At 61.6% G+C, this 115,343-nt stretch carries 103 protein-coding genes, 1 pseudogene and 1 riboswitch (1 of these 105 cut by a window edge); of the genes and pseudogenes, 49 read left to right on the top strand and 55 right to left on the bottom strand.

The annotated features are described in order from the left end of the window. From rpe to ASD03_RS16725, 5 genes are all read left to right on the top strand, one after another. Positions 1–289: the end of a ribulose-phosphate 3-epimerase gene (gene rpe, locus ASD03_RS16745; protein ID WP_025427142.1), read on the top strand. 386 nt of this gene lie to the left of the window's left edge; the window shows 289 of its 675 coding nt (coding positions 387–675); its start codon lies off the left edge, out of view; it ends in the stop codon at positions 287–289. Continuing rightward, positions 289–1,032, top strand: a complete 744-nt coding sequence (locus tag ASD03_RS16740; RefSeq protein WP_025427143.1) for a DUF2259 domain-containing protein — start codon at positions 289–291, stop codon at positions 1,030–1,032. The genes rpe and ASD03_RS16740 overlap by 1 nt, the downstream gene beginning before the upstream one ends. Then, positions 1,029–1,583, top strand: a complete 555-nt coding sequence (locus ASD03_RS16735; RefSeq protein ID WP_051509166.1) for a hypothetical protein — start codon at positions 1,029–1,031, stop codon at positions 1,581–1,583. Before ASD03_RS16740 ends, ASD03_RS16735 begins: the two co-directional genes overlap by 4 nt. 69 nt (positions 1,584–1,652) lie before the next feature. Continuing rightward, positions 1,653–2,954: an adenylosuccinate lyase gene (gene purB / locus ASD03_RS16730; protein WP_025427145.1), complete on the top strand. Its 1,302-nt coding sequence runs from the start codon at positions 1,653–1,655 to the stop codon at positions 2,952–2,954. A gap of 229 nt (positions 2,955–3,183) precedes the next feature. Continuing rightward, entirely contained in the window at positions 3,184–3,489 is a 306-nt protein-coding gene (locus ASD03_RS16725; RefSeq protein WP_025427146.1) for a PilZ domain-containing protein, read from the top strand. Positions 3,490–3,547: 58 nt separating this feature from the next. Here ASD03_RS16725 and ASD03_RS16720 read toward each other — a convergent pair whose 3' ends face one another. After that, positions 3,548–4,366 (bottom strand): DUF2189 domain-containing protein, encoded by an 819-nt coding sequence (locus ASD03_RS16720; RefSeq protein ID WP_057208670.1) that lies wholly within the window; start codon positions 4,364–4,366, stop codon positions 3,548–3,550. Positions 4,367–4,527: 161 nt separating this feature from the next. Between ASD03_RS16720 and ASD03_RS16715 the strand changes: the two genes are divergently transcribed. Both ASD03_RS16715 and ASD03_RS16710 read left to right on the top strand, forming a co-directional pair. Further along, positions 4,528–5,082, top strand: coding sequence for an alpha/beta hydrolase (locus ASD03_RS16715; protein WP_025427148.1), 555 nt, complete (start codon positions 4,528–4,530; stop codon positions 5,080–5,082). Between the two features lie 91 nt (positions 5,083–5,173). After that, a complete protein-coding gene (locus ASD03_RS16710; RefSeq protein WP_051509167.1) occupies positions 5,174–7,726 on the top strand; it encodes an EAL domain-containing protein in 2,553 nt (850 codons plus the stop codon). 57 nt (positions 7,727–7,783) lie between these two features. Here ASD03_RS16710 and ASD03_RS16705 read toward each other — a convergent pair whose 3' ends face one another. Continuing rightward, positions 7,784–8,098: an ATPase inhibitor subunit zeta gene (locus tag ASD03_RS16705; protein WP_025427150.1), complete on the bottom strand. Its 315-nt coding sequence runs from the start codon at positions 8,096–8,098 to the stop codon at positions 7,784–7,786. A 335-nt stretch (positions 8,099–8,433) separates the two neighbouring features. Here ASD03_RS16705 and purC point away from each other — a divergent pair, with 335 nt between their 5' ends. From purC to ASD03_RS16685, 4 genes are all read left to right on the top strand, one after another. After that, entirely contained in the window at positions 8,434–9,198 is a 765-nt protein-coding gene (purC, locus tag ASD03_RS16700) for a phosphoribosylaminoimidazolesuccinocarboxamide synthase (protein ID WP_025427151.1), read from the top strand. A gap of 32 nt (positions 9,199–9,230) precedes the next feature. Next, a complete protein-coding gene (gene purS, locus ASD03_RS16695) occupies positions 9,231–9,473 on the top strand; it encodes a phosphoribosylformylglycinamidine synthase subunit PurS (RefSeq protein ID WP_025427152.1) in 243 nt (80 codons plus the stop codon). 269 nt (positions 9,474–9,742) lie between these two features. Continuing rightward, positions 9,743–10,414 (top strand): phosphoribosylformylglycinamidine synthase subunit PurQ, encoded by a 672-nt coding sequence (gene purQ / locus ASD03_RS16690; protein ID WP_025427153.1) that lies wholly within the window; start codon positions 9,743–9,745, stop codon positions 10,412–10,414. A gap of 55 nt (positions 10,415–10,469) precedes the next feature. Then, positions 10,470–10,877, top strand: a complete 408-nt coding sequence (locus ASD03_RS16685) for a hypothetical protein (protein WP_025427154.1) — start codon at positions 10,470–10,472, stop codon at positions 10,875–10,877. 140 nt (positions 10,878–11,017) lie between these two features. Here the strand turns inward: ASD03_RS16685 and ASD03_RS41115 are convergent, their stop codons facing one another. Then, positions 11,018–11,272, bottom strand: a complete 255-nt coding sequence (locus ASD03_RS41115; protein ID WP_025427155.1) for a DUF1127 domain-containing protein — start codon at positions 11,270–11,272, stop codon at positions 11,018–11,020. Between the two features lie 82 nt (positions 11,273–11,354). Between ASD03_RS41115 and ASD03_RS16675 the strand changes: the two genes are divergently transcribed. From ASD03_RS16675 to ASD03_RS16645, 8 genes and pseudogenes are all read left to right on the top strand, one after another. Further along, positions 11,355–12,773: a PLP-dependent aminotransferase family protein gene (locus ASD03_RS16675; RefSeq protein WP_025427156.1), complete on the top strand. Its 1,419-nt coding sequence runs from the start codon at positions 11,355–11,357 to the stop codon at positions 12,771–12,773. Positions 12,774–12,921: 148 nt separating this feature from the next. Beyond that, positions 12,922–13,062 (top strand): annotated as a pseudogene (locus ASD03_RS40530) (acyloxyacyl hydrolase); the annotation flags it as partial. A gap of 196 nt (positions 13,063–13,258) precedes the next feature. Continuing rightward, entirely contained in the window at positions 13,259–15,499 is a 2,241-nt protein-coding gene (gene purL, locus ASD03_RS16670; RefSeq protein WP_025427157.1) for a phosphoribosylformylglycinamidine synthase subunit PurL, read from the top strand. 19 nt (positions 15,500–15,518) lie between these two features. Continuing rightward, the gene (locus ASD03_RS16665; protein ID WP_025427158.1) at positions 15,519–15,752 is read left to right on the top strand and encodes a BolA family transcriptional regulator; all 234 of its coding nucleotides are present in this window, start codon (positions 15,519–15,521) and stop codon (positions 15,750–15,752) included. A gap of 7 nt (positions 15,753–15,759) precedes the next feature. Beyond that, positions 15,760–16,002, top strand: coding sequence for a hypothetical protein (locus ASD03_RS16660; RefSeq protein ID WP_025427159.1), 243 nt, complete (start codon positions 15,760–15,762; stop codon positions 16,000–16,002). A 135-nt stretch (positions 16,003–16,137) separates the two neighbouring features. Beyond that, the gene (grxD, locus tag ASD03_RS16655) at positions 16,138–16,476 is read left to right on the top strand and encodes a Grx4 family monothiol glutaredoxin (protein ID WP_025427160.1); all 339 of its coding nucleotides are present in this window, start codon (positions 16,138–16,140) and stop codon (positions 16,474–16,476) included. Between the two features lie 392 nt (positions 16,477–16,868). After that, positions 16,869–18,104 carry a multidrug effflux MFS transporter gene (locus ASD03_RS16650; RefSeq protein WP_025427161.1) on the top strand — a complete coding sequence of 412 codons (1,236 nt, stop codon included), beginning with the start codon at positions 16,869–16,871 and terminating at the stop codon, positions 18,102–18,104. Between the two features lie 55 nt (positions 18,105–18,159). Beyond that, positions 18,160–19,452 (top strand): multidrug effflux MFS transporter, encoded by a 1,293-nt coding sequence (locus tag ASD03_RS16645; RefSeq protein ID WP_025427162.1) that lies wholly within the window; start codon positions 18,160–18,162, stop codon positions 19,450–19,452. 72 nt (positions 19,453–19,524) lie between these two features. Here the strand turns inward: ASD03_RS16645 and ASD03_RS16640 are convergent, their stop codons facing one another. The 5 genes from ASD03_RS16640 to ASD03_RS16620 all read right to left on the bottom strand — a co-directional run bounded on the left by ASD03_RS16640 (position 19,525) and on the right by ASD03_RS16620 (position 23,823). Next, positions 19,525–20,349, bottom strand: a complete 825-nt coding sequence (locus ASD03_RS16640; RefSeq protein ID WP_025427163.1) for an inositol monophosphatase family protein — start codon at positions 20,347–20,349, stop codon at positions 19,525–19,527. Beyond that, positions 20,346–21,230 (bottom strand): tRNA 2-thiocytidine(32) synthetase TtcA, encoded by an 885-nt coding sequence (ttcA, locus tag ASD03_RS16635; RefSeq protein WP_025427164.1) that lies wholly within the window; start codon positions 21,228–21,230, stop codon positions 20,346–20,348. Before ttcA ends, ASD03_RS16640 begins: the two co-directional genes overlap by 4 nt. A 111-nt stretch (positions 21,231–21,341) precedes the next feature. Then, positions 21,342–22,289: a glutaminase gene (locus ASD03_RS16630; RefSeq protein ID WP_025427165.1), complete on the bottom strand. Its 948-nt coding sequence runs from the start codon at positions 22,287–22,289 to the stop codon at positions 21,342–21,344. A 161-nt stretch (positions 22,290–22,450) separates the two neighbouring features. After that, positions 22,451–23,068 (bottom strand): 30S ribosomal protein S4, encoded by a 618-nt coding sequence (gene rpsD, locus ASD03_RS16625; RefSeq protein ID WP_025427166.1) that lies wholly within the window; start codon positions 23,066–23,068, stop codon positions 22,451–22,453. A gap of 227 nt (positions 23,069–23,295) precedes the next feature. Then, a complete protein-coding gene (locus ASD03_RS16620) occupies positions 23,296–23,823 on the bottom strand; it encodes a MarR family transcriptional regulator (protein WP_057214325.1) in 528 nt (175 codons plus the stop codon). A 113-nt stretch (positions 23,824–23,936) separates the two neighbouring features. Here ASD03_RS16620 and ASD03_RS16615 point away from each other — a divergent pair, with 113 nt between their 5' ends. Beyond that, a complete protein-coding gene (locus ASD03_RS16615; protein ID WP_025427168.1) occupies positions 23,937–24,272 on the top strand; it encodes a cupin domain-containing protein in 336 nt (111 codons plus the stop codon). Between the two features lie 86 nt (positions 24,273–24,358). Here the strand turns inward: ASD03_RS16615 and ASD03_RS16610 are convergent, their stop codons facing one another. Continuing rightward, positions 24,359–25,873, bottom strand: a complete 1,515-nt coding sequence (locus ASD03_RS16610; protein WP_025427169.1) for an ATP-binding protein — start codon at positions 25,871–25,873, stop codon at positions 24,359–24,361. 255 nt (positions 25,874–26,128) lie between these two features. Here ASD03_RS16610 and ASD03_RS39015 point away from each other — a divergent pair, with 255 nt between their 5' ends. Next, positions 26,129–26,287: a hypothetical protein gene (locus ASD03_RS39015; RefSeq protein WP_156407977.1), complete on the top strand. Its 159-nt coding sequence runs from the start codon at positions 26,129–26,131 to the stop codon at positions 26,285–26,287. On the opposite strand, the gene murI is transcribed toward ASD03_RS39015, so the two are convergent. The 3 genes from murI to ASD03_RS16595 form a co-directional block, all read right to left on the bottom strand. Beyond that, positions 26,284–27,129, bottom strand: coding sequence for a glutamate racemase (murI, locus tag ASD03_RS16605; protein ID WP_025427170.1), 846 nt, complete (start codon positions 27,127–27,129; stop codon positions 26,284–26,286). The genes ASD03_RS39015 and murI overlap by 4 nt on opposite strands. Next, positions 27,116–27,961 (bottom strand): RNA methyltransferase, encoded by an 846-nt coding sequence (locus ASD03_RS16600; protein WP_025427171.1) that lies wholly within the window; start codon positions 27,959–27,961, stop codon positions 27,116–27,118. The genes murI and ASD03_RS16600 overlap by 14 nt, the downstream gene beginning before the upstream one ends. A gap of 89 nt (positions 27,962–28,050) precedes the next feature. Beyond that, the gene (locus ASD03_RS16595; RefSeq protein WP_057208679.1) at positions 28,051–30,039 is read right to left on the bottom strand and encodes an FUSC family protein; all 1,989 of its coding nucleotides are present in this window, start codon (positions 30,037–30,039) and stop codon (positions 28,051–28,053) included. Between the two features lie 267 nt (positions 30,040–30,306). Between ASD03_RS16595 and ASD03_RS16590 the strand changes: the two genes are divergently transcribed. Beyond that, the gene (locus ASD03_RS16590) at positions 30,307–31,521 is read left to right on the top strand and encodes an NADP-dependent isocitrate dehydrogenase (RefSeq protein WP_025427173.1); all 1,215 of its coding nucleotides are present in this window, start codon (positions 30,307–30,309) and stop codon (positions 31,519–31,521) included. Between the two features lie 228 nt (positions 31,522–31,749). On the opposite strand, the gene ASD03_RS16585 is transcribed toward ASD03_RS16590, so the two are convergent. From ASD03_RS16585 to recA, 3 genes are all read right to left on the bottom strand, one after another. Beyond that, positions 31,750–32,601, bottom strand: coding sequence for an AraC family transcriptional regulator (locus ASD03_RS16585; protein ID WP_025427174.1), 852 nt, complete (start codon positions 32,599–32,601; stop codon positions 31,750–31,752). A gap of 264 nt (positions 32,602–32,865) precedes the next feature. Next, positions 32,866–35,529: an alanine--tRNA ligase gene (gene alaS, locus ASD03_RS16580; RefSeq protein ID WP_025427175.1), complete on the bottom strand. Its 2,664-nt coding sequence runs from the start codon at positions 35,527–35,529 to the stop codon at positions 32,866–32,868. A gap of 229 nt (positions 35,530–35,758) precedes the next feature. Next, a complete protein-coding gene (gene recA, locus ASD03_RS16575) occupies positions 35,759–36,847 on the bottom strand; it encodes a recombinase RecA (protein WP_025427176.1) in 1,089 nt (362 codons plus the stop codon). A 239-nt stretch (positions 36,848–37,086) separates the two neighbouring features. On the opposite strand from recA, the gene ASD03_RS16570 reads away from it, so the two are divergent. Both ASD03_RS16570 and ASD03_RS16565 read left to right on the top strand, forming a co-directional pair. Continuing rightward, positions 37,087–38,034, top strand: coding sequence for a carbohydrate kinase family protein (locus ASD03_RS16570; protein ID WP_057208681.1), 948 nt, complete (start codon positions 37,087–37,089; stop codon positions 38,032–38,034). A gap of 31 nt (positions 38,035–38,065) precedes the next feature. Then, positions 38,066–38,995, top strand: a complete 930-nt coding sequence (locus ASD03_RS16565; RefSeq protein ID WP_025427178.1) for a pseudouridine-5'-phosphate glycosidase — start codon at positions 38,066–38,068, stop codon at positions 38,993–38,995. A gap of 142 nt (positions 38,996–39,137) precedes the next feature. Here the strand turns inward: ASD03_RS16565 and ASD03_RS16560 are convergent, their stop codons facing one another. Next, on the bottom strand, positions 39,138–41,762 hold the full coding sequence (locus tag ASD03_RS16560; RefSeq protein ID WP_025427179.1) for a PAS domain-containing sensor histidine kinase: 2,625 nt from the start codon (positions 41,760–41,762) through the stop codon (positions 39,138–39,140). Between the two features lie 276 nt (positions 41,763–42,038). Here ASD03_RS16560 and ASD03_RS16555 point away from each other — a divergent pair, with 276 nt between their 5' ends. Further along, positions 42,039–43,004, top strand: a complete 966-nt coding sequence (locus ASD03_RS16555) for a flagellar biosynthetic protein FliO (RefSeq protein WP_057208683.1) — start codon at positions 42,039–42,041, stop codon at positions 43,002–43,004. Positions 43,005–43,105: 101 nt separating this feature from the next. Here the strand turns inward: ASD03_RS16555 and dksA are convergent, their stop codons facing one another. Beyond that, a complete protein-coding gene (gene dksA, locus ASD03_RS16550; RefSeq protein WP_025427181.1) occupies positions 43,106–43,525 on the bottom strand; it encodes an RNA polymerase-binding protein DksA in 420 nt (139 codons plus the stop codon). A 415-nt stretch (positions 43,526–43,940) separates the two neighbouring features. Between dksA and ASD03_RS16545 the strand changes: the two genes are divergently transcribed. From ASD03_RS16545 to ASD03_RS16535, 3 genes are all read left to right on the top strand, one after another. Further along, complete coding sequence (locus ASD03_RS16545) at positions 43,941–44,462, top strand: histidine phosphatase family protein (RefSeq protein WP_057208685.1); 522 nt, start codon at positions 43,941–43,943, stop codon at positions 44,460–44,462. Between the two features lie 120 nt (positions 44,463–44,582). Continuing rightward, positions 44,583–46,076, top strand: a complete 1,494-nt coding sequence (locus ASD03_RS16540) for a YcjX family protein (protein WP_025427183.1) — start codon at positions 44,583–44,585, stop codon at positions 46,074–46,076. Beyond that, a complete protein-coding gene (locus ASD03_RS16535; RefSeq protein WP_057214322.1) occupies positions 46,073–47,158 on the top strand; it encodes a TIGR01620 family protein in 1,086 nt (361 codons plus the stop codon). Before ASD03_RS16540 ends, ASD03_RS16535 begins: the two co-directional genes overlap by 4 nt. Before the next feature lie 110 nt (positions 47,159–47,268). Here the strand turns inward: ASD03_RS16535 and ASD03_RS16530 are convergent, their stop codons facing one another. Both ASD03_RS16530 and ASD03_RS16525 read right to left on the bottom strand, forming a co-directional pair. Beyond that, positions 47,269–48,057 carry a molybdopterin-binding protein gene (locus tag ASD03_RS16530; RefSeq protein WP_025427185.1) on the bottom strand — a complete coding sequence of 263 codons (789 nt, stop codon included), beginning with the start codon at positions 48,055–48,057 and terminating at the stop codon, positions 47,269–47,271. Further along, complete coding sequence (locus ASD03_RS16525) at positions 48,054–48,917, bottom strand: cytochrome b/b6 domain-containing protein (RefSeq protein ID WP_162250506.1); 864 nt, start codon at positions 48,915–48,917, stop codon at positions 48,054–48,056. Before ASD03_RS16525 ends, ASD03_RS16530 begins: the two co-directional genes overlap by 4 nt. 248 nt (positions 48,918–49,165) lie before the next feature. Between ASD03_RS16525 and ASD03_RS16520 the strand changes: the two genes are divergently transcribed. Next, positions 49,166–49,717 carry a hypothetical protein gene (locus tag ASD03_RS16520; protein WP_025427187.1) on the top strand — a complete coding sequence of 184 codons (552 nt, stop codon included), beginning with the start codon at positions 49,166–49,168 and terminating at the stop codon, positions 49,715–49,717. Between the two features lie 69 nt (positions 49,718–49,786). On the opposite strand, the gene folK is transcribed toward ASD03_RS16520, so the two are convergent. The 3 genes from folK to folP are packed head-to-tail and all read right to left on the bottom strand — an operon-like array spanning position 49,787 to position 51,535. Continuing rightward, positions 49,787–50,299 (bottom strand): 2-amino-4-hydroxy-6-hydroxymethyldihydropteridine diphosphokinase, encoded by a 513-nt coding sequence (gene folK / locus ASD03_RS16515; RefSeq protein WP_057214319.1) that lies wholly within the window; start codon positions 50,297–50,299, stop codon positions 49,787–49,789. A 1-nt stretch (position 50,300) separates the two neighbouring features. Then, positions 50,301–50,669 (bottom strand): dihydroneopterin aldolase, encoded by a 369-nt coding sequence (folB, locus tag ASD03_RS16510; protein WP_025427189.1) that lies wholly within the window; start codon positions 50,667–50,669, stop codon positions 50,301–50,303. 14 nt (positions 50,670–50,683) lie between these two features. Beyond that, entirely contained in the window at positions 50,684–51,535 is an 852-nt protein-coding gene (folP, locus tag ASD03_RS16505; protein WP_025427190.1) for a dihydropteroate synthase, read from the bottom strand. Positions 51,536–51,640: 105 nt separating this feature from the next. Between folP and ASD03_RS16500 the strand changes: the two genes are divergently transcribed. Continuing rightward, the gene (locus tag ASD03_RS16500) at positions 51,641–52,270 is read left to right on the top strand and encodes a DUF922 domain-containing protein (RefSeq protein ID WP_025427191.1); all 630 of its coding nucleotides are present in this window, start codon (positions 51,641–51,643) and stop codon (positions 52,268–52,270) included. A 463-nt stretch (positions 52,271–52,733) separates the two neighbouring features. Here ASD03_RS16500 and ASD03_RS16495 read toward each other — a convergent pair whose 3' ends face one another. Together ASD03_RS16495 and ASD03_RS16490 are read right to left on the bottom strand one after the other, a co-directional pair. Then, complete coding sequence (locus tag ASD03_RS16495; protein WP_025427192.1) at positions 52,734–53,054, bottom strand: 2Fe-2S iron-sulfur cluster-binding protein; 321 nt, start codon at positions 53,052–53,054, stop codon at positions 52,734–52,736. A gap of 181 nt (positions 53,055–53,235) precedes the next feature. Continuing rightward, the gene (locus ASD03_RS16490) at positions 53,236–53,604 is read right to left on the bottom strand and encodes an Hpt domain-containing protein (RefSeq protein ID WP_025427193.1); all 369 of its coding nucleotides are present in this window, start codon (positions 53,602–53,604) and stop codon (positions 53,236–53,238) included. A gap of 607 nt (positions 53,605–54,211) precedes the next feature. Here ASD03_RS16490 and ASD03_RS16485 point away from each other — a divergent pair. Further along, complete coding sequence (locus ASD03_RS16485) at positions 54,212–60,940, top strand: kinesin (RefSeq protein WP_057214317.1); 6,729 nt, start codon at positions 54,212–54,214, stop codon at positions 60,938–60,940. Between the two features lie 1,273 nt (positions 60,941–62,213). Here the strand turns inward: ASD03_RS16485 and ASD03_RS16475 are convergent. The 6 genes from ASD03_RS16475 to ASD03_RS39010 form a co-directional block, all read right to left on the bottom strand. Further along, positions 62,214–63,083: a cytochrome c1 gene (locus ASD03_RS16475; protein WP_025427195.1), complete on the bottom strand. Its 870-nt coding sequence runs from the start codon at positions 63,081–63,083 to the stop codon at positions 62,214–62,216. Between the two features lie 32 nt (positions 63,084–63,115). Then, a complete protein-coding gene (locus ASD03_RS16470; RefSeq protein WP_025427196.1) occupies positions 63,116–64,396 on the bottom strand; it encodes a cytochrome b/b6 in 1,281 nt (426 codons plus the stop codon). 14 nt (positions 64,397–64,410) lie between these two features. Continuing rightward, on the bottom strand, positions 64,411–64,989 hold the full coding sequence (gene petA, locus ASD03_RS16465; protein WP_025427197.1) for a ubiquinol-cytochrome c reductase iron-sulfur subunit: 579 nt from the start codon (positions 64,987–64,989) through the stop codon (positions 64,411–64,413). Between the two features lie 365 nt (positions 64,990–65,354). Beyond that, positions 65,355–67,220: an ABC transporter ATP-binding protein gene (locus tag ASD03_RS16460; protein WP_038576142.1), complete on the bottom strand. Its 1,866-nt coding sequence runs from the start codon at positions 67,218–67,220 to the stop codon at positions 65,355–65,357. A gap of 121 nt (positions 67,221–67,341) precedes the next feature. Continuing rightward, a complete protein-coding gene (locus ASD03_RS16455; protein ID WP_025427199.1) occupies positions 67,342–69,195 on the bottom strand; it encodes an ABC transporter ATP-binding protein in 1,854 nt (617 codons plus the stop codon). After that, a complete protein-coding gene (locus ASD03_RS39010) occupies positions 69,179–69,622 on the bottom strand; it encodes a hypothetical protein (protein WP_144239149.1) in 444 nt (147 codons plus the stop codon). Before ASD03_RS39010 ends, ASD03_RS16455 begins: the two co-directional genes overlap by 17 nt. Between ASD03_RS39010 and ASD03_RS16450 the strand changes: the two genes are divergently transcribed. Together ASD03_RS16450 and ASD03_RS16445 are read left to right on the top strand one after the other, a co-directional pair. Beyond that, complete coding sequence (locus ASD03_RS16450; RefSeq protein WP_025427200.1) at positions 69,610–70,182, top strand: GNAT family protein; 573 nt, start codon at positions 69,610–69,612, stop codon at positions 70,180–70,182. The two genes, ASD03_RS39010 and ASD03_RS16450, sit on opposite strands and share 13 nt — an antisense overlap. 6 nt (positions 70,183–70,188) lie before the next feature. After that, positions 70,189–70,650, top strand: coding sequence for a tRNA (cytidine(34)-2'-O)-methyltransferase (locus ASD03_RS16445; RefSeq protein ID WP_057208691.1), 462 nt, complete (start codon positions 70,189–70,191; stop codon positions 70,648–70,650). 77 nt (positions 70,651–70,727) lie between these two features. Here the strand turns inward: ASD03_RS16445 and ASD03_RS16440 are convergent, their stop codons facing one another. Further along, the gene (locus tag ASD03_RS16440; RefSeq protein WP_025427202.1) at positions 70,728–71,303 is read right to left on the bottom strand and encodes an NADPH-dependent FMN reductase; all 576 of its coding nucleotides are present in this window, start codon (positions 71,301–71,303) and stop codon (positions 70,728–70,730) included. 78 nt (positions 71,304–71,381) lie between these two features. On the opposite strand from ASD03_RS16440, the gene soxR reads away from it, so the two are divergent. After that, the gene (soxR, locus tag ASD03_RS16435; protein WP_025427203.1) at positions 71,382–71,861 is read left to right on the top strand and encodes a redox-sensitive transcriptional activator SoxR; all 480 of its coding nucleotides are present in this window, start codon (positions 71,382–71,384) and stop codon (positions 71,859–71,861) included. Between the two features lie 6 nt (positions 71,862–71,867). Here the strand turns inward: soxR and ASD03_RS16430 are convergent, their stop codons facing one another. Continuing rightward, positions 71,868–72,128: a hypothetical protein gene (locus tag ASD03_RS16430; RefSeq protein ID WP_025427204.1), complete on the bottom strand. Its 261-nt coding sequence runs from the start codon at positions 72,126–72,128 to the stop codon at positions 71,868–71,870. Positions 72,129–72,426: 298 nt separating this feature from the next. Between ASD03_RS16430 and hemF the strand changes: the two genes are divergently transcribed. Beyond that, entirely contained in the window at positions 72,427–73,338 is a 912-nt protein-coding gene (gene hemF, locus ASD03_RS16425; RefSeq protein ID WP_025427205.1) for an oxygen-dependent coproporphyrinogen oxidase, read from the top strand. Between the two features lie 211 nt (positions 73,339–73,549). Here the strand turns inward: hemF and ASD03_RS16420 are convergent, their stop codons facing one another. Then, positions 73,550–73,726 (bottom strand): hypothetical protein, encoded by a 177-nt coding sequence (locus ASD03_RS16420; RefSeq protein ID WP_156407975.1) that lies wholly within the window; start codon positions 73,724–73,726, stop codon positions 73,550–73,552. A gap of 156 nt (positions 73,727–73,882) precedes the next feature. Between ASD03_RS16420 and ASD03_RS16415 the strand changes: the two genes are divergently transcribed. Next, positions 73,883–74,155 (top strand): BON domain-containing protein, encoded by a 273-nt coding sequence (locus ASD03_RS16415; RefSeq protein ID WP_025427207.1) that lies wholly within the window; start codon positions 73,883–73,885, stop codon positions 74,153–74,155. Positions 74,156–74,162: 7 nt separating this feature from the next. On the opposite strand, the gene ASD03_RS16410 is transcribed toward ASD03_RS16415, so the two are convergent. The 4 genes from ASD03_RS16410 to ASD03_RS16395 form a co-directional block, all read right to left on the bottom strand. Next, positions 74,163–74,780: an ABC-type transport auxiliary lipoprotein family protein gene (locus ASD03_RS16410; RefSeq protein ID WP_025427208.1), complete on the bottom strand. Its 618-nt coding sequence runs from the start codon at positions 74,778–74,780 to the stop codon at positions 74,163–74,165. A gap of 91 nt (positions 74,781–74,871) precedes the next feature. Continuing rightward, positions 74,872–76,242: an MlaD family protein gene (locus ASD03_RS16405; protein WP_025427209.1), complete on the bottom strand. Its 1,371-nt coding sequence runs from the start codon at positions 76,240–76,242 to the stop codon at positions 74,872–74,874. A 102-nt stretch (positions 76,243–76,344) separates the two neighbouring features. After that, positions 76,345–77,154 carry an ABC transporter ATP-binding protein gene (locus ASD03_RS16400; RefSeq protein ID WP_057208693.1) on the bottom strand — a complete coding sequence of 270 codons (810 nt, stop codon included), beginning with the start codon at positions 77,152–77,154 and terminating at the stop codon, positions 76,345–76,347. Positions 77,155–77,167: 13 nt separating this feature from the next. Beyond that, a complete protein-coding gene (locus ASD03_RS16395) occupies positions 77,168–78,322 on the bottom strand; it encodes an MlaE family lipid ABC transporter permease subunit (RefSeq protein WP_025427211.1) in 1,155 nt (384 codons plus the stop codon). Between the two features lie 138 nt (positions 78,323–78,460). Here ASD03_RS16395 and dgcA point away from each other — a divergent pair, with 138 nt between their 5' ends. Beyond that, positions 78,461–79,444 carry an N-acetyl-D-Glu racemase DgcA gene (gene dgcA / locus ASD03_RS16390; protein ID WP_025427212.1) on the top strand — a complete coding sequence of 328 codons (984 nt, stop codon included), beginning with the start codon at positions 78,461–78,463 and terminating at the stop codon, positions 79,442–79,444. Here the strand turns inward: dgcA and ASD03_RS16385 are convergent. Beyond that, positions 79,396–80,616, bottom strand: a complete 1,221-nt coding sequence (locus ASD03_RS16385; protein WP_025427213.1) for an MFS transporter — start codon at positions 80,614–80,616, stop codon at positions 79,396–79,398. The two genes, dgcA and ASD03_RS16385, sit on opposite strands and share 49 nt — an antisense overlap. A gap of 105 nt (positions 80,617–80,721) precedes the next feature. Further along, on the bottom strand, positions 80,722–81,561 hold the full coding sequence (locus ASD03_RS16380; RefSeq protein WP_025427214.1) for a UDP-2,3-diacylglucosamine diphosphatase: 840 nt from the start codon (positions 81,559–81,561) through the stop codon (positions 80,722–80,724). A 175-nt stretch (positions 81,562–81,736) separates the two neighbouring features. Between ASD03_RS16380 and ASD03_RS16375 the strand changes: the two genes are divergently transcribed. The 4 genes from ASD03_RS16375 (at position 81,737) to ASD03_RS16360 (ending at position 87,020) form a co-directional block, all read left to right on the top strand. After that, complete coding sequence (locus ASD03_RS16375; RefSeq protein WP_025427215.1) at positions 81,737–84,049, top strand: NADP-dependent malic enzyme; 2,313 nt, start codon at positions 81,737–81,739, stop codon at positions 84,047–84,049. 176 nt (positions 84,050–84,225) lie between these two features. After that, positions 84,226–84,963: a LuxR family transcriptional regulator gene (locus tag ASD03_RS16370; protein WP_025427216.1), complete on the top strand. Its 738-nt coding sequence runs from the start codon at positions 84,226–84,228 to the stop codon at positions 84,961–84,963. Between the two features lie 154 nt (positions 84,964–85,117). Then, positions 85,118–85,762 (top strand): acyl-homoserine-lactone synthase, encoded by a 645-nt coding sequence (locus ASD03_RS16365; protein WP_025427217.1) that lies wholly within the window; start codon positions 85,118–85,120, stop codon positions 85,760–85,762. Between the two features lie 187 nt (positions 85,763–85,949). Further along, complete coding sequence (locus ASD03_RS16360) at positions 85,950–87,020, top strand: DUF2865 domain-containing protein (protein ID WP_025427218.1); 1,071 nt, start codon at positions 85,950–85,952, stop codon at positions 87,018–87,020. Here ASD03_RS16360 and bluB read toward each other — a convergent pair. From bluB to ASD03_RS16345, 3 genes are all read right to left on the bottom strand, one after another. Beyond that, positions 86,929–87,720, bottom strand: coding sequence for a 5,6-dimethylbenzimidazole synthase (gene bluB / locus ASD03_RS16355; protein ID WP_057214315.1), 792 nt, complete (start codon positions 87,718–87,720; stop codon positions 86,929–86,931). The two genes, ASD03_RS16360 and bluB, sit on opposite strands and share 92 nt — an antisense overlap. 44 nt (positions 87,721–87,764) lie before the next feature. Next, a riboswitch (cobalamin riboswitch) is annotated at positions 87,765–87,974 on the bottom strand. A 77-nt stretch (positions 87,975–88,051) separates the two neighbouring features. Then, a complete protein-coding gene (locus tag ASD03_RS16350; RefSeq protein WP_025427220.1) occupies positions 88,052–88,873 on the bottom strand; it encodes an SDR family oxidoreductase in 822 nt (273 codons plus the stop codon). 91 nt (positions 88,874–88,964) lie between these two features. After that, positions 88,965–90,158: a phytanoyl-CoA dioxygenase family protein gene (locus tag ASD03_RS16345; RefSeq protein WP_057208695.1), complete on the bottom strand. Its 1,194-nt coding sequence runs from the start codon at positions 90,156–90,158 to the stop codon at positions 88,965–88,967. A gap of 100 nt (positions 90,159–90,258) precedes the next feature. Here ASD03_RS16345 and ASD03_RS16340 point away from each other — a divergent pair, with 100 nt between their 5' ends. Further along, positions 90,259–91,284 carry a LacI family DNA-binding transcriptional regulator gene (locus ASD03_RS16340; protein ID WP_025427222.1) on the top strand — a complete coding sequence of 342 codons (1,026 nt, stop codon included), beginning with the start codon at positions 90,259–90,261 and terminating at the stop codon, positions 91,282–91,284. Positions 91,285–91,318: 34 nt separating this feature from the next. On the opposite strand, the gene ASD03_RS16335 is transcribed toward ASD03_RS16340, so the two are convergent. Together ASD03_RS16335 and ASD03_RS16330 are read right to left on the bottom strand one after the other, a co-directional pair. Continuing rightward, positions 91,319–92,284, bottom strand: coding sequence for a quinone oxidoreductase (locus ASD03_RS16335; RefSeq protein WP_025427223.1), 966 nt, complete (start codon positions 92,282–92,284; stop codon positions 91,319–91,321). Positions 92,285–92,296: 12 nt separating this feature from the next. Beyond that, positions 92,297–92,785 (bottom strand): 2,4'-dihydroxyacetophenone dioxygenase family protein, encoded by a 489-nt coding sequence (locus ASD03_RS16330; RefSeq protein WP_025427224.1) that lies wholly within the window; start codon positions 92,783–92,785, stop codon positions 92,297–92,299. 111 nt (positions 92,786–92,896) lie between these two features. Between ASD03_RS16330 and ASD03_RS16325 the strand changes: the two genes are divergently transcribed. Continuing rightward, positions 92,897–93,568, top strand: coding sequence for an XRE family transcriptional regulator (locus ASD03_RS16325; RefSeq protein WP_057214313.1), 672 nt, complete (start codon positions 92,897–92,899; stop codon positions 93,566–93,568). 4 nt (positions 93,569–93,572) lie between these two features. Here the strand turns inward: ASD03_RS16325 and ASD03_RS16320 are convergent, their stop codons facing one another. From ASD03_RS16320 to ASD03_RS16300, 5 genes are all read right to left on the bottom strand, one after another. Next, positions 93,573–95,087 (bottom strand): diguanylate cyclase, encoded by a 1,515-nt coding sequence (locus ASD03_RS16320; protein ID WP_057214310.1) that lies wholly within the window; start codon positions 95,085–95,087, stop codon positions 93,573–93,575. Between the two features lie 163 nt (positions 95,088–95,250). After that, positions 95,251–96,984, bottom strand: a complete 1,734-nt coding sequence (locus tag ASD03_RS16315; protein WP_025427227.1) for an ankyrin repeat domain-containing protein — start codon at positions 96,982–96,984, stop codon at positions 95,251–95,253. A 267-nt stretch (positions 96,985–97,251) separates the two neighbouring features. After that, on the bottom strand, positions 97,252–98,079 hold the full coding sequence (locus ASD03_RS16310; protein WP_025427228.1) for a TolB family protein: 828 nt from the start codon (positions 98,077–98,079) through the stop codon (positions 97,252–97,254). 24 nt (positions 98,080–98,103) lie between these two features. Next, positions 98,104–98,289, bottom strand: a complete 186-nt coding sequence (locus ASD03_RS16305) for a hypothetical protein (protein ID WP_025427229.1) — start codon at positions 98,287–98,289, stop codon at positions 98,104–98,106. 152 nt (positions 98,290–98,441) lie between these two features. Then, positions 98,442–100,124, bottom strand: a complete 1,683-nt coding sequence (locus ASD03_RS16300) for an NAD+ synthase (protein ID WP_025427230.1) — start codon at positions 100,122–100,124, stop codon at positions 98,442–98,444. A gap of 269 nt (positions 100,125–100,393) precedes the next feature. Between ASD03_RS16300 and ASD03_RS16295 the strand changes: the two genes are divergently transcribed. From ASD03_RS16295 to ASD03_RS16275, 5 genes are all read left to right on the top strand, one after another. Further along, the gene (locus ASD03_RS16295; protein WP_057214307.1) at positions 100,394–102,316 is read left to right on the top strand and encodes an LTA synthase family protein; all 1,923 of its coding nucleotides are present in this window, start codon (positions 100,394–100,396) and stop codon (positions 102,314–102,316) included. Positions 102,317–102,573: 257 nt separating this feature from the next. Next, positions 102,574–103,122 (top strand): DUF1003 domain-containing protein, encoded by a 549-nt coding sequence (locus tag ASD03_RS16290; protein ID WP_025427232.1) that lies wholly within the window; start codon positions 102,574–102,576, stop codon positions 103,120–103,122. 195 nt (positions 103,123–103,317) lie between these two features. Beyond that, positions 103,318–103,740 (top strand): TadE/TadG family type IV pilus assembly protein, encoded by a 423-nt coding sequence (locus ASD03_RS16285; protein WP_025427233.1) that lies wholly within the window; start codon positions 103,318–103,320, stop codon positions 103,738–103,740. Position 103,741: 1 nt separating this feature from the next. Next, on the top strand, positions 103,742–105,481 hold the full coding sequence (locus ASD03_RS16280; protein ID WP_057214304.1) for a pilus assembly protein TadG-related protein: 1,740 nt from the start codon (positions 103,742–103,744) through the stop codon (positions 105,479–105,481). 162 nt (positions 105,482–105,643) lie between these two features. Next, a complete protein-coding gene (locus ASD03_RS16275) occupies positions 105,644–106,594 on the top strand; it encodes a hypothetical protein (RefSeq protein WP_038576148.1) in 951 nt (316 codons plus the stop codon). 94 nt (positions 106,595–106,688) lie between these two features. On the opposite strand, the gene ASD03_RS16270 is transcribed toward ASD03_RS16275, so the two are convergent. The 5 genes from ASD03_RS16270 to rpiA form a co-directional block, all read right to left on the bottom strand. Then, a complete protein-coding gene (locus ASD03_RS16270; RefSeq protein WP_025427236.1) occupies positions 106,689–107,087 on the bottom strand; it encodes a GFA family protein in 399 nt (132 codons plus the stop codon). A gap of 121 nt (positions 107,088–107,208) precedes the next feature. Continuing rightward, a complete protein-coding gene (locus ASD03_RS16265; protein WP_025427237.1) occupies positions 107,209–108,582 on the bottom strand; it encodes a 3-deoxy-7-phosphoheptulonate synthase class II in 1,374 nt (457 codons plus the stop codon). Positions 108,583–108,827: 245 nt separating this feature from the next. Beyond that, positions 108,828–110,219, bottom strand: coding sequence for a glutathione-disulfide reductase (gene gor / locus ASD03_RS16260; RefSeq protein ID WP_025427238.1), 1,392 nt, complete (start codon positions 110,217–110,219; stop codon positions 108,828–108,830). 218 nt (positions 110,220–110,437) lie between these two features. Continuing rightward, positions 110,438–110,986, bottom strand: a complete 549-nt coding sequence (locus ASD03_RS16255; RefSeq protein WP_025427239.1) for a DUF2059 domain-containing protein — start codon at positions 110,984–110,986, stop codon at positions 110,438–110,440. Between the two features lie 121 nt (positions 110,987–111,107). Next, the gene (gene rpiA, locus ASD03_RS16250) at positions 111,108–111,803 is read right to left on the bottom strand and encodes a ribose-5-phosphate isomerase RpiA (protein ID WP_025427240.1); all 696 of its coding nucleotides are present in this window, start codon (positions 111,801–111,803) and stop codon (positions 111,108–111,110) included. A gap of 223 nt (positions 111,804–112,026) precedes the next feature. On the opposite strand from rpiA, the gene ASD03_RS16245 reads away from it, so the two are divergent. Continuing rightward, complete coding sequence (locus ASD03_RS16245; protein ID WP_025427241.1) at positions 112,027–112,704, top strand: HAD family hydrolase; 678 nt, start codon at positions 112,027–112,029, stop codon at positions 112,702–112,704. A 253-nt stretch (positions 112,705–112,957) separates the two neighbouring features. Here ASD03_RS16245 and ASD03_RS16240 read toward each other — a convergent pair whose 3' ends face one another. Next, complete coding sequence (locus ASD03_RS16240) at positions 112,958–114,853, bottom strand: murein L,D-transpeptidase (RefSeq protein ID WP_025427242.1); 1,896 nt, start codon at positions 114,851–114,853, stop codon at positions 112,958–112,960. Between the last annotated feature and the right edge of the window lie 490 nt (positions 114,854–115,343).

The following is a 115,343-nucleotide window of genomic DNA, read 5'->3' as shown; positions in this document are numbered from 1 at the left end:
GCTCGACACCGTCGATCTGGTGCTGGTGATGACGGTCAACCCGGGCTTCGGCGGCCAGAAGTTCATCGACGCGACCGCGGAAAAGATCCGCCGGATCAAGGCGATGATCGGCGACCGGCCGATCGAGATCGAAGTCGACGGCGGCATTGCGCCTGAAACGGCGGCGATTGCAGCCGGCGCCGGCGCAAACGTGCTGGTCGCCGGTTCGGCGATCTTCAAGGGTGGTTGGGTCGATGCCTATCGCTCCGCCATCCAGGCGATCCGAGCGCCTGCCGAACAGGCCCGCTGATGATCTCGCGCCCGGCAGCGCCAGGGCTCCTCCTCCTGGCGGTGACATTTGTCGCCTCGCAGGCATCGGCGGGTGACTATGCCGCATTCCAGCCGATCGGCTTTTCCTCCGATGGATATGTCTTTGCGTTCGAGGAATACGGTGTCCAGGACGGCTCGGGTTTTCCCTATTCCACGATCTACGTCATCGATACCCGCAACGACACTTTTCTGCCGGGTGCGCCGGTGCGCGCAGTCGGTCGCGAAGATGGCGCCCCCCTGCACCGGATGAGACATGAGGCGCATCGGCGCGCCGCTCCGCTGATCGACGCCTACAGGCTTGCCGAGGCGCCGGGATTGCTGGCGGCCTACAATCCGATTACCGAAGCCAATGCAACGCCATTGGCCCTCACTTACGATGCCTTTGCCGCCGACGATGCCTTCCGCCAGACCTACGGCCTGACGCTCGAAGAAAAGAGCTTCGAACCAGGTGGGCTCTGCAAGGACTTCCTGAAGGAGGTCAAAGGCTTCCGCCTGTCGATGACGATGAAGGCGGGCAAGCCTGCAAGCGACGTGCTGCAGGACGATACCCGTGTGCCGGAAAGCCGCCGTTGCCCGACGGGCTATCGCATCGGCGGTGCGGTAACGCACATGAATGACGACGGCACGCAAACCCACGTTGTGATGGTGCTCGTCAAATCGCTCGGGTTCGAGGGCACGACTGACGGACGATGGATTGCGGTTCCGACGCGGATCGCAAAATGAACGAAACGGGCGCCGGGGCGGAAGTGAAATCAGCATATGCTTCCGCGCCCTCCCTCAAGCGCTCGCGATTCCTGCGGGCGTTTCCGTCCGCGGCGGAACTTGTCTTCGGCACGCCAGCCTGGGGGCTGGTGATGGTCGCTTCCGCCTGGGTCGCGCTCTGGCTGCGCGAGGGCGCCCTGACCTTCCACCTGGTGGAACTGCTGGTGATGTATGGTCTGGGCGGCATGCTGGCCTGGCCAGCTGCCCTGTTCCTCGCACGGTTTTCTACGCTTGGCCGCCCTGCCGAGACGCGGTTTGCGGCCTATCTGCTCTGCCTTTCGCTCGGCACGATCGCCGTGACGGCAATGCTCTTCGCACTCGACTATCGCGTCTTTTACGCCCGCTGGCATGCCAATACCGGTACCCGGACCTGGTTCTACCAGTTCGCCTTTACCTCGCTTGTCGCCTTCTACCAGTTCCTTGTGCTGGGCGTTCGGCTCTATCTTCCGGTTGGCGGCGCCGCACTTCTGGCCGCCAGCCTGTGGCTTGCAGGTTCGCGAGGCCGTCAATAACGTTGAGCTTGTCGGGCATCTTTGCTAGAGGCACAGCCATCCTCCACTGATGACGAAAGCTGAGAGCCCATGATCCCCCGTTATTCCCGACCGGAAATGGTGGCCATCTGGTCGCCGGAAACCAAGTTCCGCATCTGGTTCGAGATCGAGGCCCATGCCTGCGATGCGCTGGCCGAAATCGGCGTGATCCCGAAGGATGCCGCAAAGACGATCTGGGAAAAAGGCGGCGCCGCCAAATTCGACGTCGACCGGATCGACGAAATCGAGGCCGTCACCAAGCATGACGTCATCGCGTTCCTGACGCATCTGGCAGAGTTCGTCGGCCCCGACAGCCGCTTCATCCACCAGGGCATGACATCCTCCGACGTGCTCGACACCTGCTTCAACGTACAGCTCGTGCGCGCAACCGACCTTTTGCTTGCTGATATCGACAAGCTGCTCGAAGCACTGAAGCGCCGCGCCTTTGAGCACAAGGATACGGTGACGATCGGCCGCTCGCACGGCATTCATGCCGAACCGACGACCTTCGGCGTCAAGCTGGCGCTTGCCTATGCCGAGTTCGATCGCTGCAAGCAGCGCCTTATCGCGGCCCGTGAAGAAGTCGCGACCTGCGCCATCTCCGGCGCCGTCGGCACCTTCGCCAATATCGACCCGCGCGTCGAGGAACACGTCGCCAAGGCGCTTGGCCTGAAGCCGGAGCCGGTTTCCACCCAGGTCATTCCGCGCGACCGCCATGCGATGTATTTCGCCACTCTTGGCGTCGTCGCCTCGTCGATCGAGCGGCTGGCAACCGAAATCCGCCACCTACAGCGCACCGAAGTCCTGGAAGCGGAAGAATACTTCTCGCCGGGACAGAAGGGCTCGTCGGCCATGCCGCACAAGCGCAACCCGGTGCTGACGGAGAACCTCACGGGTCTTGCCCGCATGGTTCGCGCCTTCGCCATTCCGGCGATGGAGAACGTAGCCCTCTGGCACGAGCGCGATATCTCGCATTCCTCGGTCGAGCGCATGATCGGCCCTGATGCGACGGTGACGCTCGACTTCGCGCTTGCCCGCCTGACCAACGTGATCGACAAGTTGCTCGTCTATCCCGACAACATGACCAAGAACATGAACAAGTTCCGCGGTCTCGTTCACTCGCAGCGTGTCCTGCTCGCTCTGACGCAGGCCGGTGTTTCGCGTGAGGACGCCTATCGCCTCGTTCAGCGCAATGCGATGAAGGTCTGGGAAGAGGGCAAGGACTTCCTTGAGGAGTTGCTTGCCGACACGGAGGTTCGCGCGGCCCTGTCGGAAGCCGACATCCGCGAAAAGTTCGATCTCGGCTACCACACCAAGCACGTCGACACGATTTTCGGCCGGGTCTTTGGCTGACGCCGCCGCGCAAAAGTGCGTAGCGCTTTTGCGATAACGACATGCGCAAGCAATAAGGGCCGGGCGCGATAGCCGCCCGGTTCGTGTCAGAGCGAAGCACGTTTCTGTGGTATTGCGCTATTATGCCCGCATTTGATGCAGTTTGCTCGAATGCGGGCATTTTTGTTAGCGAGGAATTCAATCTTTGCGTGAGATGATCGAGGCTGATCAATTCAGATCGAGGGTTCACATGGCCTACAAGGACAGTGTTCAGCGCACGGCAGCGCGCACGCAGACGAAGATTACCGGAACGGTGACCTGCAAGACGGGTGCGAGCAACGGCATCGTTACGGATCTTTCCGCAGAAGGCATCTGCTTTCAGCTCTATTTCGACATCAATGCACGCACCGGACAGGAAGTGACGATCCGCAGCGAAGAACTCGGATTTCTGACCGGCATGGTCCGCTGGTATCGCGGTGACAAGATCGGCATCAAGCTCAATCTTTCGTCCAACACCGCCGCCCAGATTTCGTCCTACTACAAATTTTTCAAGTAGGTCGGACGATCCTCACAGGAGGAAGCGGCCAGCCTCCGGGAGGCTGGCCGTTTTGTCGTTATCGCATACGGCTGCTGCGAGCACCGGGCTCAACCATCTTGCGATACATGTGCCATGTCGCGTGACCGAGGATCGGCATGATGACGGCAAGGCCGACGAAGACCGGGATCGACCCGATCAGCAGGCCGGCCGCAACGATCAGCCCCCAGAAGGCAACCGGGATGGGATTGACGAGAGTTGCGCGTATCGAGGTTTCGACGGCAGCCACAGCACCGACGTCACGATCGATCAGCAACGGGAACGACACTACGCTGATCGACAGCACGATCGCGGCGAAGACGAACCCGACGGCGTTGCCGACCAGGATCAGGTTCCAGCCCTGCTCCGTGTTGACGATGCCGTTCCAGAAGGCGGCGATCGATGCCGGCGGTTCGGCGCCGAAGATCCTGATATAGAGCGCCTGTGCCACCAGGAGCCAGGCAATGAAGATGACGAATAGCATCGCTGCGACAGCCACGATCGAGGGCAGTGCCGGAGATCGATGCAGGCGGAAGGCGTGAGGCCAGGACGTGTCCATGCCAAGTTCGCGGCGCCTGCTGATTTCATAGAGTCCGATGGCGGCGACCGGCCCGATAAGGGCAAAGCCGGACGCGAGCGGATAGAGCAGCGGCAGCATGTTGGCGCCCGCGCTCCACGTCATGAGCACGGCACCGGCGATGGGGTAGATCAAGCAGAGAAAAACATAGTGAGACGGCTTTTCGCGAAAGTCGTTGAACCCGAGGCGCAACGCGTCCATCACGTCAGCCAGGCCGATCTTTTTTATTCCGGGATGGGCGACGCTGGCGTCCGGTCCCGACAGAACATGGAATGTTGTCATGGCTCACACTCCTCAACCACTACAGAGCGGTCCCGGACCAGCGACAACGGCAAAACTCGAGCCGCATCGACCGCGACCTGCAGTGTCGATTATACATAAAATGATGCCTCTGTCGCCTACGCCTTGACTTCGACGATTTTCGACGCCACATCGCGGCCATTATGAAACTTTCCGACGCCCATATCCTCATCGTTCCCGGCTACACCAACTCCGGCCCTGACCATTGGCAGTCACGCTGGGAGAGAAAAATGTCCACCGCCCGCCGCGTGGAGCAGGCCGAATGGGCCAAGCCCGTGCGCGAGGATTGGGTGGCGCGCATGGTCGAGGAGGTCAATGCCGCTGAAAAGCCGGTGGTCATCGTCGCCCACTCCCTCGGCGTCGCGACCGCGGTCCATGCCCTGCCCCACATCGAAAAGAAGATCGCCGGCGCCTTCCTGGTGGCTCCGCCTGACGTGGCCAATGCCGCGATCCGTCCGAAGCATCTCATGACATTCGGCCCCTATCCCCGCGATCCGCTGCCGTTCCCGTCGCTGTTGATCGCAAGCCGCAACGATCCGTTCGGCTCCTATGAGCATGCCGACGAAATCGCCAAGTCCTGGGGCTCGCTGTTGGTGGATGCGGGGGAATCCGGCCACCTCAACACCGAGTCCGGGCATGGCCCCTGGCCGGAAGGCACGATGGTCTTTGCGCAGTTCCTCAGCCGCCTCCAACCCTGATCGCACTGCGAATAAGACGACTCGGCATTAATCCGAAGTTCATGGTCCGCGATCATCATCTGCCGGCAACAAATGCTGGATCGTGGGATACGTGACCGGACCGAAAGATCCCATCAGGAGCGAACGCCGCGCGCCGGCGAAGCTGAATATCGTGACGCAAGCGGCGCTGGACCAGCTGCCGGTGGCGGCGCTCGTTTTCAATGAACAAGCGTCAATCGTTTCGGTAAACCCCTATGCCAGCGAGCTTCTGCGTCTTCCGCCGGCAGAGTTGCTCAACCGTTCTCTTCGTGACCTTGTTCACCCCGACGACCATCACCTGCTGAGGCCGACCGGGACGGTGCGATCTTCCGCGTCCGCCCAGACGATCCGCTTGCATGGAGCAGCCGATATCGTTTCGGTGGTCTGCACCTCCTATGCAATGGCGGACGGTCGCATGCTGCTGATGCTGCCGGTCGACCACTTGATCGCCGAGATCGCGGGGCTTCGCAACGACGAGACGCGGTGGAAGTATGCGCTGGAAAGCGCACTTGAAGGCGTCTGGGATCACGATTTTTCGACCGGAAACCTCTTCTATTCCGCCACCTGGAAGCGCCTGCGTGGTCTGGCTGATGACGCCGAGGTCGATGGCGCGCTCGATCGCTGGATCGAGAATGTGCATCCGGACGACCGCGCGCATGTCATGGCCTCGATCGGACGCCAGGATTCTGGAGAGGTCACGTACAACACCTTCCAGTACCGCGAACGCCATGCGGACGGACACTGGGTCTGGATCGAAAGCCGCGGCGCATCCGTCGCCTATGGGCCGGACGGCAAGCCCACTCGCATCATCGGCACCGACACCGACATTACGCCGCGCAAGGAGGCCGAGGCGCGGCTGGAGGAAATCTCGCGGCGCCTGAGACTTGCCCTCGACGTATCGAAGATCGGGGTCTTCGACCATAACCTTGAAACCCAGGAGACGCTTTGGGACGAACGTATCCTCGGTATTTATGGGCTTGACCCCAAAGCCGGCGCGCCCAGCGGCCGCAGTTGGGAAGATATGCTCCACCCCGACGACCGCGAAAAGGCGATCGCCCGCGTCAATGACGGCGTCGCCGCGGGTGCACCCTTCACCAATGCGTTCCGCATCGTCCTGGCGAATGGAGAAATCCGGCACATTCGCGCCAACACGGCGTTCTATGTCGACCGCGATGGCACCCGCAAACTGATCGGCGCGAACTGGGACGTAACCGAAGACATCGCGCTGCAGGAGGAACTGCGCAAGGCCAAGGCCGCAACCGAGGCCCGCAACCGCGAGCTTGAGGAAGCGCGCATCCGTATCGAATACAACGCGTTGCACGACTACCTGACGGACCTGCCGAACAGGCGCTATCTCGACCAGATACTGGCGGACGATCCGACGCTCAACGCTATCCTCCACCTCGATCTTGATCGCTTCAAGCAGATCAACGACACGCTCGGGCATCAGGCCGGCGATGCGATGCTGACCCATGCAGCCGCAATCCTGCGGTCTCATGCCGACCAGGACGATTTCATCGCCCGCATCGGCGGCGACGAATTCGTGATCCTCTGTCGGCGCGGCCGCGGGATGGACGAGCTTGGAGATCTGGCCGCCCGCATCGTCCATGCCTTCCGCCGGCCCATTCCCTATGACGGCCAGCTTTGCCGGCTCGGGGCCAGCATCGGCATTGCCTGGAGGGGCGAGGTCGAGACGGATCCCAAGCAACTGCTGATGAATGCAGATATCGCGCTCTACCGGGCCAAGAGCCTCGGCCGCGATCGCTTCGAGGTGTTTTCCGAGCAGATCCAGAACCAGATCCTCAGCGCCAAACGCACCGGCGACGATATCCGTCAGGCGATCGAAGAAGGCCAGTTCGTGCCCTACTATCAGCCGCAGTTCGACGCCCACTCGCTGGAGCTCACCGGCGTCGAAACTCTGGTGCGATGGGACCACCCGGAACGCGGAATTCTTCCTCCGAGCCACTTTCTGAAGGTAGCTGAAGAGATCAACGCCCTGCCCGCGATCGACAGGAACATCGTCGAGATGGCCTATGCCGATTTTGCGGCCTGGGGGCGTGCCGGTCTGACCGTCCCCAAGATCTCGGTCAATGTCTCCTCGCGCAGACTGCGGGACCCGAGCCTGATTTCAGACCTTCGCGCCATGAACATCCCGCCTGGTGTCATGTCTTTCGAGCTCTTGGAATCCATCTTTCTTGACGATCTCGAAGACGAGATTGCCGCGACGATCGCCGCGCTCAACACGCTCGGTATCGAGATCGAAATTGACGACTTCGGCACCGGCCATGCCTCGATTATCGGCCTGCTCAACCTGAACCCGGCCCGCCTGAAGATCGACCGGGCGCTGGTGGGGCCGATCAACGAAAGCGCCAAGCAGGCAAAGCTCGTTCGTGCCATCATCGACATCGGGCATTCGCTCAATATCAAGGTGGTGGCCGAAGGTGTGGAAACGTGGGAGCACGCGGCGATACTGAGGGAGCTTGGCTGTGATATTCTGCAGGGCTACGCCCTGGCAAAGCCGATGAGCCGCCTCGATTTCGAACAGCGCATCAAGAGCGGCTGGAAACTGTCACCGAACGCGGATGCGCCGCCGGAAAAAGGGCGTCGCTACAAGGCGGTCAAATAAAAACCGCCCGAACTGAGGCCGAGCGGCGATATCATGGGCGTATGATAGCCTCGAAGATCAGCTGCTCTGGACTTGCTCGATGGCGACGCCGAGAAGCTCGAGCATGCGCACACGGATCTGCTCTTCGCTCTGGGCAACGCCGGCAGCGTCGAAATCGGCCTTGATCTTGCGCACAACGTCCTCGTGGCCGGCCTCTTCGAAATCGGCCACAACGACTTCCTTCGCATAGGCCTCTGGGTCGCTCTTGCCGAGCAAGCCGGCAGCCCAGAGACCAAGAAGCTTGTTGCGGCGCGCCTCAGACTTGAACCTCAGTTCCTCGTCCAGCGCAAACTTTGCTTCGAAGGCCTTTTCGCGATCCTGCATCGTCGTCATCAATTGATCTCCCGTGAGAATTCCATGCCGGAAATAGTTATGGCCATAAACCAAAACAGTGGTCAAAGTGCAATGCGAAGTTTTCTCGTTTCGTGACTTTCGTGGTACCGTAAGCATGTCGCGCAAAAGTGCGCAGCGGTTTTGCGACAACGGCATGCGAAAAACCAAAGAACGGATGCGCAAGGAGCGAATCTGAAAGGTTGCGACACGCTTTAGGTAAATCAGGGGAAGGGAAGATACGCCGATTGTGAAACGCGTTCTTTTCAGCTATGGACGCCGTGAGAAGACTCCACTAGCGCGACCCAAGTGCGCCAACAACCACAGAGACAATATCCATGAATCGTCGCCGCCGTATCTACGAGGGCAAGGCAAAGATCCTCTATGAGGGTCCCGAGCCGGGCACGCTGATCCAGTTTTTCAAGGACGACGCGACCGCCTTCAACAAGAAAAAGCATGACGTCATCGACGGCAAGGGTGTGCTGAACAACCGGATTTCCGAGTATATCTTCACGCATCTGAACCGTATCGGCATTCCGACGCACTTCATTCGCCGCCTGAACATGCGCGAGCAGTTGATCAAGGAAGTCGAGATCATCCCCCTTGAGATCGTCGTGCGCAACGTTGCTGCCGGCTCGCTGGCAAAGCGCCTCGGCATCGAGGAAGGCACCGTCCTCCCCCGCTCGATCATCGAATTCTACTACAAGGCCGATGCTCTTGATGACCCGATGGTCTCCGAAGAGCACATCACCGCATTCGGTTGGGCAAGCCCGCAGGAACTCGATGACGTCATGGCGCTTGCCATCCGCATCAACGACTTCCTGACCGGCCTGTTCCTCGGCGTCGGCATCCAGCTCGTCGATTTCAAGATCGAGTGTGGCCGCCTGTTCGAAGGCGACATGATGCGCATCATCCTGGCGGACGAGATTTCGCCGGATAGCTGCCGTCTGTGGGACATCGAGACCAAGGAAAAGCTCGACAAGGACCGCTTCCGCCGTGATTTGGGCGGGCTGGTCGAGGCCTATCAGGAAGTGGCTCGCCGTCTCGGCATCATGAACGAGAACGAGCCTGTGCGCGGCACCGGCCCCGTTCTGGTCAAGTAATTTCTGGTCAAGTTAGTTCGGGGAAAGTGAAAGTGATCAAGGCACGTGTAACCGTGACGCTGAAGAATGGCGTTCTCGATCCGCAGGGCAAGGCAATTGAAGGTGCGCTCGGCGCACTCGGCTTCGACGGCATCGGCCAGGTCCGCCAGGGCAAGGTCTTCGATCTACAGATCGAAACCGGCGACAAAGCCAAGGCCGAGGCCGACCTCAAGGCGATGTGCGAAAAGCTGCTCGCCAACACAGTGATTGAAAACTACACCATCTCCCTCGCCTGATGGCGGCGGAGTGCCGCGGATGGCCTGACGTGAAGGCCGGCGTGATCTGGAAATAATGAGGAGGCCCATCTGACATGGGCCATCCTCACGCAGATCAGCCGAAACGACATCGAAGGGGCATACTGTCCGCGGCTCGATGGTTTCGAAATAGCAGGATGCGCAGTGCATCCAATATCGGCCCGAGCGCGTCAAATTGCGCTTCGGCCGCATCGGAAACCGCCTCGAATTGCATGAGCTTCAAGAGGCGCAGGCAGGGTTTGAACCGCACCATGAAGTCAGCCGTCGTCCAGCTTCCAGGCCTCAACCGCGATCGCGACATGATCGCTGCCCTCACCAAGATCTCCGGCAAGGCGCCCGTAACCGTCTGGCAGACCGAAACGGAGATCCCTGATGTCGACCTGATCGTCATCCCCGGCGGTTTCTCCTACGGTGACTATCTGCGCTGCGGCGCGATTGCCGCGCGCATGCCGGTCATGCAGGCGATCAAGGCGAAGGCCGAAAAGGGCGTGAAGGTCCTCGGCGTCTGCAACGGTTTCCAGATCCTGGTCGAGGCCGGTCTGCTCCCGGGCGCGCTGATGCGCAACGCATCGCTCAAGTTCGTCTGCCGCGAGGTCAAGCTCGAAGTCGTCAACGCCGACACCGACTTTACCCGCGCCTATTCCAAGGGACAGATCATCCGCAGCCCGGTTGCGCACCACGACGGCAACTACTTCGCCGACGCGGAGACCCTGAAGACGATCGAAGGCAACGGCCAGGTCGTGTTCCGCTACGCCGAAGGCACCAATCCGAATGGCTCGATGGGCGATATTGCCGGCGTGATGAACACGGCCGGCAACGTGCTCGGCATGATGCCGCATCCGGAAAACCTGATCGAGGCGGCTCATGGCGGCGCCGATGGTCGCGGCATCTTCGCTTCGGCTCTCGAAGTAATCGCCGCTTAACCGTCGCGCTGATAGAAGGCATCCGACCATCCCCGTAACGCAAGCGAGACCGTCGATGCCTTCCATGTTTTCTAGACGCCTGACCGGCCCTGCTTGCGCGGCGTTCGCCCTGACGCTTCTGGCGTCCTGCCAAACATCGCGCCCGCCGGCGCCGACGGCAAGCTCGGCAGCCCTGCCGACAATGGAACGCGTGGCGCTCGGCGCCAACAGCTGCTGGTTCAAATCGGGCGATGCTGCCTTCAAGAACTACCGGCTTGCCCCTGAACTCAATTCCTTCTCCGGACGTCCCCGCATCCTGATCGTGCCGCGCAAGTCGCCGGAAGCACGGCCGCTTGCCGTCATCCAGGCGGAAGGCCAGCCGGCGCGGTTGCAGGCGTTCGGACCGCTCATGAGCGAACCGGTCGCCACCCGCATGAGTGCAGATATCCGGCGTTGGGCCGCTGGCGGCCAGGGCTGCAATTAATCCAGGCACCGGTTGAGAGTTCGGACGCTGTTGGCTGGTGCCCTCAGCGTTCGCTGATGCGCGTCGCAATCTCTAGGGCATACGGCGCTTTGTTCGCATGCCGCTATCGCAAAACCACCGCACGCTTTGTGTGATGCCCGTTAACGCCAGAACGCAACGGACGATTCCCGCCGGGCATCCTTCTCGCAGACCCCGATATCGATCAGTTGCCAATCGCTCATCTCTTCGAGAGCTAACCGGCTGCGTCTCTTGGCGGCCAGGAAACAATAGAGCCGCCAGAGACGTTGAAGCGCGTTCTTAGCACTCCCCGAGATTTCGACATCAAACCCGATCTTGCGACGCGCGCGAGGGGCCTTTTTCACGACTGCCGAGCAAATTGTATCAATTGTACTCATTGTAGGCTCCAATGCATCGATTGCTATCATTGCATTGGTGATAATTGACATATTTCGCTGTGTAATCTAGGTAATTGTCACTATGACAAATTGGCTCCCGGACATTCAGCAGGGTCATGGTCCGCTTTATGCGCGGATCGCCGACCAGATCGAACAGGCAATTGGCGAAGGCGCCCTGCCCGTCGGCGCAAAATTGCCGCCGCAGCGCAATCTCGCCTATGACATTGGTGTCACCATTGGTACCATTGGACGCGCCTACAATATCGTGCGCGAACGCGGCCTCGTCAGCGGCGAGGTCGGGCGCGGAACCTATGTTCTCGATCACCAGGAAAGCCGCCCGCCCGAGCAGGCCGATCCGCTGACCACATCCTTGGCCGGCACCCGGCCGCTGATTGCACCCGCCGGCAAATTGCGCTTCGACAGCACCGCGGCGCCGGACATCGGCCAGGGCTTTGTCCTGAGTGAGCTCTTGAGCGAGATCAGCCGCGATCACCACGCCGACATTGCCAGCTACGCGCGCAATTTCCCGGATCACTGGTTTGAGGCCGGATGCCAATGGCTGGCGCGCGGCGGCTTTCGTCCCTCGCCTGAAACGATCGTGCCGACGCTCGGAGCGCACGCGGCTGTCATTGCCGTGATCGCGGCAGTCACCTCGCCCGGCGATCGTATCGCCTTCGAGACCTTGACCTATTCCCAGGTCAGCCGCAGCGCCGGCTTGATCGGGCGCCGCACGACCCTGATGGAATCGGATGAATTCGGCCTGATTCCCGAGGATTTCGAGCGGGTCTGCGCGCAGCAGCATCCCAAGCTCGCCTTCCTTATGCCAAGCGCGCAGAATCCGACCGTTGCCGTCATGCCGCTCGCCCGGCGTCAGGCGATTGCCGATATCGCCCGCAAGTACGGTGTCTGGCTGGTGGAGGACGATCTCTACGGCGCCATGACCGGCGATCCGACGCCGCCTTTAGCGGAGCTTGCACCTGAGCGGACCTTCCTGGTTGGTGGTCTTTCAAAGTCTGTTGCTGCCGGTGTGCGCGGCGGCTGGGTTGCCTGCCCTCCCCATTTCAGCCAGCGCATTCGCATTGCCCACAAGATGGTCAGTGGCGGCCTGCCGTTCATCCTGGCGGAGCTGTGTTCGCGGCTGGTGCTTTCCGGAGCGGCCACTATTCTGCGCGGCAAGGGTATCGAAGAGATCCGGGCGCGCGAGGCGATTGCCCGCGAAGTGTTCGATGGCATCGAGTTCAGCTCGCATCCGTGCGTTCCCTTCCTCTGGATGAAGCTGCCGGAACCGTGGCTTTCCGGCACATTCAAGCAGGCTGCACTGCAGGAAGGCGTGCTCGTCGACGACGAGGACGAATTCAAGGCCGGCCGGGCGGACCGCGTCTTTCACCGTATCCGTATCGGCTTTTCCTCACCGGCCGACCGTGCCGAAGTGCGCAACGGCTTCCAGACTTTGCGGCGGTTGCTCGACAGCGGACGAGTGGGTTACGACAGTTTCGACTGATAACCCGGTGTCCCGTATGTTTTAGCAGTCTTGTGTAGATCGATTCGCCTCAACAATTCGGCATGCCAGCATTGCTTTTTCTTCGTTCATCCCACCGCCTCGCGACATCGTCGCTTGTTCTCGTCAGTTTGCTTTCGACAGCGCCTGCGAATATGCCGCAGCCGGATTCAGATTAAACGAGCATTGGAACCTGTCGGCAACGGTGGCGCATGCCTCGCATGCCGAACTTTGCGGCGGCCCCAACGATGGCTCGACCCGTGCCGATCTCGCACTCGGCTACAAGTTCTGACAGGTCGGCACCACCTGAGGCGCGTGAGGGCATCAAAAAGGGCGGCAACCGTTGTTGATCGCCCGTATTTTTCTGTCGCGCCGCGCCGCAGCATACGCTAAAGAAGCGGCAAAGCGCCCCCTGTGTCTGTTGCGGTTCGCACGCGCCATATCCCGTGGAAGGATTGCGCGCCGCCCGAAGGATTTGACGGTCGACGATGACGATTTCCAACACCCGCCCCATCACCCCGGAACTCATCGCCTCGCACGGGCTCAAGCCCGACGAATACGAGCGCATTCTCGGCCTGATCGGACGCGAGCCGACCTTTACCGAGCTCGGCATTTTTTCGGCGATGTGGAACGAGCACTGCTCCTACAAGTCTTCCAAGAAGTGGCTTCGCACGCTGCCGACCAAGGGCCCGCGCGTCATCCAGGGTCCGGGTGAAAACGCCGGCGTCGTCGACATCGATGATGGCGACTGCGTCGTCTTCAAGATGGAGAGCCACAACCATCCGTCCTATATCGAGCCCTACCAGGGTGCTGCGACCGGCGTCGGCGGCATCCTGCGCGACGTCTTCACCATGGGCGCCCGTCCGGTTGCGGCGATGAACGCCCTGCGCTTCGGCTCGCCGGATCACCCGAAGACCCGCCACCTCGTTTCCGGCGTCGTTGCCGGCGTCGGCGGCTACGGCAATTCCTTCGGTGTTCCGACCGTCGGCGGCGAAGTCGAGTTCGATGCCCGCTATAACGGCAACATCCTCGTCAACGCCTTTGCCGCCGGTCTCGCCAAAAGCGATGCGATCTTCTACTCCAAGGCCGAAGGCGTCGGCCTCCCGGTCGTCTATCTCGGCGCCAAGACCGGCCGTGACGGCGTCGGCGGCGCGACCATGGCCTCGGCCGAGTTCGACGAATCGATCGAGGAAAAGCGCCCGACCGTGCAGGTCGGCGACCCCTTCACCGAAAAGTGCCTGCTCGAAGCCTGCCTCGAGCTGATGCAGACGGGTGCCGTCATCGCCATCCAGGACATGGGTGCAGCCGGCCTCACCTGCTCGGCCGTCGAAATGGGCGCCAAGGGCGACCTCGGCATCGAGCTTAACCTCGACACCGTGCCGGTGCGCGAAGAGCGCATGACCGCTTACGAAATGATGCTTTCGGAAAGCCAGGAGCGCATGCTCATGGTGCTTGAGCCGGCCAAGGAAGAAGTCGCCAAGGCGATCTTCGTCAAGTGGGGCCTCGATTTCGCGATCGTCGGCAAGACCACGGACGACCTGCGTTTCCGCATTCTGCATCAGGGCGAAGAAGTGGCGAACCTGCCGATCAAGGAACTGGGCGACGAAGCGCCGGAATACGACCGTCCCTGGACCCCGGCCAAGGTCCCGACCGCGCTTGCGACCAACGACATCCCGCAGACGGACGTTGCTGATGCGCTCGTGCAATTGGTCGGTTCGGCCAACAATTCCTCGCGCCGCTGGGTCTACGAACAATACGACACGCTGATCCAGGGCAACTCGCTGCAGCTGCCGGGCGGCGACGCCGGCGTTGTGCGCGTCGAGGGTCACCAGAGCAAGGCGCTGGCCTTCTCCTCCGACGTGACGCCGCGTTATGTCGAGGCGGATCCGTTCGAAGGCGGCAAACAGGCGGTTGCCGAATGCTGGCGCAACCTGACGGCAACCGGCGCGCTGCCGCTGGCAGCAACCGACAATCTCAATTTCGGCAACCCGGAACGTCCTGAGATCATGAGCCAGCTGGTCCATGCCATCAAGGGCATCGGTGAGGCCTGCACCGCGCTTGATTTCCCGATCGTTTCCGGCAACGTCTCGCTCTACAACGAGACCAACGGCCAGGGAATCCTGCCGACCCCCACCATCGGCGGCGTCGGCCTGATCAAGGACTGGTCGAAGATGGCGCGCATCCGGTTTGCCGCTGCCGGCGAAACGATCCTGCTTGCCGGCGCGCCGGAAGGCCTCGGTTCGCACATCGCCCAGTCGGTCTACATGCGCGACGTCCATGGCCGCACTGACGGTCCGGCGCCGCATGTCGACCTCGCACATGAGCGCAAGGTCGGTGACTTCGTCCGTGGGCTGATCGTCGACGGTCTGGCGACATCAGTTCATGACTGCTCGTCCGGCGGCCTGGCTCTCGCCGTTGCCGAAATGGCGATGGCTTCGGATATCGGCGCGACCGTGGATGTGGTCGAAGGTCATGATCCGATTGCTGTTTTCTATGGCGAAGACCAGGGACGCTACGTGCTGACGGTTGCGGCCGGTAACGTCGCTGCCGTTCGCGCCCGTGCGGAAAAGGCAGGCGTTGCCCTGCCGGAAATCGGCAAGACCGGCGGCGATGCCGTCAAGCTCGGTGCAGCGCGCGCCGTCGCAATTCAGCAATTGCGCTCGGCCCATGAATCGTGGTTCCCTGACTTTATGGACGGCTCCAGCAACGCTGCTGCTGCCGCAGAATAATAAAGGGAGTTGGCATATCATGCCCATGGCACCAGGCGACATCGAAGACATGATCAAGGCAGGAATTCCCGGCGCCAAGGTCACGATCCGCGATTTGGCCGGTGACGGCGACCACTATGCCGCCGAAGTCGTGGCCGAAGTCTTTCGCGGAAAGACCCGCGTGCAGCAGCACCAGATGGTCTACAACGCATTGAAGGGCAACATGGGCGGCGTTCTGCACGCCCTTGCCCTTCAGACCAGCGCGCCGGAGTAAGGCTGGAATGGCCGACCTGATCAAGGAACTGGTCAGTGGCGTTGTCGACAGCGCGCTGAAGGAAATCCTGAAGAAGACCGGCGTCAAGCGGACCGCGACGAAGCGGACCAAGCGCCGGACGCGCAAGGCGGCGACGGGTGGCATTCTAGGGGATATCCTGGAAGCCGCCATCGGAAAGCCGGCCAAGAAACAGGTGAGCCGGCGGCGAACCGCCAGCGCACGCAGCAAGACCCGTCGCCGTTCGGCCTGAGCAGTTGTATTAAAACCACATCTTGAGGCCCATCAATATTTGTTGCACTTGGGTGATGAAAATCACCGATATGCATGCTATCTAAGGCCCAATCGATATCCGGTCCTTGAAACCGGGCGCAGGAAGGATGAAAAGATGAGCGGAATTCACGAATTCATCGCGAACGAAGTCAAGACCAACGACGTGGTGCTCTTCATGAAGGGTACGCCGCAGTTCCCACAGTGTGGGTTCTCCGGCCAGGTGGTCCAGATTCTCGATTACATCGGCGTCGACTACAAGGGCATCAATGTCCTTGCCGACGCGGACCTGCGTCAGGGCATCAAGGACTATTCGAGCTGGCCGACCATCCCACAGCTTTACGTGAAGGGTGAATTCGTCGGCGGTTGCGACATCGTCCGCGAAATGTTCCAGGCTGGCGAGCTCCAGTCGCACCTGCAGGAACAGGGAATCTCGGTCAAGGGCGCCGCTGCCTAAGTCAGGCCGCCAACTCCGATCTGGTCGGAAAAGGCGGGTGACCGCCTTTTTTGATTCCGGAATTAAATCCGGATCGTCTAATTTTCGTTGTTCTTTACTAGGCGGAGCACACTCACGCTCTGTCATGAAGTGGTCGCGATAAAGCGGCATAAGCAGCCTGAAAGGGCGTTCGCCCGTTCCCATGCTCCGGCTTGGCCCGGCTGCCCATCGCCGATAGTCCCTTTCGCTTCACATCGGATGCCGCCTGCACCGCTGCGCCGGACCAGGCCCGTCCCCTCAACTGTTCTCGACATGCCGACCGGCATTTTGCCAGCCGACGTCGCCTCTTTCCGGAACAAACTCCGGTCTTGACCTATTTCGGTTGCGTCCGGCGCGCCGCAAGGATTTTGCCTATGACGAGCATGACAGACGAAGCGGCCGCTCCCGGCCTCAGCAAATTTCAGTTCATCGCCTTGATGGCGATGCTGATGGCGGTCAATGCCGTGTCGATCGATATCATGTTGCCCGGCCTGCAGGAGATCGGCGCCAGCCTTGGTGTAACCGACGAAAACCATCGGCAATATGTCATCACCGCCTATCTTATCGGTATGGGCGTGGCGCAGCTTTTCTTCGGCCCGTTGTCTGATCGATTCGGCCGCAAGGCGCCGCTGCTCGTCGGCCTCGGCATTTATGGTGTCTGCGCGATCGCAATCGTCATCGTGCCGACCTTCGGCGCGCTGCTGGCGTTGCGCTTCGTCCAGGGCATCGGTGCAGCCGCGACCCGTGTTATTACCGTGTCGATCGTTCGCGACGTCTATGGCGGCCGTCGCATGGCTGAAGTGATGTCGCTGATCATGATGGTGTTCATGATCGTGCCGGTCATAGCGCCGAGCGTCGGCCAGTTGATCATGATCTTTGCCGAATGGCACATGATCTTCGTCGTCATCGCGCTCTTTGCCTTCACGATCGCAACGCTTGTGGTGTTCCGGCTTCAGGAAACGCTGAACCCGGATCATCGCCGCGCCTTTACCCCTTCGGTCATCCTCAGCGGCTTCAAGATCGTCCTGACGAACCGGCTGTCGCTGTTCTATACGCTGGCGACATCCGTTATCCTCGGGGCGCTCTTCGGCTTCATCAACTCTGCCCAGCAGATCCTGGTCGGGGTCTATGGGCTGGGCCTGTGGTTTCCGGTCGTGTTTGCGGCATTTGCCGGGATGATGGCGGTCGCGTCCTTCACTAATTCGCAGCTCGTTCGGCGCTTCGGCATGCGGGCGCTGTCGCATGCTGCCCTACTCGGCTTCACGCTGGCGAGCTTCCTCTGGATGGCGGCGTCGCTTTATGGTCCGGTGCCCTTCCCGCTGTTCGTGGTGCTCTATGGCGCCGCCATGTTCCAGTTCGGGCTGATCGCGTCGAACTTCAATGCGATGGCGATGGAGCCGCTCGGCCACGTCGCCGGCACGGCCTCCTCGGTGCTCGGCTTCACCCAGACCATCGGCGGCGGCGTCATCGGCGCCTTCATCGGCCAGGCTTTCGATGGGACGGCGACACCGCTCGCGATCGGCTACTTCACCGTCGCGGCGATCGGCGTCGTCTTCGTCCTCATCGCCGAACGCGGAAAGCTGTTCAAGGCACACAATCCGGCAGGCTGACGATAGCCTGCCGGCCGATTATTCCTCCCAGATCTGCTCTTCACGGGTTCGCACAATGACCACGATCACCACACAATCCGAACATGTCGACGGGGTTTCGGGCGCGGCCCGCCTCAATATGGGCCTCGTCGAATTCATCATCACCATTGCCGTCATGACGGCGAGCGTGGCAATCGCCATCGACAGCATGCTGCCGGCATTACCGAGCATCGGCCAGTCGCTGAGCGTCGCCAACTCCAACGACACCCAGCTCGTCATCGGCGTGTTCTTCCTTGGCTTCGGGCTTTCGCAGATCTTCTTCGGCAGCCTTTCCGATACGTTCGGACGTCGCGCCGTGCTGCTCGGCGGCCTTGCCTTCTTCACCGTGTCGATGTTTGCCGCCGCCCTGACCCAGAGTTTCGAAATGCTGCTGGTCCTGCGCTTCGTCCAGGGCATCGGCGCTGCCGCCGTGCGCATCACCACCATGGCGATCGTGCGTGACTGCTTCGGTGGTCGCGAGATGGCGCGGGTGATGTCCTACGTCATGATCGTTTTCATGATCGTTCCGATCGTCGCACCGTCGATCGGTCAGCTCGTCATCCTCTACGCCAACTGGCACTGGATCTTCATCCTGATCGGCATCGTCGGCGCTGTCCTCTTCGTCTGGGCACTGGCCCGCATGAAGGAATCGCTGCCGAAGGAAGAGCGCCTGCCGCTTTCCGTCTCATCGGTCGCATCCGGCTTCAAGACGGTGCTGACCAACCGCATCACCTGCGGCTACATGATCGGCATGACGATGTTCACCGCGGTCATCTGCGCCTACATCGTCACCGTCCAGCAGATCTTCGGCGAGGTCTATGGCCTCGGCGAGTGGCTGCCGATCGCCTTTGCCGGCACTGCCGGCGGCATCGCCGTTGCCAATTTCGCCAACGGCTTCTTCGTGCGCAGCTTCGGCATGCGCCGCATCTCGCACGTGTCGATGATCCTGTTCACGCTGATTTCCGTGATCGGCTTTGCCATGTCGCTCTGGGGCACGCCGGCATTCGTCATCAGCTACCTGATGTTCTCGGTTCTTCTGATGTTCTTCGCTGTCATCGCCACCAACTTCACCGCGATCAGCCTGGAGCCGATGGGTCACCTTGCCGGAACGGCGACCGCGATCACCGGTTTCGTCTCGACGACCGGCGGCGCACTGCTCGGTGGCGCCGTCGGCCAGTTGTTCAATGGCACGCTGCAGCCGTTGCTCGGGGGCTTTGCCCTCTTCGGGCTCGTGACGATCCTGGCCACCCTTTGGGCCGAAAAGGGCAAGCTCTTCACCCATCCCGGCGACAAGGATGTCTCGCTCGACCACGGCGGCGGCCATATGTGATATCGACCTCACCAACAAAAAGCCCGCCTGGATCGCTCCAGGCGGGCTTTTCTGTTTCGACGATGTCGGTGTTTAGATGGTGAAGACTTCGCGACGCAGCGTTTCCCAGCTGTCCTTGTCGGTCGTCAGCAGCAGGCCGCCATTGAGGTGGGCAGGCAGATAGGGCGCGCCGTCGAAGCGTGCGGCATAGGCACCCGCCTCCTGCGCGATCAGTGTGCCGGCCAGATGATCCCAGGGCATCAGCTTCTGGTACATCAAGAAGTGGATGTAGCCGCCGGCAAGGATGCGATACTCGTGCGCGGCGCACCGGTAGCTGGTCGCAATACGGACCTTGGCCAAGTTGGCCATGACTTCGCGCCGCGCCTCTTGGCTGTAGAAGCCCGTCGAGGCGCCGCCGACCATGCTTTCAAGCGGAACGCCTGCAGTCACCGACATGCGCTCCTGCGAGCCGTCAGGACGGCACATCCAGGCGCCGGAGCCCTTCTCGGCGATTACCCAGTCGTTGCCAAGCGGGTCGTAGATGATGCCGGCAACGGTCTCGCCCTTGGACACGACGCTCGCCATGACGCCGAACAGCGGCAGGCCGGCTGCGAAGTTAAAGGTGCCGTCGATCGGATCGACGACGACGGCGAGATCGGCGTCTGCCAGCTTGTCGAGCAGCGCCGGATCGGCAGCAACGGATTCTTCGCCGATGAACACGGCGCCTGGCGCAATCTCATCCATGCGTGCCTTGATCAGGCGCTCGGCTGCCTCGTCGCCCTCGGTGACGAGATCGATCGCTTCCGACTTCATCCGGACATCGCCCGCGCCGAGATTACGAAACCGCGGCAGGATTTCTTTGACCGCAGCCTCCTGCAGCAGATTGGCAAGGGCGGCGATGTCGACGGAATGGCTCATTCTTTGGGCTCCGGTGAGAGGGACTGGAAGTCGAAAAGCTTGGGGTCGAGCAGATGCGAGGGGTTCACATGGCCGAGCGCCCGCAGCATCGTGTCCTTGCGGCCCGGCATGCGTCGTTCGAGGTCGGCAAGCATTGCCTTCATGGCATTGCGCTCAAGGCCGTCCTGCGAGCCGCAGAGGTCGCAGGGAATGATCGGAAATTCCATGGCAGTGGCAAATTTCGCCAAGTCGTCCTCTGCCGCATAGGCCAGCGGCCGCAGCAGCATCAGGTCGCCTTCGTCGTTCAGAAGCTTCGCCGGCATCGAGGCGAGCCTGCCGCCGTGGAAGAAATTCATGAAGAACGTCTCCAGAATATCCTCGCGGTGATGGCCGAGCACCAGCGCATCGCAGCCCTCTTCGCGCGCGATCCGGTAAAGATTGCCGCGGCGCAGCCGCGAACAGAGCGAGCAATAGGTGGCGCCTGTCGGCACCTTTTCCTTCACGATCGAATAGGTGTCGCGATACTCGATACGGTGCTTAACGCCGATCGAGGCCAGGTATTCCGGCAGGATATGCTTCGGAAAATTCGGCTGCCCCTGATCGAGGTTGCAGGCGACAAGCTCGACGGGCAGCAGCCCGCGCCATTGCAGGTCCATCAGCAGTGCCAGCAGGCTATAGCTGTCCTTGCCGCCTGAAATCCCGACCAGCCAGCGCTTGGCGCCCTTCAGCATGCCGAAATCGTCGAGCGCCTGGCGCGTCTGCCGCAAGAGCCGCTTGCGCAGCTTGTTGAAGGAGACCGACGACGGCATGCGTTCGAAGATCGGATGAAGACCCGTCTCGATATCGCCGTCTTCAACGGCATTGTCGATTGCGTCAGGCGAAAGGGCTGGCGAATGATCCATGGCAACGATCCTGGAATGGCCGGCTCGGGAAGGAGAGCGCACGGCACGTCACGGCCAGCACTTGCCCCGTTCCATCCGCAAGATCAAGGGAAAACGGCCCTTCGTCCGAAATCAGGAGCCAAACACCGACCAACCGGTGCGGGCGGCCAACATCTCCAGCGCCAGCGATCCCAACAGCGAATTGCCGTTCTCGTTCAGGCCCGGCGACCAGACGGCGACGGAGGCCTTGCCGGGTGCGACCGCGAGAATGCCGCCGCCAACACCGCTCTTGCCGGGCAGACCGACGCGATAAGCGAAATCGCCCGAGCCGTCATAGTGGCCGCAGGTCAGCATCAGCGCGTTGATACGTCGGGCCCGCTGGCGCGATACGACGGAATGGCCGGTCAGCGGGTTGGTGCCGCCGGCTGCCAGAAACAGGCCCGCCTTGGCGAGCTGGCTGCAGGTCATTGCCAGAGCGCAATGGTGGAAATAGACGCCGAGCACATGCTCGACCGGGTGATCGAGCCGGCCGAAGGAGCGCATGAAGTTGGCAAGCGCGAAATTACGGAAGCCGGTCGCCGTCTCGGAGCGCGCGACCTCGTGGTCTATGACGATGGCATCGTCATCTGCGAGATAACGAACGAACTGGACGATCTCGCCGATCAGTTCGCGCGGCGTGTGGCCGGCAAGGATCAGGTCGCTGATGGTGATCGCGCCGGCATTGATGAACGGGTTGCGCGGCTTGCCGCCTTCCTGCTCGAGCTGGACGATCGAGTTGAAGGCCGAGCCTGAAGGTTCGCGGCCGACGCGGTGCCAGATGGTCTCACCGTGCTTGCCGAGCGCCAGCGTCAGGGTGAATACCTTGGAGACGCTCTGGATGGAGAACGGCACCTCGGCGTCGCCGACCCGGTGCACCTGCCCGTCGGTGGTGACGATTGCCATTCCGAAGTGTTTCGGAGAAACGCGCGCAAGCTGTGGGATGTAGTCGGCGACCTTGCCCTCGCCGAGCCGTGGCGTCAGCTCGCGGTAAATGTCCTCGATGATCGCCTGCAGGTCCTGCGGCGTCTTCTGCTCCGGCATGCGATTTCCCCTTCGTCGCGCGAGCCATTGTCCCGCCGAGGCGACCAAGTCCCCGTCGCGGAACAAGACGCGCGGCAGATCAAACAGCCACGTATCTGAAGAGACAAAAAAACCGCCCGTTTCCGGGCGGTTTCGATCGTTCACAAGGCCAGAGCCTCGGATTAACGCGAATAGAATTCGACGACGAGGTGCGGTTCCATGACGACGGCGTAAGGCACGTCGGAGAGAACCGGAACGCGGACGAAGGTTGCAACCATCTTGTTGTGGTCGACTTCGATGTAATCCGGAACGTCGCGCTCAGCGAGCTGAACGGCTTCGAGAACCGTAACGAGCTGCTTGGACTTTTCCTTGACTTCGATGACGTCGCCCGGCTTGCAACGGTAGGAACCGATGTTGACGCGAACGCCGTTAACCTTGACGTGGCCATGGTTGACGAACTGACGTGCGGCGAAAACGGTCGGAACGAACTTTGCGCGGTAGACGATCGCGTCGAGACGCGATTCGAGCAGGCCGATCAGGTTCTCCGGGGTGTCGCCCTTGCGGCGGTCAGCTTCGGCGAAGATCGCACGGAACTGCTTTTCGCGGATGTCGCCGTAGTAGCCCTTGAGCTTCTGCTTGGCGCGCAGCTGCACACCGAAGTCCGAAAGCTTGGACTTGCGACGCTGGCCGTGCTGGCCCGGGCCGTATTCGCGGCGGTTAACCGGCGACTTCGGACGGCCCCAGATGTTTTCGCCCATACGGCGGTCAATTTTGTACTTGGACGATTCGCGCTTGCTCATCGCATTTCCTTTCAGTCGGTTACACCGGTCTGTTGCCAAACCGGATCAAGGAAACACGCCCTCCTCTGAACCCATTTTGAGAGTTCTGACAGGATTCTCACGATCACGCTGCCGGAGAAACCACGGGACATGTCAAATGAAACACCGGACATTTCTGCCCGGCGTTGGGGCGGCTTTAGGGCTTCCAGCCGCCATTGTCAAACGAAATCACCGTATTCGGCACCATTTCAGGCAGGGTCGCCAGCCTGTTGGTTTTCCAAGGAAACAAGCAGCGTTTTCAATAGCGCTGCCAGTGCTGCGCGTTCCTCCGGCTTCAGACCTGCGATATAGCGCGCCTCGCTCGCCATGTCAGCCCGAAACGCGGCTTCGGCAAGCGCTATGCCCTTCTTCGTCAACCCAACCACGCTGCTGCGTCCATCCGATACCGAGCGCTCGCGCAGGATCAGCCCCGCCTTTTGTAATCGATCGAGTCGATGTGTCAGTCCGCCTGACGAAATCATCAGCAATGTATAAAGGTCGGTCGGCGTGAGGCGATACGGTGGGCCGGAGCGCCGGAGTGTTGAGATCACGTCGAATTCGCCGCGGTCGAGACCGAAGGAGGCAAAGGTTTCCTCGATCGACGGACGCACGAGATTAGAAAGCCGATAGGCCCGCCCGAGGATGGTCATTGGCTCCGTATCGAGATCCGGCAATTCGCGATCCCATTGCGCGCGCAACCGGTCGACGTGGTCCCTCTCCTCTTGCTCATGCTGCATTATCAACTCCGCGGTGTTTGGCAATATATCTTGACGAGAAGATATTTTTACATAATATCTTCTCGTCAAGATAATTCATTCGAACCGGTAAACCAACCCCGATGGAGGCCAGCATGTTTCATGTCATTCCCCGTGCAGAGCAGAAACAGAGCCCCAACCGGACGATCCTCTTTGAAGGGGGGCAGTACGGCACGCCGGTTTCGCTTTTCCTGATGGATGCGGAGCCTGGCCAAGGGCCGGCGCTTCACGTTCACCCCTATCCGGAGACCTGGCTCATTCATTCGGGCGAGGCGGAGTTCACGGTCGGTGAGCAGACGCTCATCGGCAAGGCCGGCGACATCATCATCGTCGATCCCAGCACGCCGCACCGTTTCGTCAACAGCGGCAACACCCGGCTTGAGATGACCTGCATCCACGCGTCCGACCGCGTGATTCAGGAGTGGGTTTGACGCCCCGCAAGCGACGGGTGGCGTTGTGCATCGGTACCGTCTCGTCTTCAAATACTTGGAATTGAAGCCTCGGGCGGAGGACGTGCCTATTCAGCTGCAGCGGCGGACGGATCCATTGCATCCGGCCCGTTGGCGTCGCCCGGCGCCGTTTCGTGGCCGAGGTCCGGAAAGGCGACTATACGCTTGCCGGTGAAATCGGCATGGACGACAACGAGCCCATTCTCCTCGAAATAGCCGAGCAGGCGTCTGGCGCGTCGTGCGGAATGGGTGCCGTAGGCGCGCGCGATCATCGCGTCCGACGGACAGGCAAGGCCGCGCACGGCCGCCTGCGCCATCATCAGGAACACGCCCTGCAGGTCCTCGGTGACGCGATCGGCAAGCCGGAGCGCCGACGCCCAGGCCTCTGTCGCCGCAGTCTCAGTGTCGACGCCGGAGCGGGCAATTGCCATCTTGCGCCGAAATGCGCTCAAGGACAGGGCTGCTCCCGGCACGCGGCGAATCCGGCAGCGCACGAGGAAATCCTGGAACAGTTCGGCATCCGGCCGGAACGCGGCATCGGGATTGGCGAGAATCTCGGTAAACAGACCGTCCAGCAGCGCACCGCGCTCCTCCGCCGACATTTCCGGCTGGGCTGGCCTGGTTTCCACCGGGGCGACCGGTTCGGGGCGCGGCCGGGAAAGCTCCGCGAGAATATCGGTTGCCGGGCGCGGCGGCGGTACGGCACGGCGCATGATCGGCCGCGTCAGTTCGTCGGCGTCAGGCGTGAAGATCAGGTCTTCCACGTCCTGCGGCGCTTCCGGCAGCGGCATCAGCTTCGGGCTCGTCGAGCGTGCTGAAGTCTCGACGGCACCGATCGTCACCTTCAGCGGCCGGCGCGACAGCGCCGGGCCAAGGGCGACGAAGGAGCCGCGCTTCAGATCGCGGAACATTTCGGCCGTGCGGCGATCCATGCCGAGCAGGTCGGCAGCGCGCAGCATGTCGATATCAAGGAATGTGCGGCCCATCAGGAAGTTGGACGCCTCCGCCGCCACGTTCTTGGCAAGTTTTGCCAGGCGCTGCGTGGCGATGACGCCGGCAAGTCCACGCTTTCGGCCACGGCACATGAGGTTGGTCATCGCGCCGAGCGAGATCTTGCGGACTTCTTCGGTGACGTCACCAGCGACCGACGGCGCAAACATCTGCGCTTCGTCGACCACCACGAGTACGGGATACCAGTATTCCCGATCCGCATCGAACATGGCGTTCAAGAAGACGCCGGCGCTGCGCATCTGCTGTTCGATGTCGAGACCTTCGAGCGAAAGCACGCAGGAAACTCGGTGCTGACGAATGCGCGTGGCAATGCCGATCAGCTCAGCGTCCGTGCGCTCACCCTCGACGACCACATGGCCGAACTTGTCGGCAAGTGTGACGAAATCGCCCTCGGGGTCGATGATGCATTGCTGCACCCATGGCGCAGACTGCTCCAGCAACCTTCTTAGAAGGTGCGATTTTCCCGAACCGGAATTGCCCTGCACCAGAAGACGGGTGGCCAGAAGCTCTTCGATATCGAGCGAGGCCGAGGTCCCTTCGGACGTCGCTCCCATGTCGATGCCGACCTTCATTTCCACCTCTTCATTTTGGATTGATTCGCGACCATGCTGAGTTCGCCAAACGAGCGACACCTAGCACGGTTTTGCCGGCGGTCATGCAACCGCTGCAGAAAACCCACAGGGAATACCGCGTTGTGGACCATGGAAAGATCGGCCAGTTCACCCGGTTGTTTGCGCGGAAACGTTGAATAAACCTATTGATACATCTTTAACAAGCGCCTGCCCCGGCCCATACGTCTTTGAGCGACCGGGATTTCCGGGCCACGAATGGATCAGAACGAGACCGAAAACCACTTCCAGATGAACTACGAGGATGGTCAACGCATCGTCTCGAAAAAGGAATCCGCGCAATCAGGCCGCGCGAACTTCCTGATTGCGATTGCGCTCGCCGCGTCGATTGGCGTCCTGCTGGCGATCTTCTTCTAGCCGATCGTTTCGCTGGCGGCCGTCTGTTCGGGGGTAGTGACGTTCGACATGACGGTCAGGCCGAAGCCCTGCATCAGCCGGCGTGTGGAAAAATCGGGATTTCCCGAAGTGAAGATCGCCGGGTCCTCGCCGTTCAACGGCTCAAAGCCGTCGGGCAGCGGCACGAGCGAGCGGGCCCGCCGGGCGATGGCCTCGGCTGGATCCAACCAGTCGACCGGCCAGGGCGCCAGCTTGCGGAACAGATTGGCCAGAAAGGGATAATGCGTGCAGGCGAGAACGACGATATCGGTCTTGCGGCCATCCATCTCGATGAAGCACGGGGTGATCTCGGCCAATACCTCCGCATCATCGAGCTTTTCGCCGCGAATATAGGCCTCGGCCATCTTGGCGAGGTTCTCCGATCCGACCAGGCGGACATGGCATTGGCTGGCGAAGGACTGGATGAGGTCGCGCGTATAGGCGCGCTTGACCGTGCCTGGTGTCGCAAGCACGGAAACCAGCCCCGAGCGCGTGCGCTCGGCCGCGGGCTTGATCGCCGGCACGGTGCCAACGAAGGTCATCTGCGGAAAGGCGGCGCGCAGATCGGCACCGACGAGGGTGAATGCGGTGTTGCAGGCAATCACGCAGATTTCGGGATCGTGCTCGGCCAGCAGCCGGCCAAAGAGCGCGATGACATGGGCGCGCAAGGCCTCTTCCTCCCAGCCGCCATAGGGGAAGCCGGCATCGTCGGCGATATAGATGAAATGCCGCTCCGGCATCAGCACCCTCGCCTCGCGCAGCACCGTGAGCCCGCCGATGCCGCTGTCGAAGACGAGAATGGGTTTCAGTTCAGTCGCTGTCACCGCTGTCTGATACTTTCTTGTTGTGCTCGGCCCTGCTGTGATCAACGGGAGCGCCGGAACCTCGGGGATGTTCACGCGAAAACCGATCGAGCGACGAAATCACGCCGCGCAGCACCCGGATTTCCGTTTCGGTAAAGGCTGGTCTGGTCAGAACTGTGCGCAGATTTTCGACCAATTTCGGCTTTTTGTCGGCGGAGCGGAAATAGTTGCGCGCTTCCAGCGCATCCTCGAGGTGATCGAACAGGCCCTGCAGATCGTCTTTCTTCGCCGGACGCTGCTCCAGTGCCTGGAACGACGTCTGGTCTTCGCTTTCCATGCCCGTCTTCAGCCACTCGTAGGACATTAGCAGCACCGCCTGGGCGAGATTGAGCGAAGCGAAAGCCGGATTGACGGGGAACGTCACAATCTCGTCGGCAAGCGCCACTTCCTCGTTCGTCAATCCGGTGCGCTCGCGGCCGAAGATGATGCCGGTCGCCTCGCCGGCTACGAAGCGCTGTCTCAGCGTGCGCGCCGCCACTATCGGCGAGCGAACCGGCTTGTAGCCGTAACGGTCGCGCGCCGTTGTCGCATAGACGAAGTTGAGGTCGGCGATCGCCTCTTCCAGCGTGTCGTAGAGCTTGGCGCCTTCGATGACGTGGTCGGCGCGGCTGGCGGCAGACTGCGCCTTTTCGTTCGGCCAGCCATCGCGCGGGTTGACGAGGCGCAGTTCAGACAGGCCGAAATTGGCCATGGCGCGGGCAACCATGCCGATATTCTCGCCGAGCTGCGGATAGGCGAGAATGATCGCCGGTCCTTCGGTCAGGAGTTCTCGTTCGCTGTTGGTGCCTGCCATGTCTTTCGCCTTCGCCTTCTGTTCGGCGCTTCCCTCGCACAAAAGACCGGAAAATTAAAGTCCGGCCGACATGCTGAGGACTGCGGGCATCACGGTGTTGCCGGATGCAGACGGCTGAGGGAGATGCCGATCATCTCCAGCCCCAGTTCCGCATCGTCCTTCGATATCGGCAGATGTCGGCTGACTGGCCCGGCGACGCGGCCGCCGTCGTAGAAATAGCCGGCCCCTTTCTCCGCGATCGAGCGAACCAATGTCAGATTTTCGTCGATGTCGGTGTGGAACGTGGAGCCGACGGCGTCGGCCTCGTCGGCAACGCGACGGGCAAACACGCGCGCCCAATAGGTGCACCCCATGAAGATCGCCAGCGTCTGCCTGACGTGGCCGGGGCGCGTGACAAGCTGCCAGGAAACGCCAAGGGGCTTGGCCGCCGCGGCAAGCTCGCGGTAGGCGCGGTCGACGGACTGCGACCGCGCAATCAGCGCCATGCCGGAGGCGCCCTCCTTCGCCGCTTGCAGCAGTCCTGTCAGTTCGCCACACCAGGCCTTGATCGCGAGATCAAGCGATGTTCGCGTACGGGTCGGGAAAACCACGAAGGCAACCACAGTACCGGCGATGGAGCCGATCAGGGTTTCCTCCAGCCGCAGCTGCAGCAGCTGTGGGGTCAGCACGCCCATCAGGCTGTAGAGCAGCGACAGCACGATAGAGACGAAGAAGGTCATCGACGCATAGGAAACTGCGAGGAAATAGAACGCGAGAAAGATGCAGAGCGCACTCAGCGGCAGCACCAAATAGATGTTTCCGGCAACCAGCGTGCCGGCGACGATGCCGACCACGATGCCAAATAGCGTACCGGCCGAGCGCTGTAGCGCCTTGACCGCCGTATCGCCGCGCGAGCGGGTGTTGGTAAAAACGAGAAAGGCAGCCAGCACCGCCCAGAACCATCGGTCGCGCGACAGCATCAGCCCGAACACCATGGCGATGCCGGCGGCGAGCGTGATCTGGATGGCCGTTTTGAGCGCCGGATTAGACACTGTCAGCTTTGGACGCGTGGACGCCGGGGCAACGGCTCGCTCCACCGGATCCTCGAGATCATGCGCGTCGAGTTTTTCCAGGCTATGGGCGAGGCGCTGGCGAACATTGCGCAGCCACGAGAGCGCCTTGACGGTCTCGACAAGCCGCTCGTTCGTGCGGTCGATGCGCGCCGTCTCCGCTTCGATCTCGGCGGAGTTGCGCGTAAGCATCGCTTCGACCAATGCGACCGGAGGCATGGCCTGAAGGCTCAGCACGATGACGCTTTCTGCCGCCAGATGCAGGTCGAAAAGGTTGATCACCACATCCGACGAGGCAAGGCCGGGCTCGGGTTCCGGGCGTCGGTTCTCGGTCGGAATGAAACTTTCCGCCATCAGCACCGCCTCCTTGAGGCGCTCTTCCCTCCGGTGCAGCCGGGTGCGATCCGTCTCGATCAGGGTCGGTTTGCGTGCGACATCGACCAGCTCCTCCAGCATCTGGTCGACGCGCTGCTGGACGCTGGCCGCAGCGCGCATGAGGTCGCGATAGCGGTGGTCGGGCAGAAGCACGGTGCGGACCAGGTGGGCGACCATGGCCGAAACCGCTGCACCGAAGACCAGTGCGGGCAACTGGTCAATCGTCGGACGCAGATAAGCTCCGATGAAATAGGACATGAAGGCGAACATGCCGACGGCAAACCATCTCGGCCCGAAGGAGCGACAATAGACCGCCAGGAAGATGATCGACAGGAAAACGACATCGGAGACGTAGCGGTGGCTCTCCAGCACCGAGGCCAGCGCGACCATCGAGACGCCAACGATGACGGCGATTATACGGGTCACGAGCTGTTCGCCGTGCGTGCGGTCGCGGACGGCAAGGCCGCCTTCGATCGAGAGCGAAACGGCAAGGCCGTAGGCTGCCGGCGGCAATGGCGCCACGAGATAGTGGAAGGCCATCAGCAGGCAAACCGACGAAACGATCGTCGCGGTGATGCGCGTCGCCTGGCGCAGCCGGGAAAAGGCAGGATCATTGGCGAGAAGCCAGTCGCGCACGCGGGAGCGAATTTCCATCGGATGCCTTTTGCCTGCTACGGTGACCATCGACGCGTCACCGCTTCTTCTTGATTAACGCTGCCTCCGATCTTTTCAAGGCGCAGGCCGGCTTAAACCAGTCCAAAACCCATCCTCGGCCCCTGCCCGCCGGTCGATCGAGTCTCCACCCAAAGTTTCAGCCAAGCATGCTTTGCCTTGCCGTTTCACAATGCTATAGGGCTCTGGATTTTTCTAAAGAGGAAGGGACATCGCTCCCGTTGTCCCGCTAAGCTACGAGGCATATTCATGGCAAAGATCAAGGTCGCCAATCCGGTCGTCGAACTCGACGGCGATGAGATGACCCGCATCATCTGGCAGTTCATCAAGGACAAGCTGATCCATCCCTACCTCGACGTCGATCTTGAGTATTATGACCTCGGCATGGAAAACCGCGACGCCACCGACGACCAGGTGACGATCGATGCAGCCAACGCCATCAAGAAGCACGGCGTCGGCGTCAAGTGCGCCACGATCACCCCGGACGAAGCCCGCGTCGAAGAATTCAAGCTCAAGAAGATGTGGAAGTCGCCGAACGGCACCATCCGCAACATCCTCGGCGGAGTCATCTTCCGCGAGCCGATCATCTGCAAGAACGTGCCTCGTCTGGTTCCGGGCTGGACCAAGCCGATCATCGTCGGCCGTCACGCCTTCGGCGACCAGTACCGCGCCACCGACTTCAAGTTCCCCGGCAAGGGCAAGCTGACGATGAAGTTCGTCGGCGAAGACGGCAAGGAAATCGAATACGACGTCTTCGACGCACCGTCGGCCGGTGTTGCCATGGGCATGTACAACCTCGACGATTCGATCACCGAATTCGCCCGCGCTTCGTTCAACTACGGCATCCAGCGTAAGGTTCCGGTCTACCTCTCGACCAAGAACACCATCCTCAAGGTCTATGACGGCCGCTTCAAGGACATCTTCCAGAAGGTCTTCGAGGAAGAATTCGCCGAGAAGTTCAAGGAACTGAAGATCTGGTACGAACACCGCCTGATCGACGACATGGTCGCTTCGGCGCTGAAGTGGTCCGGCGGCTACGTCTGGGCGTGCAAGAACTACGACGGCGACGTCCAGTCCGACATCGTGGCTCAGGGCTTCGGCTCGCTCGGCCTGATGACCTCGGTTCTGATGACGCCGGACGGCAAGACGGTCGAAGCAGAAGCGGCCCACGGCACCGTGACCCGTCACTACCGCCAGCACGAGAAGGGCGAAGAGACCTCGACCAACTCGATCGCTTCGATCTTCGCCTGGACCCGTGGCCTTGCCCATCGTGCCAAGCTCGACGGCAATGCCGAACTCGCCCGCTTCTCCGAAACACTGGAAAAGGTCTGCGTCGATACCGTCGAAGCCGGCTTCATGACCAAGGACCTGGCGCTCCTGATCGGCCCCGACCAGCCGTGGCTCTCGACCACCGGCTTCCTCGACAAGATCGACGAGAACCTGAAGAAGGCAATGGCTGCCTGATCGGCACACGCCATCGACCCGAATGCGAAACCCGGCCTTGTGCCGGGTTTCTTTTTGGTTGGATAGCCGCAGTTCCAAGAACCTCTGGCGACCCATTCCCTCTGTCATGCTCGGGCTTGACCCGAGCATCCAGGCCAAGCCTCTTGAGCCCAAGGACATCTGTGCGTTGGCGACGGCTCAGGTGGATCCTCGGGGCAAGCCCGAGGATGACGAGAGAAGTCGAGCGGGTCATTTCAGCGGCAGATAGATCTCGCTCAAGAGCTCGGTCGGCGGCACGTCGCGCGGATTGTTGAGATACTTCTCGAACATCAGGCTGTCGCGCACCTCGCGGCCGGATTGCGGCAGCCACGTGCCGTAAAGCCATTGATAGGCCAAGGGCATGTCCGCATAGGGGCCTTTGTGGCGCAGAACGGCATAGCGTCCGCCCTCGAGCGTCTGGGGTGTCAGCGGTGCATCGGCAGGCAGGGTCTCCTTGGCGGTGACGCAGGCAAAGGAGCGCAGCCTGTCCGCCGGCACCAGTTCCGGATCATCCAGATAGATGCCGATCATCTCCATGTCCGGACGATAAAGATTGCGCGAAATCAGTGTGCCGTAGAGCGTCTCGAATGCCTTGCCGATGCCCATATAAGAGCCGGAGTGGGCGACGCCGACGAGATCGAAGCCGTCGATCTCCTTGAGGGTGACTTCATACATATCCGCAATTCCTTCCGATGAAGCGGTTTCGAAGGTTTTGTGGCTGCCCTCCCTCCGATACCGCGCCGGCGGCAGTCCATAGACGGCCTTGAAGGTGCGGTTGAAGGATTGAATATTGGGGTAGCCAGAGCGCTGCGCGATCGCTTCGACAGGAAGATCGGACTGCACGAGATCGGCGGCGGCCTTCTGCAGCCGTAGCCGCTTGACCGTTGCCGCCAACGTCTCGCCGTGGACGGCCCTGTAGATTCGGTGCCAGTGGTGTGGCGACAGGCAGGCGATTTCAGCGAGACGGTCGAGATCCAGCTCCTCGTTGAGATGGCCGTAAATGTAGTCGCTCACCCTGTGCAGCCGTCTTTCGTAGCTTGCCCAGGTCGCCCGCTCGTCCATGTCTAGCCCTTCGCGCTTTGCTCACGGATCGGTAGACCATAGACGACTTTGACAAATCCTGCGGAGTTTTGCGGCGAGCATGCAGAGGGGGCAATCGCAATCACAAAAAAGGACGCCCGAAACCGGCGCCCTTTTCAATTTCACGTTTCTGCGCCTACAGCGCCGCGCATCAAGTATGACGCGCAAATGGCACTGTAACACCTTAAACTTGCTGCATAATTTTATCCTCCAATCGCATCCGATTTGAGGAATTATGCAGTGTCCTTAGCCGGCCAATGCAACGGCAACGGCCTCGATCGCGTCGGCTGCCTTCTCGCCGTCAGGGCCGCCGGCCTGCGCCATATCAGGGCGGCCGCCGCCGCCCTTGCCGCCAAGGGCGGCCGAGGCGATACGCACGAGATCGACTGCGCTGACCTTGGAAGTCAGATCGTCGGTGACAGCCACGACTGCGCTTGCCTTGCCATCGCCGGAAACGCCGACGAAGGCGACGACGCCGGAGCCGAGGCTCTTCTTGCCGTCATCGGCCAGGCTCTTCAGATCCTTTGGTTCGACACCGGAAACGACCTTGCCGAGGAAACGCATGCCGGCGATGTCGCGCGCGGCATCGGTCGATCCGGCCTGACCGCCGCCACCGAGCGCCAGCTTCTTCTTGGCTTCCGTCAGTTCGCGCTCCAGCTTGCGGCGCTCGTCGAGCAGTGCCTCGACGCGGCCGAGCACGTCGCCCGGCTGAACCTTGAGCGTGTTGGCAAGCGTCTTCACCCGCTCGTCCTGCTCGTTGAGATAGGCACGGGCTGCCTCGCCCGTCAGCGCCTCGACGCGGCGCACGCCGGCGCCAACGGCACTTTCGGAAACGACGCGCACCAGACCGATGTCGCCGGTTGCCGAAACGTGGGTGCCGCCGCAGAGTTCGACCGAATAGGCACGGTTGGCCTTGGAGCCGTGAATGCCCTGCCCCATGGACACGACCCGCACTTCGTCACCGTATTTCTCGCCAAAGAGCGCCATGGCGCCTTCGGCAATCGCATCGTCGACGCTCATCAGGCGCGTGGTGACCGGCGTATTCTGAACGATGATCTCGTTTGCCATCTCCTCGACGATCTTCAGCTCCTCGGCCGTCATCGGCTTCGGATGCGATACGTCGAAGCGCAGGCGCTCGGGCGCAACCAGCGAGCCCTTCTGCGCCACATGGGTGCCGAGCACCTCGCGAAGCGCCTCATGCAGCAGATGGGTGGCCGAATGGTTGGCGCGAAGGCGCGAACGGCGGGCATGATCGACTTCGAGCTGGGCCGCGTCGCCGGTCTTGATCGTGCCTTCGGCAACGACGCCGAAATGAACGAACAGGCCCTCGCCGCGCTTCTGCGTGTCGGTCACAACAAGCTTGCCGCCGTCGGTGGTGATCGTCCCCGTATCGCCCATCTGTCCACCCGATTCGCCGTAGAACGGCGTCTGGTTGAGGACGATCTGGACGGTTTCACCCTTGGTGGCCGACTGAGCGACAGCGCCATCGCGCAAGATCGCCTGGACGACGCCTTCGGCAACTTCCGTATCGTAACCGAGGAACTCGGTCGCGCCGTGCTTTTCGCGCAGCTCGAACCAGATGGTTTCGGTTGCCGCTTCGCCGGAGCCTGCCCAATTGGCGCGGGCTTCGGCCTTCTGCCGCTCCATGGCGGTCGTAAAGGCGTCGGTGTCGACGCTGATGCCCTTGGCGCGCAGCGCATCCTGGGTCAGGTCGAGGGGGAAGCCGTAGGTATCGTAGAGCTTGAAGGCGGTTTCGCCATTGAACTGATCGCCTTCGGAAAGGTCGGCCGAGGCTTCGGACAGGAGGTTCAAGCCACGCTCCAGCGTCTTGCGGAAGCGGGTTTCCTCGAGCTTCAGCGTCTCCGAGATCAGCGCCTCGGCGCGCATCAGTTCCGGATAGGCGCGGCCCATCTGGCCGACGAGCGCCGGCAGCAGCTTCCACATCAAGGGATCGCGGGCACCGAGCAGCTGCGCGTGGCGCATGGCGCGGCGCATGATACGGCGCAGCACATAACCACGGCCCTCGTTCGACGGCAGCACGCCATCGGCGATCAGGAAGGCGGACGAACGCAGGTGGTCGGCAATGACGCGATGGCTGGCGCGCTGGTCGCCTTCGGCCTTGACGCCGGTTGCTTCTTCAGACGCGGCAATCAATGCGCGGAAGAGATCGATTTCGTAGTTGTCGTGCTGGCCCTGCAGCACGGCTGCCAGGCGCTCGAGGCCCATGCCGGTGTCGATCGACGGACGCGGCAGGTTGACGCGCTCTTCCTTGGTGATCTGCTCGTACTGCATGAAGACGAGGTTCCAGATCTCGATGAAGCGGTCGCCGTCCTCATCGGCAGAACCAGGAGGCCCGCCCCAGATCTTGTCGCCGTGGTCGTAAAAGATTTCCGAGCAAGGACCGCAAGGGCCGGTATCGCCCATGGCCCAGAAATTGTCGCTGGTCGGGATGCGGATGATGCGGTCGTCGGAAAGGCCGGCGATCTTTTTCCAAAGGCCAAAGGCTTCGTCGTCGGTGTGATAGACCGTGACCAGCAGGCGCTTGGCGTCGAGGCCATATTCCCTGGTGATCAGGTTCCAGGCAAGCTCGATAGCGTTTTCCTTGAAGTAATCGCCAAAGGAGAAATTGCCGAGCATCTCGAAGAAGGTGTGGTGGCGCGCGGTGTAGCCGACATTGTCGAGGTCGTTGTGCTTGCCGCCGGCGCGCACGCATTTCTGCGCCGTCACGGCCGTCGAATAGGGACGCTGCTCAAGCCCGGTGAAGACGTTCTTGAACTGGACCATGCCGGCATTGGTGAACATCAGCGTCGGGTCGTTGCGCGGTACCAACGGGCTCGACGACACCACCTCATGACCATTCCTGCGGAAATAGTCGAGAAACGTCGACCGGATTTCATTCACGCCGCTCATCTTGCGTCCTATCTGTGCACCAATTCAGGCCCAGGCCCCGGCATCTGCCGCGCCACTCGCCGTTATCCTTCGACCCCGCGGCCATCGCTGACGGCTGCGCCCTCCAACGCCCTCGGTCGCCGGAACCACAGGCTTTTATCGTTCGCGTATCATGCTGTCCAGACGGCAGCAAAAAACCGGCCGCCGATGAAGGCGACCGGTTTTGAAAGCTTGAAGCTCGGCTCGCTGCTTATGCTTCGGCAGCGTCGTCGCCGTCGTCGGGTTCCGGACCACCATTCTCGAGGAACCGGTCGGCGATCAGGCCGGCGTTCTGACGCAGAGCCGTCTCGATCTCGCGCGACAGGTCCGGATTGTCCCTGAGGAACGACTTGGCGTTCTCGCGACCCTGGCCGAGGCGCTGGCTGTTATAGGAGAACCAGGCACCGGACTTCTCGACGATACCAGCCTTGACGCCGAGATCGACGAGTTCGCCGGTCTTCGAGACGCCTTCGCCATACATGATGTCGAATTCGACCTGCTTGAAGGGAGGCGCCATCTTGTTCTTGACGACCTTGACGCGCGTCTGGTTGCCGACGACTTCTTCGCGCTCCTTGACGGAACCGATACGGCGGATGTCGAGGCGAACGGAGGCGTAGAACTTCAGCGCATTGCCGCCCGTCGTCGTTTCCGGCGAACCGAACATGACGCCGATCTTCATGCGGATCTGGTTGATGAAGACCACCATGCAGTTCGACTTCGAGATCGAGGCGGTCAACTTGCGCAGCGCCTGGCTCATCAGACGGGCCTGCATGCCCGGCAGGCTGTCGCCCATTTCGCCTTCGATTTCGGCGCGCGGCACGAGCGCTGCGACGGAGTCGATGACGAGAACGTCGATCGCCCCGGAGCGTACCAGCGTATCGGTGATTTCGAGCGCCTGTTCGCCGGTATCGGGCTGCGAGATCAGCAGGTTTTCGAGATCGACGCCCAGCTTGCGCGCATAAACCGGGTCGAGTGCGTGTTCGGCGTCGACGAAGGCGCAGATGCCGCCCTTCTTCTGTGCTTCTGCGATGGTCTGCAGCGCCAGCGTCGTCTTGCCCGAGCTTTCCGGACCATAGATTTCGACGATGCGGCCCTTCGGCAAGCCACCAATGCCGAGTGCGATGTCCAGGCTGAGAGAGCCGGTCGAAACCGTCTCGATCTCGATGATGCTGTCCTTCCCACCGAGCTTCATGATCGATCCCTTGCCGAACGACCGTTCGATCTGGGAAAGTGCCGCTTCAAGTGCCTTGCTTTTATCCACCGATTTGTCCTCTACGAGCCGCAAAGAGTTTTGTGCCATTTGGTCCACCTTTAGGTTATTGAAGCTACCGAGGCAATGAAGCCGCCGCACGAGTTTTTGTACATGTTTTGTTCCGTTTTTGCAAGAGCAGGACAAGACATTGAAAAATAGGAATTATTCGGATTGTGTTCGATTCATGTTCACGCTTTGCTGCGTAATTTTTTTGGCAGCGCCAGGCGCACCCTGAGACGATGAACCCTCCCGATCCGATTCGGCCGATAGACAGCAGAGGAACATTCATGAAGGAAGGCGAAATCGCCGTCTTCGGCGGCGCTCATATCGATCGGCGCGGCCGCATCTCGGGCACGACCGCACCCGGTTCGAGCAACCCCGGCACCTGGTTCGAAGAGGCAGGTGGCGGCGGCTTCAACGCTGCGCGCAACCTGGCACGACTGGGTCATAGCGTCCGGATGATCAGCACGCGCGGTGGTGACGCTGCTGGCGACATCGTGACGGCGGCCGCAGCGGCTGCCGGCGTCATCGACAATCCCCTCACCTTTCTCGACCGCCAGACGCCGAGCTACACTGCGATCATTGAAAATGACGGCAACCTGGTGATCGCCCTTGCCGACATGGATCTCTACCGGATGTTCTCGCCGCGCCAGTTGCAGCGGCGCGCATTGCGCGATGCCATCGCCGACAGCCGGCTGGTGCTGACCGATGCGAACCTGCCCGAAGAAACCATCGCCGCCCTCGTAGCGGCGGCGTCGACGGATGGGCGCATTGTCGCCGGTATCGCCGTATCGCCGGCAAAGGTGATCCGATTCCAGCCGAGCCTGGTCAGGCTCAGCTTCCTGTTCATGAACGAGGCCGAGGCGCGGGCGCTCACCGGCAAGGATGCGGCGGATGCTGAGGGTTGGCCGCCGCTTTTGCGCGCCGCCGGGCTCAATGGCGGCGTCGTTACCCGAGGCGGCAGAGCGGTCGTCGCCTTCGATCGCGAAACCGTCTGCGTCGCGACGCCGCCGGCCCTGCCGGAGCTCGCCGATGTTACCGGCGCCGGCGATGCCCTGGCATCAGGCTTCCTCACCGCCCGTCTTGCCGGCCATGATCTGTCGGAATGCCTGCGGCGCGGCATTGCCGCCGCCGGCATTACGCTTCGCTCTCCCTTGGCCGCCTCGGAACAAATGTCGCAGGCCAACCTCGAACAGGCACTGGCCCTTGTGCCGGCACCTCAAATGCTGGCATGAACGCCGCCAGCCGAACTCCCAAGGAAAAACCATGACCAAACCCGCTTCCCCCTTCCTGCCGATGGAATATTCCGACGAGGTTGCAGCCGCCAAGGCACGCGGCGCGCCGATCGTGGCACTGGAATCGACGATCATCACCCATGGCATGCCCTATCCGGGCAACCTCAACATGGCCCGCAGCGTCGAAGCGATCATCCGCGACCAGGGTGCCGTTCCGGCGACGATCGCCGTCATTCACGGCGTTCTGCATATCGGCCTTGACGATGCGAAGCTGGAAGAGCTGGCCAAGACCGAAGGCGCGATGAAGGTATCGCGCGCCGATCTCGCCTTTGCCATCGCCGAGCGCCGCACCGGCGCGACGACCGTTGCCGCCACCATGATCGCCGCTGCCCGCGCCGGCATCCGCGTCTTTGCGACCGGCGGCATCGGCGGCGTGCACCGCGGCGCCGAGCTGAGCTTCGACATCTCCGCCGACCTCGACGAACTGGCACGCACGGCCGTCATCGTCGTTTGCGCCGGCGCGAAAGCCATCCTCGACATTCCGAAGACGCTCGAGGTCCTCGAAACCCGCGGCGTGCCTGTTGTGACCTATGACAGCGACGTGTTCCCGGCCTTCTGGTCGCGCGATTCGGGCCTCAAGAGCCCGCTGATGCTCAACAGCCCAGCGGCAATCGCCAACTTCCAGAACATGCGCGAACTGCTCGGCGTCGATGGCGGCATGCTGATCGCGAACCCGGTTCCGGCCGAAAGCGAGATCGCGCGCGAGGAGATGGAAATCTACATCGGCCGCGCGCTCGACAACGCCGAACGCGATGAGATTTCCGGCAAGGAGGTCACCCCGTACCTGCTCGACAACCTCTTCCACATGACCGAGGGCCGCAGCCTCGAAACCAACATAGCGCTGGTCGAGAACAATGCCCGCCTCGCCGGCGAAATCGCTGTGGCGCTGACCGCGAAGTAGTCGACTGACATTAAGATCATAAGAGAAAAGCCCGGCGCGAAAGCGTCGGGCTTTTTGTTGGACTGCAATTCTTGGCGAGCGCCGAAATGCGCGCCGCGATTTCTCAGATTCGCTCAATGCACTGCGCAGTTTCGCGCACGCCTCAGGAGTCCAGCATCTCGCGCACGGCCACGGCCAGTTGCTTCAGCGAGAACGGTTTCGGAAGGAAGCCGAATTTGGCGTCGGCAGGAAGATTGCGGGCGAAGGCATCTTCCGCGTAACCCGAGACGAAGATGAACTTCAGGTCCGGGTACTTCTTGCGCAGCTCCGTCAAGAGTGTCGGCCCGTCCATTTCCGGCATCACCACGTCCGAAACGACGATATCGACGGCGCCATCGAGCTCCTCCATGATCTCGAGTGCTTCGACGCCAGAGCCTGCCTCGTGCACGGTATAGCCGCGGGTCTCGAGCATGCGCTTGCCGCCGCGGCGGACCGCTTCTTCGTCCTCTACCAGGAGGACGACGGCTGAATCACCGGTGAGATCGGTCGGTTCCTCGGTCTTGGCGACTGGCTTGGCGACAGCTTCAGCCGGCGGCAGCGTCACCGCCCCATTGGATGCGCCCTGCGTCGGTTCACCCGCGGCTTCCGGAATGTCGATATGGCGCGGCAGCAGGATGCGGAAGGTGGTTCCCTTGCCGACTTCGGATTCCGGATAGATGTAGCCGCCGGATTGCTTGACGATGCCGTAGACCATCGAAAGACCAAGGCCCGTGCCCTTGCCGACTTCCTTGGTGGTGAAGAAGGGCTCGAAGATCTTGTCGAGAATTTCTGGCGGAATACCGGTTCCCTGGTCGGAAACCTCCACCATGACGAAATCTTCCTCCGGCAGTTCGCGCCGGCCAATGGCCGCGATTTCCGTTGCCGGCAGATTGCGCGTGCGAAGCGTGATGATGCCGCCTGACGGCATGGCATCGCGCGCATTGACGGCAAGGTTGAGCAGCACCTGCTCGAACTGGCCGAGATCCGTGCGCACCGGCCAGAGATCGCGCCCGTAGTCGACTTCGACCTTGACGTTGGTCCCGGTCATGCGATCGACGAGCATGCGCAGGTCGCCGATCACGTCGGTCATGCTCAGCACTGTCGGCCGCATGGTCTGCTTGCGCGAGAAGGCGAGCAACTGCCTGACGAGCACCGCCGCACGATTGGCGTTGCGCTTGATCTCCATCAGATCGGCAAAGCTCGCATCGGCCGGTCGCGCCGACAAAAGCAGGTGGTCGGAGGACAGCAGGATCGCCGTCAGCACGTTGTTGAAATCGTGCGCGATGCCGCCCGCAAGCGTGCCGACCGCATTCATCTTCTGCGTCTGCGCCATCTGGTTTTCGAGCGCCTTCTGCTCGGTAATCTCCAGCGCGTAGATGATCGCTGCCTCTTCCGGAGCCTGATCGCTCTGGTCGATGACGGCATTGATATAGAAGCGGAAATGCCGCTCGCCATCGGCCGGGTGCAAGGCGTCGATCGGCGCGATATCGCCCTGGCGATCCTTGGCGGCGGCAAGCGCCTCATGCAGACGGCCCTTTTCCGTCGGATGCACCACCGTTTCGATCAGCGCGCCACGCTCGACATCGTCCTGGGAGACAAGGCCGGAAAACAGCTTGAGGAACGGCGCATTGGTGCGAAGGATGCGACCGTTGCCGTCGACCGAGGCGATGGCCATCGGCGTATTGTTGAAGAAGCGGGTGAAGCGCATCGCAGCGCTCGACGCCGACTGATCCTCGTCCTCGCCGCCGTCGCGCGACATGACGATGGTCCGGCTTTCGCCGGGCGCGCCATCGCGTGCCGACGACACGCGGTGCACCATGCGCACCGGCAGGCTCTGGCCGTTGGACTTGCGCAGATCGAGATCCAGCACCTTGGTCTTCTTCAGGCCTGGCTCCGCCTGCACCGATTGCACCAGCGTCAACCCCTCGCCGGCGACAAGATCGCCGATGCTCATGGAGCCCGGCTGGAATTTTGTCAGGTCGATGCCCAGCCAATCCGCAAGGGTAGCGTTGATGTAGAAGATCTCGCCCTTGCGCCCGGCGGAGAAGAAGCCGGCCGGAGCATGGTCGAGATAATCGATGGCGTTCTGCAGTTCCTTGAAGAACCGCTCCTGGTCGTCACGTTCGGCGGTGATGTCGGCAATCTGCCAGAGATAGAGCGGGTTGCGGTCACTATCTTCGAGCGGCAACACCCGGGCCTTCAAGCGAAACCAGTGGGCACCAGAGCCGCTGGACGCAGCACCGGTCGCCAGCGGCTTCAACAGCCGAAACTCCTCGTGCCCCTGCTTGCCTTCGTGCAGACCGTTGGTGAGGCGGTAGATCGCTTCGGTCGCCTCGCGGTTTCGCGACAGGATCGTTTCGAGCGACTGGATGCCGGCAGAATTCTTCGCGCCGGTCAGCGCGCCGTAGGCGGCGTTGGCGTAAATGATGCGGCCCTTGCGGTCGGTGACGATCGTGCCGTCTTCATGGGCGTCGAGAAAGGCGCGCGCCAGTTCGTCCGGCCGCGATTGCGGCATCACCTCGATGAAGCCGATGACCGACGAGACGAGGAAGAAGATGCCGACCATGGCAAGAACGCCAAGGATGCCGAGCACGATCTCGTTGTCCAACTCGTTCTTGAAGATCACGAAGGCGATCGCAGAGACGGTCAGAACGATCGCAAGCAGGACGATCCGCATGACGGTTCCCGGCCTGACGCCACGGTCAACAACCGGCATCTGGTAGTCACCTGACTGCCGCATTTTCGTCATCGGGTCCTCATCTGCCGCCAATACCGCCCGGCACATAGCCGATACGGTCCGGCGCTCCGGCCGGCATCCGCGCAATCCGCCAGGTGAAATCGGCCAATCCCGACACGCCCTCGATCATTCGGATAGGAATCATCTTTAACGATCAGAGATAACAGCAAAAAGCACCTGTGCGGAAGCGCAGCGGTCAATTCACAGGGAATGTCGGCGAAGTGCTTGTCCAAGCCCGAAAAAAGCCGTCAAATACTGCCACTCGAAAGGCTTTAAGGAGTTCAGCCTATGATGGAAACGATCGTCGGAGACAACGGTAGCCGATTCATTATCGCCGCCGGCGCCGTTGCGATCGGGCTTCTGTGCCTCGTGGCCGTGCTCTGGATCATGCGCAACAGGCCGTCGTCGCCCTTCATTCGCGGCGGCAAGAACAGGCAGCCTCGCCTCGCTGTGCTCGATGCGGCCGCTGTCGACACACGCCGTCGCCTGGTGCTCGTGCGTCGCGACGACGTCGAACACCTGATCATGATCGGCGGACCTACGGATATCGTCATCGAAAGCCGGATTGCACCGATCGATGAGAGCGCCTCAGCGAACGACGGTCCGGCAGTCATCGAGCGCAAGCCGATCGAGCAGCCGGTTGCCAGCGGCAATGGAACAGAGACAAGGGCAGCAGCGCCGGTGCAGTTGCGCCCTGTCGTACAGCCGGAGATGGCCGTCGCCGCGCCAGTGCGTCCGGCGGCGATACCGCAGGAGCAGCCGGTTGCGCGTGTCGAGCCGGCCCCGGCGGTTCGCCCGATTGTCGAACAGCGCCCGGCTCCTGTGATGGCCCCCGTGATGGCCATTGAGCCGCGTCCGGTCGAAAGGGTTGCGCCACAGGCGCCCGAGATCGTTGCCCCTGTCAATACGGCCGAGAAGGTCGAGGGCATCTTCGATGCCGCCCGCAGCCGCGTGCTGCCGACCCAGCCGCCAGTGCAGGAACAGCGTCCTGCAGCCGTTGCCCAATCGCAGCCCGTTGCCCAAAGCGCGCTTTCGGACTTCGAACGTATCCTCGACGCCGAAATCAGCGGTGACCTGCAGCGGCTGACGCCGGCTGCGGCGGCCGCACGTCCGGAAAATCGCGCGCCTGTGGCCGCTGCCGCCCGCCATGAGCCGATGCTCGGCGCACCGATCGACGATGTCCGCAAGGAGCCGACGATCGAGGAAGAGATGAACCGCATGCTCGCCGACATCTCCGCCGGCCGTAAGCCTTGACACATTCGGCGTCATTTCACCACGGAACAAACATTCAGCAAAAAGAAAAAGGCGCGGTCAACCCGCGCCTTTTTCTCAAGACTGATCCGGAAATCGGACCCTTATTCGTCCCTATAGACCTTTTCCCGACGCTCGTGGCGCTCCTGCGCCTCGATCGAGAGCGTTGCGATCGGTCGGGCGTCCAGACGCTTCAAGCCGATCGGCTCTCCCGTTTCCTCGCAATAGCCGTAGGTCCCTTCATCGAGCCGCTGTAGCGCCGCATCGATTTTCGAGATCAACTTCCGCTGACGGTCGCGGGCTCTCAGTTCAATCGCCCGGTCTGTTTCGGAAGAGGCCCTGTCGGCGAGATCGGGATGATTGGCGCTCTCCTCGGCCAAGTGATCCAGTGTCTCGCGTGCCTCGCGAAGGATGTCGTTTCTCCAAGCATTCAGCTTGGCCCGGAAATAGGCCCGGTGGGTGGCATTCATGAATTCCTCGTCCTCCGAGAGGACAAAGGTACTAAGATCGATCTTCTCACTCAACGCGATTCTCCTGAAGAACATCTCATTGCGGCGGTGTATAGCCCCATGGAAGCCGCGATTCAAGCCTCGGATTAGACACTCAACCGTATTTTAACAATGCTTGCAATTCAGGCTAACTGGCGAATATTTCATCAAAATTACAGATGAGATCTTAGTCGTAGAGATGATCACCTACCCGGCGCCAAGAAGACCGGTCGTAACTTGGATGTTCTGCCGCCAGCGCGACGCCGCCCTTTTGCCGGGATTGGTGCGCCCGGCGGCAACCGGGCAATCCCCTGAAAAAAGCGGTTCACAGCTTGATCTTTGCATCATCGACGGGAAAAGGTGGTGATCCGCCGCGAGACGCGCAAGACCCCGATCCGGCGATACTTTATCCCGTCGCGACCCGCGGCCGGCAGCTACCGGAATTCAATATATGCAAGACAGTGCCGCCAGGCCCTTCCGTCTCTTCCTTCTGCGTCATGCCCGCTCCGGTTGGGCCTTGCCCGGTCAACGTGATTTCGATCGCGCGCTCGACGACGTAGGATATGCCGAGGCGGAACTGATCGCGCAGATGGCTGCCGATCGCGGCATCCGGCCGGAGCTGATCTTGTGCTCGACGGCGGTCCGCTGTCGCCAGACCGCGGAACCCTTCTTCCGATCCGTCAGCGAAGACATCCAGATCCGCTATGTCGATGCGCTCTATACCGGCCCGGCAAGCGTCTATACCGATATCATCGATGCAAACAGGCATCTGAATTCGTTGATGATCGTCGGACACAATCCGATGATTGACGAACTCTTCCGCCGCTTTGCCGGGAACGAGGCGGCGACCGACGCCCTTCCGCATGGTTATCCGCCGGCAGCCCTTGCGATCCTTGACTTACAGGGAGGCCCAGGCGGCGCCGCAACGGCCACGCTGGTGTCGCTGATCCTGCCAACCAGGGAACCGAAATGACATGCCATTGTTGCGGTGCGGGAAATATTTCCTATATCGCCAAGGCAAACAGGACCTGCCGCACGTCTGGCAGACATTCGCATGAACGAAAGCGGCAAGGTCCGCGAGGGATAGCACGACTTGGCGCCAAATCTGACCAGCTTCAAAGACGACGCCCTGATTGCATTCGACAATCTCACCGATCGTGCATCGGGCCTCGTCAATCCCTCTATCCGGCTGGGCGTCACCGGGCTTTCGAGAGCCGGAAAGACCGTCTTCATCTCGTCGCTGGTCCACAATCTCCTCAACGGCGGACGGCTGCCGGTGTTCGAGCCGGTGCGCTCCGGCCGCGTCTCGAAGATAAGGCTTGAACCCCAGCCGGACGACGCCGTGCCGCGCTTTCAGTACGAGGATCACATTGCCGCCCTGGTGCGCGATCGTATCTGGCCGGATTCGACCCGCGCGATCTCGCAGCTTCGCATTACCCTCGATTTCGAGAGCGCCAGCGGCTGGAACAGGCTGTTCTCGGCCGGCCGGCTGTCGCTCGATATCGTCGATTATCCCGGTGAATGGTTACTTGATCTGCCGCTACTCGCACAGGATTTCAAGCAGTTCAGCGACAATTCGGTTGCCCGCGCCCGTGCTCCGGGCCGCGCCAACCGGTCGGCGGATTGGCTGACGCTTGCCTCATCTGCGGGACCAACGGCGATCGCCGATGAAAGCAGCGCGCGCCGGCTCGCCGAAAGCTTCACCGCCTACCTCAAAGCCTGCAAGGCGGACGCGAGCTCGCCCTCGACCCTGCCGCCCGGTCGCTTCCTGATGCCGGGCGATCTCGAGGGCTCACCTGCCCTGACCTTCTCGCCACTGCCCGACCTGCCCGAGGGCCGTGCGCCGAAAGGTTCGCTCTGGGCGATGATGGAGCGCCGCTACGAAGCCTACAAGAAGCACGTCGTCGGCCCGTTCTTCCGCGAGCATTTTGCTCGGCTCGACCGTCAGATCGTGTTGGTGGATGCGCTACAGGCGATCAATGGCGGGCCGGAAGCGCTGCTCGATCTGGAGCAGGCGCTGGCCGACGTGCTCGCCTGCTTCCGTCCCGGCACGAACAGCTGGCTCTCGTCTTTCCTGACCCGACGGATCGACAAGGTGCTGATCGCCGCGACGAAGGCGGACCATCTGCACCACGAAAGCCACGATCGGTTGGAGCGCATCACGGCGCGTCTCGTCAGCCGGGCAGCCGCCCGCATCGGCATGAGCGGTGCGGGGCTCGAGGTCATGGCGATCGCCTCGGTCCGGGCGACACGCGAGGCCACGGTCGACCATGGAGGGCATACGCTTCCGGTTATCGTCGGAACACCGATCGCTGGCGAGAAGATCAACGGCGAGACCTTCGACGGTGAAGGGAAAACAGCGATATTTCCCGGTGACTTGCCGGATGATCCTGAAGTTTTTTTTAGGGCGCTTGATGCCGATGCGTCGGCGAAAAAATTCGGCGACGTGCACCCGATGCCCGAGCTCAGTTTCGTGCGCTTCCGGCCGCCGCATCTTGAAGAGACGGGCGGCGGATTGAAGCTGTCGGTGCCGCATATCCGGCTCGATCGGGCGATGCAGTTCCTGTTCGGAGACCGGTTGGCATGAGTGACGATTTCAACAGCCGTGGCCGAAAGCCCGGTGCTTTTTCGGTGAACCCGGATCCGGAGCAGAAGCCGGCGGAAAGCGACCGCCCCCGCCGCGCCCCGGCGAGCTTCGACGACAAGGTGGTGATGACCCCCGACACGGAGGATCCCTTCCGGGAAACGACGCTTGGCGTCGAAAGCCTCGCTTTGCCGGAGGCAAACCCGCGCAGGCGTCGCCTGTCCGTCGGCAAGATCGCCATGGGGGCATTCGGCATTCTCCTCTCGCTGGCGACGGGTCTTTGGGTCGACCGCCTCATCCGCGACCTGTTTTCCCGCGCCGACTGGCTCGGCTATGCCGCAATGGGTATCGTTGCCATCGGGCTCCTGGCACTGCTGGTAGTCATTGGCCGCGAGCTTTCAGGCATGATGCAACTGACTGCCGTCCAGAGCTTGAAGACGGAAACGGAGAATGCCGCCGCTTCCGGCAATACCAAGCTGGCACGGTCCGCTTCGGAAAAACTCGTCCATCTTCTCGCCACCAATCCGCGCACGGCACGCGGTCGTACGCGCCTTAAGGAAACCGAAGGCGAAATCATCGATGGCCCGCATCTGCTTGACCTGACGGAGCGCGAATTGTTGACGCCGCTCGATCGCGAGGCCCGGCGCATCATTCTCGCCGCTTCCAAGCGCGTGTCGATCGTCACCGCCGTCAGCCCCCGCGCGCTCGTCGATCTCGGCTATGTGCTTTATGAATCCGCTCGCATGATCCGCGCGATGGCCGAGCTTTATGGCGGCCGCCCCGGTACGCTCGGCATGATCAGGCTGATGCGCGACGTTATCGCCCATCTCGCTGTCACCGGCTCGATCGCCGCCGGTGACAGCCTCATCCAGCAGGTGCTTGGCCACGGCTTGGCGTCAAAACTCTCGGCCCGGCTCGGCGAAGGCGTAATCAATGGACTGATGGCCGCCCGCATCGGCATCGCTGCCATGGACCTTTGCCGACCGATGCCTTTCAGAGCACTGAAACGTCCCGGGATCGGCGACTTTCTTTCGGACCTCGCGCCCGGTGCCGGTCGCGCGGCTAGTCAGAACGGCGACGTCTAGAAACGACTGCATGTTTCCTAAAACCTACCCGACTTAAGGATGAAAACATGCAGAAATTCAAAGTGCTTCAGCGACCTTTGCGCGTCTGAAAAGACGCGCGGCCTGTAGAACTAGATGCCCGCATACCACTCATAGCCCAAGTCTTCCCAGAAGCCGCCGCGTCCACGACCGAACGTCGAAAGATCCGCAACGACCTCGATGGCACTGATGTACTTCGCCATCTTGTAGCCGAGCTGCCGCTCGATGCGCACTCGAAGCGGCGCGCCATTGGCGACCGGAAGTGACCGTCCGTTCAATCCATAGGCAAGGATCGTCTGCGGATGGCGCGCATCGATGAGGTCGATCGATTCGTAGTAGGCCGTCGGTCCGGAAAGCCCGAGACCCATGCGATCGAAGCAATGGAAGACGACATAACGCGCTTCCGGTCTGATCTTGGCTTCATCAAGTACCTTGGCTAGCGGAACGCCCGACCATTTGGCGATGCAACTCCAGCCCTCGACACAGTCGTGGCGGGTGATCTGTGTCCGCGACGGCATGTTGCGCAATTCGGCCAATGTCAGGCTGAGCGGCTTTTCGACCAAACCGGTGACGCCGAGGCGGTATCCGGAAAAATCCTGCTGGAGGGCGATATACTCCGGGTCGGTCGGATCGGTCGAGCCGTTCGGCCGTTGTCCCTGGCGGATTTCGCTTTCGGCGAACTCAGGCGCCAGCCGGTCCGCGTCCATCAATAGCCGCTGTACCCGATAAGTCAGGCTGTTCGCCGATGCCAGGACATCACGGACCGGGCTTCTGTTTTGCAGGATTCCATCGAATGCATCACAACCTGCAAGAGGCAACGTCGAGGCGGCAATGCCGGCGGCGGTCAAAAAGCGCCTGCGATTGATCAGAAGCCGCGTCATTGCCCTGCCTCCTTGCGCTGCGCCTCGCTATCGATGCGGTAACGCCCTGTTATCATCGAGCGCAATTCGTTGATCGGCCCGGCGGCAAAAACCATGAAGATGTGTATGGCGAAGAAGCCCACGAGCAAAAGCATGACGACGAAGTGGATCGTGCGTGCCGTCTGTCGACCGGCAAAGACGTCGATCAACCATGGCCAGGCCGCGTCCATGCCCGGCGACATCGTCAGCCCCGTCAGGATCATCAACGGAAAAAAGACGAGCAAAACAGCGGCATAGGAGAGTTTCTGCAAGCCATTGTAGCTGCGGCCGTGATCGAATCGGAACCGCACGTGGTTGACGAAACTTCGTGGCAGGCCGCTGATATCGGAGGCCGATGGCAGGATGTCGCGCCACAGGTGCCCGTTGATCAGGCTCGCAACCAACCAGACAAGAAAGACGGTCGCAAAAAGCCACGCGAAGAAGAAATGTATCACCCGGCCCGTCGCCAGGTCTTGATAAGAAGGCACCGTTAGCCAGGCTGGAAATGCCCTGTAGTCACGCCGGTCTGCGGCGCCGCTGACCCCGAGAACACCCGTCGTGTCGACCCCCCGGCCGAGCAGCGTCGTCACGCCCCTGACCTCTCCATCTTGCGTCCGGGCGGCGCTGATGGACAGCACGCCGTTGTCGAAGGCAAAGCCCGATTGCTGCCCAAGATAAAGCGTCGGGTGGGCGTTGAAGATCTGCAGGCCACTCAGGAGCAGGAAGAACAATGCCAGTGCCCACAGCCAATGGGTCAGCCGCGTGGCAAGTCCGTGGCGGCGGATTATGAGTGCCTGCGAGATGTCCGTTTCCGGGGTGGTGCTGTTGATCGCCGCTGCCATCATGAAACCTCCGCGTTTCAAGTGGATACGTACGCCGTTGCGATAGAGTTTCATAAACACGTCTGCGCGCATCGTAGCACATGACGGTGAGGCCGCCGTGACTGCCTTGCAGCCATCCGATCTGCGGCGCACAGAGCGCATCACCGACACAAAGAAGCCTTGATATCAGCCCGAAAGAAACCGTCCATTAACCATTTGCGCGCAAATGTGGCTCCTAGTTTCGGACGTTGACCCATCAAGGATCGTTTATGTTCTCGCGCCCTTCTTTGATCGCTCGCGGCGCTGCCGCCTTCGCGCTCGCAGCAACCGTCGGCGTTGCTACGCCAGCCATTTCCGGTGGCAAGGACAAGGCTTTCTTCGAGAAAGTCTCCGGCCAGTGGAAGGGCCCCGGCGAGATCGTCGCCGGGAAATACAAGGGCACCAAGTTCACCTGCGATCTCGCCGGCGAACCGGTTGCCGGCAATGATGCCGGCATCAAGCTCGACGGCTTCTGCCGCGTCGGCGTGTTCAAGCAACCGATGTCGGCGCTGATCACCCAGAAGGGCGGCAGCTACACCGGAAAATTTCTCGACGGCGCTGATGGCAAGGGTCTCGACGTAGTCTCCGGCAACGTCGCCAAGGACAAGGTCGTCGTCGGCATCAACCGCAAGAAGCTGAACGGCGCGATGATCGCCCGGCTCCAGAACGACTCGACCATGAACATCACCATCTCGGTGAAGGTCGAGGATACAATGGTGCCGGTGATCGGCGTCAGTCTCAACCGCCAGCTCGACAACATCGCCGTCGGCTCGATCAAGTAGACGACAGTCCAGATTGCGGAGAAAAGCCCCGGCCAAACGCTGGGGCTTTTCTTTTTGTGCTACTCGAACTCAGGCCCCTGCCCGCCACCATCCCCTGTCTTCGTCCACCACCTCGATGCCGGTGACGTCGGCATCCGCCAGCCAGTCTTCGACCCGCCGTCCGTTCACACGCATGCCGGAGGCAAAGTCCGCAAGCGGCATCAGGACGAAACCGCGCGCAGTCATGCGCGGATGTGGTAGCTCCAGCTTGGTCTCGGTCTGGGACAGGTCGCCGAAGGTGAGGACATCGATGTCGATCGTGCGCGGGCCCCAGCGTTCGTCGCGCACCCGCTTCATCTGCCGCTCGATATCAAGGCAGGCGTCCAGCAATGTCTCCGGGCCGAGCAACGTTTCGACTTCGGCGCAGGCGTTGAAGAACCAGTCCTGATCGGTCTTGCCCCAGGGTGGTGTCCGATACAGACGCGAAACGGCCCGAACCGCGCAATCCGGCCTGGCATCGAGCATCTGCAATGCATCTGCCATGGCCCTTCTCGGCTCGCCCAGGTTTCCGCCAAGTCCCAAAGTTGCGATATGCCCGCTCATCTCAGGCGACGTGCTCGACCGTGACTTCGACATAATCGAGAATTCCGGGAACCGGTGCATTCGGCTTGCGGACGGAGACCTTGGCACGCCGGACCTGCGGAAAACGCACGCACAGGGTCTTTGCGACCTCGAGCGCCAGCGCCTCGATCAGATAGCGCCGCCGACCGGTGACGATGCGCTCGATTTCGGTAAAGGCGATGCCGTAATGCACGGTGTCGTCGATCGAATCATCGACCAGCGCCGAGCCTTGCTCCACTTCAAGCTCCGCATCGACGAAAAACCGTTGCCCGAGGAATTCTTCCTCGTCGAGAACGCCATGGCGCGCAAAGAAGGCACAGTTTTTCAGGGTGATCGTATAGGTCGCGCTCATGGTTTTCCGTCCCGTCAGCTCTTCTTTGCACCCAGCATAGCATCCGCCACCATCAGCGCATCCCTGCTGTTTGCGACATCATGTACGCGGAAAATGGCCGCACCCGCCATGCGTAGCAGGGCCGTGGTCGCCGCGGTGGCGGCATCGCGGTCCGCCGGCTCTCGTTCGGTGACAGCACCAAGGAACCGCTTGCGTGACGTGCCGACCAGAAAAGGCAGCTCGAAACGGTGCAATTCGGTAAACCGCGCCATCAGTTCGAGGTTCTCTTCCGTGTCCTTGGCAAAGCCGAAGCCCGGATCAAGCACGATCCGTTCGCGTTCGATGCCGGCTTCTGCCGCGATCTGCAGCGAGCGGTCTAGGAAATGGAACTGGTCGTCCACCACATCGGCAAGCTTCTGGCGATCGCGGCCTGTGTGCATGATGCAGAGCCCGGCGCCCGTCTGCGCAGCAACCCGCGCGATATCCGGTTCGCGCTGAAGGCCGTGCACGTCGTTGATGATGTGGGCGCCAGCGTCGACGGCAAGCCGTGCGGTCTCTGCCCTATAGGTATCGACTGAAATGAGCGCATCGGTGTCGCGCGCCAATGCCGCGATGACCGGAAAGATCCGGTTCTGTTCCTCTTTGGCACTCACGGGCGCTGCGTCCGGTCTGGTCGATTCACCGCCAACATCGAGGATCAGGGCGCCGTCGTCGATGCAGCGCTTGCCCTGGACAACGGCTGCTGCCGTATCCGTGAAACGACCGCCATCGGAGAAAGAGTCGGGGGTAACATTGATGATCGCCATCAAAACGCCACGCGGCCCCAGTTCGAGACTACGGCCATGCGCCAGCTTCCAATGAAAATTTTGAAATGGATTGTAAGTCATTTCCCCTCACGATGCGCCGCAGACAACCATTTCGATTTGCTGTTGCACCCACGCTGGCTATGCCCCAAGCTTGATTGAAGTTCAACTAAAGAGAACTACGCATTGATGTCTCGAGTACGCGTTCCGTTCAAAGCCGCCCTTCTTGCCCTTCTGGTTGCCATGCCCTTGGGCTCTGCGTCCGGCGAAACGGTGATAAACAAGAGCTTTTCCTATTTCTCGATCGGCGGCCGCACGGCGGCGGACCTCGACAAAGCTCTGTCCAAAGCCGGGCCGATGATGAAATCGACGGGCGCGCGCCATCCGGGCGCGACGCGGATCAAGTTTGGCGGCACGATCACCTACGTCAATCGCGGCGGACGCTGCGCGGTCGGCGTCGCCCGCGTCACGCTCAGCACGCGCATCATCCTGCCGCGCTGGAAATATCGCAAGCAGGCCAGCCGCGACCTCGCTCTGGTCTGGGATACGTTGTCGAGCGATATCAAGCGGCACGAGGAACGCCACGCCGAGATCGCCCGCAACCACGCCCGCGAGATGGAGAAGATGTTTCTGGCCCTGAGGCCGCAGGCGGACTGCGAACAGATGCAAGAAAGCGTCACACGCGCCAGTACCGAAGCGATCGCCGCTCACGACAAGGACCAGGCCCGGTTCGACCGGACGGAGGCGGCCAATTTCGACAAGCGCATAATCCGATTGCTGCAATACCGGCTGGATGCGCTGAAGAAAACGCAGCGCTAGACAGGTCGCTGTTCAACGGTCACGACCGACATAAGCATAGCCGGAATATACTTTGAGGCGACCTGTTCAACGAGTGCGCACCCACAGTATTTTATTGGTGAAATCTAGCGATAGCTACAGCTGAGCGACTCGCTTATATTCAGAATATGGAACGTGGGGGCGAATTGAAATCCAACCCTCCGTTGTCGAAAGGAATTTGGCGGACCATCATGGTCTTGCACGACGTATAAATATTGCCGTTACTTGAGTTCAGCAGTGTCGTTTCGTTTCTTTAAGCGCAAAGCTCGACGACGCAGCAAATACAGGTTCTCCTGGCGTGTCTTCATGCAGCAGATGTTCCCTCCCTCATCTGCGTGCGATGCGCCCTCCTAGCCTCGCTCGTCACACGACCAGCGAGGCGCTTTTTTGGCAAACATGACATCAATAGATCGATAGACTGAAGATGGGCGCCAACGGCCAGCGATCAGGCCTGGCGTTCGGGCACGTGCACGACGAGCCCGTCCAGCGCATCGCTGACCTTGATCTGACAGGAAAGCCGCGAGGTCGGACGGACATCATAGGCGAAATCCAGCATGTCCTCTTCCATCGCTTCCGGAGCGCCGACGACAGCCGTCCAGGCATCGTCGACATAGACATGACAGGTGGCACAGGCACAGGCCCCGCCACACTCCGCTTCGACACCCGGAACCGAATTGCGAACGGCGTTCTCCATGACGGTCGAGCCGTTCTCGACATCGAGTTCGTGGCGCGTGCCATCAAAGGCAACGATCGTAAGTTTTGTCATGTCACTTTCCGGAATAAGCTGATGGGACTGGCCGATTGCGCAAAGCCGCGCGGGGCGGCGGGCGCGAATTCAGGGAAAGTTCTTCCAACAATTCGGCCATCCAGTCAACAACAGCCGGCAGTTGCATCGCGGACGCGGCGTTTCAGCGCGGGCCGCGATGCACCTTTGTGGCTCGCTGCAATCAGCGGCAGAGCTTCAGGATAAACAGTTCAGCCTCAAGCACGCTCTCTGCAAGAACGTCGGGCAAAGCCGCATCGGTCGGACGCTGTTCGATCGCGCCGGCCGCAGCAGCGACGTCGACGGCGCCGACAGCGAGTGCGGCCCCCTTCAACTGATGGGCCGCCTGGGCACGTCCATTCACGTCGCCATCGGTGATTTCCTTCATCACCTTGCGTGCCTGACGGGCGAACAATTGCAGCACTTCGATTTCGAGCGCCTTGTCTCCCATTGTCTGCGCGGCAAGGTGGGCAAAATCGATGGGCTTCTTGCCGGAAAGAGAAGAGCTACCCGGAGTGTCGGGAGCTTCGAAGGCAATTCTGAGGGCCGCCATGAGCCAATTTCCCTATTGTTTGTATGCTGTTGGTCTTTATCCGACGCCGTCCCGCGACATTCGCGGTCCAATTGCCATGGGCGGCACGGACACCGTGACCGACGACGCCTGTTCACCAAGCTTCGTCGCCGGACGATCGCTACGGTTTGCGAGCTACCATCCTCCACGGGCGGGCGCTGCTATCGGCTTAAAACGGGGCGCAATATAGGCAGGAATCTGGGAAAATGGTTAACGCTCGTTAAACCTCCTGATTTCCTTGCCTTTTCCGACCTAAACCCCTTTGCCACATTAAGAATTCATTAGGATTTTAATGAAGCTGGAGTGCTCTTAATTGTAACAACCGGGCTAATGTGTCACTACGATACGGTTAGGAACGGGCTTGCGTACGAAAATGGCAACCGTTCCGGTGGATAAGCTGTGCGAGTGGTGCCCTCGAGGGTCAATTCCGACTATCCATCGAGGAAATGCAGTGGTGTTCAGTAGGGTATTGCGTAGATGTGATGCGCGTATCTTGCCGTCACCGCCCCGGTGAAGTCAGTGCCTGGCCGCAATCGCGGATCAAATGGACACGCTTCATCGCAGGCAAAAGGTAATGAGGCGTATCCCTATGGCGACGAAGAAGAGCAACGAGTCAATTGATGAAAAGGCCTTCCAGGCTCTGGAAGCGGCCCTTAAGATCGATTTTGACGAGCTTAAGTCGAGCCCTAACGACAAGACTTCCTTGGATAATCCGGAGGAAAATGTGTCTGACTCCACTAATCAGGCTGCTCAGCCCGATCACAGCCGAAATGCCAAGCCTCAGCAGGAAGCCCCCCGCGCCGCGCGAGCAAATGACGCCGCACGCGGGCTCGCTCCTGAACCTGCGCCAAAGTCGCCTCCCCTTTCTCCGGCAAACGACGATGGGCGCCGCTCTCCGGCTGCCATGTTGCGCGCCCTCGACGTTCGCTCGAACCGCGCCGCCATCCGTGTCGCAGCCCTCGTTTCGGTGATCTGGGCCGTGGCCGGCATCGGTGTCGCCAACCTGCTCTATGGCCCACAGATCTGGCAGATCCGCTCGCTGAGCGATCTCGCTGCCACCCCGGGTGCCGTCGGCGTCGCCATTGGCATCGCGCTGCCGATCATGCTCTTCTTCTCCTTCGCCATCATGATCGCCCGCGCGCAGGAACTGCGCAACGCCGCGCGCTCCATGGCCGAAGTGGCATTGCGCCTGGCCGAACCGGAAACTGCGGCCGCCGACCGGGTCATGACCGTCGGTCAGGCCGTTCGCCGCGAAGTCTCGGCGATGAACGAAGGCATCGAGCGCACGATTGCGCGCGCCACCGAACTCGAAACGCTGGTTCACTCCGAGGTGAATGCGCTCGAGCGCAGCTACAGCGAAAACGAACTGCGCGTGCGTACGCTGGTTCAGGAGCTGGGCCTTGAGCGCGAAGCCATCATCGGCCACTCCGAGCGCATCCGCTCGACCATCGCCGGTGCGCATGGCAAGCTGAAGGACGATCTCGACCAGGCCGGCGAAGACATCGCCTCGCGCATCGCCATCTCCGGCGAGGCTTTTGCCTCGCTGATCGACACGCGGGCAGCGGCACTCAGCGAAAAGTCCGACACGGCGCTGCAGAACATCAGCACCATGCTGTCGAACCGCACGGACTCGCTCCTTTCCGGCCTGACGGCAGCCGGCCTCGGCCTCAGCAGCGAATTCGACACCCGCCTCGACCAGCTGAGCGATACGCTGACAAAGCGCGGCGAGCAGCTGCTCGGCCAGTTCGAGACCCGCGCCTCCTCGCTCGATGCTAACACTGAAAAGCTGAATGCCGCGCTGAACGAGCGCGCCCGCCAGCTCAATGAAACGCTGATTGCCCGCACCCGCGACCTCAACGAAAGCCTGAGCGTCGGCCAGCAGGCAATTGCCGGCGGCCTCGAAGACGTGCTCGCGACGCTCAACGCCACCCTCGACGAAAAGGGTGCGCATTTCCGCCAGAGCCTGCGCTCCAGCGCCGACGATGCCATCATGGATCTCGATCTGCGCGGCGGATTCTTCGAAGAAAAGCTGCAGACGACAGTCGGCCACCTTGCCACCGCCTTCGACGAACGCTTCCACGAGTTCGCATCGGCCTTCGACAAGCGCGCCAGCTTGCTCGACACCAAGCTGATGGAAAGCCTGCACCGCATCAACGAGACCGTCAGTGGCGGTTCGGATGCCATCGGTGGCGCGCTCGACAGCAGCATCGAGAAGATCGGCTCGGCGCTTTCGGATCAGTCGCTCACACTCGCGACAGCACTCGGCGCCACCCACGACTTCATCGAGGAGACGATCGGCAGCCGCACGTCCGATCTCAGCAACCTGATCGGCGGAGCCCATAGCCGCATCGACAGCGTTCTTTCCGAAAAGACCAGCAGCCTGATGGGCGCCTTGTCCGAGGCTCAGGATCGCATCGAGAACGGCTTTGGCCAGCGCGCAGATGCGCTTGCAAATGCACTGACATCAAGCGAACAGCGCCTGACCGAGGGCCTCGACACCCGCACGGCACAGTTCGTCGATGGCCTGCACGCGGCCCATGCCCGCATCGAGCAGACGCTGACCGGCTCGACCGACGAGATCACCAGCGCCATCGCGGCAAGCCAGCACCGCCTCGACAACACCCTGTCCGAGCGCACCCTTGCCCTTTCGACCGTGCTTTCGACCGGAACGGACGCGATCGAAGGTGCCGTCGGCGAAACGGCCGACCGGCTGGAGCGTGTTCTTTCGGAACGCAGCCAGGCGATTGCAGAAACCCTTTCGACCCAGACATCGGCACTCGACGGCGTTCTCGCCGATCGCTCCGCCCACATCACCTCGACGATGACGGCCCGCGCCAACGAAATGGCAGATTCCCTGAGCCGTCATGCCGAAGACGTCGCCGACAACCTCACCTTCCGCGCCACGGCCGTTGCCGAGACGATGACCGACCGTGTCGGTGAAATCGAACAGAAGCTTTCGGACAGCGTATCCCTCGTTGCCGAAAACCTCGGTGGCCGCGTCAGCCAGATCTCCGACACTCTTACCAACACCAGCGCTCGCATTGCCGAAGACCTCAGCGGCCGCGTGGGCAAGATCTCGGACGTCCTGACGGCCACCAGCGCCCAGATCGCCGAGGCGCTGACCGCGCGCACCACCGAGGCGACAGCCTCGCTCGCCGGCAAGGCGACGGAAATCGAACAGACGCTGACCGGCCGCGCCGAGCACCTGCGCGAAACACTCTCCTCGACCCACGAGCAGATTCGAGCCACGCTCGACGACCGGATCAACGCAATCAACCTCGCCGTCGACCAGGGCCGCGACCAGCTGGAAGGCATGTTGTCCGACCAGTCCGTGTCGATCGCCACCAGCCTTGCCACCAGCGCCAGCATGCTCGAAATGTCGCTCGAAGAGCGCCAAGCGGCACTTGCCGGCATCATCGACCGCAGCGGCGAAACGCTGGAAGCCCGCATGCGCTCGACGACCGGCAACATTGCCGAGCGCCTGGCGGAAACGGCCGGCCAGATCAGCCTCGCCGCCGACACGCTGACCAACCGCGTCGACATGTCGATCAACGGCCTCAACGACCGCCTTGACGACACCGGTCTGCGCATCGAGACAAGCCTTGGCGCGCTTGAAGAGCGCATGCGCGACAGTGCCGAAAATGTCGGTTCGATTGCCGATGCGGCGGGTGTTCGTGTCGAGACCCGTCTTGGCTCGCTCGAAGACCGTATGCGCGGCAGCGTCGATAATGTCAGCACGATCGTCGATGACACGGCCGCCCGCATCGAGACCCGTCTGGGTTCGCTCGAGGGGCGGATGCACGGGAGCGTCGATAAGGTCAGCGTCATCGTCGATGAAACCAGCAGCCTCATCGAATCTCGCCTCGGAACTTTGGAAGACCGCATCCGCGGCAGCGTCGGCAATGTCAACGCAATCGTCGACGACACCGGTATCCGCATCGAGGCCAGCATTGGCACCCTGGAGGATCGTATCCGCGACAGCGTCGGAAGCGTCAATGCCATCGTCGACGATACCGGCGCCAAGATCGAAACAAGTCTCGGTTCTCTGGAAAGCCGTATTCGAGGCAGTGTCGGCAGCGTCAATGCCTTGGTCGATGACACCGGTCTGCGCCTGGAAACGAGCCTCGGCTCGCTGGAGGATCGCGTCCGCGATAGCGTCGACAGTGTCAACGCTATCGTTGACAACGCCGGCCAGCGCATCGCCGACAGCCTCGGTGAGCGTTCCGGCGAGATCGACCGCGTCAGCGAGGAAGCCGCAAGCCGCATCTCCAGCGCCATCAATGCCGGTACGGACCGCATTGAAGAGCGCCTCGGCACCATGGACCGCGCCCTCAACATCGGCCTCGAAAACGTCAACCGCACGATCGAAGGCAAGGCTGCGGTGCTTGTCACCAGCCTGCGCGGCGCCGTCAGCGAAGCGACGCAGGAGATCGACGCCGAGGCCGGCCGGATCGAAGGCAAGACCGCGGACCTCATCAGCAACCTTCGCGGCGCAGTCGGCGATGTGGTCCAGGAACTCGACACCGAAGCCGCCCGCATCGGAGGCAAGGCTGCCGGTCTCGTCACCAGCCTTCGCGGTGCAGTCGGCGATGTTGCCCAGGAACTCGACACCGAAGCCGCCCGCATCGAAGGCAAGGCTGCCGGTCTCGTCACCAGCCTTCGCGGTGCAGTCGGCGATGTTGCCCAGGAACTTGACACTGAAGCCGCCCGCATCGAGGGCAAGGCTGCCGGTCTCGTCACCAGCCTTCGCGGCGCAGTCGGCGATGTTGCCCAGGAACTCGACACCGAAGCCGCCCGCATCGAGGGCAAGGCTGCCGGTCTCGTCACCAGCCTTCGCAGCGCGGTTAGCGAAGCAGCGCAGGACCTCGACGCGGAAGCGGCCCGTTCCGCCGGCCTTCTTTCCAAGGCTGGTCAGGACTTCGCCAATGTGCTGGCGGCCCGCAACGCCGACTTCGCAAATGCCATTGAGCAGACCGCCTCGACAACGGCCGCACGCCATGCCGAACTCGCCCGCTCGGTCGCCGATGCCTCTGACACCGCCACTGCACGCCTTGCCGCCACGCATGGCCAGGTTGCCAGCCACGCCCAGAACATCCAGCAGGGCTTGGCAGATGCCGAAAAGGCACTGGAAGCCCGTGGTGAGGCGATCCGCAGCACGCTCGACGATCGGACCCGCGAACTCAACTCGATGCTCGCCGGCCGCTCTATGGAACTGTCGCGCATCATCGACGAGCAGGCACGCCCGGTCATCGATCAATATGCCGCAACCGGCCGTGAGGCTGCCGAGCGCATCGCCAGCCTGACGAAGGACAGCACCGATCGCCTGCGCGCGGAAAATGCCGCATTGGTCAATGCCATTACCGAACGCACCGGCGAGACGCTCAACGCCATCTCGCTGCGCGCCGAGGAAACGGCAAAGGCGATGAAGATGGTCGAGAACCGTCTGCAGTCGACGGCCCTCGGCCTGATCGACCAGCTCGCCGCCAACAACACGGCGATCGCAACTGTCATCGACCAGGCAAGCGACAATCTCGGCGACATGGACCAGCGGCTGGAGGCTACGGCCACCCGATTCTCCGAAACCACGCGCCAGGCTTCCGACATGCTGTCGACCTCTACGCGCCTCATCGAAGGCAAGGTCGACAAGCTCTCGGACATCTCGGCCTCTACCCTGTCGCAGATCGGCGGCATCGTCGGCCGCTTCGAGGATCACTCCAAGGTGCTCGGCCAGGCCTCGGACCTGTTGGGCGCCGCCCAGTCGAACCTCGTCAGCACACTCGAGGAACGCCAGGATGCCTTGCGCACCCTGTCGGTCGGCCTCGTCCAGCGCTCGGAAGAAATCGAACGCACCATGCGTGCACTCGAAGGCTTCGTCGATGGTGCCTTCCAGCGTGCCGAAGAGCGCTCAGGTCTGGTTGCTGGTAATCTGCGTAGCGGCATCCAGCAATCCTTCTCGGATGTCGGCCGCCTGCTGTCGAGCACCGAACAGCGTGCAGCCGAAGCCGCCGAATCCATGCGCAATGCGCTGGCCCAGGCCGGCGACGAGGCTGGTGCCTCGGTCGAGGCAGTCTTCTCCCGCGCCGAAGAACGGTCGCGCCAGATTGCCGATACGCTGCGCTCCGGCGTCGAGACCTCGTTCGCCGACGTCAACAAGACGCTCTCGGCGGTCGAGGGCCGCGCGCTCGGCGCCTCCGAGGCGCTCCGCCAGGCGATCGCCAAGGTGGGCGAAGATGCGGGTTCCTCAATCGAGGGTGCATTCGCAACCGCCGAGGAACGCTCCAAGGAAGTGGCGTCCCGCCTGCGCGGCAGCGTCGCGTCGTCTGTCTCCGACGTCGAGCGCATGCTTAGCGAAAGTGGCAAGAAGTCCGACGGCGTCGCAATCCAGCTGCGCGACGCCGTTCGCGTGGCGATCGACGACGCCATCGGCCGCTTCAGCGGTGCGACCGACGATATCCGCCGCTCGGCCGGCGAGATCCGCAAGGAACTCGATATGACCCGCGAAGAGCTGAAGCGCAGCGCCTTCGACCTGCCCGAGGAAGCCAAGGAAAACGCCGCCGTCATGCGTCGTGCCGTGGCCGAGCAGATCAAGGCCCTGCAGGAGCTGTCGGAAATCATCGGCAAGTCCTCGACGCAGCTCGAAGTCGCCCAGCCGCTGCGCCAGCAGCCGGTTGCTGCCGCTGCTGTGGCTGCAGCGCCTGTCGCCCGTCCGGTCCAGCAGCCGGTCGCAGAGCCGCGTCGCCAGGATCCGGCGCCTGCCCTGCGCGGCAGCCTCGGCATCGAACAGGCGACCGTCCAGCAGCCTGCCCCGGCCCAGCCGGAAACGCAGGCCGTCACCAGCGAAGTCGCAGAAGGCGGTGGCTGGATGCGAGACCTGCTGCGTGCCGCGTCGCGGGAAGAAGCGCCGGCAGCCGCACCGCAGCGCCCGGCAGAAAGCCAGCCGGTTGCCCGCAGCGGCGATAACCGCAACCCGCGCCACGTGGTGGAATCGCTGAACTCGCTTTCGGTCGATATCGCCCGGGCCATCGACCACGACGCATCGGTCGACCTGTGGCGCCGCTACCAGCGCGGCGAGCGCGACGTCTTCACCCGCCGGCTCTATACGCTGAAGGGCCAGCAGACCTTCGACGAGATCAAGCGCAAGTACGACCGCGAGCCGGAATTCCGCACCGCCGTCGATCGCTACATCGCCGACTTCGAAAAGCTGCTCGCCGATGTCGCACGCAACGATCCGGACAAGCGCATCACCCAGACCTACCTTACATCCGACACGGGCAAGGTCTACACGATGCTCGCCCACGCCGCCGGCCGCTTCAACTAAGAGGCAGCCCGACCGGCAAGATTTGACGGCCCCATCGCAAGGTGGGGCCGTTTTCACATGTGTCGTCCACAGCGGAAGCGCGCAACAGGTTCGCGTCCGCATCGAGGGCTTCGAGATGTTCTGCATCGACCCAGTGTGACCCACGGCGCGATGACGGTCGTTGTGTGCCTTACCCAGATACCGCATTGTATCCGGATACCACACTGTCGAACCCAAAATCCCTGCCGCATCATCACCGCCGATCTTCCCCAACCACCCGGTGCCGTCGGGCGCCGAGGATCGACATTGAAAAGTGGCGCGTCGGTGCCAGCACAGTGCCGTTGGCGGCGGCACAGTGCCCTAAGTTCAAGGATGCGCGGCATCGCCAATGTTACGGCGCAAGCACGCCCCAGGAGCGGAAGCCGCTTCACTAGTCCCATTTGAATGGCAGAGTTACTCCACGCGCGTTGCGCGCCAACGTGGGCAGCTTACCGGCGGCTACCTACGGCAAACTGCCGTACTACATCACCGCCGATGCTGCCGAGGTGGCGGAGTACCAAGCACCCAACGGATGACCCTTTCATAGCGTCGGCTGGCCGACGCCATTGTCCACAAGAGTATCCCGCAGCCAATCTTGGCGGTGTGGGCCGGAGTGCAGGAGAACGGCGTTTGCCGCACCGTCGACCACAATCGAGAAAGGCGCGGTTCGAGCTTGGAAAAGCCCGGGCATGTTCGTCGCATGATCAGCAAACGCTGACCAGAAGACAGCAGACATGCCTAGCATTCTAAAATTCTGCCCAGGCCCAGGCGGACGCCCTGCCAGGTTCCGCAGTGGTATGTATCCACACCTTAACTATCTCCTGCGGAAGCTGCCGCGAGCATCTCATGCATCTGGCATTAGCCCGACGCGACAGATGTCGCGGTTCACTCCTCATGACGAGAACGACCTGGCGGCCACCACCATAGTAGCTACGCGGCATTGCGTTGCATCAGCGCGTTTGAGTGCATTCCGGCGGCAGCCGGCACATACCCCCAAAGGCGCTTATTTCGGGAAGTAGCAGCGATCCGACCCACTGGTCCGACGCAACCAATCGCGCCACGGTTCGACAACACGAGACAAGGCTCGGATACCCCATCACCGCATTGACACCAGGTTGCTCTTTCCCGTCCAGGCAGAGCCACCTCATGCGCATTTCGCACCGTCGAACGAAAACAACACCGCGCAAAACAAAAGGCCCCGGACAAACCGGGGCCTTTCTAAGGTTTCGATCAAGCTGGCGAAGCCAGTCTGCGATCAATGTTCCTTGTTGGCGTAAACCGACTTCTTGGTCAGGTAGACGAGACCGGTGAAGATCAGCAGGAACACCATGACCATGAAGCCGGTGCGCTTGCGGTCTTCCAGGTGCGGCTCGGCTGCCCACATCAGGAAGGCCGAAACGTCCTTGGCATACTGGTCCACCGTCTGCGGCGTGCCATCCTCGTAGGTAACCTGATCGTTGGAGATCGGCTGGGCCATCGCCAGCGCAGAAGCGTTGGCGAAGTAAGGGTTGTAGTGCGTGCCTTCGGCGACCTGAACGCCTTCCGGCGGCTCATGGTAACCGGTCAGCAGCGCGTGGATATAATCCGGGCCACCTTCCTGGTAAGGCCAGAACATATCGAAGACGAACTGCGGGAAGCCGCGTTCGATGCCGCGCGCCTTGGCGATCAGCGAGAAGTCCGGCGGTGCAGCCCCGTTGTTGGAAGCAGCAGCTGCTTCCTTGTTCGGGTACGGCGACGGGAAGTGATCCGCAGGCACGGCCTTGCGGGTGTACATTTCGCCGTCAGCGTTCGGGCCGTCCTGAACTTCGTAGTTCGCGGCGAAGGCCTTCACCTGTGCGTCGGAATAGCCGAGGCCTTCGAGCGTACGGAATGCCACCAGATTCATCGAGTGGCAGGCCGAACAGACTTCGGTGTAGATCTTCAGGCCACGCTGCAGCTGACCCTTGTCGTAGTTGCCGAACGGGCCGGCAAACGACCAGTCCTGCTGCTCAGGCTTGTGGATCGGATAGTGGGGCGTGCCGCCGCCATGCTCCGCGCCACCTGCCGCCTCTTCAGCGACAGCAGCTCCGAGACCGAGGCCAGCGACGACAGCAAGTGACAGAATGCCTGTTACAAGCTTTTTCATTGTTGTGGGTTCCTTATCAATCGCTGTTCTGATCAGGCACGTGCGGTGGCCGGCTGTGCCTTCGCATTCTTCTTCTCAAGCACCGCCTCGGTGATGGAATTCGGAATGCGCTTCGGCGTTTCGATCAGGCCGAGGACCGGCATGATGACGAGGAAGAAACCGAAGTAGTACAGAGTGCCGATCTGCGACATGACAACGTACAGGCCTTCCGCAGGGCGCGAACCCAGCCAGCCGAGCAGGATGGCGTTGACCACGAAGATCCAGAAGAACAGCTTGTACCAGGGACGGTAGACAGCCGAACGCACCTTCGAGGTATCCAGCCATGGCAGGAAGAACAGGATGATGATCGAGCCGAACATCACCAGAACGCCACCGAGCTTGGAGTCGATCGGGCCGACATTGAAGGTGATGGCGCGCAGCATCGCGTAGAACGGCAAGTAGTACCATTCAGGAACGATGTGGGCAGGCGTCTTCAGAGCGTCAGCCGGAATGTAGTTGTCCGGATGGCCGAGGAAGTTTGGCTGGTAGAATACGAACCATGCATAGACCAGCAGGAACACGGAGACGCCGAGTGCGTCCTTCAAGGTCGCGTAGGGCGTGAAGGGAACGGTATCGGTCTTCGACTTCACTTCGACGCCGGTCGGGTTGGTCTGGCCGGTGACGTGCAGGGCCCAGACGTGAAGCACGACAACGCCGGCGATCATGAAGGGCAGCAGGTAGTGCAGCGAGAAGAAGCGGTTCAGGGTCGGCTGGTCAACGGCAAAGCCGCCAAGCAGGAACTGCTGGATCCACTCACCCACCAAGGGGAAGGCCGAGAAGAAGCCGGTGATAACGGTCGCGCCCCAGAAGGACATCTGACCCCAGGGCAGAACGTAGCCCATGAAGCCGGCAGCCATCATCAGGAGGTAGATGACCACGCCGAGGATCCAGAGGATTTCGCGCGGTGCCTTGTACGAGCCGTAATAGAGGCCACGGGCGATGTGTAGGTAGACGGCGATGAAGAAGAATGATGCGCCGTTGGCGTGCATGTAGCGCAGCAGCCAACCGTGGTTGACGTCGCGCATGATCTTTTCGACCGAGTTGAACGCAACGGTCGTGTCGGAGGCATAGTGCATGGCCAGCACAATACCGGTCAGGATCTGCACGATCAGCATCACGGAAAGCATGGCGCCAAAGGTATATGCGTAGTTCAGGTTCCGGGGAACCGGATAGCTGATGAAGCTGTCGTGAATCATACGCGGCAGCGGAAGACGGGAATCAACCCATTTCTCAATGCCAGTCGTTGGCGTGTAGGTTGAATGTTCAGCACTCATTATCAGTAGTCCCCTCAACCGATCTTGATAACTGTGTCGGAAACGAACGAGAAGGTCGGCACGGCGAGGTTCTCCGGCGCCGGACCTTTACGGATTCGGCCGGCCGTATCGTAGTGGGAACCATGGCAGGGACAGAACCAGCCACCGAAATCACCGGCCTGACCAAGCGGCACGCAGCCGAGATGGGTACAGGAGCCGATCATCACGATCCAGTTTTCCTTGCCTTCGCCGGCGGAGCGATCGAGATCGTTCGCCTCGGCGTCGGTCGGAAGGTTGGCGTTGCGCGCAACCGGATCCTTGAGGTCGGCAAGAGCGACCGCCTTGGCCTCTTCCACTTCCTTCTCAGTGCGGTTGCGGATGAAGATCGGCTTGCCGCGCCATTTGGCCGTCAGCGACATGCCGGCCTGCAGGCTCGACACATCGACCTCGATCGAGGCGAGAGCAAGCGTCGAAGCATCCGGACGCATCTGGTCGATGAATGGCCAAGCGACCGCGCCGGCGCCGACGACGCCCGCCATGCCGGTGGCCAGGTAAAGGAAATCGCGGCGAGTGGGCTCGCCCGAGGTCTCGCTTGAAATGTCGTGTTCGCTCACGGCTAAACCATCCTCTCACGCAATGTTGCGGAAACCGCATCCGCCCAGCGAGATCCCTGCCCTTGCGGTTTCACCTAGGTCAAGGAAGCACGCCCAATCAATGTGCTGACACCTTAGCCGGTTTGCTGTTGCAAACACGTTATCGGGCGTCAGAATCCGAAAAGTGCTGCGCGCACACGGCTCGCAGATTCCCCGTCAATCCGGCGCGTTCTATGCTTGATCGCAAATTATGTCCAGCCTTGACAAGGGTGGGTGGGCAGATTGTCGCGGGGAAAAGCGCGGCCAATTGGCACAAGGACTTGACGGTCGTCATTGCAGTTGGCCGGCGGCCGTTCGAAGGGTGGAGAAAAGGCGACGAGGCCGCCCTACTCTGCCGCTTCTTCGCGTGCCAGAAAGCCGCCGGATTGCCGCGACCAGAGGTCAGCGTAAAGACCGCCCCGAGCGATCAGTTCGGCGTGGGTTCCGTCCTCGACGATCCGGCCCTTATCCATGACGACGAGCCGATCGAGAGCGGCGATCGTCGACAATCGGTGTGCGATAGCAAGCACCGTTTTTCCTTGCATCAGCCGGTCGAGATTGGACTGGATTGCCGCCTCGACTTCGGAATCGAGCGCCGACGTCGCCTCGTCGAGAACGAGGATCGGCGCATCCTTGAGCATGACGCGGGCAATCGCGATACGCTGCCTCTGCCCGCCAGAAAGCTTGACGCCGCGTTCACCGACATGGGCATCGAAACTCCTGCGGCCGCGCTGGTCCTGGAGATCGAGAATGAACTCGTAGGCCTCGGCCCTCTCGGCTGCGATGATCAATTGCTTGTCGGTTGCATCCGGGTGGCCGAAAAGGATGTTGTCCCGGATGGAGCGGTGCAGCAGCGAGGTGTCCTGGCTGACCATGCCGACCTGTGCGCGCAGCGATTCCTGCTTCACCGTCGAAATGTCCTGCCCATCGATCAGGATGCGCCCGCCCTCGAGGTCGTAGAAGCGCAACAGCAGGTTAACGAGCGTTGACTTACCGGCGCCCGAACGGCCGACGATCCCGACCTTTTCGCCTGGACGGATCACGAGCGAGAAGTCGTCGATGACGCCGGCACTCTTGCCGTAATGGAACTTCACATGCTCGAAACGGATTTCCGGCTCGCTGACCGACAACTCCTTGGCATCCGGTTTGTCCACAAGACCGATCGCCTGGGAGACGAGCTCGGCCGAATTCTGGATCGTGCCGATGTTGCGCATGATCGAGTTGAACTGCGTCATCATCCGGCCGAGCAGCATGTTGAGTCGCAGCACCAGCGCCAGCGTGAAGGCAACCGCACCCGAACTGATCGCACCGCCAAGCCAGAGGTGGATGGCATAGACGGCGATGGCCGCGATCATCATGCCCGAAAGCAGCGCAAGCGAGGCACGCACGGCCGTCAGTAGCCGCGTGAAGGGGATCACCGCCCGCTGGAAGCGATCGAAGCCGGCGCGGATATAGCGGTCGTTCTCGTCGTCGCGACCGAACAGTTTCAATGTCTGGATGTTCGAATAGGCATCAACCATCCGCCCGTTCAGCATCGAGGCCATTTCAGCCGTATCGCGCGCGTGCTTGCGGATGCGCGGAACGAAGTAGCGCGCCAGCGCCAGGAAGAGGACGATCCAGAACGCGACCATTGCCGCCAGCCGCCAGTCGAGCTGGGCGATGAGCGCCATGGTCGAGGCGGTATAGATGACGATGAACCAGACGACCTGCAGCAGCGAGACGATCAGATCGCTGGTCGCCTGCGCGCCGGACCAGACTTTCGTCACGATCCGGCCGGAAAAATCGTTCTGGAAGAAGGAAAGCGATTGCCGAGCGACGTGGGTGTAGGTTTGCCAGCGCACGAGATTGAGGAAGCCGGTGATGATCGACTGCTCCTCGACGAGGGCTGCCAGCGACACCGCGACGAAGCGGAACACCAGCACCGTCAGCAACATGAACAGAAGCTCTGGCCCGTTGGCGGAAATTAGCCCGCTCCAGCCCGCTTCGGGCTTCACAGTGTCGAGCAGATCGACCAGCCGTCCGACGAAGTAGAAGAGCCCCGCCTCCAGCATGGCGACAAGGCCCCCGAGGATGGCCATCGCCAGAAACGGCCCTTTGGCCTGGCGGGCGTAGAACCAGGCAAAACCCCACAGCGATTTCGGCGGCTGCAATCGCTCGCGCGGCGCAAACGGCTTGATCCAGTTCTCAAAGATGCTGACGATGGCGCTGAGCATGTTTCCGATATAGGCGGTTCGGCGGCAACAGCAATCGGTTTCCACCATCGGGCGCATTACAAATGCGTTAGGTGACGTGGCAAAACCCCGCCGCCCGCATGGGCGGCAGGGTCACAGCGGATCACTCCGCCGCTTCTTCCTTCTCGGTATCGTCGGCGATGAAGCCGCCCGACTGGCGTGACCAGAGGTCGGCGTAAAGGCCGCCCTTGGCCACGAGTTCGGCATGCGAACCGGTTTCGACGATCCGCCCGGCCTCGAGGATGACCAGGCGGTCCATTTCCGTCAGCGTCGACAGGCGGTGGGCGATCGCGATCACCGTCTTGCCAGCCATCAGCGCGAACAGGTTCTCCTGGATCGCCTGCTCGACTTCGGAATCGAGCGCTGATGTCGCTTCGTCGAGGACGAGGATCGGCGCGTCCTTGAGGAAGACGCGGGCGATCGCGATACGCTGGCGCTGGCCGCCGGAGAGCTTGACGCCCCGTTCGCCGACCTGGGCGTCGAGCCCCTTGCGCCCCTGGTTGTCCTCGAGCGCCTGGATGAACTCCCAGGCATTCGCCCGCTTCGCAGCCGCGGTGATCGCCTCGTCGTCGGCTTCCGGGTGTCCATAGGCGATGTTGTCGCGAATGGAGCGGTGCAGCAGCGAGGTATCCTGCGTGACGACGCCAATCTGGGCGCGCAGGCTATCCTGGGTGACGGTGGCGATATCCTTGCCGTCGATCCGGATTGCGCCTGACTCCACGTCGTAGAACCGCAATAGCAGGTTCATCAGCGTCGTCTTGCCGGCACCCGAGCGTCCGACCAGGCCGATCTTCTCGCCCGGCTTGATGTCGAGCGACAGGTGATCGATGACGCCCTTTGCCTTGCCGTAGTGGAAGCGGACGTTGTCGTAGGTGATCGCACCCTTTTCCGCCTTCAGCGCCTTGGCATCCGGTTCGTCGACGATGTCGTGCGCCTTGGTCATCATGCCGATACCGTCATAGACAGTGCCAATGTTCTCGAACAGCGCCGAGACTTCCCACATGATCCATTGCGACATGCCGTTGATGCGCATGGCCAGACCAACGGCGATCGCGATCGCGCCGACCGAGATGGCACTTGTCAGCCACAGGTGAATGCCGAGCGCGCTGATTGCAAACAGCGCGATGCTGTTGTTGGCGTAGACCAGCACGTGGAACAGCGTCACCTTGCGCATCTGGCGATGCACCGTGTCGAGGAAGCCGTCCATGCCGGCGCGCGCATACGTTTCCTCGCGGCCTGCATGCGAGAACAGCTTGACCGTGCCGATGTTGGTGTAGCTGTCGACGATACGGCCCGTCATCATCGATCGCGCGTCCGCCTGCTCCTTGGAAATCTTCTGCAACCGCGGCACGAAATAGGTAACGATGCAGATGTAGATCACCAGCCAGACGGCGAGTGGCGTCACCAGCCGCCAGTCGGCAGCGGCAACGACGATCAGCATCGTGACGAAATAGCTGACGACATAGACGAAGACGTCGAGGATCTTCATCACCGTTTCGCGAACCGCAAGCGAGGTCTGCATGACCTTGGTCGCCACGCGGCCGGCGAACTCGTTGGCGAAGAACGTCATGCTCTGGCGCAGCAGATAGCGGTGCATCTGCCAGCGGGCGATCATCGGGTAATTGCCGAGCAGCACCTGGTGCATGATGAACGAATCGATCGCCACCAGCAGCGGCAGGCCGATCAGAACCAGGCCGCCCATCCAGATCAGCCGGTGACCTTCCGCCTGCAGGAAGGTGTCGCGATTGGCACTCGACAGCCAGTCGACCATGTTTCCGAGAAACTGGAACAGCGCCACTTCGCCGATGGCGATGAGCATGGTGCAGACCGACATGATGAGCAACCACGGAACTGCGGGCTTGGAATAGTGCCAGCAGAAGCCGAAAAGGCTCTTCGGCGGAAGCACGGGCTCTTCCGTCGGATAGGGATTGAGGCGGGATTCAAACCAGCCAAACATAGACTTGCTCCTTCAGAGTATTTTGAAGGAAGGCGGGAATTTGCCCCGCATTCTTTATCGTGAAAATTTCAGTCCGGAAATGCTGCCCGCCATAGCGGTTTGTCTTCCGGAGTTCCGGAAGCGCGCATCGATCTCTTGAAAGATAAGTCGCGGAACCGGTCAGGCCAAACGGTGGCCCATCACTCCTGGAAGGCGTGTCAACATCAATACAGTCATCATTGCCTCCGTCGGTTCGCGTTGAAGAGAGGTTCTCTCTACCCCTAATCGCGTCGACATGCCAGATTGTCGCAGGCACTTTCCTGCCTGTTTTTTCATCGTTCGGTCGGATGTTGCTCATTCGGCACAGATTAGACACCGCGAAATCAAACGGAAACGACACATGGCAGGCGCGTCCGGCATTGGTAGGAGACGCATATGAACGCATCATCGACGCCCCCTCCCGAATTGAAAGGACAAGGTTTCCATCTGAGGCGGCCGCAAGGGGGCGACGTCGAGGCGCGACTGGCGCTCGGGCGGGATCCCGAGATCCACCGCATGTTCGGTGGCAGCGCCACCTTCGCCCGCGCTTTCGGACAAGCGGATGCAGAAGCGTGGGTGCAACACCTCGTCGAGCATCCAGCTGCCTGGATCATCGATCGCAACGGGCCAATTGGCGAAGTCAGGCTCGACAATATCAACCGGGTCGACCGGCGCGCCTCCTTTGCCATCGGCATCTTCAATCCGAAATTGCTCGGCCAAGGGCTTGGCACTGCCGTCACCAAGCTTGTATTGGCGCATGCGTTCGGCGCGCTCGGCCTGCACCGTGTTTCGCTGCGCGTGCTTGCCTTCAACGAGCGCGCCATCGCCAGCTACCGCAAATGCGGCTTCTCGGTCGAGGGACGAGAGCGAGAGACGGCGCTGATCGACGACGCCTGGCACGACGACATCATGATGGGGATTCTGGCGCATGAATTCTCCGCCGCAAAAGACAAGTCGCAAGAAAAGTGAACAGACGTGAGTGACCTCCGCATTGCCCTCTACCAGCCCGACATTCCCGGCAATACCGGCACGATCCTGCGCCTTGCTGCCTGCCTCGGCCTTGCCGTCGATGTCATCGAGCCGGCGGGCTTCGACCTTTCCGACCGCAATCTCAAGCGCGCCGGTATGGACTATATCGCCTCGGTCACCCTCACCCGCCACATCAACTGGGAACGGTTCGAGGCGTGGCGGGTGCCGACCGGCCGAAGGCTTGTGCTCGCCTCCACCAAGGCCGCCGAGCCCTATACCCGCTTTGAATTCAGGCCCGACGATATCCTGCTGTTCGGTCGGGAAAGCGCCGGTGTGCCAGACCATGTGCATGATCGCGCGGAAGGCCGCATCCTCATCCCGATGGCCGAGGGGCAACGGTCGCTCAACGTCGCCATGTCTGCTGCGATGATCGCCGGCGAGGCGATCCGGCAAGTGCAACTGCTCTGAAAAACATCGCATGGTAATGCCCTGCCTTTCCCGATGGGGGGTGACGATGGGCGCGGCCAACGGCAGCGCCCCAAAATTCAGGCGGCAACCTCGTTGTAGGGCGTCGCCTTGCGGGCCTGCTTCAATGTCCGCGCCCACCAGATGAGCCGATCCATCATCAGGAACAGCGGCGCACGCAGCTCCTCGGGCTTGTAGAGGTTGCCGGCCGCATCGAACTTCGACCAGGCTTTGGCAAACTGGACGCCGTCGCGCAGCGTCACCGCATGCAGCTCGGCAAAGACTTGGCGCAACTGCTCGACGGCGCGGATGCCGCCGGAAGCGCCGCCATAGGAGACGAAGGCGACGGGCTTGGCATGCCACGGCTCGTAGACCGAATCGATCAGTTCCTTCAGCGCGGCCGGGTAGCCGTGATTGTATTCCGGCGTCACCACCAGGAAGGCATCCGCTTCGGCCACCTTGCGCTCCAGCCACTCGCCGGGATTGACCGTGGCGCCGACGCCGCGCGATGCCCTCAGCCGTGCCGGATCGATGACCGTGAGATTGAAGACGTTCGAATCCGAGATCTCACGGATCAGCCAGTTGGCGACCGTGTCGCAGAAGCGCCCCTGCCGGGCGCTGCCGTAGATCACCGCAAGCGTCATTTTCTCTGTCATGGGGATCAGCTCCTTGTTGTGAATTCCATGGAGCTCATGCTATAAAACCTCAACATTAGTTGAGGTCAATAGCCCGCCATGACGATTGTAAGAAACAGCGAAATGCGACGCGAACTGACCGTCGGCGAAGTCGCCGAACGCAGCGGCGTCGCCGTTTCCACCTTGCATTTCTATGAGGCCAAGGGTCTGATCCGCAGCAACCGCAGCCGCGGCAACCAGCGCCGCTATCCCCGAAGCGTGCTGAGGCGCGTGGCGGTGATCAAGGTGGCGCAACGGACCGGAATTCCGCTTTCGGAAATCCAGGCGGCGCTGACGGTGCTGCCCGACGACCGGCCCCTGACGGTGCAGGATTGGGCTCGGCTGTCGGAAAGCTGGCACGAGCAACTGAATGCGCGCATCGCCAGCCTGATGGCGCTACGCGACCACCTGACGAGCTGTATCGGCTGCGGATGTCTGTCGCTCAGGGAATGTCCGCTGCGCAACCCCTACGATGTGCTCTCGATGGAAGGCGCCGGCCCTCGGCTGATGGATGCGACGGAAGAGGACGGCCAGCCCTAGGAGGCCTCAGTCTGCAGTCGGCAGGCGGCGCATGGTGAACTCGATCTCGTCGCCGTCGAGCTGGCGCCAGCTTTCCACTTCGGTCCAATAGGCGGCTTTTGGCCAGGTATCGAACCATTCGCGCGCCTTGGCGCGGGCCGCACTTCGATCGAGCCGAAAGGTTTCACGCACGAAAAGGCCATCGCCTCGTGTCGGATTGTCCCGGCGATGCCGGGCGATCTGGCGCCGCAAACCATCGAGCGGCGGACCTGCGGGTATTCTTGCCATGGGCCATACCTCTGGAGGTAAAGATAGTGTGAGTATCGGGCCATTGCGAGTCCGTTTTACACCGCCCATACGATGCGGCAGACTGCAGCGCGGCGCGCCAAATATGACGCGCAAAGGACGCTGCAGCGCTTTAGACTTGCTGCATAATTTTCTCCTTAAATCGAATCTGATTTAAGGAATTATGCAGTAGCCCGATGGCCCCTCCGCCGTTGCCAATCCGGCGGAAATATGAACTGTGGCCCACATCAACGAATCGGCGGCTTTCCGGCGCGCAAAGCCGCGAACAGGACAAATTTTCATGGAACGACCGCAACTACCCCAGGGGCTGCCTGCCGATATCGAAGACAAGAAGGCAGCAGCCAGAGCCTGGTTCGAAAGCCTGCGCGATACGATCTGCGCCGCTTTCGAGGCTGTCGAAGACGACCTGACCGGCCCGCTGTCCGACCGTGAACCGGGCCGCTTTGTCGGCAAGGAATGGAGCCGGGACGGCGGCGAAGGCGGCGGCGGTCGCATGTCGATGATGGAAGGTCGCGTCTTCGAGAAGGTCGGCGTACACACCTCGACCGTCTTCGGCGAATTCTCACCGGAATTCCGTGAGCAGATCCCCGGCGCCAGCGAAGACCCACGCTTCTGGGCATCGGGTATCTCGCTGATCGCGCATCCCGTGAACCCCAATGTGCCGGCCGTTCACATGAACACCCGCATGGTCGTCACCACCAGCAACTGGTTCGGCGGTGGCGCAGACCTGACGCCGGTGCTCGACCGCCGCCGCGTCATGACCGACCCTGACACGCAGCTGTTCCACCGCGCGATGGAGATCACCTGCAACCGTCACTCGGTGGCTGATCACGCCAGGTACAAGCAGTGGTGCGACGAGTACTTCTTCCTGAAGCACCGCAACGAGCCGCGCGGGACCGGTGGCATCTTCTACGATTGGCTTCAGTCTCCGGCCGAGCAAGGCGGTTGGGACGCGGACTTCGCCTTCACGCGTGATGTCGGCAAGGCGTTCGCGCTTGTCTACCCCAAGATCGTGCGCACCAATTTCAATACGCCCTGGACCGAGGAAGATCGCGACGAGCAGCTCGTGCGTCGCGGCCGCTATGTCGAGTTTAACCTGCTCTACGACCGCGGCACCATCTTCGGCCTGAAGACCGGCGGCAATGTCGAGTCGATCCTCTCGTCCCTGCCCCCGGTCGTGCGCTGGCCCTAAAAAATTTCTACTGCATGTTTCCTTAAATCCTATTCGATTTAAGGATAAAAACACGCAGCAACTCAAGGTGCTACAGCGACCTTTGCGCGTCTCATAAGACGCGCGGCGCTGTAGGAAAAGTGCGAAGCGGTTTCCGTCAGGAAATACTTGGAAATGAAGAGATAGAGCGTTTCTGAGGCTCCTTTTGAACGAAACCGAAGGTGCGCGGACGTCATTTGCAGATGCGCACCTTCTTGATCACCACCCGGCCATAGGCGCCATAGGTCTGCACCGTCTTGACCACGCAGGTCTGTCGATAACCGTAGCTGTAGTTGCCGGCTTTTGCCGGAATGGCGAGAGCAATGACAGTCGTCATCGCGAGCGCGACGGCGAAGAGAGAATGGCGCATGAATGGTTCCCCGTTCGAATTCTGCGGCCAGGAATGACGTGCGATCCGCATGTCCGAGCCATCGCACGAAAGCCTGGATTGCGCTGTTTCGATTGGAACAGCTGAACAAATCGTCGAGCGCCGCGTTGTCCTTCCATCGAGGAAGGGGGCCGGACCATGATCTTCAAGAAGCGCACATTTCACGGCAGCGAACCGGATCGCAGCACCGGGGATCACCCCGCCGAGCTGGAACGTCGCGTGGCGCATGGCCTTGCGGTGACGCCCGGGCTCGATGCATCCGACGTCACGGTTGTCTGCCAGGGAAATACGATCGTGCTTGCGGGGCATGTCGCCACGAAGGCCGAATCCGCCCGCGCCGAAGAGGCCGCAAGACTGACGAAGGGGGTGGCAGAAGTGGTCAACCGCATCGAGGCGGCAGAGGGAAGATAGGACTGGCTCAGATAGAACCGAGCGTCCAGCCGACGATCTCGGATGCGACCGTCGCGAACGCCTGATCGAGGGCCCTGACGAAGGCCGGGTTGCCGGTGCCCTTGACGCCGGCCGTGGCGCGGAATGCCTTCTGCGCCCGCACAGTGCCGTTCCGGTCATTGACGATCTTTGCAAAGATCTCGACGACCGCCGTATCGGCGCCTTCGGTCGAGATCTCGAAGGAGCGGATCTCGCTGATCACCTGATAGTCGATCGCCAGCCCCTCGCCGGGCTTGCCGACGCCCGCCACCTTGCCGGTATTCTCGAACGCCTGAACCAGCTTTGCCTGCACCATGCGCGGCAGGCGGTCGCTCCATTGTGCCTTGGACAGATACTGCAGCTCCGAACCGGAAAGACGGATGACGACCTGGTCGCTGTCGAGCGCTTTCAGCGCCGTCGGTTCCGGCACGAGTATCTGCTTGCTGGTCGCAGCCCGTCCTTCGACGACCGGCGACGCGGAAAGGCTGAATGTATCGTTGACGGCAGCACCGGCGCCGCACCCGGCCAACAAGACAGCCAGCGTGAAAACCAGGGCAGAGCGTTTCGCTCCCGTCTCACGCATACACACCAGCCCCGGAAAATTCATACTGCCCAAACCCTTGTCCAATTCGCAGCACCTTAGAGCGCTCTTTAATGAAAGCAACCCGCCGGCCCCACCCGGCTTTGTCTTACCTGATTCAGCGTCGGGTGCGACCATCGTATTGCTTGACTGTTTCGCCGCCGAACAGCAGGCGTTGCGGATTCTTGTCGAATGTCGAAATCGTATTCTCGAGGCTCTGCACGGTGCGACGTGTATCGGTCACCAGTGCCTCGACATCGCGAAGGCCGGAGCCGGAGAACCGCTTCAGATTGTCTGCAATCGGGCCGATCTGGGCGTTGAGGTTGTCGGCCATCTTGCGGAACGATTCGAGCGTGGTGCGCGCCTCGGCCGAAAGCGACGGTGCGTCGGCATCGCCGAGGAACCCATCGACCTTGACGAGGATGCTGTCGACGCGGCTGGAGGCAGCATTCAGCTTGCTGGCCATCTGGGTCACGTCGGTGATCGTGCGATCGATGTCCTGCTGGCGCGCCGTGATCTTCTCGGCAAACTGCGTGATGTTGGCGACCGTCCTGCGGGCGTCGGCACTTGCTGCCGAAATGTCGTTGACAACAAGTTCGACCTTCTGCTTGTCGACGGCAGCCACCAGCGTATCGACGCGCTCGAGCGTCTTCTGCGCATTCTTGCCGAACTGGTCATAGGTCTCGACCGTGCGCTTGAACGCTGCAATGGTTTCGGAAACGCCGCCTGAGGCGGCCTTCAGGTCATTGCTAAGCTGCTCAACGTTGCTGACGATATGATCGATCTTTTTCGGATCGACCGACTTCACCAGCACGTCGGCCGAGGCAAGGGTCGAATCAAGCTTCTTCGACGCGGCATTGATCGATGCCGAAAGCTCGGTCACGCTTTTCAGGAAGTCGTCGATTGCGCCGGAATTGTCGGCAAGCGCCTTGGAGAATTTCTCGGCATTGCCGATCGTGCTGGTCAGGGGGCCGCGCACGTCCTTGACGAAGCCCTGGATGTCGCTGATCGCATCGTCGGCGCGGTCCATGATCTTGTCCGCTGTCGCGAGCAAGCTGGTGACGCTCGACTGGTCGGCAAGAATGCGCGCCTGCGTACCATTTTCAACGGCGCTGCGCAGGATGTTCTCATCGCCCTTGTTGCCACCGCTCAGCTCGATATAGGCAGAACCCGTCAAACCTTGCACTTCGAGCGTCGCCTTGGTCGATTTCAGCACGGGCGCATCGATGGAGACTTCCGTGACAGCAATCGAGTAACGCGGATCGTTGGCGTCGATCGCCAGATTGCGCACCGAGCCGACGGGAATGCCGTTGAAGCGAACAGGCGAGCCGACGGAGAGCCCGTTGGCGGAACCCGGAATGTTGACGACCAGCTCGACCATCTCGCCGCTGCGGCCGTATTGCGACATCCAGTAGACGAAGCCGAAGGCAGCCGCGATCACGAACACCGTGAAGAAGCCGACAATGGCGTAGTTCGCTTTAGTTTCCATTCGTCCCGACTACCTCAGTGGCCATCCTATCGGCCGTTCTTCTGCTTCAGACACCCCGGAAGATGTCCAAGACACCCGGGATCGCCCGCCGGCTTCCTGACGCTATTCGTCGTGCCGCACGATCGACCGCGCCCGTTTGCCCCGGAAATAGGACTGCACCCAAGGATCGTCACAGGCCAACATGTCCTCGACGGTCCCCTCGACCAGAACCTTCTTGTTTCCGAGCACCGCAATGCGATCGCAAACCGAAAACAGGCTGTCGAGGTCGTGAGTCACCATATACACGGTCAATCCGAGCGTGTCGCGCAGCTTGGCGATCAACTCATCGAACTCGGCCGCGCCGATCGGGTCGAGGCCTGATGTCGGCTCGTCGAGAAAGACGAGATCGGGGTCGAGCGCGAGCGCGCGGGCAAGTGCGGCTCGCTTGATCATGCCGCCCGAAAGCTCGGATGGGTATTTGTCGGCCGCCTCCGGCGCCAGACCTACCAGCTCGATCTTCACGCGCGCCAGTTCGTCCATCAGGCTCTGCGGCAGGTCGAGATATTCGCGCATCGGCACCTGGATGTTTTCACGCACCGTGAGGGCCGAAAAGAGTGCGCCGTGCTGAAAAAGCACGCCGAGACGCATGTCGAGCGCGATCCGGTCAACCTCGGACATCCTGTCGTATTCCGCGCCAAGGATCTTGATCGTGCCGGAGCGCTTGGCCAGAAGCCGCAGCACCGTGCGCATCAACACCGACTTTCCGGTACCCGAGGCACCGACGAAGCCGAGGATTTCGCCGCGAAAAATCTCGAGGTTGAGCTTGTCGAGCACGATGTGGGAGCCGAAGCCGACCGTCAGGTCGCGCACGGACAGAACCGCTTCGTGTTCGTAGGCCGGATCCTGCTGTCTTTCCGTGGCTGCTGTGCTCATCGTTCCATCCGCCTCAGAAATCGATCGCTGCGTAGAACATGGCAAACAGGCCGTCGATCAGGATCACCACGAAGATCGATTTGACCACCGAAGAGGTCACGTGGCGGCCAAGCGATTCGGCGCTGCCGCCAACCTTCAGGCCTTCGACTGCCGCCACCACGCCGATGATCAGCGCCATGAACGGCGCCTTGATCATGCCTGCCGCAACCGATGAGAAATCCACGGCCTCCTGCAGGCGCGACAGGAAGGTCGCAACGGTGATGCCCGAATAGGTCCAAGCGACCAGCGCCGCACCGGTCAGTGCTGCGAAGTTGGCAATGATGGTCAGGAGCGGCAACGCGATCGTCAGCGCCACGAGGCGCGGAAACACCAAGACGCCGACGGGGCTGAGGCCCATGACCTTCAGCGCGTCCACCTCCTCGCGCATCTTCATCGAACCGATCTCGGCCGTGATCGCGCTGCCCGAACGCCCGGCGATCATGATGGCGGTCAGCAGCACGCCGATTTCGCGCAGTTGCAGGATGCCGACCAGATCGACGACGAAGACTTCGGCGCCGAAATAACGCAGCTGGAATGCGCCTTGCTGCGCAATGATCGCACCGATCAGGAAGGACATCAGCATGATGATCGGCACGGCCTTGACGCCCATGCGGTCGATCTGGTGAACGATGGCCGCCGGCGAGACGCCACTGTGCCGCCCGAGCTTGAGCTGGGCACCGCGAACCGCCGAGCCGAGAATGTACATCGCCGCGACGGTATCGTTCCAAGTGGCGATCATCACCTCGCCGACCGGTGCGAACAGCCGCTGGAACAGCGGAAGATGTTCGCTTTCGTCCTCCGGTGCCGGCAGTTCCGCCGGTAGCGCGCCGATCAGCTCGACATAGCGTTGACCGCCGTCGACGAACTGGATCTCGTCCTTTTCAGGTCCGGCAAGCCGCGTCATGAAGCGCCGGATGATCCAGGCGCCGGCCGTGTCCATAGCCGTCACACCCGACAGATCGAACTGCCTGACGCTGCTGCCCTTGCGCGCAAGCTGTTCGAGCTTGGCGGCCATGGCTTCAGCTGTCTCGTGCCGCCAGACGCCTGAAAAGACATACGCGCGTTCCGAGCCTCCGGCGTCTCCACTGAGCGCGACATCCGCAACGATCTTGGTCTGGGAACGCGTCACCTGGTCTCTGTCATCCCGATTTGCTAACCGCTCGTAAAAGCTTGCTCCGTCATAACGGCTCACATCCTTGATGTCATCCTGACGAAGCCGGTAACATCAAGACCTAAGCGCCAGATAGGCCCCGCCGGAGAAGATTTCATGTCAACTGTGCTCGAAGCGACAACCGAAGACTTCCCGATTGCGGGCACATTCACGATTTCACGCGGTTCGAAGACCACGGCAAGCGTCGTGACATGCCGAATCACCAAGGACGGCACCAGCGGTTGGGGGGAATGCGTACCCTATGGCCGCTACAACGAAACCATTGCCTCGGTGCTCGCCGAAATCGAAGCCATATGCCCGCAGATCGAACAAGGCCTGACGCGCCCGGAGCTACAGTCGGCGATGAAGCCGGGTGCGGCCCGCAATGCGGTCGACTGTGCGTTGTGGGATCTGGAAGCAAAGCAGAAAGGCAAATCTGTCCATGAGCTTGCCGGTCTCTCCTCACCTGGCACATTGACGACGGCCTATACGCTGTCGCTTGCCGAGCCCGATGCGATGCGCAACCAGGCCGCACAATATGCCCACCGCGCGCTGCTCAAGATCAAGGTCGGCACATCAGACGATGCCTCCCGCATCCGCGCCGTGCGCGAGGGTGCGCCGGAGAGCCGCATCATTCTCGATGCCAATGAAGGCTGGACGCCCGACAGCCTCGCCTATCACTTCGCCATCTGCGCCGAGCAGCGCATCGACCTGATCGAACAGCCGCTTGCCGCCGGCCATGATCAGGCCCTGGCCACGATCGCCCGCCCCGTTCCGGTGTGTGCCGACGAGAGCGTGCACGCGACCGGCGACCTCTCGGCCCTGGTCGATCGCTATGACGCCGTCAACATCAAGCTCGACAAGACGGGCGGCCTGACGGAGGCGCTTCGCATGCGCGATGCGGCAACGTCGCTCGGCCTCAAGGTGATGGTCGGCTGCATGGTCGGAACCTCGCTCGGCATGGCACCGGCAATCCTGGCGGCGCAGGGCGCGGATTTCGTCGATCTCGACGGGCCCCTGCTTCTGGCACGCGATCGCACGCCCGGCCTGCGCTACGAAGCCTCGCTGGTCTTTCCGCCGGAACCACGCCTCTGGGGCTGAAGATACCAGGCGGCAACGGCAAAGCAGCAGCCGGCAAAGGCGACGACCGACATCGAATAGAACCCGTTCACCCCGTACCAGGCGTAGAGATAGCCGGACAGGAAGGTGAGGATCGCCGTGAAAATGCCGGTGTAGAAGAAATAGAGCCCCTGGGCCGATGCCTCCTGCTCCTCGACGACGCGCTCCACCAGCTTGTTCTGCATGCCGGTGTGCATGATCGCATAGGTGAAGGCGTGGAAGCACTGCAGCACGAAATAGCCGGAAAAGCCGAGATCCATCGGGAAGATGATCCAGCGCACGACCGCCAGCGAGCAGCCGGACAGGATCATCGTCCAGACGCTGAAGCGGCGGATGATCGCCTTGGCGAAGATGAACATCGTCACTTCAGCAGCAACGCCGGCACTCCAGAGGATGCCGATCTCCGTGCCGCTATAGCCGATATGCTGCCAGTAGATTGCCGAGAAAGCGAAGAGCATGGCGTGGCTGGCGTTCACCAGCGTCACGCCGATCAGCAATAGCTGCAGATCGAGCTGGCGCAACGATTGCGGCGGAGGCTCGGTCAGCGCCGTGATCGGTGACGGGCGCCGCGGTCGGCCGACCTTTGGCGCCGCAAAGGCCATCAGGATCGTCAGGCCGAAACCGACCGCCATCGCCGGCAGCACCATGTCGCCACCGAAGATGCCGATCATCCAGCCGCCGAGCATGGTTGCGCCGATGAAGGCGACGGAACCCCAAAGCCGCATCTGCGCATAATCGAAACCCCAGCGCCGGACGCCGGAAAGCGCGATCGCCTCGACGATCGGCACATAGGGCGAATAGACCGCCGATTGCAGCGTATAGATGATCAGAACCGGCCAGAACTCCCGGGCGTAGAACAGCACGAAAGCCGTCGCCAGCGACAGGAAACCTGACCAGATCAAAACGATCGTGCGCTCTCCGAGCCGATCGGCGATCACACCGGCAATTGGCGCGGTGATCACGCGTACGAACATCGGCAGCGCCAGCACGACGCCGATCTCGAAATCGCTCATGGAAAGCGTGCTCAACCAGACCGGAAAATACGGCATTGCGAAACCGTTGACGATCAACGGAGCGCAGAAGAGCAAGGCGATGCGAAGCGCAAAATGACGCGGCGGAGGGCCCACAGTTGCGGGCGCTTGGGAGGGAATCATGGGAGAACCTGATGGCTATCGGCCAGCAATAGCATAGCCCGCTGCCGGATCGCCATAACCTAGATTTCACTACAAGCGACGCTTGCGCCCTCGCCGGCGTTCCCGTCAGGCTGCCCGTTGCGTCAGCAGGTGCGCCAGAAGCCGTTCGGCTTCGGCCGTTCCCTCGGCCTCTGCGACGCCGCCGCGCATCTGATGCCAGGTGATCAGTTCCATGGTGCCGTCGTGGTGTTCGGCGATCGCCGTGCAGCTTTCGACCCAGTCGCCCGTGTTGATGTAGCGCACGTCGCCGATATCCTCGATGACCGCATGGTGGATATGGCCGCAGATCACGCCCTGCGCATCATGCCGCCGCGCCTCGTCGGCAACCACCTTCTGGAACTCACCGATAAAGTTGACGGCGTGCTTCACCTGCAGCTTCGCCCAGGAAGAGAACGACCAATAGGGCATGCCGAGCCGGCGACGAACGGCGGCCAGGCCGATATTGATGGCGATCGCCGTATCGTAGGCCCAGTCGCCGAGATAGGCGAGGATGCGCGCATTGCGCACGACCACATCGAATTCGTCGCCATGCAGCACCAGATAGTTGCGGCCGTCGGCACCCTTGTGCATATGGCGCTGCGCCACTTCGATGCCGCCGAAGTGAACACCCGGGAAATCGCGCATGAACTCGTCGTGATTGCCGGGGATATAGATGATGCGCGTGCCCTTGCGCGCCTTGCGCAGCAGCTTCTGGACGACGTCGTTGCAGTTCTGCGGCCAGTACCAGCTACGCTTCAACCGCCAGCCATCGACGATGTCGCCGACGAGAACGATGGTCTCAGCCTCGTGATGGCGCAGAAAATCAATAAGAAAGTCGGTCTTGGCGGCCTTGGAGCCGAGGTGGACGTCGGAGATGAACAACGTCCTGAGGTGTCTTACGGAATTGATTTGCGGTGCCGCCATCATACCAGCCTCGTCTTGATTGAGCCTTCTGGGGCCCGTCAAAACCAGACTCGTGTTTCAGGAAGATGACACGGACGCCGGCCGCTTCGTCGCACCGGCTTAAAAGAACCGCGCAAAAACTGTACGCGGTTCGCAATTCATGCCACAAGGCCACGTCCAAAAAAGAGGAATGCAGACTATGAGCACGGGCGACAAAACGAAATCCCAGACAGGTCCGGTCAGCGGCGACATCGACCAGCAGGCCCTTTTCTTCCACCGTTACCCTCGCCCTGGGAAGCTCGAAATTCAGCCCACCAAGCCGCTCGGCAACCAGCGCGATCTCGCGCTCGCCTATTCGCCCGGTGTGGCTGCGCCCTGCATCGCCATCCGCGACAATCCTGAAACGGCTGCCGACTACACGGCACGCGCCAACCTTGTCGCGGTCATTTCCAACGGCACGGCCGTTCTCGGCCTCGGCAATATCGGTCCGCTTGCCTCCAAGCCGGTCATGGAAGGCAAGGCCGTCCTGTTCAAGAAATTTGCCGGCATCGACGTCTTCGACATCGAGATCGACGCGGCGAGCATCGAGCGTATGGTCGATGTCATCTCGGCGCTCGAGCCGACCTTCGGCGGCATCAACCTCGAAGATATCAAGGCGCCGGAATGCTTCGAGGTCGAGCGCCAGTTGCGCGAAAAGATGCAGATCCCCGTCTTCCATGACGACCAGCATGGCACCGCGATCATCGTTGCGGCCGCAATCCTCAACGGTCTGGAACTGGCCGGCAAGGACATCGCCAAGGCCAAGATCGTTACCTCGGGTGCAGGTGCCGCAGCGCTCGCCTGTCTCAATCTGCTGGTCACGCTTGGCGCCAAGACCGAAAACATCTGGGTGCACGACCTCGAAGGCCTCGTCTACAAGGGCCGCGAAGTGCTGATGGACGAATGGAAGTCCGTATACGCGCAGGAAAGCGACAACCGGGTATTAGCCGACAGTATCGGCGGCGCCGACGTTTTCCTCGGTCTTTCCGCCGCTGGAGTCCTGAAACCGGAACTGCTGGTGCAGATGGCCGAAAAGCCACTGATCATGGCGCTCGCCAACCCCACGCCCGAGATCATGCCGGAGGCAGCGCGCGCGGCGCGCCCCGACGCGATGATCTGCACCGGCCGTTCGGATTTCCCCAACCAGGTCAACAACGTGCTTTGCTTCCCGCACATCTTCCGCGGTGCGCTCGACTGCGGCGCAAGCACGATCAACGAAGAAATGAAGATGGCGGCGGTCCGCGCCATTGCCGGCCTTGCCCGCGAGGAGCCGTCCGACGTGGCCGCCCGCGCCTATTCCGGCGAGACGCCGGTCTTCGGTCCCGATTACCTGATCCCCTCGCCCTTCGACCAACGCCTGATCCTCCGGATTGCGCCGGCGGTTGCCAAGGCTGCCGAGGAAAGCGGCGTCGCCACCCGCCCGATCCAGGACTACGACGCCTATCTCGACAAGCTGAACCGCTTCGTCTTCCGCTCGGGCTTCATCATGAAGCCGGTCTTTGCCGCCGCCAAGAATGCGCAGAAGAACCGCGTGATCTTCGCCGAAGGTGAAGACGAGCGCGTGCTGCGCGCCGCCCAGGTGCTGCTGGAGGAAGGCACGGCCCGCCCGATCCTGATCGGTCGTCCGCAGATCATCGAGACGCGCCTGCGTCGCTACGGCCTGCGCATTCGTCCGGATATCGATTTCGAGGTGGTCAACCCCGAGGGCGACCCGCGCTACCGCGACTACGTCGAGGACTATTTCGCCCTCGTCGGCCGTCTCGGTGTCATTCCGGAAGCTGCCCGCACGATCGTCCGCACCAACACCACCGTCATTGGGGCGCTTGCCGTCAAGCGCGGCGAAGCCGATGCGCTAATCTGCGGTGTCGAAGGGCGTTACAGCAAGCACCTGCGCGACGTCTCGCAGATCATCGGCAAGCGCGACGGCGTGCTCGATTTCTCGGCCCTCAGCCTGCTGATCTCGCAGCGTGGCGCCACGTTCTTCACCGACACCTATGTCAGCTACTGCCCGAGTGCCGAAGAAATCGCCCAGACCACCGTCATGGCGGCGCAGGAGATCCGGCGCTTCGGCATCACGCCACATGCCGCCCTGGTCTCGCATTCGAACTTCGGCTCGCGCGATTCCGAGAGTGCCACCAAGATGCGCCAGGCGCTTCAGCTTGTGCGCGAACTCGCGCCCGATCTGGAAGTCGATGGCGAAATGCACGGCGATTCGGCCATCTCCGAAGTGCTGCGTCAGCGCGTCATGCCCGACAGCACGCTCTCGGGCGAAGCCAACCTGTTGGTCTTCCCGAACCTGGATGCTGCCAACATCACGCTTGGCGTCGTCAAGACGATGACGGACAGCCTGCATGTCGGACCGATCCTGCTCGGCTCAGCACTGCCGGCGCACATCCTGTCGCCGTCCGTGACCTCGCGTGGCGTCGTCAACATGGCGGCACTCGCCGTCGTTGAAGCCAGCCATCCGGGCTAGCGACGCCCTCGTTTTTAAGGGCCGCCGCACCCGGCGGCCCTGTGATGCTGCCGCGACCCTGGGCAACAACCATTGTTTGCAAGGGTCGACAATCCACAGCAAATCGGCTGTCGGTTCTGGACAAAAGGTGAACCCCCAACCATTGTGGGGTTTAGCGCAAAAATCGGTGTTGTGGCATGACTGAACAACAGGCTGTCCTCGACATGCTGGAAATTCTGGAATGCGGAGGCTGTGTCGAGCCGGCCCATTTCTTTACGTTGATGCGCCGTACCTTTCGCATCGCTCATCTCCTATATCTTGAAGCTGAGCCCTATGCCGACGAGCTCAAGATCTGCCGGTTGCACCACACGTTCGGTGCCTACGCGGCCGAGCTTTATCTGACGCGGGAGCTCTACCGTATCGACCCGATCCTCAAGCTGGCGCTCGGTGGCGTCAGGCCTGTCGAATGGACGACGGCGCGCCACCGCTTTCCCGAATGCGAGCCATTGTTCAAGACGGCCGAAGAGATCGGCCTTTCCAGTGAAGGCGTCGCCCTGCCGCTGCCCTCGCCGGCCGGCCGCACCGCCTTGCTGGCCATCAACGTCAATATGTCGGCCGCGGAGTGGTCGATCTATCGGCGCAACCACTTGCGCGACTTCCAGCTCGCCGCCAACCTGTTTCATGCCGGCATGCTTGAAAACGCCGCCATGACAGGGGGGCTGAACACGCGCGATACGCGCCTCACAGGTCGCGAAACCGAGGTTCTCACCTGGTCGGCGGCCGGCAAGAGCTATTGGGAAATTGCCACCATTCTCGGCATTTCCGAACGCACCGTGCGTTTCTTCATGACCAATGCCCGCCGAAAGCTCAATGTTGTCTCCAACACGCAGGCCGTGGCCCAGGCCGTTCGCCATGCACTGATCCCGACGGTTTGACCCACCCTCAAGACGCTCCTCCTTCGCTCATCTGAAAACCCGTCTATATTTAGTGGGAAAAAACGGTTTCCGGAACTGTCGGTAGTGACAGTTTCGCCCCTGCCTGAGGACTGACAGCATCACGCCATCCCCCAAAACAAGGATGGAGAAGAAGATGATCAGGATCCTCAACGGCAGGACACGCGGACAGCACCCACAGTCCATCGACGAGATGTTCAAGCTGCGCAAGCGCGTCTTCCACGATTTCCTGAAATGGGACGTGCAGACCGATGGGGAATGGGAGATCGACAATTACGACAAGTCGAATCCGCTCTATATTCTGTCCTATTCGCCGGAGACGGGAAAACTGCGCGGATCGCTGAGATTGCTGCCGACGCTCGGCCCCAACATGCTGGACGATACGTTCCCGATCCTGCTTGGCGACAACCCTGAGATCCGCAGCGCCTCGATCTGGGAATCGAGCCGCTTCTGCATCGACCCGGAGATTTCTCAGGACCGCGCCTCCAACCAGGTGACCGTCGCCGCCGCAGAACTGATGTGCGGTGTCGGCGAACTCGGGCTGGCCTCCGGCATCAGCCATATCGTCACGGTGACCGATGTCTTCCTCGAGCGGATGTTCCGCCGCATGGGTTGCCCCGGCGAGCGCATCGCTGACCCGCACCGGATCGGCTCGGTCTATGCCGTAGCGGTCGCCTGGGAAGTGACGCCGTCGCTGCTCAGCGCCATGAAGGCCGTAGCGGCGATCGAAGGCACGGTTCTTGAACGGCCGATGTCGCTGGAGACGGCACGCGCCGCCTGATCTCTAACGCTCCTTCCGTTCCTCCCACCGGACGGAGCTGTTAACGCAATGCGAGGCTTGTCGTTGCACCGGCGGCGACAAGCCTTATGATAGGGCTGAAACAGGAAGTGCCGACAGCGACCGAACCCGGACAACAAGGGTGGCGCCGTGCGGTTGCAGGAATGGACGTTCGCCCGTGTTCCGGAACATGAAAACCCTAGCCGCGGCGACCTTGCCGCTGCTTCTGGTTCTTGCCGATCAGGCGCTGGCCTCCAGCGTGTGCGACCGCCTGAACACTCGGCTCGCCGAACTGCCCGCCGCCATCGAAACTACGGCCGATACCCGCGATTATGCGAGCGCGATTTCCCGACAGAACATCGAATTGCGCCGGGCGCGCAACGATCGCCGACGCGCCGGCTGCGGCACAGGCAGCGTCGTCGTCTTCAACGGCGGCGACCCGGATATCTGCACAGACATCAACAGTCTGATCGCCGAGATGGAAGACAATCTGCGCATCCTCAAATCGGAGCGCCAGCAGCTGATGTCAGGCGATGGAGACGATACGCGCCGGCGCATCCTCGCCGCCCTCGAGATCAACGGTTGCTATGGTGGCAGCGAGGAATTTGCGACCGCCGACCCGGACGAGCCGGAAACGTACCGCAACATCCTGCGCGATCTGCCGCCGGACGAAAGCTACGGACCAATGCTGCGGGACGGCGAAATGGGCACCTACCCGCCGGAAAGCGGCGTCTATTCCGGCACGCTTCGCACCATGTGCGTGCGCACTTGCGATGGCGCCTTCTTCCCGATCTCGTCCGAGGCAAGCCCTGTGGACTTCGCCCGCGACGAGCAGGCCTGCCGCGCCCGCTGCCCGGGTGCCGAAACAGAACTATTTTTCCACGACCTGGCGACCGAGGAGAGCGACCAGATGGTCTCCGCCTCGACGGGACGCCCCTATAAAGAACTGCCAAACGCCTTTGCCTATCGGACGCGCGGCGTCGGCAAGCCGGGCATTTGCGGTTGCCAGATTCCAAAGATCGCGACGACGCCCAAGGCTTCCAGTGGCAACACTGGCAACAGCGAATCGTCGATCATCGTCATCGAGGGCAAGAAGGAAGCGGCCGCCCCTACCGCCAAGGCGGCTGCGGAGGAGCGCCCCTACGATCCCGCCAAGAGCAAGGTGCGGGTCATCGGGCCGACGTTCCTTCCCCAGGAGGAAACGTCGATCGACCTTCGCCATCCGAAGGGTCCGGGCTACCAGCCGGTTCAGAGCAACTGATCGCAGCGTCTGCCTTTCGGCAGGTTCCCCAGCCTTCCTCGAACACCAGCTCCTCCAGCGGCAGCCGCTGGCGCCAGCCCTTAACCGCAAGTTCCGGCTCCTGGTAAAGGCGATCGACATATCCGAGGCAAAGCCAGGCGACGATCACGACATGATCGGGAATGCCGAGGATCGCCTTGATCTCATTTTCATGAAAGATACTGACCCAGCCGACACCAACGCCTTCGGCGCGCGCCGCAAGCCAGAGGTTCTGCACGGCACAGACGGTGGAATAGAGATCCATCTGCGGGTTATGGGTGCGCCCGAGAACGACCGCTCCACCGCGCGTGCGGTCGCAGGTGACGCAGATGCTCAAGGGTGCCTTGCGGATCCCCTCCAGCTTCAGGGAGCGGTATTTCGCTTGGCGGTCGCCATCGAACATCAATGCCGCTTCGTCGTTGGCGCGGGAAAAGGCCTGCCATACCCGCTCGCGGGTTTCGGCCTGCCGGACCACGACGAAATTCCACGGTTGCATGAAACCCACCGATGGCGCCCGGTGCGCAGCATTGAGCAGGCGCATCACCACATCGTCAGGCAAGGGTTCGGCCAGGAACTGATCCCGCACGTCCCGGCGCGTTTCGATGGCTCGATAGACGGCTTCGCGCTCGTCGGATGAAAAGGCCTCTGCAGCCGCAAGGCCGCCATTAGCGTCAGTCAGCATCGTTCGATCCCCAACAATGCACAACCTTCCGCCGTCCGCGCGGATATCGGTCTATCTTGCCAGGCCGGTCTTCTGACTTCGGATCAACCGGCCGCCTCACCTTCCCAGATCACATGAAGATCCAGTGGCAAGATCTTGAGCAAGCTCAAAATCCCTAGAGGCAGTCGTCCCCGTCACAGCGTTGGGCACGTTCCGGAATAACACCGGATTCCCGATTCTCCCGCGTTGCGGGCACCTGACGGCGTCATAAGGGCACAGCCCACAGGGAATGACAAGCAAGTCCGGCGTCGCTTGCCGGTCACTCCACAGGGCCTCGCGACAGCGTCAGATGTCAGAGCGGCGCGACCGGATGCGGCGAGCCGTCATAGCCGCCCCACACCGACTGGTCGAAGCAGATGACCGACCCCGTCATCAGGCCGGACTCATCCGACGAGAGATAGGCGCAGGCACGCGCGACTTCCTTGGGGTCGACAAGCCGACCGAAGGGTTGGCTGGCGGCCGCCTTTTCGAGCCAGTCGTCTGCCGCCCCATGAAATTCGCGCTGGATGCGGTCTTCCCCTTCGGACGCCATCCAGCCGATATTGAGGCCATTGACGCGAATGCGGTTGCGCAGCAGCGCATAGGAGGTGTTCTTGGTCAGCGTCTCCAGCGCCCCCTTCGACGAGCAATAGGCGGCGATAAACGGCTGACCGGCCATCGCCGACATCGAGCCAATATTGACGATGGTGCCCTGCGTGCCCTCCCGCCGCATCAGCTTTACCGCTTCCTGCATCAGGAAGAACGGTGCGCGCACATTGACAGCGAACATCCGGTCGAACAGTTCGGGGCTGGTGTCCAGGATGGTGCCGCGATCGGTGATCGCCGCCGCATTGACCAGCGCATCGACGCGCCCGAATGTGGCGTCGCAGGCGCTGACGACCTTGCGCGCGTCCTCGACCTTTTCGAGGTCTGCCTCGACATAAAGTACCTGCGCGCCGGTTGCCTTGCGGATCTGCTCGGCCTTCGCTTCGCCCTTGGCAACGTTGCGTCCACAGATGACGACACCTTTAGCCCCACGTTCCGCAAACAGGTTGGCGATCGTTGCGCCCAGCCCCTGCGTCCCGCCGGTGACGATGGCGATCTTGCCGTCGAGACGGCCATATTGCTCGGTCATGAAAGTCCTCCCAGAATTGAAAGTGAGATGAAAACAGGGCGACCGGCCCCCGCCGCAGAACGCCGGGGACCGGAAAGATCGATTCTGCCGTTCAGCTCAGCTTGCGCTGTGCCTGCTCGCCAAGCGCGCTTCTGAAATCCGCATCGCTCCACCTGCCTGCCAGCGCCTCATGCATCAGTTGCGCCTGGGTCTTCGGCGCGAGACCGCCCAGCGGCGGATCGCGATCGAGATTGGTCGGGAAGGAATAGCCCTCGGCACAGGACGCAATCGCATTGGCCGCCTCATCGGCCGAAAGCGTGCCGGATGCCACGAGTGCGGTCAGCGCCGGGTAGAGGGCTGCACTCATCCTGGCGCGATCGACGGTCTCCATCGCCCTCCCGAAGGCCGAGGAGACCTGGAGCAGGTTGGCGACGCGCTTGATATCAGTCGAATGATTGCTGCCGGCCGCATGGAAGAGAGCCGGGTTGAAGAAGACGACATCGCCCTTTTCCAACGGCAGCTGCACGTGATGCTGGTCGAAATAGGCCCGGAACTCCGGACGTTTCAACGCGAGATAGCCGGGCACGTAGGTCTGGCTATAGGGAAGGAAAAGCGTTGGACCGCTCTCGATCGGCATGTCGCAATGGGCAACGGCACCTTGCAACGTCAGCACCGGCGACAGCCTGTGCACATGAACAGGATACTGCTCGATGACATCAGAGGTCTGGAATCCCAGATGATAGTCGCGATGGGCCGCCTGCGACGCGCCGCCGGGATTGACGCGATTGACCTGCGCCGTCAGCTGGTAGTTCGGACCAAGCCAGGCTTCGCTGACGAGCGCGATGATGGCGTTGGCGTAATAGGCGGCAAAGTTCTCAGGGCTTTTCAGGCAGTGTTTTTCGAGCGAATTCCAGATCCTGTCGTTAGCGCCGGGCTTGGCAAAGTGGTCGCCGCCGCCACTGTTGGTGCGGTGTTGCTCGTCGATGATGGCGTCAAAGATGCCGCTGGCCGCATCGATGACTGATGTGTCGGCATAGGCGTGCTTGAACACCGCCACCCCGGGCCCGGTTGCCAGCACCTCGCAGATTTCGGCCAGGGCAGCGCGGCGCCCCTCGGTCGTGGCGCAGGCGGCAACCAGGCTGGCGCTGTCATAGATCAGCACATTTTTCTCGCAGGCGAGCGCGTGTGGATAATCAGCAAGGTTCGTCTGCCGCTCCACCTCCGCACGGAACGCCTCGATGTCGCAGGCATCCTCGCTCAGCCACACACGGTCGAGGCGCTGGCGCGCCCTGTTGTCGGTCTTCATCTCGTTCCTCCTCAGAAACTTTCGATGTCCCGACTATAGGCGGCGTGAGATCGTGATATAGAGCAGGAATCCATCAAAAAACCATCAGGAGAGTTCGTCGTTGGCACATCCGTTTCTGGTCAAGGATATCGCCTTTCAGGCGGGACTCAGCACCGCGACCGTCGACCGCGTCCTGAATGAACGTCCCGGCGTGCGCCGGCAGACGGCAGCCCGCGTGCGAGCCGCCATCCGCGAGCTGGAGAAGCAGCAATCGGGATCGGAGATGCAAGGCCAGAAGCGCGCGATCGATATCGTGATGGAGGCGCCGGAGCGCTTCACCGAGGCGGTCAGGCAGGCGTTCGAAACCGAGGCGCCGACCTTCATGCCGACCACGTTTCGCTGCCGGTTCCATTTTGCCGAGATCATGCGGCCGCACGACATCGCGCAGCTGCTCGACCGCGTCCGCCTGCGTGGGACCGACGGCGTCGTGTTGAAGGCACCTGATGTGCCCGAAATCGTTGGCGCCGTCGCCCGCCTCGAACAGGCGGGAATTGCGGTCGTCGCGCTTGTCACCGATCTGCCGAACTCGGCGCGCACCGCCTATGCCGGGGCCGACAACCGCGCGGCCGGCGAGACGGCGGCCTATCTCGTGGGCGAACGGTTCGCCGGGCAGGCAGCAACCGTGCTCGTGACGATTTCGAGCAGCCGTTTTCGTGGCGAGGAGGAACGCGAAATCGGCTTTCGCCGGGTGCTCCGCGAGCACTATCCGGCGATCCGCATCGTCGAGATCAGCGAAGGCTACGGCAAGGACGCCGAAACCGGTGTTCTTGCAGCAAGAGCGCTTGCGACAGACGCCGACATCAATGCCGCCTATTCGATCGGCGGCGGCAACCGCGCCGTGCTGGCCGCCTTCGAGCGCCTCGGCCGCGACTGCAGCCTGTTCATCGCTCATGACCTCGACCAGGACAATCTGGCGCTGCTGCGCCAACGCCGGATCCATTTCGTCCTGCATCATGACTTGCGCAGCGACGCCCGCATGACTTTTCGCGCTATTCTCGCACGACGGAGCGGCGCCGGGCAAAAGCTGGGCGGAAGCCGACTGTCGGCCGTCGAGGTGATTACACCCTACAACGTGCCCATCATTTGAAAGGCGGGCCCCGCGACGACACGGGGCCGGTCTCTCACTCCGGCAAAAGCACGATCTTTCCGGAAAAGCTGCGGTCTTCGAGCCGCGCATGGGCTGCCGCACCGTCCGACAGTGCGAAGGTCTCGATGCGCGGACGTTCGATGATACCAGCGCGCAGGGCCTGGAACAGACGCTCTGCCCGGCTTAGCCGTTGCTGCCGGTCTGTCAGAAAATCCCAGAGATCGCCGCCAACGACGGTTTTCGAATTTTCCATGAGATAGCGCGGATCGACCAGCGGCGCCGGCCCACCCGCCATGCCGAATGTCACCAGCGTGCCGCGCGAGCGCACCGCCGAGAGACTGTCGAGCAAGGTTATGCCGACCGAATCATAGGCGACATTGACCCCACCGGCGCTCAAGGTGCGCACCTTGTCCGGCCAGCCCTCGTCATATCCGAGCGCATGGGCAGCACCGGCGGCCTTGGCAAGGGCCTGCTTTTCCAGCGTCGAGGCCATGGCGATGACGCTTGCGCCCCGCGCGATGGCGAGCCGGATCAGCAATTGCCCAACGCCACCGCCTGCCGCCTGGACAAGAACCGTGTCACCGGCCCGGACGCTATAGCTGTCCTCAACCAGATACTGCGCCGTCAGCCCCTGCAGCAGGAGCGCTGCCGCCGCCTCGAAGCCGATATCAACAGGAAGCGGAATCGCCCGCTCCAAAGGCACGGTCACCCGCGTTGCATTGGCAAACGGCACGTCGGCAAACCCTATCCTGTCGCCGAGGGCGATGCCTTCAACGCCTTCACCGACCGCGATGACCTCACCGGCCCCTTCATAGCCGGCAATAAAGGGTGCCTTGCCGGCGAGCACATAATTGCCCTTGCGCCGGTAGATATCGGCGAAGTTCAGCCCGATCGCCCGCATGGCGAGCTGGATGTGGCCGGGCGGCACGGCCGGGTCGGCAACCTCGCGGTAGCTCAGCACCTCGGGCCCACCGAACGAGTCGAACACCAATGCATGCATGATCACTTCCCCCTATCGGATGAGCGTACGGACGAATTCGTCGCCGAGCCCGACGGACTTACAGTGTGCCGCATACCGATCGAGCCTGACGAGCACATCGTCATACCCTTCGGCGTTGCCGTCCTCGTCGAGATAGACCAGGGGGCCGAACACATGGAACAGCGCCTTCATATGCCCGGCCTCCGGATGCACGTAGAGCGTATGAATGTCTCCCGCCGGCTCGAAGATGAAGGTGCCGCGTCGTGCTATCCAGTCGCGCTCACGATACCCCCAAGTGCCCTCGAGCGTCCAACCGGTAACCGGATTGGAATGGCGATGCCGCTCGATCGTGCCGGCTCCCTTCGCCTTGAAGAGGCTGACCCAGCTCCCGCCGCGCACGTCAAACAGCAAGGGCAAGGAAAAGGCACTGTCGCCAAATGGCAGCCATCGCCGCTCGTCGGCCTCCGCATCGGCAACGAGCAGCTCGTCTACTCCATATCTGCTTTCGGCAATGTTGATCACAGTCCATCCTCCCGTTAACTTCAACAATTGGGAATTATCTACTATAGTGGATTTCGTCAACAGAATTGAGAATCGTCGATTTTGCCTCTATCTGTTGCGCGAGGAGACGCCATGCCGAAGCTGACCATCACCCGCCGCCCCGCCGAACAGAGATTGCGCACGACTGAGGAGCGTCCGGCCGAACTCGGTGCAAGGGTCAAGGAGCTCAGAATCGCGCGCGACTGGACACTAGAAGAGGCGAGCCAGCATATCGGCCTGTCGCGTTCGGCCCTGTCGAAGATTGAGCGCAACGAGATGTCACCGACGTTCCACGCCATGCAGAAGTTGGCAGCTGGATTCTCGCTCGACCTCCTGAGTTTTCTCGCCTCCGGCGAGGCAAGCCCGCCTGCCGGTCGGCGCAGCATCACCCGACAGGACGATGGTACCCGCCACGAAACGCCGAACTATGGTCTGCGGCTGTTGATGGAAGAGGTCCGCAACACCGCCTTCATGGCGGTGGAGGTTCTGGTCAGAGCACGATCGCTCGACCAGTTCCCGGATTGGGACCGGCATGACGACGAGGACTTCATGTATGTTCTCGAAGGCGATATCACGCTCTACACCGAACACTACGCGCCAGCCGTGCTGAAATCCGGCGACGCCGTCTACTTCGATGCGCGCCTTGGCCACGCCTGCATATCGACCAGCGACAACGATGCCCGGCTGTTGTGGGTGACCGCTCCGCTTGGCGGGCGCTTCAGCCGTTCAGACGATGGCCATGCCGATGGAACGGCGTCGGCCTGACAGCTCAGCCGGTATGGCGCCTGTCAGCCTCATCGTCCGGCGCATCGTTGTTTTCCGTCGAAAGGTCGTCGGCCGTCTGGACGCGGTTGCGTCCCCGTCGCTTGGCCAGATAGAGCGCCTCGTCGGCTACAGCCAGCAACGACCGAGCAGTACGGCCATGCCTCGGCGCAAAGGCCACACCAATGCTACCGCCGATACGCAGCACCTGCCCCTCGAACTCGATTGGCGTCTGCGCATCGTTGACGAGACCGGTGGCAAGTTCGGACGCATCCTTGCCGGTTGACCGCAGGATGACGGCAAATTCATCGCCGCCAAGGCGGGCAACAGTTCCGCGCGCACCAACCCGCAGGCGGTAACGTTCGGCCATCGTCACCAAGACTGCGTCACCCGCCGCATGGCCGTGCTCATCGTTGACGGCCTTGAACTCGTCGAGATCGGCAAAGATCAGCGCGAATGGACGTTTTTTGACGTCGAGCAGGGCCGCAGCGAGCACTTCGTCGAAGCCGCTGCGATTGAGCAGCCCGGTGAGACGATCGTGTTTCGCCATGTGGCGGTTTCGCGCCTCGCTCTGCTGCAGGGCGGAAAAGACGGAGGAGAACCTGAGGGCCACAAACGCCATCAGCAGGGTAGCCGCGATCGCGATGACGATGACGCTCGGCAGGATTTCCGCGCGGACGAAGCCGCCGGGCGATTTGGGCGTCCAGGCGACGACAAGGCATGAGACATCAGCGCAGCGACCGGCGGAGACGTGCACGCCGTCGGCCGGCCGCTGTGACAATGGCACGAAAGCGAGGCCGGTTACGCCAAGCTTTGCCTCGATTTCGCGCAGCGACCGCGCCGTCAGCGGGCGAACCGAAACCATGAACACCGGCTTGCGGCGTTCGGCCGGCAGCTGCAGCGTTTCCGGGATGACGGCCTGAACGACGGCTATGCTCATCTGGCCCTCGATCTGGCGCATATCCACGGCATGAATGCCGGGCACGATCGGCGTGACCGATTGCCGATCAGGCTGGGGGATATCGAGCGTATAGGTGCCGTTGTTGTTTCTCAACGCGTTGTCGTAGCGGCGTCGGGCTTCGTCGAGCAGATCTTCGACGTCGTGAAGCGGGGCATCGGCCGCCTCCGCCGGCACGACCAGCCCATCCTTCACCGCGGTCGAGACATGCCCGTCGGCATCGCTGACGATCAGCCAGGAAAAGCCGTAGTCCTCCCACAGCCAACCCGCCAATTCCGGGGCCACAAAGGTATCGCTCAGCCGTCCGGCCGCAAGTTCCGCATAGGTCGCATTCCAGAAGGAAACCTGGGCCTGAAACTGGACGGCGGCTTCCATCTGGTGCCGCAATTCGTTTGCCACCAGCCGGCGTTCCGCCGAAAGACCGAAGCGATCGGCCTCGACGACGGAGCGGTTGAGAACGAAGATGAGGCTGGCGATCGTCAGGATCGCGACCAGGGTACAGGCCGCATGGATCGCCCACACCGCCCTGTTGCGCTTCGGTTGCCGAAACTTTTGCTCGATCACGCCAGCGCCCCCTCACCGGACCAGCCGTCAAAGGCGAGGGGTGGCACCGGTCAGACGCCACCCTAAAGATCAAAGCAGAAATTTAGTTTAAGCAAGCTGGTATTTGAAAGCCTTAAAGACTTCAACCGCCTAGTAAAGCCGACAATCACCAGTCGTGCGACTGTTAGTTGGACTGCACAGCCGGACGCAACAAGGAGACGATTTCGTCGTCGCCTTCGTCGCGCGCCAGGTCGCGGATCGACCTCGTACCAGTACCATCACGCAGGTTGGCGTTCGCGCCTTTTTCGAGCAACAGCTTCACCACGGATGGCCTCCTGTTGACGACAGCGATAGCGAGCGGCGTCATCCAGTCGCTCTGCGGGTTTGGCCGCCCACGCCCACGGAACTGACCGAAGGGGATGTCGAGCAACTCCGGCTTTTCATTGACGATCTCGAGCACCCGCTCTCCCTTGTCGAAGGCAGCGGCCGCAAACAGGTCGAGCGGCTGTGTCTCGAGGAAGCGCACCATATCGGCCTTGCCGTTGTATTCGGCCCAGCCGATCGGCGGTGCGTGATGATACGGGTCGCGCGCCATGGTGTTGGCACCATGCGCGATCAGCAGCTTCGCCATCTCGATATGCCCGTGCAATGCCGCCTCGTGCAGCGGTGTGCGCGACGTCATGCGGTTGACGTCGAAGCCGAGCGACAGCATCAGCGCCACCTGGGCCGGCTGGGCTTCACCCGCAGCCTCATGCAGGATCGCCGGATGGGCCGCCTGCGTGCGCGAAACAAGCGCCGCATCCCCGGCTGCCAGCGCCTTTGCCGCCGTCGCATTTCCCTCACCGATCGCCCGCGCGAGGCGATCGACATCGGTGAGTTCCGCGACCGTGGCGCCATGGGCCACCAGATAGCCGGCAAGGGTCGGATCACCGCCGAGCTCGGCCCATTGGTAGGGCGTGCGACCTTTCACGACGCGGTTTACGTCGGCCCCATGCTCGACCAGCAGCCGCACACGGTCCGTCATCTTCTTTTCCAGCGCCCAGGCAAGTTGATAGTCGAAGACCCTTTCGCTGTTCTCGATCAACTGACCGTCTTCGCGGACAAGCCAGTTGTTCCTGTCCTTTGCGCTTAGCCCATACCGCAACAAAAGACCGATGCAGGTGTTATCGGGCTCGAACATGCGGTTATAGAGCGCCTGGCTATCATTGGCCGTAGCGCCGGCCTTAAGCAGGAGTTCGGCAAAGGCGACGCAATCCGGATGTTCTGGCTGACGCTCTTTGCCCGCCTCGCCCTGGCCGAAGACGCCCGTCAGCGCGGTAAAACGATATTGCCCGTCGTCCATCCAGAAGGCATTGGCATCGGCGCCACACGCAATGAGCCGTTCAGCCGCTGCAAGGGAAGATCTGCCGGGAACGCGGGCATAGGCCGCGTAGAGCAGAGGCTCCCAATCGTAAGGCCCACCACGCTTGCCGGAGAGTTTCGGATCCGTGTCGAGCCAACGGTCGATGGCGTCGCCATCGCCAAGAGCGGCTGCTACATGGATGCTTTCACGGGCAATTTCTGGATGCTCGTCGAGCAAGGCTTTCGCCTGGGCATATCGCTCCGGGTCCGCAGCGATGTCGCCGAAATAGGACACGGTCGCCAATGCGAGGAAGCGATTGGCAAGCTGTTCGGTGGCGGGCTTGCCGCCCTGAGCGCGTTCGAGATGCGTTTTCAATCGGGTCCAGCTGGAGAAGCCGAACTCCCGGGCGATGACCAGTTGGGCATCCTGCAGGCCGATTGTGGCCGGCTCGGAGAAATAGGACAGCGCCCGCTGGCGTGCCGCGGCATCGCCAGCCTTCAGGGCTTTGTGAAAAGCCTTGGCCTGCTTGCGGATGGAATAGAGGGTAGCGTTCGCGGAAAGATCGCGCGTGATCATGAAAGACCTCCTTTCATTCACGTCCGGTATCCGCGCCCACAGACTGAAAAGAGGTGTGGCAACCAAGTCCAGTGAAACAGGTGGGTCTGGCCCTTCCCGCGGATCGGGTGCGCCCTGCGAACGACACGATCGCTAGCACGCAGCCGATATTCTTGTCCACTGCATGTTTCCTTAAATCCTATCCGATTTAAGGATAAAACATGCAGCAATTCAAAGTGCTACAGCGACCTTTGCGCGTCTGATAAGACGCGCGGCGCTGTAGGCTTCTCAGCTTTCCGGTTCGTAGCGAACGAAAGCAAAGCGATCCCCCTTGGGCGACCAGTTGGGAACATTCATCGTGCCCTGCCCGCCGAAGAGCTCGAACAGCTCGCGCGCGTTGCTGCCATCCATCTCCATCAATCGCAGACGGACGTTCAGGTCCCGCGGATGATCGAAGACATCGCCGTCATAGGAGAGAACCAGAAGGTGTCTTCCGTCGGGCGACGGATGCGGGAACCAGTCGCCATAGGGGCTGTCGGTCACGCGCTCAACGTCGGTGCCGTCGGGACGAACGCGCCAGATCTGCATGCGGCCAGTGCGGCTGGAGTTGAAGTAGATCCACGCTCCATCCGGCGACCAGTCCGGCCCGTCGTTGCGGCCTTCGCCCTGCGTCAGTCGCCGCTCTTCGCCGCCTTCGACCGAGATCGTATAGATATCGAAGACCTGATCACGAATACCGCAATAGGTCAGTGCGCCGCCATCCGGCGACCAGCCGTGCCAGTAGGACGGGAGGTTGGGGGTGACAAGCCGCGGAGTGCCGCCAGAAGCCGGCAGCAGGTAGATCGCCGACTTGCCGAACTCGGTCTTGTCGCTGATCGCAATCGTGCTGCCATCAGGCGAAATGCCGTGGTCATTGTTGCAGAGATGGGCAAAGCCGGTTTCGATCTCGACCGGCTCCGAGCCGTCGAAGGCCAGCCGGTAAAGCCGGCCGTCGCCATTGATGATGAGATATCGCCCGTCCGGAGACCAATTCGGCGCCTCGACCAGCCGCTCCGTCTGCCAGACGACGCGAGTCTCGGCGGTAACGATGTCATAGGTTTCGATGGAACTGCGCATACGCTTCTCCTGCCGCAACCGCAGCTATTTGCTTTCTTCGCCCCGTGGCAGCACCGCCAAGACTTTGGCGCAGATCGACCGCATCAAGATGACGCTGCGCTGGTCTTGCCAGGTCGAGACCAAGCCCCAGGCCAGCAGCAGAAGAATGCAGACGAAGGCGACGCCGACGGTGACGAGACTACCGGTCGCAAGACCATAGACACCGAACACGGCCGGCGTCGCGAAACAGGCGATCTGCGCCGAAAGCTGCCCACCGGCAGAAACGTCGCTCAGCGACCACAGCCGGATCAGCCGGATTTCCTCCTCGGTGAACTCCGGCTGGCTTTCCTTGCCGTCCCGCCCTTCGGGGATGCGCTCACCGTCTATCCCCGATCGCGGAACCGGTTGGTGATTGGATAGCGCCGATCGCGGCCAAAATTCTTCTTGGTGATCTTCACGCCGGGCGCCGACTGTCGGCGCTTGTATTCGGCGATATAGAGCAGATGTTCGATGCGGTGTACCGTTGTCTCGTCATGACCACGAGCAACGATCTCCTCCGTGCTCATCTCCTTTTCGACGAGGCACTCCAGAATGTCATCGAGCACCGGATAGGGCGGCAGTGAATCCTGGTCCGTCTGGTTGGGGCGAAGCTCGGCCGACGGCGCCTTGTCGATGATGTTTTGCGGGATGACCACGCCGGATGGACCGAGCGCGCCCGGCGGCACGGTGGTGTTGCGCCAGCGCGAGATGCCATAGACCTCCATCTTGTAGAGGTCCTTGATCGGATTGAAGCCGCCGTTCATATCGCCATAGAGCGTGGCGTAGCCGACCGACATTTCCGACTTGTTGCCGGTGGTGACCACCATCGAGCCGAACTTGTTGGAGACGGCCATCAGGATCGTGCCGCGCGTGCGGCTCTGCAGGTTTTCCTCGGTGATGCCCGATTCCGTGCCCTCGAACATATCGGCCAGCGCGCCGAGAAATCCTTCGACCGGCTCTTCGATCGGCACGATATCGTAGCGGCAGCCGAGCGCTTCGGCGCAATCCTTGGCGTCCTTCAGCGAGTCCTTCGAGGTGTAGCGGTAAGGCAGCATGATCGTGCGTACCCGCTCCTCGCCGAGCGCATCAACGGCAAGTGCTGCGCAGATCGCCGAGTCGATGCCGCCGGACAGGCCGAGCACGACGTTCTTGAAACCGTTCTTGTTGACGTAGTCGCGGAAGCCGAGCATGCAGGCGCGATAGTCTGCCTCCTCCCGCTCCGGCAGGCGCGATTGCAGGCCGCCGGCACAGTGCCAGCCATTGTCGCCCTTTTTCCATTCGACGATCGACAGCGCCTCCTCGAACTGGCTCATCTGGAAGGCGAGCGACTTGTCCGTGTTGAAGGCGAAGCTCGCGCCGTCGAACACCAGTTCATCCTGACCGCCGAGCTGGTTGGCATAGATCATCGGCAGGCCGGTCTCTATCACCTGCTTGAGCACGACCTGATGGCGCACGTCCACCTTGCCGCGATGATAGGGCGAGCCGTTCGGTGACAGCAGGATTTCGGCGCCGCTTTCCGCCAGTGTCTCGCACACACCAAGATCGCCCCAGATGTCCTCGCAGATCGGGATACCAATGCGAATGCCGCGGAAATTGACCGGCCCTGGCATCTCGCCCTGGTCGAACACCCGCTTCTCGTCGAACTCGCCGTAATTCGGCAGATCGACCTTGTCGCGTACCGCAATGATCTTGCCGCCATCGAGCACGGCGACGGCATTGTGGCGCCCGGTCTTGGCCAGGCGCGGGAAGCCGATAATGACGCCCGGGCCGCCGTCGGCGGTCTCCTCGGCCAACTTTTCCACCGCCTGTAAACAGGCCTTGAGAAAAGCAGGCTTGAGAACCAGATCCTCCGGCGGATAGCCGGAAATGAAGAGCTCGGTGAGCAGCAGGAGGTCGGCGCCCTGGCGCGCCGCATCGGCGCGCGCCTCACGCGCTTTCGCCAGGTTTCCGGCGATATCGCCGACGGTCGGATTGAGCTGGGCGATTGCGATACGAAGCAGGGTGGGAGCGGCTTTGTGAGCGGTCATGAGCGGGCCTGTCGGTCTGTTCTCGAACGAATGCGTCTGACTTTCGCCCCGATCTTTAGCGCAATCCGCGCGAAAATGCCCACAGCCAATCGCCGCGAAGCGAAAAATTCCAAAAAATTCTGCGTTTCCGGTTTGTTATCGGCGCCGGCTCGCGCGTCCTCACGTCACGAAAACCTGTTTCCAAACACCCTGAACAAGTCATTCATCCCCTGTTCAAAATGACAGTCGTATGACAGTTACACGACACATTGATGAAATTGGAGAAGACGTTGGCCAATATCGATTCAGCCGTAGCGAGGAGATCACGAGTCTACGCTGGTAGACCCGGATTTGCCGCGCGGCACGCCAAGACGCTGACCTCCGCACGCAGTGCATTGTTCTCGCTGTCGATCGCGGCAGCCCTCGTTTTTGCAGTCGAGTTGATCGTGCGCCAGTCCATGGCCGACACGGTCGCCTACTTCCTCGATCCGACGCGCCCCGCATGGACCACCATCGGTGCATTCTTCCTGATCCTTCTCGCCATCGATGGCGTTTTCGGCCGCGAACACAAGTCCGCCGTGGTGCTCGCGCCGCTGGCGATCATACCGGCCATCATCTGCCAGCAGAAGCAGGTCTTTCTCTCCGACCCGCTCTATCCGACCGACTTCCTCTTTGGCCGCCAGATCCTCGAATTGATGCCTGTGCTTGTCAAGGATCGTCCGTGGACGGCCGTCGGCATCGTTGTCGGCCTCATCGCAGCCGTTACAACCATCGGCCTGTTGCTGCGTTACGCCTGGCGCAACTTCCCCAAGCTGACACGCCGCGAGCGCATCGCTCGCGCAGCTTTTGCGCTGCCGCTGCTCTTCGCCTTCTGGCACATCATGGATTACAACCACTTCTCCTGGATCCGTGATCGCCTGAAGGTCATCCCGATCATGTGGGACCAGACCGAAAACTATCGTCACAACGGCTTTGCGCTGGCGTTTGCGATCAATCTGCCGATGGCCAACGTCAACGCGCCCGCCGGCTACATGGCCGATGCGATCGATCGCATCCCGGTCAAGCCGCTGCCGGCCGGCACCTCCCACCGCAGCAAGCCCGACGTCATCGTGCTGATGAGCGAATCCTTCTGGGATCCGACCCGTCTGCCGAACGTCAAGCTTTCGCCCGACCCGATGCCGACGATCCGCGAAATGCAATCTGGCAACGTGTTCTCGCCAGAGTTCGGCGGCATGACGGCCAATGTCGAATTCGAAGCGCTGACCGGCTTTTCGAATGCCTTCCTGCCCTATGGCAGCATTCCGTACCAACAGTACATCCGCAATCCGATCCCCTCGCTTGCCACCTTCTTCCGTGGCGAGGGTTACGTTTCGCGTGCCATCCATCCGTTCCAGAGCTGGTTCTGGAACCGCACCGCCGTCTACAAGGCCTTCGGCTTCGACACCTTCAAGTCGGAGGAGAATATGCCGCCGATGCAGAAGCGCGGCATTTTCGCCTCGGACGAATCCCTGACCAAGGAGATCATCCGCCAGGCGGACGCCATGGATGACCCCTTCTTCTTCTTCGCGGTAACGCTGCAGGGCCATGGCCCCTATGAGCCGAACCGCTATGCCAAGAATACCATCAAGGTCGAAGGCAACCTGCCGGAGAGCGATCGCCAGGTGCTTGAAACCTACGCCCAGGGCGTCAAGGAAGCCGACGAGAGCCTGAAGAAGCTGATGGACTGGGCCAAGCAACGTGACCGCGAAACCATCATCGTGCTCTTCGGCGACCACCTGCCGCCGTTGAACACGGTCTACACCAACACCGGTTTCATGAAGGGCGTGACCGCGGAGCGCAAGGGCTCGAAGGACCAGATGAAGGCGCAGCACGAAACTCCGCTCGTCGTCTGGTCGAACAAGACGGGTCCGAAGAAGAATGTCGGCACGATCAGCCCGGCCTTCCTTTCCTACCAGATCCTCAAGCAGTCCGGCTACGAGCATCCCTACTATACCGGCTTCCTCGGCAAGGTGCACGACCAGTACCGCGTCGTCGACCGCTACATGCTGATCCGCAAGAACGGCAAGGATGTCGCCGAATGGTCTCGTCAGCCGAAGGTCCCGGCCCTGCTGCGCGACTATCGCTTCCTCCAGCACGACATGATGTTCGGCAAGCGCTACTCGACCGACCGCTTCTTCAAGTCGCACGCGGATCTCTACGCCGCAGGCTTCTAAACCACACCCGCACACGTTCGTGCGACATCACTGGCCTCTGAACAGAGCCGGACGGTAAACCGCCCGGCTCTGTGCACTTTCTCATCTATCCCGTTGATTTCCTCGTCGAAGTGGTGCGCTTAAGCGCGTCGCGATCTTTCCGATTCGCTCACTGCGCTTTAGGCTCTTGTTTTTTGCCCGTGTCGTTATCGCAAATCCGCCGCACACTTTTGCGCGAAACGCTTTCGATATCGTCCGATCCATTTCCGGAGATAGCCATGCCGCATTTGAACGAACTCTCGCAGCACATCTTCGGCAAACCGATGGCCGAGCTCGGCGAAATCGAGCGCCGCATCCTGACCCGCGCCAAGGAACGACGCACCGTTGCAACCGACACCAATGCCGCGTTCAGCGCCGAGCTGTCCGTCGGCGACCGGCTCGCCGACGCCATTGCCAGGATTGGCGGCTCCTGGGGGTTCATTCTCAGCTTTTGCGGCTTTCTCGTCGTCTGGGTGATCATCAACACCGTCTTGCTGGTGACCGGGGCCTTCGATCCCTACCCCTTCATCTTCCTCAACCTGCTGCTTTCGATGCTGGCGGCGCTGCAGGCGCCGGTCATCATGATGTCCCAGAACCGGCAGGCCGAGCGCGATCGCTTCGCTGCGGCAAAGGACTATGAGGTCAATCTGAAGTCGGAAGTCGAGTTGATCGCCCTGCACCACAAGGTGGACGATGTGCTACTGCGCGAGATCGCCGAGCTGAGGACCGACATCGCCAATCTTAACCGCCAGCTTTCCCAGTATCGGCACATACCCGACAATGAATAGACACCGGACAAGCCACTAAAGCGCGCAAGAATCTGCAAGATTCCTAATTCAATCACAAATTTGTATTTTGCAACAATAGGCTATTTCTGACTATTGAAACAACCTATTAGCGTATCGAAAAATTAACACTTGGGGAGCACCGTCAAGGCGCAGGGACAGAGAAAAAGCAGTCACGGTTCGGTCGGAGTTGCTGATATGTCCAAAATAACGCGCCTGTTCGGCAGCCGCGATGGCGCTGCCGCAATTGAATTTGCAATCATCGCCCCTCTATTCTTTCTATGTGTGTTGACGTTGATCGCCTACGGCATCTACCTCAGCGCGGCCCACTCCATTCAGCAGATAGCCGCCGACGCAGCGCGCACCGCCATTGCCGGACTTTCCGAAGGCGAGCGAGAACGCCTTGCCACGGACTACATCCAGCGCACGACCATGGACCAAGCCTTCATCAAGCCGTCCCGTATGACGGTCACCGTCAAGGACGATGCTGGTAACGCCAACCAGTTTACCGTGAGGATCAAGTACGACGCCGGCGATCTCCCGATCTTCAACATGTTCACTTTCGCCATGCCGAGCGAAAATATCGAGCGCTTCGCTACGATCCGTTTGGGAGGTATCTGATATGGGTTTGAAAGCGCCGGGAATAGCACACCTCGCCCGATCAAGAGGTGGCAACGTCGGCATATCCGCCGCTCTCGTCATGCCGCTCGTGATCGCCTCCATGGGACTTGGCATCGACTACGGTTACCTCACGGTCCAGAAGCAGGAAATGCAGTCGACCGTCGATCTTGCTGCCATCGCCGCCGCATCGAACGTCTCCTCCGCCGAGCAGGCTGTTCTCAAGTACTTCTCCAACAACCATGTCAATTTCGCTGTTGCGACGCCCTCCGGCCTGTTGACCGTCGATGGCAAGGTTCTGCCGCCCGGCGACGTCGGGACGGAAAAGGTCGACGGCGTGGCAACGGTCACGCGTGGACGGTATGTCCCCGATCCGGGCGTCGCAGCCGGCCAGCGCTTCGTCAGGGATGCCGCCCCTTCGGATGCGGTCCAGGTACTCCTGGAAAAGAAGGGGCAGATCTTCCTTGCCTCCCTCTTCACCGCACCGCCGGACTTGAGCGTGGTCGGGACAGCGGCGAGTTCGAAGGTTGCCGCCTTTTCCGTCGGCTCTCGCCTCGCCAGCCTGAATGACGGCCTGCTCAATGCCATTCTCGGCCAGATGCTTGGCACCAACATTTCGCTGAAGGTCATGGACTACACCGCCCTGATCGACGCCGACATCGATATCCAGCCTTTCCTGAAGATCGTCGCGACCAAGCTCAGCCTGACCTCCGCCTCCTATGAAGACGTGCTCGACGCCAATTTGACCCTGCCGCAGCTCCTGTCTTCGATGCGGCTGTTCCAGGGGCTCTCCGGTACGGTGACCTCTGCCCTCAAGAGCATCGAGCTGGCAACGGCCAACAACAAGAAAACCTTCACCTTGGCGCAGATCCTCAATCTGGACCCGAAAAAGGACATGAGGATCGATGCCGGCTCCGACTGGACGATGAAGGTGAGTGCGCTGCAGATCGTCTCGGCCGCCGCCGCCATCGCCAACGGCGAGCATCAGATCGCGCTTAACGCGGTTGCCGGGCTTCCGGGCATAGCTTCGGCCACGGTGAAACTCGCAATTGGCGAACCGCCGGTCGAAACGCCGAGCTATCGCCTGGGAACCCCAGGAGCAGCGGTCCGCACGGCGCAGACCCGGCTTGCCGTCGAGGTGGGCATAGACGGGCTTGCGGCCCTTGCCGGTATGCGCATTCGGTTGCCGATCTATGTCGAGCTTGCCCACGCAGAAGCCAAACTTGCCGACATCCGTTGCTACGGCGGCAAGCCGGAGAACGCGGCAGTCGTCGTCGACGCGGTGCCGGGCGTCGCTGAGATCGCCGTCGGTGACGTCAATCCGAAGGTGCTTTCGAGTTTCTCCTTCGACGCTCGGGTCGAGCGCGCCCGCATCGTCGATGCGCTGGCGGTCAAGATCGACGCCATCGCTCACGTCGAGGCGCAGAACCTTCAAGCGTCCCGCCTCACCTTCAGCCCCGCCGAAGTGGCCGCACGCTCGATCAAGAGCGTTTCGACCAAGGACATCCTGTCGTCGACGACGAAGACCCTGCTCAACAATCTGGACTTGAACATTCAGGTGTTGTTCCTGACGCTCGGCAGCCCGACTATCCTGCAACAGGCGCTTGCCCAGACCTTGGCCGCGGTCACGAAACCGGTGGACGATCTGCTCTACAATCTGCTGCTCCTAGTGGGGGTACGCGTGGGAGAAGCCGATGTCCGCGTCACCGGCGTCAAATGTCAGCCACCGGTACTGGTGCAGTAACAGCCTCGCGACAGCACAAAGGGACTGGCAACGGAAAATCGATTGCCGATGCTTTCGAACAAAATGACGGGTTCGCACGTTATGGGCAAGGTAGAGCTGCTACATGCAGATGGGTTGAGTAGTATCGAAGCACACGTGGCGAGGGATCGGAACCCGAGGCGTATGCGAGAGATCGTCGGGAGACGTGCGCGACAGATGCAGTTGGTTGCAAAACAGGGGGATGCTGCACCGGAGAAACCGCTCGCCTTCACGGCGGACGGATTGCTGCGCAACCCGCTCCTGCGCGAGACGCTGCAGATCAGCGCTCGCGATCTGATGGCGGTCTATGATATTTTTCCACGTGTGGCTCGTCTCGTCGCCTCCCACCAGAAATGGACGCTGACCCAGGCCGCTTACGCGCTTCATCTTGAGCGCGACCCGTCTCACCCCGATTCGGGAGTGACTGCCGCGCGGTTGTTGAAGTTCATGCGCGAGACCGGCGGCGCAAGCAGGAACACGGCAGCCGCATTCCTGTCCGAGCTGCTCGCCTACAAGCTGCTGCGCGATGTCAGAGGTGAGCGGACGAACAAGAAGGTTCGCCCACTTGAGCCGACGGAAGTCAGCGAGAGCGCCATGATGCGTTGGTTCATGAGCCAAATGGGCACGCTCGACCGCCTCGATGGCGGCAGACGTCTGGAACATGTCGAGGCCGACACCTCTGTCCTTGGACGCACGCAGCCGATCGCGGCGCGAATGCTCCTGTCCGACAAGAATTGGAGCGAGCCCCCCGAAGGCGTTGCCATCTTCGTTTGGACCGAATGCGGGGGCTTGCTGCTCGATGACCTCATGGCGCGTCCGAAAAGCCTGACGCCCGTGGACGGAAAGGTCTGGCTGGAACTCAATCTCGCCGAGCTTGCCAACCACTACACCATCTCCAACACGCACGTGCGCAGACTGTTCACCAAAGCGCAGGACACAGGTTTCATCGGCCGATCGAACGACGGCTCCCGTGGACGCTTTTGGATGAGCGCCGGACTGGTCGACGAGTATTGTCGCTGGCAGGCTATAAAGCTCGCGGCCCTGGCCAATGCCTATGAGCGAGCCACGGACGGTGCAGTCCGGTTGGCGAAATAGGTCATTTCCTTCACTAAGTGCGGCCCGGCGTCGCCGGAGGTTCGCGCGCACGGATCGCGTCATCGCCTGGCGGCCGGAAGTGGCTTGAACGGTCCTACGACCGGCCCGCTTCAAACTTCGGCAGATCGTCGTTAATGTCGTAGAAATCGCCCTTGTCGGCACAGAATATGTGATAGCCGGGTAGGAGATCCGTCGGCTTCTCAAAGGCGCCGGCCATGATCGAGACGTATTCGGCGCTATCGGATTTCCAGAACAGAGCCGAGCCGCAGTTGCGGCAAAAACCACGCTGCGCGCCATCGCTCGAACGATACCAGGTCACGTCCTCCGCCCCCTCAAGTTCCATGTCGCGATCCAGCACATTGGTCGCGGCGTAATAGAGGCCCGTCTGCTTGCGGCATTGCGTGCAATGGCAAAAGATCAACTCGCGCAGTTCGCCCCGCGTCTTGAACCGCACTGCCGCGCAAAGGCAGCTGCCGCTGTGAATATCCGACATGGTCCCCGACCTCCTGAAACGAGAAATGCCGGGCCAGCTTCGCGAGCCGGCCCGGCATTGTCAATTTCATAGCGACCGCTCGAGGTTCAGAAAATCTGAACCGTGCGGCAATGCCTCAGTATCAGCCGTTGACGACCAGCTTCTTCTCGTCGCGGCCGCCCTTCATGCGCTCGGCGAGCAGGAACGCCAATTCCAGCGCCTGGTCCGCATTGAGGCGAGGATCGCAATGGGTGTGGTAGCGATCGGCGAGATCGTCACCCGAAAGCGCACGGGCGCCGCCGGTGCATTCGGTAACGTCGTTGCCGGTCATCTCGATATGAATGCCGCCCGGGTGCGAGCCTTCCGCACGGTGGATCTGGAAGAAGCTTTCGACTTCCGACAGGATCCGCTCGAACGGGCGGGTCTTATAGTTGTTGAGCGTGATCGTGTTGCCGTGCATCGGATCGCAGGACCAGACGACCTTCTTGCCTTCGCGTTCAACCGCGCGGATGAGGCGCGGCAGGTGCTCGGCAACCTTGTCATGGCCGAAGCGGCAAATCAGCGTCAGGCGGCCGGCTTCGTTGGCCGGGTTGAGCAGATCGATCAGTTCCAGAAGGCCGTCAGCCGTCAGCGACGGGCCACACTTGAGGCCAAGCGGGTTCTTGATGCCACGGCAATATTCGATATGGGCGTGGTCCGGCTGGCGGGTACGGTCGCCGATCCAGATCATGTGGCCCGAAGTCGCATACCAGTCGCCGGAGGTGGAATCGACACGCGTCAGCGCCTGCTCGTAGCCGAGCAGCAGCGCCTCGTGGCTGGTGAAGAAATCGGTTTCGCGCAGGCTTGGATGATTTTCAGAGGTGATGCCGATCGCCTTCATGAAATCCATCGTCTCGGAAATCCGGTCGGCGAGCTTGCGGTAGCGCTCTGCCTGCGGGCTATCCTTGACGAAGCCGAGCATCCACTGATGAACGTTGTCGAGGTTGGCATAGCCACCCATCGCAAAAGCGCGCAACAGGTTGAGCGTCGCGGCGGACTGGCGGTAGGCCATGATCTGCCGTTCCGGATCCGGAACGCGTTCCGCTTCGGTGAACTCGATGCCGTTGATGATGTCGCCACGGTAGCTCGGCAGCTCGACGTCGCCCTGCTTCTCGATGTTGGAGGAGCGCGGCTTGGCGAACTGGCCAGCGATGCGACCGACCTTGACCACCGGCTGCTGAGCGCCGAACGTCAGAACGACGGCCATCTGCAGGAACGCGCGGAAGAAGTCGCGGATCGTGTCGGCCCCATGCTCGGCAAAGCTCTCGGCGCAATCGCCGCCCTGCAGCAGGAAGCCGCGGCCTTCGGCAACATTGGCAAGAGCAGTCTTCAGACGCCGCGCCTCGCCGGCAAACACCAGCGGCGGATACTTCGCGAGTTTCGCTTCCGTTGCCGCAAGAGCCGCAAGGTCCGGATAATCCGGAACCTGCTGGATGGGTTTCTGCCGCCAGCTATTCGGAGTCCAAGTCTGTGCCATTTCGATCACCTGTTGTCTGCCGCGGACGTCGGTCCGCGCGGGTCGCGCCCTGACGGTTTCGACACCGCCCGGTATTCGGAAATTTCACTGCGTCCGCGCGCCCCGCTTCAGCGCGTGGCCAAGCCTTCGCGCCCGCTCGAAGCCGGTGACTTCGCGGATGCGGGCTTATAGACGTTAAGCGATGGCTTGGAAAGGCATCCTACCAGAATTCATGGTTTCCGGCGTCAGCAAAGCAACCGCCCTGCTCAGCCGACCCGCTCGCCCTTACGCACGCGATAGGACGGCGCATACATCGTCACAAGCTCTTCCGATGCTGTCGGATGCACCGCCATCGTCCGATCGAAGTCGTCCTTGGTGCAACCGGCCTTCAGCGAAATGCCGAGCAATTGCGCCATTTCGCCGGCATCGTGCCCGAGGATGTGGGCGCCCAGCACTTTGCGGTCGGCAGCGTTGACGATCAGCTTCATGATCATCTTTTCCTTCCGGCCGGAAAGCGTCGCCTTCATCGGCCGGAACTCGGCACGATAGACTTCCAGTTCTTCGAACTGACGCGCAGCCTGCTCCTCGCTGAGGCCGACGGTGCCGATCTCCGGCTGGGAGAAGACGGCCGTGGCGATCAGGTCGTGGTCGGGCGATACCGGGTTGTTCTTGTATTCGGTCTCGATGAAGCACATTGCCTCGTGGATCGCGACCGGTGTCAGCTGGACGCGATCGGTCACGTCGCCGAGGGCATAGATGCCGGGCGCGCTCGTGCGCGAAAAGGCGTCGACGACGATCGCGCCGCGCTCATCCGTGTTCACCCCGGCGCTTTCGAGCCCGAGGCCCTTGGTGTTCGGCACGCGGCCAAGCGCCAGCATCACCTGATCGACGGCGATTTGGCCGTGTTTCATCGTCTGCGCCACGCGCTTGCCGTCGGCGTCAGTCGTGACCGACTGGATGATGTCTTCGCAAAGGATCCGGATGCCCTTCTCTTCCATCGCCGTGTGCAGGCCGCGGCGGAGATCCTGATCGAAACGCGAGAGGATTTCCTTGCCGCGATAGATCAGTGTCGTTTCGACGCCGAGACCATGAAAGATATTGGCGAACTCGACAGCGATATAGCCACCGCCTGCAATCAGGATCGACTTCGGCAGTTCCGCCAGATCGAAAGCCTCATTGGAGGAAATGCAGAGTTCATGGCCCGGCAGCGCGTCATGCGGCGTCGGGTGGCCGCCGACAGCAATGACGATACGTTCGGCGGTCACGGTCTTGCCAGTGTCGAGCAGGCGAACCGTATTCGGGCCGACAAGCTCAGCCCGTGTACGCAGGATCTCCGCGCCGGCATTGGCGAGCCCCTTCTGGTAGAGGCCTTCGAGCCGCGTGATCTCCTGCTCCTTGGCAGCGACGAGCTTTTGCCAATCAAAGCGACTTTCGCCGACGGTCCAGCCGAAACCCGCCGCATCCTCGAAATGTTCCGAATATTGCGACGCGTAGACATAGAGCTTCTTCGGAACGCACCCACGGATGACACAGGTGCCGCCATAACGGAACTCTTCGGCGATCGCGACCTTCTTGCCGAGACTTGCCGCCAGCCGGCCGCTTCTGACGCCACCCGAACCGCCACCGATTACGAAGAGGTCATAGTCGAAAGCGGGCATGGGCGAACTCCTGAAGGTCGTGCAAGCTGCAATTAGGACAATTAGGGGACCGCGGACCAGGCATTTTCGCCGGCGGCACGCCCCGCTCGGGGGGCAGTCCCCCGTCGCAGGCACATATAGTGTTGCACTGCAGAAAAAGAAAAGCCCGGATTGCTCCGGGCTCCCCAAAACGTGATGTTTAGCCCAGCTGACCCGAGCTCTCTCCGACCGACCGCGGATTATTGGGCGGGCGGTGTCTCAACGGTGCCTTCAATACGTGGCGGAGCCGAAGTGCCGACCTTGGCGTCGAGCGACTTCGTGGCTTCGGTGTTGAGGTCGCGCGACACGCCGGCTGCCCAGATGTCTGCCGCCTTCAACAATTCGCGCGAAGCAATCGGGCCGTCGTTCAGAAGCTTCTTGCCGGCCGTCGACTTGTAGAACTCGGTAATGGCGTTCAGCTCTTCAAGCGTAAAGGTCTTGGCGTAGATCGTCGCGGCTTCGTTTTCGAGATCGGCGCGACGCGCTGCCAGGGTCAAAGCCTTTTCGTCGACGGTCGCGGTGATCAGCTCCTGGAAGTTCGGCGAAGCCTGGATCAGAGTATTCTTCAGACGCTCGGCGAGGTTCGGCAGAATGTTGTCGAAGTTGTTGGTCACGCCGAGTGCAGCGATGGTCGCACGCGCGGCCTTGATCTGGGCGTCGGACACGTCCTGAGCCTGAACCGGAATGGATGCAGAAAGGAGAACCGCGGTGGCTGCGAAAGTGCGGACAAGACCTGCGAGTTTGTTCATTTTTATCCATGCTCCTGTGTTTGTCGCATGCTGCCGGGGCGATTGCCGCCGCCAGGCCCGCATGTGTGGTAACCTGTTTTCTTCACCGGCCCCTGCTCCCCAGGGAGCGACGGGAACCGGCTCAAGATGCGGTCAGAATGCGTGCCTCTTCCGGTCCGGCAATAATTGCCAGCGACGCGATGCCTATGAAAAGTCCATGCTCGACCACGCCCGGAATGGCATTCAGCTCTCCCGCGAGCGCATCTGCATCAGGAATACGGCCAAAAGATGCATCAAGAATGAGGTGTCCACCGTCCGTCTTGAAGGGGCCGTCGCCTGAGTTGCGCACGGAGATGTCACCGGAAAGACCGAGACGCGAGGCCACCTTTTCGATGGCGATGCGCGTTGCCACCTGGCCGAAGGGATTGACCTCGATCGGCAGCTTGAATGCGCCGAGAACATCGACGACTTTCGATTCATCGGCGATGACAATCATGCGCTTGGAAGCGGCCGCGACGATCTTCTCGCGCAGCAATGCGCCGCCGCCGCCCTTAATCAGTCGCAACTGACCATCGACTTCGTCGGCACCATCGATCGTCAGGTCCAGTTCCGGAAGTTCGTCCAGCGACTTCAACTGCACGCCAAGCTCCAGGCACAGCCGCGCAGTACGCTCGGAGGTCGGAACGCCTTCGATGCGGAAGCCCGCAGCGACCTTCTCGGCCAGGAGCCGAACGAACTCCTCGGCAGTCGATCCCGTCCCAATGCCGAGACGCATGCCGTCTTCGACATGTTCGAGCGCCGCTGCCGCGGCTTTGATTTTCATTTGGCGGGCGTCCATACGCCAGTCGCTCCCTTTTTACCCACCGGATGTGGATGCGGTTACCCACCTTCTCCATCCGTTTTCCGCTGAGACACTTACACGCCCAAAGCTGCAAACAAAAGCCAAAATCAGGGGCCCGGCCCGGATTCCTGGTCCCTTCCCACACACACTTGCCATTGCATTCTCTTGCAACTTCGCCTACCCGAACGACAACTCTTTCCGGCTACGCGAGGTTCACCTCTTGTCTTCCCCCATTGTCGTCTTTGATCTCGACGGAACCCTTGTCGATACGGCGCCGGATCTGGTGGCGAGCCTCAACCATGCGGTGACCCAGGCCGGCGTCGAGCCGGTCACCTACCGCGACCTCACCCATCTCGTTGGCCACGGTGCCCGCGCGATGATCGAGCGGACTTTTGCGCTTCGCAACAAGCCGCTCGATGAAGAAGCGTTGGCCTGGCAGATGAAGGAGTTCGTCGACTTCTATCATGGCTCGATGCCGGGTGATTCCCTGCCTTACCCGGGCATGCTCAACGCACTCGACCGGCTGTCGGCGGCGGGCTTCAAGCTCGCAGTCTGCACCAACAAGCCGGAGATGCTGGCAAACCGGCTGCTCGAGCGCCTAGGCCTCATCGATCGCTTCGCGGCGGTTTCCGGTGGCGACACGTTCGAAATCCGCAAGCCGAATGCCGACCACCTGCTGCGCACGATCGCCAATGCCGGCGGCAGTGCCGCGCACTCGGTGATGATCGGTGACAGCCTCAACGATATTCTGGTCGCCCGAAACGCCGCGATCCCGTCGATCGCCGTGCCGTTCGGCTATTCCGACGTGCCGATCGAAAGCCTGGAGCCGACAGTGATCATCCGCCACTTCGACGAGTTGACGCCGGCGCTGGTGACAGGGCTTTTCAACGGCAAGTAAGCGCGCGGGCGCTGGGCCTGAGGTTTTGATCCGCATCTGATCGAGGATAGAGCCCACTAAGATCAATCGTCATTGGCAGCGCGCACGTAGCAGGTTCCTGCGTCGCGCCGCTTCTCGCATCGCAAAAACACGCTACGTTCCTCTCGCGTCACCACCACCTAAACGAAAAACCCCATGGAGAAGCTCCACGGGGTCTGAAATTCTGTCGTCGAACACGGTGCCAGTGCGAGTGGCGCCATCGCCTAATTGGGACTTACCCCTCGGCCCGGCGAGCGTCGCGGGTGGCGTCGAGGGCGCGGTTCACGTACATGTCGCGCTCATACACGTCGTCGAAATACTCGATGACACCGTCCTTGTTCGGCCAGGCGGTAAAATAGGCGACGTAAACAGGAACCTTCTGCGGCACCTGCAACGCCTTGTTGCTGCCGCCGCCGATTTCCTTGCCGACATCCTCGACGCTGGTGCCAAGCACGGCCGCTGCCATCCGGCGCGGATCGGCGAGCCGCACGCAACCGTGGCTGAGTGCGCGCTGGTCACGCTTGAAGAAGCTCTTCGACGGCGTGTCGTGCATGTAGATGGCATGCGCATTCGGGAACAGGATCTTCAGTTCGCCAAGCGCGTTGTCGCTGCTCGGCGGCTGGCGCACGGCAACCGAGGCGGTCGATCCGGTCCAGTTGACGGAAGACGACGGCACTGAGCGCCCGCCTATCTCAACCTGATAGCCCATCCGATCGAGATAACCAGGGTCGTTGCGCAGCTTCGGCAGCATCTCGTTGATGATGATCGACTGCGGCACGCCCCAGTATGGATTGACCTCGACGGTCTGAATCTCATCCTGGAAGAAATAGGTCTGGTTCGCCTTTGAACCGACGACGACGCGCATCGAAAACTGCTCGGCGCCATTGTCGCTATAGGACGCGGTAAAGGCCGGCTGGTTGATGAAGACGTAGCGGTTGCCGAGCCCATCGGGAAGCCAGCGCGCCTGTTCCATCGCGACTTCGAGCTTGTTGATCTTGCTTGCCACGGTGTCGCCACCGGTCAGGAGTCGCAGCGACGCCTGACCGACGACGCCATCGGCCTTCAGGCCATTCTCCTTCTGGAACGCTTCGACGAGCAGAACCAGCTCAGGCGTGTACTCAGGGGTTCCTTGATAGGCCGCGAGCACTGCGGCGTGATCCGACTTCAGCGTCTCGGAACCCTTGATGCGGATCCCGGCGACGATGTTGGCAAGTTCCGGATTGCTTTGGCCCGGCTTCAGGAGCGTGCCCGGCGCGATCTCGACACGCTGTTCCACGCTCTTCTCTGCACGAAGGCGCTCGAGTTCAACCGACAATGCAGCGAATTGTTCGCTCTTCGGGTTCTGATCGTTGAGCAGCGTGGCAACATCGGAGCTTGCCGACATCCTATCGAGGAAGGCTGAGAGATCGACGGTCTTGCGCTTGAAATCGTGATAGCCGGAGATCTTGTTGGGATCGATGCGGCCACGCACCGTGTCCTCGACATAGGAAAGCGTTGCCGCCGACAGCGCGATTTCGAACTGAACAAGTTCCTTTTCGCGCGCGATCATATCGCCGCGGTCGAATTCATCAGCAGGCACCTGAACGGCATAATCCTGCGGATCGAGACCGACCTTTGCTGCATCGGCAAGAACGGCAATCGCCCCCTTTGCGCGCGCGTTGACACCGGTGCCGTCGATCCAGACGAAATCAGAACGCGAGCCGTAATGGGTCTCGATGGCTTTTGCCACATTCGAGGTCGTGCGAACCTCAACGTCAGGCATGAATTGACGGGCATCGGTGAGCGCCGCACGCAGCATTGGCGGCAGCGCTTCGTTGCGCACAGAACCGGTGACGACCGGATCGAGCAGCCTACCGGTATCGACCCGGCGCAGAGGTTCCGCCTTGTAGGTATAATAGCGAGGGCCGGTCACCTTCGGCAGCGGCGTGGAGACCGTCCTCTGCTGCGGCTGCCCCATGGAACCGACACCGGGCAGCGGCTGGCCGGACTGCATCTCCTGCTTCGGCGTCTTCTGTCTGCCGCCGCGGATAAGGTCCATCAACGTGATGGCCGCAGCCGGCCGCACATCGAAGGTTGCAATCGAACAGCTGCTCATGAGCGCTACGATCGCTGCCGTCTTGAAAATTCTCATGTGAAACTACGTCCCCGTATCGCGTTGTCGCCGAACTCGGCTTTAGCCAGATTCTCGCCACGCCCTCGTGCTCTAAAACTTATAGAAAAGGATGGTGAATGAAAAGGAAACGCGCCTCCCCGAACGTGCATGAAAACACCTCTGCGTGTTAAAAAAACCGCTTGATTGCCAGGACGTTCGAGGGGGCGTAAAAATTTGATTTGCATCGACATTAGTGTCGTTGCCACCCGGCCCGCACGGCAAGGCGAGCAATGCGAGCCTTAAAGGAAGGCAACGAATGTGACTGAAACGCCACAAGGAATCCGGGTTCGCCGCGCGCACGCGAATCAGCCGCTGCACGACTGCAAAGGCCGCTCTTTGTCGCACGCCCGCCTTTCAAACGATTGTAGCATTGCCAGCTCCGGGGCCACCTCTTTACAAGCCTTGCCAGCCGGGGCAGAGAGAGGCCCGGCACCTTGGGGAAGGGACAGCCGGTTGCGACCGCGTCCCC

The organism is Ensifer sp. Root127 (assembly GCF_001425225.1).
GTDB lineage: Bacteria > Pseudomonadota > Alphaproteobacteria > Rhizobiales > Rhizobiaceae > Ensifer > Ensifer canadensis.
Note: the sequence above shows the minus strand (reverse complement) of the source record. Positions and strands in the feature narration are given on the sequence as shown.

Bases quoted from the DNA above. Each gene is read 5' to 3' on its own strand.
- ASD03_RS16485 (WP_057214317.1), top strand. From the start codon at position 54,212: ATGGCGACGAAGAAGAGCAACGAGTCAATTGATGAAAAGGCCTTCCAG.
- ASD03_RS16290 (WP_025427232.1), top strand. From the start codon at position 102,574: ATGCCGCATTTGAACGAACTCTCGCAGCACATCTTCGGCAAACCGATG.
- hemF (WP_025427205.1), top strand. From the start codon at position 72,427: ATGGAACGACCGCAACTACCCCAGGGGCTGCCTGCCGATATCGAAGAC.
- ASD03_RS16520 (WP_025427187.1), top strand. From the start codon at position 49,166: ATGTTCTCGCGCCCTTCTTTGATCGCTCGCGGCGCTGCCGCCTTCGCG.
- ASD03_RS16545 (WP_057208685.1), top strand. From the start codon at position 43,941: ATGCAAGACAGTGCCGCCAGGCCCTTCCGTCTCTTCCTTCTGCGTCAT.
- ASD03_RS16375 (WP_025427215.1), top strand. From the start codon at position 81,737: ATGAGCACGGGCGACAAAACGAAATCCCAGACAGGTCCGGTCAGCGGC.
- ASD03_RS16400 (WP_057208693.1), bottom strand. From the start codon at position 77,154: ATGAGCACAGCAGCCACGGAAAGACAGCAGGATCCGGCCTACGAACAC.
- ASD03_RS16240 (WP_025427242.1), bottom strand. From the start codon at position 114,853: ATGAGAATTTTCAAGACGGCAGCGATCGTAGCGCTCATGAGCAGCTGT.
- dgcA (WP_025427212.1), top strand. From the start codon at position 78,461: ATGTCAACTGTGCTCGAAGCGACAACCGAAGACTTCCCGATTGCGGGC.
- ASD03_RS16555 (WP_057208683.1), top strand. From the start codon at position 42,039: ATGATGGAAACGATCGTCGGAGACAACGGTAGCCGATTCATTATCGCC.
- ASD03_RS16405 (WP_025427209.1), bottom strand. From the start codon at position 76,242: ATGGAAACTAAAGCGAACTACGCCATTGTCGGCTTCTTCACGGTGTTC.
- ASD03_RS16685 (WP_025427154.1), top strand. From the start codon at position 10,470: ATGCCTTCCATGTTTTCTAGACGCCTGACCGGCCCTGCTTGCGCGGCG.
- ASD03_RS16415 (WP_025427207.1), top strand. From the start codon at position 73,883: ATGATCTTCAAGAAGCGCACATTTCACGGCAGCGAACCGGATCGCAGC.
- ASD03_RS16455 (WP_025427199.1), bottom strand. From the start codon at position 69,195: ATGTTTGGCTGGTTTGAATCCCGCCTCAATCCCTATCCGACGGAAGAG.
- ASD03_RS16410 (WP_025427208.1), bottom strand. From the start codon at position 74,780: ATGAATTTTCCGGGGCTGGTGTGTATGCGTGAGACGGGAGCGAAACGC.
- ASD03_RS16620 (WP_057214325.1), bottom strand. From the start codon at position 23,823: ATGCAGCATGAGCAAGAGGAGAGGGACCACGTCGACCGGTTGCGCGCG.
- ASD03_RS16490 (WP_025427193.1), bottom strand. From the start codon at position 53,604: ATGGCGGCCCTCAGAATTGCCTTCGAAGCTCCCGACACTCCGGGTAGC.
- ASD03_RS16430 (WP_025427204.1), bottom strand. From the start codon at position 72,128: ATGGCAAGAATACCCGCAGGTCCGCCGCTCGATGGTTTGCGGCGCCAG.
- ASD03_RS16280 (WP_057214304.1), top strand. From the start codon at position 103,742: ATGGGTTTGAAAGCGCCGGGAATAGCACACCTCGCCCGATCAAGAGGT.
- ASD03_RS16720 (WP_057208670.1), bottom strand. From the start codon at position 4,366: ATGACAACATTCCATGTTCTGTCGGGACCGGACGCCAGCGTCGCCCAT.
- grxD (WP_025427160.1), top strand. From the start codon at position 16,138: ATGAGCGGAATTCACGAATTCATCGCGAACGAAGTCAAGACCAACGAC.
- ASD03_RS16595 (WP_057208679.1), bottom strand. From the start codon at position 30,039: ATGGAAATTCGCTCCCGCGTGCGCGACTGGCTTCTCGCCAATGATCCT.
- ASD03_RS16645 (WP_025427162.1), top strand. From the start codon at position 18,160: ATGACCACGATCACCACACAATCCGAACATGTCGACGGGGTTTCGGGC.
- ASD03_RS16370 (WP_025427216.1), top strand. From the start codon at position 84,226: ATGACTGAACAACAGGCTGTCCTCGACATGCTGGAAATTCTGGAATGC.
- ASD03_RS16610 (WP_025427169.1), bottom strand. From the start codon at position 25,873: ATGAAGGTCGGCATCGACATGGGAGCGACGTCCGAAGGGACCTCGGCC.
- ASD03_RS16660 (WP_025427159.1), top strand. From the start codon at position 15,760: ATGGCCGACCTGATCAAGGAACTGGTCAGTGGCGTTGTCGACAGCGCG.
- alaS (WP_025427175.1), bottom strand. From the start codon at position 35,529: ATGAGCGGCGTGAATGAAATCCGGTCGACGTTTCTCGACTATTTCCGC.
- ASD03_RS16335 (WP_025427223.1), bottom strand. From the start codon at position 92,284: ATGCATGCATTGGTGTTCGACTCGTTCGGTGGGCCCGAGGTGCTGAGC.
- ASD03_RS16665 (WP_025427158.1), top strand. From the start codon at position 15,519: ATGCCCATGGCACCAGGCGACATCGAAGACATGATCAAGGCAGGAATT.
- purB (WP_025427145.1), top strand. From the start codon at position 1,653: ATGATCCCCCGTTATTCCCGACCGGAAATGGTGGCCATCTGGTCGCCG.
- folP (WP_025427190.1), bottom strand. From the start codon at position 51,535: ATGACTTACAATCCATTTCAAAATTTTCATTGGAAGCTGGCGCATGGC.
- ASD03_RS16675 (WP_025427156.1), top strand. From the start codon at position 11,355: ATGACAAATTGGCTCCCGGACATTCAGCAGGGTCATGGTCCGCTTTAT.
- ASD03_RS16640 (WP_025427163.1), bottom strand. From the start codon at position 20,349: ATGAGCCATTCCGTCGACATCGCCGCCCTTGCCAATCTGCTGCAGGAG.
- ASD03_RS16705 (WP_025427150.1), bottom strand. From the start codon at position 8,098: ATGACGACGATGCAGGATCGCGAAAAGGCCTTCGAAGCAAAGTTTGCG.
- ASD03_RS16500 (WP_025427191.1), top strand. From the start codon at position 51,641: ATGTCTCGAGTACGCGTTCCGTTCAAAGCCGCCCTTCTTGCCCTTCTG.
- ASD03_RS16570 (WP_057208681.1), top strand. From the start codon at position 37,087: ATGAAGGAAGGCGAAATCGCCGTCTTCGGCGGCGCTCATATCGATCGG.
- ASD03_RS16255 (WP_025427239.1), bottom strand. From the start codon at position 110,986: ATGAACAAACTCGCAGGTCTTGTCCGCACTTTCGCAGCCACCGCGGTT.
- purC (WP_025427151.1), top strand. From the start codon at position 8,434: ATGAATCGTCGCCGCCGTATCTACGAGGGCAAGGCAAAGATCCTCTAT.
- gor (WP_025427238.1), bottom strand. From the start codon at position 110,219: ATGCCCGCTTTCGACTATGACCTCTTCGTAATCGGTGGCGGTTCGGGT.
- ASD03_RS16615 (WP_025427168.1), top strand. From the start codon at position 23,937: ATGTTTCATGTCATTCCCCGTGCAGAGCAGAAACAGAGCCCCAACCGG.
- recA (WP_025427176.1), bottom strand. From the start codon at position 36,847: ATGGCACAAAACTCTTTGCGGCTCGTAGAGGACAAATCGGTGGATAAA.
- ASD03_RS16385 (WP_025427213.1), bottom strand. From the start codon at position 80,616: ATGATTCCCTCCCAAGCGCCCGCAACTGTGGGCCCTCCGCCGCGTCAT.
- ASD03_RS16535 (WP_057214322.1), top strand. From the start codon at position 46,073: ATGAGTGACGATTTCAACAGCCGTGGCCGAAAGCCCGGTGCTTTTTCG.
- ASD03_RS39015 (WP_156407977.1), top strand. From the start codon at position 26,129: ATGGATCAGAACGAGACCGAAAACCACTTCCAGATGAACTACGAGGAT.
- ASD03_RS16275 (WP_038576148.1), top strand. From the start codon at position 105,644: ATGCGAGAGATCGTCGGGAGACGTGCGCGACAGATGCAGTTGGTTGCA.
- ttcA (WP_025427164.1), bottom strand. From the start codon at position 21,230: ATGGATCATTCGCCAGCCCTTTCGCCTGACGCAATCGACAATGCCGTT.
- ASD03_RS16475 (WP_025427195.1), bottom strand. From the start codon at position 63,083: ATGAAAAAGCTTGTAACAGGCATTCTGTCACTTGCTGTCGTCGCTGGC.
- ASD03_RS16715 (WP_025427148.1), top strand. From the start codon at position 4,528: ATGAAACTTTCCGACGCCCATATCCTCATCGTTCCCGGCTACACCAAC.
- ASD03_RS16470 (WP_025427196.1), bottom strand. From the start codon at position 64,396: ATGAGTGCTGAACATTCAACCTACACGCCAACGACTGGCATTGAGAAA.
- folB (WP_025427189.1), bottom strand. From the start codon at position 50,669: ATGAGCGCGACCTATACGATCACCCTGAAAAACTGTGCCTTCTTTGCG.
- ASD03_RS16450 (WP_025427200.1), top strand. From the start codon at position 69,610: ATGAACGCATCATCGACGCCCCCTCCCGAATTGAAAGGACAAGGTTTC.
- ASD03_RS16300 (WP_025427230.1), bottom strand. From the start codon at position 100,124: ATGACCGCTCACAAAGCCGCTCCCACCCTGCTTCGTATCGCAATCGCC.
- ASD03_RS16420 (WP_156407975.1), bottom strand. From the start codon at position 73,726: ATGCGCCATTCTCTCTTCGCCGTCGCGCTCGCGATGACGACTGTCATT.
- rpiA (WP_025427240.1), bottom strand. From the start codon at position 111,803: ATGGACGCCCGCCAAATGAAAATCAAAGCCGCGGCAGCGGCGCTCGAA.
- ASD03_RS16360 (WP_025427218.1), top strand. From the start codon at position 85,950: ATGAAAACCCTAGCCGCGGCGACCTTGCCGCTGCTTCTGGTTCTTGCC.
- ASD03_RS16590 (WP_025427173.1), top strand. From the start codon at position 30,307: ATGGCAAAGATCAAGGTCGCCAATCCGGTCGTCGAACTCGACGGCGAT.
- bluB (WP_057214315.1), bottom strand. From the start codon at position 87,720: ATGCTGACTGACGCTAATGGCGGCCTTGCGGCTGCAGAGGCCTTTTCA.
- soxR (WP_025427203.1), top strand. From the start codon at position 71,382: ATGACGATTGTAAGAAACAGCGAAATGCGACGCGAACTGACCGTCGGC.
- purQ (WP_025427153.1), top strand. From the start codon at position 9,743: ATGAAGTCAGCCGTCGTCCAGCTTCCAGGCCTCAACCGCGATCGCGAC.
- ASD03_RS16380 (WP_025427214.1), bottom strand. From the start codon at position 81,561: ATGATGGCGGCACCGCAAATCAATTCCGTAAGACACCTCAGGACGTTG.
- ASD03_RS16440 (WP_025427202.1), bottom strand. From the start codon at position 71,303: ATGACAGAGAAAATGACGCTTGCGGTGATCTACGGCAGCGCCCGGCAG.
- ASD03_RS16735 (WP_051509166.1), top strand. From the start codon at position 1,029: ATGAACGAAACGGGCGCCGGGGCGGAAGTGAAATCAGCATATGCTTCC.
- ASD03_RS16310 (WP_025427228.1), bottom strand. From the start codon at position 98,079: ATGCGCAGTTCCATCGAAACCTATGACATCGTTACCGCCGAGACTCGC.
- ASD03_RS16650 (WP_025427161.1), top strand. From the start codon at position 16,869: ATGACGAGCATGACAGACGAAGCGGCCGCTCCCGGCCTCAGCAAATTT.
- ASD03_RS16365 (WP_025427217.1), top strand. From the start codon at position 85,118: ATGATCAGGATCCTCAACGGCAGGACACGCGGACAGCACCCACAGTCC.
- ASD03_RS16560 (WP_025427179.1), bottom strand. From the start codon at position 41,762: ATGACGAAAATGCGGCAGTCAGGTGACTACCAGATGCCGGTTGTTGAC.
- ASD03_RS16725 (WP_025427146.1), top strand. From the start codon at position 3,184: ATGGCCTACAAGGACAGTGTTCAGCGCACGGCAGCGCGCACGCAGACG.
- ASD03_RS16525 (WP_162250506.1), bottom strand. From the start codon at position 48,917: ATGGCAGCGGCGATCAACAGCACCACCCCGGAAACGGACATCTCGCAG.
- ASD03_RS16630 (WP_025427165.1), bottom strand. From the start codon at position 22,289: ATGCCGGAGCAGAAGACGCCGCAGGACCTGCAGGCGATCATCGAGGAC.
- ASD03_RS16345 (WP_057208695.1), bottom strand. From the start codon at position 90,158: ATGAAGACCGACAACAGGGCGCGCCAGCGCCTCGACCGTGTGTGGCTG.
- ASD03_RS16350 (WP_025427220.1), bottom strand. From the start codon at position 88,873: ATGACCGAGCAATATGGCCGTCTCGACGGCAAGATCGCCATCGTCACC.
- ASD03_RS16270 (WP_025427236.1), bottom strand. From the start codon at position 107,087: ATGTCGGATATTCACAGCGGCAGCTGCCTTTGCGCGGCAGTGCGGTTC.
- ASD03_RS16585 (WP_025427174.1), bottom strand. From the start codon at position 32,601: ATGGACGAGCGGGCGACCTGGGCAAGCTACGAAAGACGGCTGCACAGG.
- ASD03_RS16740 (WP_025427143.1), top strand. From the start codon at position 289: ATGATCTCGCGCCCGGCAGCGCCAGGGCTCCTCCTCCTGGCGGTGACA.
- ASD03_RS16530 (WP_025427185.1), bottom strand. From the start codon at position 48,057: ATGACGCGGCTTCTGATCAATCGCAGGCGCTTTTTGACCGCCGCCGGC.
- ASD03_RS16285 (WP_025427233.1), top strand. From the start codon at position 103,318: ATGTCCAAAATAACGCGCCTGTTCGGCAGCCGCGATGGCGCTGCCGCA.
- ASD03_RS16460 (WP_038576142.1), bottom strand. From the start codon at position 67,220: ATGCTCAGCGCCATCGTCAGCATCTTTGAGAACTGGATCAAGCCGTTT.
- ASD03_RS16315 (WP_025427227.1), bottom strand. From the start codon at position 96,984: ATGATCACGCGCGATCTTTCCGCGAACGCTACCCTCTATTCCATCCGC.
- ASD03_RS16265 (WP_025427237.1), bottom strand. From the start codon at position 108,582: ATGGCACAGACTTGGACTCCGAATAGCTGGCGGCAGAAACCCATCCAG.
- ASD03_RS16565 (WP_025427178.1), top strand. From the start codon at position 38,066: ATGACCAAACCCGCTTCCCCCTTCCTGCCGATGGAATATTCCGACGAG.
- ASD03_RS16325 (WP_057214313.1), top strand. From the start codon at position 92,897: ATGCCGAAGCTGACCATCACCCGCCGCCCCGCCGAACAGAGATTGCGC.
- ASD03_RS41115 (WP_025427155.1), bottom strand. From the start codon at position 11,272: ATGAGTACAATTGATACAATTTGCTCGGCAGTCGTGAAAAAGGCCCCT.
- ASD03_RS16600 (WP_025427171.1), bottom strand. From the start codon at position 27,961: ATGGCAGGCACCAACAGCGAACGAGAACTCCTGACCGAAGGACCGGCG.
- purL (WP_025427157.1), top strand. From the start codon at position 13,259: ATGACGATTTCCAACACCCGCCCCATCACCCCGGAACTCATCGCCTCG.
- ASD03_RS39010 (WP_144239149.1), bottom strand. From the start codon at position 69,622: ATGATGCGTTCATATGCGTCTCCTACCAATGCCGGACGCGCCTGCCAT.
- folK (WP_057214319.1), bottom strand. From the start codon at position 50,299: ATGAGCGGGCATATCGCAACTTTGGGACTTGGCGGAAACCTGGGCGAG.
- ASD03_RS16495 (WP_025427192.1), bottom strand. From the start codon at position 53,054: ATGACAAAACTTACGATCGTTGCCTTTGATGGCACGCGCCACGAACTC.
- rpsD (WP_025427166.1), bottom strand. From the start codon at position 23,068: ATGAGCAAGCGCGAATCGTCCAAGTACAAAATTGACCGCCGTATGGGC.